Here is an 85,687-nt window from a genome sequence, read left to right as displayed (position 1 = left end):
CGTGTCGGGGTGGGTTAGGCCGTGCTCAGTGAGATCTGCGTTGTATGCCTGGCGATAGGCGCGTTCAGCTAGTCGGTAGCGGCCTTGGGCGTATGCCGTAGTGCCGATAGAGCGCGCATCTGCTGCGGAAGCATATACAAGCGCTGTGACGATTACCTGATCGGGAACGTGGTTGCCTGCAGGGGTGCGGCGTTGGACTTCGTCGACCAGGTAGTCGAACACATCCACACGCTCAGCCCTGTACGGGGTGAGCAGGCGCGTGGTGCCTTCGCGTGGGCTGGTCGCCCACCTCCATGCGCGTGCCAAGGGCTCAGGGTTAAGCCGTTCCCCACCGCGCTGTTCGAGATAGATGCCATGCACCTCTTCCAACAGAGCACGAGGGATAGGGGATACATAGCCTGCGCGGCGTAGATCAACGGCGGCAGCGACCAGGGCAGCACCGCGGGGGTGCGTGGGAGCCTGAGGATTGGTGTTGACACTCCACGCGTTTTGCCACTCCTCCCACCGCTGCGGGCCATTAGCCAAGTACTCGGCCAGACCGTACTCATCGGCATGCTCAAGGGCGTCGGCAATCCGCGCGTCAGAGACATAGTCACGAGCGCGTTCCCGTTCAGCAGGGGAAAACAGACGATCCAGGCGGAAGAGGCGAGCCAACTTCAGCAAGTCCTGGACCTTCCGATAAGTGTCTAGGGCTGTGGCCTCCTCAGGCATCGTGCTCCAATTGTCCGCCTCAGCAGCACGCAGTGTGGCTACGACAACGCGATGCCGTCTTTTACCAGGAGTCAGTAGCTGGGAAATCGCTTCTCGGGTGAGCTCAGGTGAGGCGAACCAGCGGTTAATGTCATCAAGCCACAGCACGCACCGGGAATACCGCTCAGCAGCTTTCAGGGTGGCAGCGATACTTCCCACGGCAGTAGGGATGATGAGCGTGTGGCGGGGCAACACGGCACGCACGGCTTCAAAAGCACACCGACTCTTACCCGCGGTGGAATCCCCCACCACGAGCACAAACGCGTTCTTGGTGAGTTGTGCTCGCAGCTCTTCGTCGACATCGCGAGGCACAAACGGCACGACATCACTTCCACTACTCGCAGCAGTGGGATGCACGCCCCACGCCAAGGGGTCGCTGAGCTGGCGGACTTGAGGCAGCTTGCCCGAAGGAAGTGTGAAACAGCCTTCCCTGATCGCGCGAGCCTGCTCGTCCCGGAGCGCAGACTCGCGTTCAAAGCGGGCCTGCCACGTGGGGAAGGCCACCTCGGCAATCGCAGCACCCCCGACAGCGATGGCGATGATCAGCGGTATCTCGATCTGGAAGACAGACAGCAGGTTCAAAGCCTGCATGACGAGCGAGAGAACAGCGGCGATAAGAAAAAACCCGACTACACGCCGCAGCACGCCCCGCACCTTCGCTGCCTGGGACCGCCATTCCTTCTTCGGTGGGTGAGACGCAGCGTACCGCCATTTCGATTCCTGGAGCTAACAAACCGGAAGTAATGGATTTCCTCGAAGGAATAGAAGACACGGACTGCTCAGCACCCGGGGGAGGTGCTGTGGTGTGTGACCGTTCCGAGGGCTCAGCCGCAGACAGGAAAGATTCAGTAGATCAAACGTCGCGGGAACCGAAGCCCTGGGGCTCATCGAGGGAGGAGGTCTTGAGTGCTGAGCAGTCCCTGGTATGGGGCAACACGGTGCTGTCTGGGACAGCTTGCCGTCGGAGCTGTTTCTAGGTCCCGGATTCTTCAGGAAGTCACACTCTTCTTCTGAAGAATCTCTTGAAGTGCGTGGAGGGCGGATGCCCAAGGGAAAATTGCTCGGGCTTTTTCGCCAGATCCTGGCGGGTGGGGTTCGAATTTTCCTGGACCGATAAGCACGGCAACCCCTTCGTCGCGGAGGGACTCCACGCTTCTTTGGAAGGGCAAGCGGGCGGCGGAGGCGGAGTTGACGAACGGCAGGACGACAACGGGGACGCCCAGTCCAATGGCCTCGTTCACCACGCTGAGAGCGTAGTTGTCGGCGATCCCGTGGGCGAGCTTGTTGATGGTGTTGAAGGTGGCTGGGGCGACGATGACGGCACCAGCTTTGGGAGAGCGGGGTTGGCCGGGTTTGCGGTGCGTGGAGCGCACCGGGCGGCCAGTCTGTTTTTCCAAAGCACTGCTGTCGATGAAGGTGACCGCGGACGGGGTGGCGATGATCTGGACAGTCCAGCCTTCTTCCTGGGCCAGGCTGACGAGGGTGCCGACATCAGGGGCGGCTCCGGCAGCGCACACCACGATGTAGAGCGTTGTGGATCGTTGAGTCATGCAGAGATCCCAGCACGTTGGTGTCGAGTAAACCTAGACCGGACAGCAGTACCACGTTCCCGCGAAATACGAAACGTTTCTTCGTTTGCCTGGGAATAGCGGGTGGTTCTGCTTCCCGTTCCCCATCAGGTATTTCTTAGGGGTGGAGCTGGTAGGGCGTGGCTGCCTCAGATTTCGTCGGACGCGGTGGCAGGGCCGCAGGTGAAGTCCGGAAGACCGTTGGGCAGTGCGGAATGGACACGCCACGGTTGCCTGAGCCAAGTGAGACCACGCCTTAGCGTCCGAGCTGTTTTGGACTCGTCGGGTTTTGAGAATGAGCGGGCTTCAGCCACTGCAGAAACCCGCCCCTGACCCGGCTCAGGACGCCAGCTCCTTGGGGGCGGACACCACTTGGGGTGGCTCGTTGCGGTCCACTGCGGACAGGCGGATCAGCCCGCCCTCGTCAGCGTCCCGGCAGATGTACGGGCTGTGCGTGGTCACCACGAACTGGATGCGGGGAAAGTGCTGGCGCAGCCAGCCGCCGATCGTCTGCTGCCAGCCCGCGTGCAAATGCGCTTCCACCTCGTCGATGAGCACCACCCCGGGGCAGACCACCGCGGGCATGCCGCCCTGCTCGCCAAGCGCTGACGCCCCGTACATTTCGAAAGCGTGCCGCACCAGGTCCACCACGAGCGCCACCATCAACCGGTGGCCGTCCCCCAGTTCGCCGAGCAGGAACTCCTCGCCGCCGTGGGCTATCCACAGGCCTTCCCCGTCCAGCCGGGCGATCCGGAAACCACTGGGCAGCAGACCGTCGTCCAACAGCGACAGCACGAACCTGGGCACGATATGGGTGCCTTCCCGCCAGCCCAGGTGCACGCCGGTCAGCCACCGCAGCCCTTCAGCGAGTGACGCGTCCTCCCCGAACAGGTTCGCCAGCCGCGACAGCGCGCCCGGCACCGGCACGGGGCGTCCCGGGCGCGACCACTGGCCGCCCAGTCGCCGGAACGGCCCATAGCCGACCACGAACCACCCGTGCGGGTGCTCTGCCCACGGCCCGTTCTCCAACAGGACGGTCCGGTCCGGTTCGATGAGGAACTGGGGCCGCGCCCCGCCGAAGTCGCTCCAATACAGTTCGGCTTCGAACGGCTCCCGCAGCACGTCCTGCCCCCGGGGGGTCCGGTCCCACTGCGGGTCTGGGACGAGGCGGGCCCGCACCCAGCCGTCGCTTTCCCCCCGCGACAGCCAGCCGCGGAAATCCGACATCAGCGCGCGACCCACCGACGGCCCCACCAAAGCCAGGGCTAGGGCGCGCAGCAGAGTGGTCTTCCCCGCCCCATTCGGTCCGGCCAGCACCGTCCAGCCCGCGTGGGCACCGTCGGGGCGGGTGAACCCCAACTCGACGCTGCGTGCGCCGTAAAACCCGCGGATACCGGAGACCGCCAACTCTGCGACGTACAAGAAACGCTCCGAGCACGGAGAGAAAGAAACCTACTACGTCAGGATAGGCGCGTTTCGTAGGGCTTTTCCGATTACCCGGGTTGGGCGGGGGGAATCCGCTCTTCCCTAGACTTGCTTTCCGTGAGTAAGAGCAGGCGCCAGCGAGAAAAGCGGGACCGGGCCCGCACCGAGCCGCCGCCGCTTCCCGAACCGCTGCGGGTGGCGGTGCCGGACTGCCACACCCACATGGACATGCAGGGCGGCGACGTCGCGGAGATCGTGGCCAAGGCCGCGTCGGTGGGGGTGACCCCGATCATCCAGGTCGGCTGTGACGTGGCCGGGTCGCGGTGGGCGGTGCAGGCCGCTGCCGAGCATGACACGGTGTGGGCGGCCGTGGCCTTGCACCCCAACGAGGCTCCGCGGATCGTGCACGGCGTCCCTGAAGACGAAGCCACCGAGTGGGAACCGGCCCGCCCCGCCGGGGGTGAGGCCGCGCTCGAAGAAGCGCTCGCCGAGATCGACGCGCTCGCTGCCCACGAGAAAGTGTGCGCGATCGGCGAGACCGGGCTCGACTACTACCGCACTGGCCCGGAAGGGTTCGACATCCAGGAACGGTCGTTCCGCGCGCACATTGCCATCGCGCAACGGCACGGCAAAGCGCTGATGATCCACGATCGGGACGCCCACGAGGACGTGCTGCGGGTGCTGGAAGACGCAGGCGCTCCGGAGCGGGTGGTGTTCCACTGTTTCTCCGGTGATGCCGCCATGGCGAAACTCTGCGCGGACCGCGGCTACTACATGAGTTTCGCGGGCAACGTCACCTTCGGCAGTGCCCAGCAGTTGCGGGACGCTGCCGCGGTGGTTCCCCCGGAGCTGCTGCTCGTGGAGACGGATGCGCCGTTCCTCACCCCGAAACCGCATCGGGGCCGTCCCAACGCGCCCTACCTTATTCCGCACACGCTGCGTGCCCTCGCCGAGCTCAAAGGCATGGCTGAAGACGAGCTGGCCGAGACGGTCGCTGCCAACGCGCGGCGCGCCTTCGCCCTGCCCTGATCACGAGTCTTCGGGCTCCGGATTGTCGTCCACCCCCCACTCCGCCAGGACTTGTGCCACGTCCGGGGTGGGGGTGTGGGGTGCCCGCGTGCTGCGAGCAGGGGTGCGGCTGAACCGGGGTGCTGGTCCCGGGTAGATGACGTCGCCGTCGCGCACCAGCGACCCGCGGGCTTTGATGTGCGGGTGGTCGGCGGCTTCGGTCATGCTCAGCACGGGGGAGACGCACGCGTCCGTGTCGGCGAAGACTTCCGCCCACTCGTCCCGGGTGCGGGTGCGCAGCACGTCCGCGAACCGTTCCCGCAGCACCGGCCAGCCGGACGGGTCCCACTGGTGGGGGAGTTCTGCCGGGTCCAGGCCGAGCTTGTCGAGGAAGACCGCGTAGAACTGCGGTTCCAGGCAGGCCACGGCCAGGTAGCGGTGGTCGGCGCATTCGTAGACGTCGTAGAACGGCGCGCCCGTGTCCAAATAGTTGACGCCCCGCTCGTCGCGCCACAGCCCTTGGGCGAGGTCCTCGTACATCATCGACATGAGCACGGCGCTGCCGTCCACCATGGCCGCGTCCACCACTTGGCCTTTCCCGGAGCGTTCCCGTTCCAGCAGGGCGGCGAGGATCCCGGTCACCACGAACATGCTGCCGCCGCCGAAGTCACCAACCAGGTTGACGGGCGGCACCGGGGCCTGTCCGCGGCGGCCCACACTGTGCAGGGCCCCGGTCAGCGAGATGTAGTTCATGTCGTGTCCGGCGCGGCGGGCGAGCGGCCCGTCCTGCCCCCAGCCGGTCATCCGCGCGTACACCAGCCGCGGGTTGGCGGCCAGGCACTCGTCAGGGCCTAGACCGAGCCGTTCCATGACCCCGGGGCGGAACCCTTCCAGGAGGACGTCGGCGGCGGCGACCACGGCACGGACCCGGGCCAGGTCTTTTTCGGACTTCAAGTTCGCTTCCAGGACGGGGCGTCCCGCGCTCATCTGCGGCCGCTGGGCGCCCGGGGCGAGGATGGGCGAGCCGGGACGGTCCACCCGGATCACACTGGCCCCCAGGTCAGCGAGGAGCATGGCAGCCATCGGCCCCGGCCCGATGCCCGCGAACTCCACCACGCGGATTCCGCTGAGTGGTCCCATGCGACAGCCTCCGAAGTGCCACGACAAACCCGGCGTATCGTCCCATTCTGGCGGTTTCTGCCGGGGTGCGGCACGGGGCGGTCCTGGGGAGCATCGGGCGCGGGTCAAAGAAACGGAATGCCGACATGAATCCGGTCAGGCGTGCGCACCCGCTGTTCAGAAATGATCGGGGACCGGGAGGGCGCTGCCCGCGAAAGCAGAATTTTTTTTCATAATGGAACCGTTTTCCGGAAAGGTAAGTCTTACGGTCGATTTCTTCTGTCGATCCGCGCCCGTGCAGAAGGAGAACCATTACGGTGTCCGGTCCCCCCGCGGTATCGCCCGTTCCCGACTGGCAGTTGCGTATCCGGACGTCCCAGGGCGGTACGGCGGGCGCCGGAGTCCTCGTCTCCCCGCGCCACGTGCTCACCTGCGCCCACGTGGTCTGCACGGCCCTGGGGCTTCCCTGGGCGGAGGAGGACACGCCGCGCCCGCGTGAACCGGTCACCGTGGACGCGCCCCGCGGCGGCGGATCCTGGCAGGCGACCGCGACCGTCCTCGACGACGGCTGGTTCGCGGACCGTTCCCCGTGGGATGCGGCGGTCCTGCTGCTCGACCGGCCTGCCCCGGCGGATCCGCCCGAGATGCGCCTGTGCGGCAGCGAGCCGGGGCGTGCGGTGAGCATGGTGGGGTTCTCGCATGAGGCCGTGCCCGCCGGGGTGTGGTCCCGGGCGGTCCTTGTCGGGCACGGCGGGGGACGCCGGTTCGAATACGTGCAGTTCGACGTCACCTCGTCGACTACGGCCCGCGTGGTGCACGGGTTCAGCGGCAGCGGGGTGCGCGAGCACCCTGGCGGGGCGCTGATCGGCATCGTTTGCGATGCGATGCGCGACGACCGCGGGCTGGGGGCGAGCGGGTGGCTGATCCCCATCGAGGCGGTCCCCCGCGTGTGGGGCGACCGTTCCGCGGCGCAGCCGCCCAGTCGCGAACCGGACAGTCCGCGTCTCGTGCACCGTTTGGCGGAGGCGTTGGCGAGCACGCCGACGATTGCCGACCCGGAAGCCCGGAAAAGCTGGTGCGCCCTGCTGGACGAGCGGATTCGGAAACGTATCCACGTCGGCCGGGCGCCCTTGTTTTTCGCTTTTGACCTCGTCGACGTGGCGCGGGACTACGGGCTGCTGGGAGAGGTGCTGGACACGCTTGCAATGGTGGAGGAGGGGAGCCGGCAGATGCGTCAGGTACGGGAGGCGGCGGAAGCGCTGGGCGAGCGGTGACGATGGTCAGTCGCGCCCATGAACGACTCGCGAACGCGCTGTGGCGGGTCAGGTCGGTGTACGAGGAGGATGCGCGCCAGCGGTTCTGGCTTTGCCTGCCCGCGGATGTGCGGGCCCGGCTCAGCGTGGCAGGAGACCCGTACGGGTTTGCGCTTTCCCTGGTCATCCAGTGCTGCGACCAGCAGCGGCTCGGGGTGATGCTGCGCTGGCTCCGCTGCTTGGAGAACGACTCCAAGCCGGCGATGCAGGTGTGCGAGCTGGCTGAGGGGCTGCTGGAAGCGGAAGAGTGGGAGCTCAGCGGGCAGGGGCGGGAACGGGACACGTGGGAGCAGCTCCGCAAAGCGCTGCGTGAGGTGCCCTACGACGACCAGGTCGACCTGCTCTGTCAGCGGGTGGTGCCGCTGCCCCCGGAGCAGATCGAGGCGCCGTCCCCGCGTAACGCGTGGGAGGCGTTCCTCGATTTGAAAGAGGCCACGCTCGGCCCGCGGGGGGAGGATCCCGGGGAGCGGTTCCTGCAGCTTCTCGCGGAGTACACGGGCCGTGCGGAGCTGGTTCGGGCGGTGGCGGAGTGGGGCGCGGACCAGCGGCATGCGACGGTAGTGAAGCGCTCCGGGTGGGGCGGCGGGGAGCCGTTCCGGCCGCTTCCTCCGCCGCGGCTCATCATCAAGATCGGCTACGACTTGGGGAATCTTGAGCGGCTCTCGGTCGCCTACCGGCTGGTGACGGATCCGGACGACGACTGGATGGACGTGTGCGAGGCCGAGGCGTTGACCGAGGTGACGGAGGAGGAGCTGCCGCGGCGGATCTCCGAGCTGATCATTTGGGCGGAAAGCCAGCAGGCCGCTGACCACGGAAAACTCCGATTGGAGTTTATATTTCCGTTTTCGCTACTTTTCAGGTTTGTTGTCCAAAATTGGCCGCTGGAGCTTCACGAGGACGCGCCCGCGCCGAGCCTGGGCTCCCAATACGAGATCATCATTAGAAGCGAAGAATTCGCGCGCGACCCCCGAGCACAGCGGATATGCCAGCGGCGCTGGCAGAATCTGCACGAAGGACGAGGCCGCGTCGGCAGCTCCTCAACTGTGCTGGAAGAGGGCTGGGAGAATGTGGCGAATTATCTCGGCAACGAGGCTATTGTGGCTTTCGTCGCCTATGCGCTTCCTGGGGTCGACTGGCAGCGCCAGGTGTACGCTGCCGTGATCTGCGGAGTTCCGGTGGTGGCGTGGCGGTGGACGGGGAAGAATGGCAACCCCGAGGCTCATTTCCTGTCCATCCTCCGAGGTGAAGAGGAAATGGCCAGCGGAAAACAGGAGATGAACGGGCTGGAGAGGGGTATCAAGAATCTAACCAAGAACCTGTATCTCTCCCGAATCAACCGGGGTACAGCAGAGATGCGGAACAGGTCGCGACAAAGCTACGACCTGTCCGTCATCTACCACGACTACCAGCCGAAACCCCGGGAACAGAGGCAGGTGCTCTCCGGCGGCAACATTCGATAGACCTGGAGATCGGACAAGGGGCACAACAAATGGCCGCGTCACAAACTCCCCCTTCCGGAACATTCTCCTCTCCACAGGAGGAAGCTCCGCGCTGGTGGATTTTCCACGGGACGGGCACTCCGCGGCCGCACCTCGACCTCGCCGCCCAACTGCCCCCGCCCCCGCCCTGGCGTACCCGGCGGACCACCGCCCCGACCGACGCCCTCGAAGCACCCCCCTACGACGATGACGAAGCCGGATGGGTGCTCGGTGCCCAACCCGAACTCTCCGTGCTAGGCAGCCCGCTCACCCCCGCCCGCCGGGAACGCCTCGCCACCATCAACGCCGCCCTCTACCTGCGGCGTCCCCTACTCGTCACCGGTCCTCCCGGGGTCGGCAAATCCGTGCTCGCCGACCAGATCGCCCGGGAACTCGGCTTAGGACGGGTGCTGCGGTGGACCGTCAACAGCCGCAGCACGCTCCGCTCCGGCCTCTACGACTACGATCCGCTCGCGCAGATCCACGACCTCAACCTGGAAAACCTGCACGGCGGAACCCGGGACACCAGCGGCCCCGCCCCCGCTGCCGCAGACCTGGTGCGCAGCAGCGCCCAGCGGATCGGACACTACCTGCGGATCGGTCCGCTCGGCACCGCGTTCCTGCCGCACCGCCTGCCGCGCGTCCTGCTCATCGACGGGCTCGACAACGGCGACTACGACCTGCTCGGAGACCTGCTCGACCTGCTGGAACGCGGCCGCTACACGATTCCCGAACTCGCCCGGCTCAGCTCAGTGGAGCCGCAGATCTCCGTTCCGATCGACGACCCGCAACGGACCGCGACCATCGTCAACGGAGAAGTCCGCTGCTCCCAGCTCCCTGTCGTCGTCATCACCGCACACGAAGACCACCCCTTCCCGCCCGAATTCCTCCGCCAGTGCATTCCGCTGCGCCTCACCCACCCCAGCAAAGAGGAACTCGCGGGAATCGTGGCCGCCCACTTCTCCGGGAACCTGCCCAGCGCCACCCCAGCAGTCGTCGCCGACTTCGTGCGCCGCATCGCGGAAGGCTCCCCCCTGGCTATCGACCAGCTCCTCAACGCGGTCTACCTGACCACGGTCATCGACGCCAAGACCAGCGAACCCACCCCCGAGTTCCTGCAGGAGCTCGCGGAAATGGTGTGGCACCGACTCACGGACACCCACGGATGACGTCACGCCGCAGCCACGAAACGCCCCAGGGCCCCGACCCCCGCAGCCCCGGGGCGGCTCCGGCATACCGTGAAGCGCCCCCGGCACTCACCGGGCGGGAACTCGCCGACGCGGTCTACCTCGCAGCGTGGCAGCAGCACACCGCACAGCACCCCCTGGCCCGTCCCAGCGGTGGCAAGGACACGGCCCCCGCAGCAGGGCCGCAGCGCCCCGGCACGGACCCGTCCGCAGCCGTCCTCGGCGCAGCAGAAAAAACTGCGGGCACCGAACCGCCCCGCCTTCCCCCGGCACCCGCGCCCCCCTCCGGCGCGCTGCGCCCCCACCCTTCCCCGCTGCTGCACCGCTCCGCGCTCTACCAGGCGCTGCGCCCGTTCCGGTTGGCCGCCACCGACCCGTGGCAGCACTCCTACGACGCGGAAGAGACCGCGCGCGGCTATGCGCGTCGCCTGCTGGCCTCCCCGCACCCAGGAGGCGGGCACCGGCCAGTTGCCGTAACCCCGCAGTGGGCCCCTTTCGTCCGGCCCGGAGTGCAGTTGACCGTCCTCGTCGACGAGAGCGTCTCCATGCTCTTCCACCAGGACCAGGTCAACGACTTCATCGGCCTGGTGCGCTCCTCCGGGGTGTTCCGGGGCGTGCGGGTGGAGCGCTTCACCTCCGACTCCGCCGACCCCGCACCCGTCCCAGCCGCCGGCTGGGGCGCGAGCAGCGGGAAAGACCCCGGCGGAATCCACATCGCCGTGGTACTCAGTGACGGAATCGGTGAAGGATGGGCCCGCGGCAGCGTGCAAAGCTGGCTCGGCTGTCTCGCTCAACGCCTGCCCGTGGCGATCATCCACCTCCTCGACCCGCGGCAGTGGAGCAGGACCGGGATCCGGCCCGCCGCGATGGAGCTGACCGTTGCCGCGCACCTCGGCCGCGCCCCCGCCAACCGCCACTACACTGCCCGCCCTTTCCAATGGCCGGACGGGCTCCCCCTGCCCGAACCGGAGTTTCCGCACTCCGCGCTCTCCGTGGTGCTGCCCGTGCTGGCGTCGCGGCCCGAAATGATCCACGCCTGGGCCCGGTTCGTGATGGGCACCCGGCAGCGCACCCTCAACGCGGGAGCGCTGCGGGTCGTGCCGGGAGACACCGCAGCGAACGCCGCCGGGGAGCGGCCCACCGCCGCCCCCACCCCGGAAGCCAGAGTGCGGCGCTTCCGCCGCGACTCCTCCGAAACCGCGTTCCAGATCGCGGTGGACCTCGCCGCGGTGCCGCTCACCGAGCCCGTCATCGCCGCGGTATGCCAGCGGTTCGCCGGGCACCCGCAGCCCTCCGAACTCATCGAAGTGCTCTTCAGCGGGCTGGTGACCGAAGTCGACTCCCCGGTGGTCACCCCGGAGCGGCGGATCCGGTGGGAGTACCGGAGAGGAGTCCGGGAAGCGCTGCTGTCCCTTGGCGGGCGGCGCTCCCGGATCCGGCGCACTCTCGCCGACATTGCCGCCGAGTTCGCCGGCTACGACCCCTGGTTCGCGCTGCTGCGCCGCATCCTCGACGACTCCCCGGTAGGGGAGCTGCCGGAGCTCGACGAAACCTCACTCCGCCTCGCCGCGGACACCCTGCCCGCGTTGGAGAGCATCGGCCTCGCCGACCTCCACCACGGCCTCGTGTACCGCATCAAAGAGCAGATGCTGGCCCACCAGGGGGCTGGGCACCCCGACGACTGGTCCGACACTCTCCTGGAGATCGCCCCTACCGGGCCTCTCGTCCCCGGATCGTCCGGCCAGCACGGCACAACGGCCTCTGAACGTGTCCCCCACGCGCCGCATCCGACTGAGACACCTTCGAATTCCGCGAGTGATGAGAGCAGCATGATGTCCCAGAGGTCTGTTTCGATATCTGACAACTTCCCGGGTGGTAGTGGATCGACGGGGATCGGTGCGGGGAGAAACACCTCGCTTTCCGCGATCTGGGGCGGGGACATCCCCCCGCGCAACGCGCTGTTCACCGGCCGCGACGACCTGATCCTCCGCCTGCGGGAGCAACTGCGGTCCTCCAGCGAGGAAGGGCGGATGACGCCCAGCGTGCTCAAAGGCATGCCCGGGATCGGGAAGACGCAGTTGGCGACGGAGTACCTGTACCGCTTCCGGGACGAATACGACCTCGTCTGGTGGGTGCGTGGCGGGCAGACCCACCAGATCCACGAGGCGTACACCCTGCTCGCCCAGGAGCTCGACGTGTTCCGCGACAACACGTCGATCAACAGCACGATCCACTCGGTGCGCGAGGCGCTGCGCAGAGGAAAGCCCCGGTCCCGGTGGCTGCTCATCTTCGACGACGTCCGGCAGCCCGACGACATCATGCGCTACCTGCCGATCGCCGGCCCGGGGCACGTCATCATCACGACACGCAACCTCACCTGGCCGGAGGGAGGCTACTTCAAGACGCTTCCCGTGGAAGTCTTCAGCCTGCAGGAGAGTGTTGCGCTCCTCAGTAAGTGCGGGCTCGTGGGCTTCAGCAAACACGAAGCAGCGGAACTCGCCGAAGAACTCGGCCACATGCCGATCGCCCTGCGTCAGGCAGCGGCGTGGATGAACGACAGCGCCACCACCATCGCCGAATACCTGGAGTTCTACCGGGACAAGCAAGCCCAGTTGGCGCCGATGTTTGCGCCCGCCGACCCCGACTACCCGGAGACGGTGATCACCGCGCTGAACGTCTCCCTGGACCGGCTCGCCGTCACCAATCCGGCGGCGCTGCAACTGCTTCAGGTCTGCTCGTTCTTCTCTACCGCGCCGATTCCCCGGTCCCTCTTCCGCCACGCGCAGGACGTGGCGGCACCTCCTGAGCTGGAGGCCGCGCTACAGGAACCCAACAAGCTCCACCGCGCCTTCAGTGACATCGGCCGCTATGGACTGGCGGTGCTCAACCACCGGACCCGTACCGTCCAAGTGCACCGGTTGGTCCAGCAAGCGTTGCGTGTTCCGCTGACCGCGGACGATCAAGAACAGCGGCGACACTGCGCCCACCTGCTGCTCGCCAAGAACGACCCGCAGGACACCTCATCTCCTGGGGCCCGAATCCGTTACGCCCAGCTACTTCCCCACGTGTGGGCGACCGAGGCGTGGGACTGCACTGATTCGTGGGTGCGTCGACTTGTCCTCCAAGAGATCTACGTCACTGACCTGCGGGGAGAGCACAGTGACAGCAAACAGCTGGCGGAGGCCACGCTGTCGGTCTGGCGAGAAAAGCTGGGGAAGACCGCCCCGGAGACGTTGCGGGCAGAGCTTTACCTGGTGCGGGCCCTGCGCAACCTAGGGGAGCGGAAACGCGCTTACGAACTGTGCGAACGGGTGCTGCGTATCCTCACCGAGCAGCACGGGCCGGATTCAGAAGAGGCGCTGGAGGCCAGCCTCGAGTTCGTGCGCGACCTGCGGTATGCGGGACGGTTCCATGACTCGGTGGAACTTGCCCGCGACACCCGGGACCGCTACCGGCGGATCCTGGGACCGGACGACCCGGAGACGATCTCCGCCTCCCACGTCTACGCCTACGCCCTCCTGCTCGCCGGAGACCATCGGAGAGCCGCCGACCTCTTCTGGGAGATCTACCAGACCAACGAGATGATCCTAGGGCCCAATAATCCCTCTACATTGGCGGCTGTCGACGGATACGCGGGCTCCCTCATGGAGGCCGGGGACTACTTTAAGGCGCTGCGGTACCAGGAAGACAACACTGAGCGGATCTATTCGCTTTTCGGCATCAACCATCGGGGCACGCTGGAGAATATGGCAGCTCTCGCTGCCGTACTTCGCCGTACCGGAAACCTGGAGCGGGCGGTCAAGATCTCCGGGGAGGTCTGGCGAGAAACAAAAGACCGGTTCGGTGAAGACAGCATGATTGCGGTGGTTGCGGCTGCCAACCACGCCGCAGCCCTGCGGTCAGTCAACCGCTATCACGAAGCTCTGGACCTCGTGGAGAAGGCGTATCGCCGTTGCGCCGAACTCCTCGGCGAAGACCACCCCCATGTCGCCGCGATCAACGTCAACCGGGCGGTGGTCCTACGCCAGATGGGCAGAACTGAGGAAGCCCGGGTGATCGATGAGCGGGCGTTGCAGGTGCTCACGGACCGGCTCGGGGAGTACCACACCAGCACACTTTCCAGCGCGCTCAATCTGGCCAGCGATTTCTTTGGCCTCGATGATGTCGCTGAGTCGGTGCGGCGCGACACGGAGACGCTGGCACGCTGCCGGAGAGCCCTCTCCGAGCGGCACCCCCTCACCCTGTTGGCCCGGCGCAACCTCGTCCTTGGCCGCAAAGCCATGAACGAGGACGTGGCAGAGGAGATTGCCGCCGTCGAACGGTTGTATGCCGAGGTCATGGGGGATCAACATCCCGCGACACTGTCAATGCGTCGGAGAGAGCGGGGAAACGCTGACCTTCACCTCAATAACCTGTGACAGCTCGTCACAGCAGAATGCAAGGTAACGAGGACAGAAAAATCACATAGTCACAAGAACTCTAGAGGTCATTCCTCTTCACGTTGTGAATAAAGAGAATCCACGCCCGGGCGGTGACGGAGAGAACCGGACCGTCCGGGTAAGTGGAGTCGCGAATCTCTATGCCTCCAGAACGCACAAATCGCACTTCGACACATTTGCACCCATCCTTTCCCTCGGAATGACTCGATTTCCGCCAGGGCGTTCTCTCGAGGCCATCGGCACCACGGGAAGCCAGACCTCCGGACGCCCCGGGCCGGCGGTGTTGCACAAAACCGGACCTTGTCCGACTTCTTGCTGCTGGTCCCCCGGTAGACCATTCCTGGTCCGGTGCAGCACTCATGCGGTGCACGGTCCTCCCCTGACTGAGAAATTCCTGACTGTTGTGACTAAGGGGGTATATCCCCAAGAAGGGGAAACTTCATGTCATCATGGAAGCTGAACAAACCCTGAAAATTCCCCAGGAACTGTCGCTTTCCCAGATGGGAAGGGGAGGGGAGCGCAGGTGAACCAACTCGTCGCCCTGGCCATTGACGACGAAACAGAAATCCTCATCGAACCGGCGGGCGAGCGCACCGGCCCCGTCAATGTGGCCTTTCCCGGAACCCAGCGGGTGCGAAAGCAGCTTGACCAGGTTTTCGGGCAGATTCGGCAGATTGCCGAGACCGTCGCCGAAAAGGTCCAGGACCTGCCAGGGAAACCCGACGAGGTCACCGTGGAACTCGGCGTGGGGCTCACCGCCACCGCCGACGTGTTCATCGCCCAGTCCACCGCGGACGCCTCCTTCAAAGTGACCCTCACCTGGAAGGACCCCGCGGCACGGACGTGAACCTCGCCCCCGGCCTGCCTGCCACAATGGGCGGGTGACCGAATCCGACAGCGCTGATGCCCGCCTGCTCACCCCCGCAGACGTGCGGCGGCTCGCCGCCCAGTTGGGGATACGCCCCACCAAGACCCTCGGGCAGAACTTTGTCATCGACCCCGGAACCGTGCGCCGCATCGTGCGTGCCGCCCAGGTCAGCCCCGACGACGTCGTGGTCGAGGTCGGTCCCGGCCTCGGCTCGCTCACCCTGGCCCTGCTGCCGCACGTGCGGCACGTCACCGCGGTAGAGATCGATCCGCGGCTCGCCGAGGCGCTGCCCGGCACGGTCGCCGACCACGCACCCGCCTACGCCCACCGGCTCCGGGTGGTCACCGCTGACGCGCTGCGGATCACAGAACTTCCCGACCCGCAGCCCACCGCGCTCGTCGCGAACCTCCCCTACAACGTGGCGGTCCCCGTCGTCCTGCACCTGCTGAACCTGCTGCCCAGCCTGGAGCACGGCCTGGTCATGGTGCAGGCGGAAGTCGCGGAGCGGCTGGCTGCCCGGCCCGGCGACCGCGCGTATGGCGCCCCGTCAGCGAAGATCGCCTGGTATGCCGACGTCCGCCGGGCCGGGGCGATCGGCCGCACCGTGTTCTGGCCGGTGCCCAACGTCGACTCCGGTCTGGTCGCGCTGCGGCGCCGTCCCGCACCCCCCACGAAAGCCAGCCGCGAAGACGTCTTCGCTGTCGTCGACGCGGCGTTCGCGCAGCGCCGCAAAACCCTGCGCGCTGCCCTCAGCTCCTGGGCGGGCTCGGCCGCGGCCGCAGAGGCTGCGCTGCGCAGTGCGGGCGTGGACCCGCGGAGCCGCGGTGAGACCCTGGGGATCGCCGACTTCGCCCGGATCGCGGAGCACCGGCCCTGACCCTGTGCCAGGGCCGGCACGGCTTAAGCGGGCTGTCCTGAGGGGATCTCGATCTGCTGGCCGGGGCTGTCCACCGTGCTGCGGAGGATGAGGACCTCGGGGGTCAGCTCCGAGTGCACGATGAACACCAGGTATCCGCGCACGGTGTCGCCCGGCTGGATCGGTCCCGCCCACAGCGGGTCGGCTCCCTCCCCGTGCAGCGGCGCGTCGGCCTTGGTCTGCTCGCCGCTCGCATGCGCCAGGATCTGCAGGTCGTGCCGGAACTTCACCGGGTAGTTCGCAGAATTGTGCGCCTCGATTTCCGCGACACAGTATTCGCCGCCGTTGACGATGAGCGGCCGGTCCAGCACCTGGTTGCCGCAGTACCAGTCGAGGAGGTCGAAGCGCAGACTCTCCCCCGCCTGCGGATCCGCTGCCTGGGTGTCGGACTTGTCCGACTCGTCGTCGGGGTCTTCCTTAGGAGCCGACGACTGCTGCTCCTGCCCTTGACCGGGGGGATTGGTGTCACTAGTGGAGGAGAACCAGTCCTGGAAGAAGACCAGGCCGAACACGAGGACCACAGCCAGAAGCACCGCGCCGAGCACCGCGAAGACGATCAGCAGCCGGGAACGGGAGCTGTCGGGGCGGAGCGGGCGGTGTGGAGGAAGCGGGTTGGGCGGCACGTACGGGCGGGCCTGAGGGCCTCCCGAAGAGCCCTGGGCGGCAGGGGAGCGGGGCGGCTGTCTTCCAGTGGTGGGCGGCACCACGGGGATCTGGCCGGTGTGGTGGGGAGCTTGCGGTCCCGGCCGCTGCGGCATCGGCGGGCTTTGCGGACCGCCCTGCGGGCCGCCTTGGGGGCCAGCGGCTTGCGGTGGCATCGGCCCCGGGCCCCCTTGCGGGGGATGCGCGTAAGGCTGGGGGGCGATGGTGGTCTGCCCCGGCGCCTGGGCCTGGGCTTGCGGGCCGGGCATCCCCGAGTGCGCCTGGGGGGACGGCGGCGGATACCCGGGGGGCATCGGCGGGAAGTTCGGCCGCCACGACTGGTGCAGGGCATGGCTGACCACGTCGTTGGTGTCGTTGCTGTCCGTGCCCCCTGCCAGCTCCAGCAGCAGCTCCTGGGCGGTGGGACGCTGGTCGGGGTCCTTCGCCAGCGCCCGGGCGACGAGGCGGTCCAGCGGCGGGTCCAGGTTCCCGATGTCGGGCTCTGCGAACAGCATCCGCTTGCCGAGGGTCATGGCGTCGCCGTTGCCGAACGGGTGTCGGCCGTTGCCCGCGAACGCCACCAGGCAGCCCCAAGCGAAAATGTCGGCCTTGGTGGTGACCTTTTCTTCCAGCAACTGCTCGGGGGCCATCCACCCCGGGCTGCCCATGACGATCCCCGTCTGGGTGTGGCTCGTGGACGTGTTCAGCGCCCGGGCGATACCGAAGTCGATCACCCGCGGCCCGGACAGGGACAGCAGCACGTTGGCGGGTTTCAGGTCGCGGTGGACCAGACCGGCCTTGTGGATCGCGGCGAGCGCCGCGGCCACCCCCAATGCGAAACCATGCAGGGTGCCCGAGTCGAGCGGACCGTGCTCGGCGATGTGCTCGGCGAGGGCCGTGCCCGCAATGTACTCGGTGACCATGTACGGCCGGTTTTGGAAGGTGCCGTGGTCGAGCACCTTAGCCGTGCAGAAGGAGGCGACTTTGCGGGCGTTTTCCATCTCGTCGCGGAAACGCGCCCGGGTGGCCTCGTCGAAAGCGAGTTCGGGGCGGATGACCTTGATCGCTACATGGGTTCCCTTCTCCGGGGCGCGGCCCAAGTAGACCGTCCCCATGCCTCCGCTGCCTAGACGTCCGACCAGCACGTAAGGACCGATGGTCGCCGGGTCTCCGGCGGCCAGCGGTTCCAAGTTCTTCGGGAGCCCATCCGACGGCAAGCGATCCTCCCCGACGGTGTCCAAACTCCGTCTTGGCTTTAACGGTAGCGGGCCTTGCCTCCCGATACCCACCCACGCGGATTGTCAAGTCCAGATGTGGTAACGCAAGCGACGTCGGTAATACGAGAATCGCTGCTGTTGGTGGGTCAACGCCTCAGGAGTGACGAGATGACCCACACAAGAATCCCATATTGGGCGCGCAGAATCATCGGCGCAGGCTTTCCCGTACGATGGGGGACTCGTGAACGCCCCGACTTCCGTCACCGTGCGGGTCCCCGCGAAGGTGAACTTGCGGCTTGCCGTGGGGCCGGTCCGCGGCGATGGATACCACGGCTTGGTCAACGTCTTCCACGCGGTCTCGCTCTACGACGAGGTTACCGTTTCTCCCCGCTCCGACCTTGCGCCCGGACAGGCGGTGCTCAGTGTGGACGGGGAGCGACCGGACCACGTGGCCCGCGTGCCCCTCGACGACAGCAACCTCGCGGCGCGCGCCGCCGCCCTGCTGGCCCGCCACGTGCCCCACGCCACCGGGGTGCACATCCACGTGCACAAGGCCATTCCTGTGGCCGGTGGCATGGCTGGGGGAAGCGCTGATGCGGCTGCCGCGCTCGTGGCGTGCGATGCGCTCTGGGAAGGCGGCACCCCCCGCGAGCGGCTGCTGGAGCTGGCCGCAGAGCTCGGCAGCGACGTCGCCTTCCCGTTGATCGGCTGCACCGCGGTGGGCACCGGGCGCGGCGAGCAGCTCTCCCCGCTCCCCGTCCAGGGGACGTTCCACTGGGTGTTCGCCCTCGTCGACGGGGGCCTGTCCACGGCGAAAGTATTCGCGGAATACGACCGGCTGCGACCGGACGCCCCCGAGCCCACGCTCGACGACGCGCTAGTCGCCGCGCTCGCCGCCGGGGACGCCCGTCGGCTGGGTGCGGCACTCACCAACGACCTCCAGCCAGCCGCCTTGGCGCTCCGCCCCGAACTGGGGGACCTCCTTGAGGCGGGCCGTGCCGCGGGAGCGCTGGGCGCCCTCGTGTCCGGCTCCGGACCCACGTGTGCGTTCCTCGCCGAGTCGGCGGACCACGCCCGCGAGCTTGCCGCTGCCTTGCGCGCGAGCGGCACGTGTGCGGACACGGTGACCGCCCACGGCCCGGTCCCCGGCGCCACCGTGGTGTAGGCGGCTACAGGCCGCCTTCGCGTGCCGGGCGCAGCAGCGGGGCACCCGGTCCCCACGCGGCCAGCGCATCGTCGTTGTTGCGCAGCGCGCAGGAGCGCAGGGAAAGACAGCCGCAGCCGATGCACGAAGTCAACCGGTCCCGCAGGCGTTGCAGCGCATCAATCCGGGTCTCCAGTTCGTCCCGCCACATGCGGGAGAGCCGCGCCCAGTCCTCGGCGGTGGGGGCCCGCTCCTCAGGGAGTGTGGCCAGCGCTTCCTGGATCCGCGCGAGGGTCAGCCCCACGCGCTGGGCGGCCGCGATGAACGCTAGGCGGCGCAGGGTGCTGCGGTGGTAGCGGCGCTGGTTGCCCGCGGTCCGCTCTGCCCGGATCAGCCCTTTTGCTTCATAGAACCGCAGTGCGCTGTGCGACATCCCGCTGCGCTCTGCGAGCTGGCCGATCGTGAGCTGGACCGGAAGTTGCGCCATGCTCCAACCTCCTCGTCGGTGGGTCTGTTGACCTCAACCTAACCTGAGATTTGCGGTCAGTTGCCCTGCTGTGGCGCATTGCTCTTCTTGATCTCTGCGGGGCGGGAGAAGCCGTCCCCTGCACTCCCGCGCACCCGCGACAATGGAAGGGATGAACCTCGTCAATCTGCAAGACGTTTCGCTGGCCTACGGGCCCCTCGTCCTCTTGGACTCCGTGTCCCTCGGGATCGAGGAGGGCGATCGGATCGGCATCGTGGGCCGTAACGGCGGCGGCAAGTCCACGCTGGTGTCCGTCATCGCTGGACGGCTCCAGCCTGATTCCGGACGGGTCGTGCACAGCCGGGGGCTGCGGATCGGCTTCCTCCACCAGCAGGACAGCTTCCCTGACACCACCGTCGGTCAGTTCGTCCTCGACGGGCGGGCCGAACACGAGTGGGCGGGGGACGCGCGGATCCGCGATGTGCTCCGCGGCCTGCTGTCCGGATGGGACCTCAACGCCCGGATGGCCCACCTCTCCGGTGGGGAGCGCCGCCGCGCCGGACTCGCCAGGATGCTCATCGACACCCACGACCTGATCATCCTGGACGAGCCGACCAACCACCTCGACATCGAAGGCATTGCCTGGCTGGCCGACCACCTCAACCAGCGGCGCGAAGCCGTCGCCGTCGTCACCCACGACCGCTGGTTCCTTGACGCCGTCACCCAGCGCACCTGGGAGGTCGTGGACGGGCGGGTGGAGCGCTACGAAGGCGGCTATGCCGCCTACGTGCTCGCCAAAGCGGAACGGCAGCGCCTCGCCCGCGCCGCGGAGGAGCGCCGCCAGAACCTGCTCCGCAAGGAACTGGCCTGGCTGCGCCGTGGACCGCCGGCCCGCACCTCCAAACCCAAGTTCCGGATCGAAGCGGCGAACGCGCTCATCGCCAACGAGCCGCCCGCCCGCGACACTGTCGAACTGGTCCGGTTCGCCAGCTCCCGGCTGGGCAAGACCGTCATCGACGTCAAAGACGTCACCCTCCGGGCTGGCGACACCGTCCTGCTGGACCGCCTCACCTGGCAGCTCGGGCCCGGGGACCGTATCGGCGTGGTCGGGGTCAACGGCTCGGGGAAGACGAGCCTGCTCCGCCTGCTCGCGAAAGAGCAGGCCCCTGACGCCGGGACCGTGCGCCACGGGGCCACCGTCAACTTGGCCCACCTCTCGCAGAACCTCGCGGAGCTGGACCCGGAGGCGCGGCCCCTGCAAGCCGTCTCCGAGATACGCCAGCGCGTCACCGTCGGCAAACGGGAGTACTCCGCGAGCCAGATGCTGGAGCGCTTCGGCTTCCGCGGGGAGCGGCAGTGGACCCCGATCGGCGACCTGTCCGGCGGGGAGCGGCGGCGGCTGCAACTGCTGCGGCTGCTCATGGCCGAACCCAACGTGCTGCTCTTGGACGAGCCCACCAACGACCTGGATATCGAGACGCTGACCGAGCTGGAGGACCTGCTCGACGGCTGGCCCGGGTCGCTGGTGGTGGTCAGCCACGACCGCTACTTCCTGGAGCGGGTCTGCGACCAGGTGTTCGCGCTGCTCGGCGACGGCACGCTGCGCCACCTGCCCGGCGGGGTCGACGAGTATCTGCGGCTGCGCGCCGAGCGTGCGGAGCGCGGCGAGATCCCCCAGGACGGCGCTGCCGCGAAGGAGGACGCCGGTCCCGCCGAGGCGGCACCGAAACTCTCGGCGGCGGAGCGGCGGGCCGCACAGAAAGAGCTGCAGCGCATCGAACGCCGGATCGACCGGATCAGTGCGCGGGAAGAGGAGCTCCACGCGCTCATGGCGGAAGCCGCGGAGGACTATGCCCGCCTCGCGGAGCTCGGTGCGGAGCTCAAAGCGCTCACCGCGGAGAAAGCGGAACTGGAGGACGCCTGGCTCCGGGAGGCCGAGCGACTCGGAGAGTGAGGAGTCGCGTGCCCGCCGCCCCACTGCCGCCACGGGGCGGCGAGGCACGCCGCTACGCCGAGCTGGGACGCCGATGCGGCGCTACTCCCGCATCACGTCCTGGACGAGGGTGGCGACCTCCTGAGCCCCTTCCTGGTTGAGGTGGATGTCCGGGCCGCGCTCGGTGTCGCACATCCACGTGTACTGGCACACGTTGTGGACGTTGGCGGGCGTGCCGTCGTCGTTCTCTTCGAAGTTGTCCACGTCGAACAGCGTGGCCACGTTCGCCACGGTGATGTTCTCGGCGTTGTAGGCGTCGTTGAGGGTGCCGTTGATCGCGGCCAGCATGCCGTTGGTGTAGTTGGCGGTGTCCTGGTAGGTGCGCTCGTCGTCGTCCTCCGTGGCGACGACCTCGGTCACCTCTTCCTGCAGGTACATCGCGAGCAGCGGGTTGTAGGCGGTGAGCGCGATGATTTCGACGTCGTCGCCCGCGGCTTCCCGCAGCCGCTGGGCGATGATCGGCGCGTCCTCGGAGACCTTCTGCAGGTTTTCGGAGACGCACTCCCGGTCGATGTCGGTGGTCAGCGCGCCGTCCTCGTCCCGGGCGCACGAGAACAGGTTCTCGCCGCCGATGCTGATCGTGATGAGGCGCACCTTGCCCTTGTGCTGCTCCAGGAACTCCACGGCGGCGTCCAGCTGCGAGCCCTCGTCGTATTCGCAGCCTTCAGCGCCACCGCTGAGGAAGGTGATGGTGGTCTCTCCGATGCACCCCAGGTTGACGTGCTGCACCCCCGGAGGCTCCTTTGACAGGGCTGAGGCCACCAGGTTGGTGTAGCCCGTGGCGGTTTCGAGGACGTCGCCCGAGTCGTCAGGCTGGGCTCCGACTGTCAGACCATCACCCAGCGACAGGTAGTACTGCATCTCCGCTGCGTTGTTGTCTTCGGAGCTGCAGCTTGCGGCCAGCAGGGCTACTGCTGCGGCGGTACATATCCAAGCAAACCGGCGCATGGTCTCTCACGTCTCTTCTCTCGCAGGTCAATCGGTCAAAGTGAGCCCCTGCGTAGCATGCCGGTAACAGACCGGAAAAAGCTAGTCATCACAGAGTGATGACTTCTGTCCGTTACCGAGACGTGTGGTAAGGGTGTTCCCAAAAGCCGGTCATGGGGCGTGGGAGAAGTGTGAGGAATCAGTCCGGTTCGTCCAGGGGGGCGAGGACGGTCCGCAGCAGCGTGGCCAACTGGTCGCGTTCGGCCGTGGTGAGCGCGGCGAGGAGGGACTCCTCGTAGCGGAGGAGGTCGGCGAGGGCCGCGTCCACGCGTTCCCGCCCCTCGTCGGTGAGCCGGACCAGGACGCCTCGCCGGTCGGTCGGGTCCGGCAGGCGGCGCACGAGGCCGTCCTCGGTGAGCCGGTCGATCCGGTTGGTCATGGTCCCCGAGGTCACGAGGGTGGCGCGCATGAGCCGCCCAGGGCTCAGCTCGTAGGGGTGACCAGAGCGGCGCAGTTCGGCGAGGACGTCGAACTCCCACGGCTCCAGGTCGTGGGCGGCGAAGACCGAACGGCGCGCACGGTCGAGGTGGCGGGCCAGCCGAGAGACCCGGCTCAGGACTTGCAGCGGCGCTACGTCAAGATCGGGACGTTCGGTGCGCCACGCCTCGACTAGACCGTCAACCTCGTCACGCATGCACCTAGCATATCTCTTGATATCAAGATAATCGATGAGTGAGCCCGTTATTCTCGCCGTCGAGACCGGGCTCCCTCCACTCGCGGTTTGGTGTCCAGACGGGACAGGCCGTTCCACGCCAGGTTCACCAGGTGGGCTGCCACCACCTCCCGGCGGGGACGGCGCACCTCCAGCCACCACTGGCCGGTCAACGCCACCATGCCCACCAGGGCCTGGGCATAGAGCGGAGCGAGCTTCGGGTCGTAGCCGCGGGCCCGGAACTCTTCGGCGAGCACGTGCTCCACCTGGGTGGCGATATCGCTGATGAGGCTCGCGAAGCTCCCGGTCCCGGACGCGGCGTGCGAGTCGCGCGCCAAGATCCGGAACCCTTCGCTGTGCTCCTCGATGTACTGCAGGAGGGCGAGGGCCGCCCGCTCCAGCTTCTGGCGTGGACTCCCCTCGACGAGAGCGTCGCTGACAAGGCCGAGCAGGCGCTGCATCTCGCGGTCGACGACGACCGCGTAGACCCCTTCTTTACCTCCGAAGTGCTCGTAGACCACCGGTTTGGAGACCCCGGCGCGGGCCGCGATCTCCTCCACGGAAGTGGCGGCGAAGCCGCGTTCGGCGAACAGTTCCCTACCAATTGCGAGAAGCTGTTCCCGGCGCTCCTTGCCGGTCATGCGCTGCTTTTTACGGGTTTTGGGACTCTGTTCGCTCACGGCTCCCCATGATGGCCGATCTGGTTAGGCGGCGACACGTTTGGCTGCCAGCCGCTCGGGGTCGGGCCAGCGCACCTTGGTCGCCCATCCCAGTTTCTCGAAGATCCAGATGACCCGTGCCGAGATGTCGATCTGGCCCTTGAGGACCCCGTGCCGGGCGCAGGTCGGTTCGGCATGGTGCAGATTGTGCCAGGACTCGCCGAAGGACGGGATCGCCAGCCACCAGACGTTGCGGGACCGGTCGCGAACCGTGAAGTTTTCTTCACCAATGGTGTGGCAGATCGAGTTGACCGACCACGTGACGTGGTGCAGGAGCGCGATACGGACCAGGCTTCCCCAGAAGAACGCGGTGCACGCGCCCCACCACGACATGGTCACCAGGCCGCCGATGAGCGGCGGGGTGAGCAGCGAGATGAGCACGAAGACCCAGAAGTAGCGGTCGATACGGACCAGGTCCTTGTCTTTGAGGAGGTCGGGCGCGAACCGCTTAGGGGAAGTCTTCTGCTCGTCCAGGAACAGCCAGCCCATGTGGGCGTAGAACATGCCTTTGGCCACGGAACGCCAGTCGTCGCCGAACCGCCAAGGCGAGTGGGGGTCGCCTTCGTGGTCGGAGTACTTGTGGTGGCGGCGGTGGTCGGCCACCCACTTGATGACCCCGCCTTCGATCGCTAGGGAGCCGGCGATGGCCAGGGCGATCTTCAGGGGCCGCGCGGCGCGGTACGAGCCGTGGGTGAACAGGCGGTGGTAGCCCACGGTGATGCCCAGCCCGCCGATGAGGTAGAAGACCGCGCCGATAGCGACATCGAGCCAGGTCAGTCCCCATCCCCAGGCGAAGGGCACGGCGGCGGCTAGGGCGAGGAGCGGCACAAAGACGAAGGTGAAGATGGTGTAGCGCTCGGTGCGGGAGCGCTTCTCGTCCAGGATCTCTGGCTCCGGAGCGCGGCGCTGGGTCGAGTTGGCGGAAAGTTCGGACATAAGCCCACCTCGTTCTGGATAGCCGGATGGATTGGAAGGGAGTCCCCCGACGGCTGATCTCTGCGGGGCGAGACCAGCCACCCCCACCTCACCAGGCGGATCCTGGTCGAGCAGGGCGGAAGGACGGACAGGTGCAACGCCCTTCCGGTCAGCGACGGTCGGACAACCTATACCTACGTAACCGTAACCTACGGGGCCGTAGGTTTGGCAAGGGAAGCGGGTAATGTTTTTGGTGCAGCCCCATCTACCCCGCTCCGCCTGGGGATACGAGGGCTGTCCGAGATAGGACAAAAATCACGTCAGCACGGGATGCTGCGGCCGGATCTGTGCCCGAGAAGCACGCGGCTGTCCGCCGCACGGCCGTCCGAGGCCCGCAGGCGCGGAACTCTCAGCCCGGGCGGCGGCCTAAAAAAGGACAAGGCACTTACGGATGTGCCTTAGAGTTGTGGGAAAGCTATCGTGGTGTCTGCGCAACGCGGACAACTCGCGAAGAAGCGTGAGAAGGTGCAGAAAAGCCTGCTTCATTCCCGGATGATGTAATTGGCAGCATGCGGGGTTTTGGTCCCCGTCGTCCAGGTTCGAGTCCTGGTCCGGGAGCTCTTCTCCAGCGCACGCCCGGTCCTCCAGAACAGCAGAGCGGAACGCCGCAGTCTCCACGGAACGTCCACCAGGGCAGCCGCATTCGGCCGGCCGCTGAGCCCGCCCACTCGCCACGGCCCCGAACCGTTCCGCACCCCGCGTCACCCGCGGCACAGGCGAAGCACGCGCCGCCCGCACACGCGCGTCCAAACCCCTCCCCGTGCCCCGGGTCCGGGACTCACCGGCACCGGTCCACGTCCGGAGCCCAGGTCACCGCACTCCCCATCCCGGCCCACCCACCGAGTCGCCCCAAAATATCCCCCGGCCCAGTTGTATGCTGCCTGTGTCGGTCCAGGACGTGGTTTCCGCATGCCCTGGGGCCCCGTTTCGTCGTTCGCGGCATCCTGTGCCGCCCCGCGGGGCTGCTGACCGCAGCGTATCTGCACGCACAACACTCATCCCGGTTCATCCGCCAGCGACAGAGGAGTCGCCTCCAGTGAGCGCGAGCCGTCCAGCCGCCGTCATGGTCCTCGCCGCAGGCGAGGGCACCCGTATGAAGTCCAGGCGCCCCAAAGTCCTCCACGAGATCTGCGGCCGGAGTCTGCTGGGACATGTCCTGGCGGCCGTCGCCGAGCTCGAACCGCAACGCACCGTCGTGGTCGTCGGCCACGCACGGGAGCAAGTGACGGAGCACCTCAAGAGCATCGCTCCGCACGCCATCACCGCGCTGCAAGAAGAGCAGAAAGGCACCGGCCACGCCGTGCGCATGGCGATCGAAGCGCTGCGCGCACAGAACGTGGAACTCACCGGAACGGTTGTGCTGACCTGCGGAGACACCCCGCTGCTGCGCGGTGCGACGCTGCGCGACCTGGTTGCTGCGCACGAAGCAGAGGGGAACGCTGTCACGATCCTGTCGGCCCGGGTCCCCGACCCCACCGGCTACGGGCGGATCGTGCGCGACGCTGCGGGCGCGGTCACCGGCATCGTCGAGCACGCGGACGCCACCGAAGAGCAGCGCGCGGTCGACGAGATCAACTCCGGGATGTACGCCTTCGACGGGGCCCTGCTGTCCCAGGTGGTCCACCGGCTCTCCGCGGACAACGCCAAAGGCGAGGAGTACATCACCGATGCGGTGGCGCTCCTGCGCGGCGACGGCCACCGGGTCGGCGCCTACATCGCCCCTGACCGCACCGAAGTGGAAGGGGTCAACGACCGGGTCCAGCTCGCCGAGGCGCGCCGGCTGCTCAACGCCCGGCTGCTGGAGCAGCTCATGCGCGACGGTGTCACCGTGGTGGATCCCGCCTCCACGTGGGTGGACGTCGACGTCCGCGTGGGGCGCGACGCCGTGCTGGAACCGCAGACCCAGTTGCAGGGGCGCACGGTGATCGGTGAAGGAGCCCAGGTGGGGCCCGCCACGGTGCTGTGCGACACCGAGGTGGGGGAGGACGCTGTCGTCTCGCACACGGTCGCCCGGGAAGCCGTGATCGGCCCGGAGGCCACCGTCGGCCCCTACGCCTACCTGCGTCCCGGGGCGCGCCTGGACCGCGGGGTCAAGATCGGCACCTTCGTCGAAGTGAAGAACTCGACGGTGGGTGAGGGCTCCAAGGTGCCGCACCTGACCTACGTGGGCGACGCCGACATCGGCAAAGGCGTCAACATCGGTGCCTCGTCGGTGTTCGTCAACTACGACGGGGTGAACAAGCACCGCACGGTAATCGGTGACTACGCGCGCACTGGCAGTGACACCATGTTCGTGGCTCCCGTCCGGGTCGGCGACGGCGCCTACACGGGAGCGGGGACTGTGGTCCGCGAGGACGTACCGCCAGGGGCGCTCGCAGTCTCGGCCGGCCCCCAGCGCACTATTGAAGGCTGGGTGGAACGTAAACGTCCGGGTACTCCTGCGGCACAGGCCGCGGAGCGAGCCCGGGCCCGCTCGGAGGAAGACCGGTGACCACAACACTGTCGCGTCTGGCGCCGGAAGGTCTCCCGGGCAGGCGAAGAGAGAACAAACCGGAACTATGGGGGATGTTAACGTGACCGGCATGAAAGCCGCGGGTCAAAAAAAACTCATGCTCTTCTCGGGACGGACCCACCCCGATCTCGCGGCGGAGGTCGCGGTGGAACTGGGTATCGAAACGGTTCCCACCAGGTTCCAGGACTTCGCCAACGGGGAGATCTTCGTCCGCTACCTGGAGTCGGTCCGAGGGTGTGACGCTTTCGTCATCCAGTGCCACTCCGATCCGATCAACAAGTCCATCATGGAGCAGTTGATCATGGTGGACGCGCTGAAGCGGGCGTCAGCGAAACGCATCACCGTAGTGACGCCGTTCTTCGGCTACGCGCGCCAGGACAAGAAGCACCGGGGGCGGGAGCCGATCTCGGCGCGGTTGATCACGGACCTGTTCAAAGCCGCCGGGGCGGACCGGTTGATGGCGGTGGACCTCCACACCGACCAGATCCAGGGCTTCTTCGACGGCCCGGTCGACCACCTGTTCGCCCTTCCCCTCCTCGCCGACTATGTGGCGGCCAACGTGGACCTGAGCAACACCACCGTGGTGTCGCCGGACTCGGGGCGTGTGCGCACCGCAGACCGGTGGGCCGACCGGCTGGGTACGCCGCTGGCGATCGTCCACAAGCGGCGCGACCCGGACGTGGCGCACGAGGTGCGGGTCCACGAAGTCGTCGGTGAGGTGCGGGGCAGGACCTGTGTCCTGGTGGACGACATGATCGACACCGCGGGGACCATCGTGAAGGCCGCGGACGCCTTGTTCGAGCAGGGGGCAGCCAAGGTGATCGCGGTCGCGACGCACGGTGTGCTGTCGGGGCCCGCCGTGGACCGGCTCAAGGACTCGCGGATTTCCGAGGTCGTCATCACCAACTCGCTGCCGGTGTCGAAGGACCGGCAGTTCGACAAGCTGACCCAGCTATCGATCGCTCCACTGCTGGCTCGGGCGATCAACGAGGTGTTCAGCGACGGTTCAGTGACGAGCCTGTTCGAGTGATCGAGAGGGCGGGATGGTCTGCGGATTCGTGATTCGTCGACCGTCCCGCTGTGCGCGGGGCGTCGGCCAAGCCAGTAGACTGCTATGAGCTTCTCCGCGTGTGCGGGGCGATCTCTGTGCTCGCGCGGGCCGCTGTGGCAGTGGCACGGCGAGATCGTGTTTTCCCCGCGTGTGCTGGGTTTTCCCGCTGGTATTGGAGCGGGGCTGTTTTCCGTAGAAGCCGTGTCTCCCCGTCGCTGCGGGGGATGATCCACCAAGGAGTTTCGTCGTGTCCGAGGTACGTATCGCTGCCGAGCCGCGCACCGAGTTCGGTAAGGGCGCTGCACGCCGCGCCCGTCGCGCGGGCAAGGTGCCGGCCGTCCTCTACGGCCACGGCATCGCTCCCCGCCACATCAACCTGCCAGGCCACGACCTGATGCTCGCTTTGAAGACCCCGAACGTGCTGCTGCGTCTGGAGGGTGTCGACGAGAAAGAGAGCCTCGTGCTGCCCAAGAGCGTGCAGCGCGACCCCATCAAGGGTTTCCTCGAGCACGTGGACCTGCTGGTCGTGCAGCGGGGCGAGAAGGTCGTGGTCGAGGTTCCGCTGCTGGTGAAGGGCGAGGTCGGCGCTGGCGGTGTCCTCAACCTGGAGATGGCTCAGGCCGAGGTGCGCGCCGAGGCCACCCGTATCCCCGAGGGGATCGAGGTGGACGTGGACGGACTCCCGATCGGCACGAACGTCACCGCTGGTGACCTGAAGCTCCCCGAGGGCGTCGAGCTGGCCATGGACCCCGAGACGATCGTCATGTCCGTGGTCGCCGAGGCCGCTCCCGAGGCCACCGAGGAGGAAGAGGAGGGAGAGGCCGCCGAGTAACGGCGCCGCCGAAAGGGGTCTGTAGCGATGCGCGGTCTTCTCGCACGGCTGTGGGGAGGCCGCGCGTCTGTGTCCAGGGAACCGGATGCGCGGCCGGGAGAAAGTGGTGCGGTGGTGAGCGGCGAGCGTTGGCTGGTCGTGGGGCTGGGCAATCCCGGGCCCAAGTATGCGGGCAACCGCCACAACGTGGGTTTCATGGTGGTGGACGAGTTGGCCGCGCAGCGGGGCGAACGGTGGCGGTTGCACAAGGCCCACGCCCAGGTGGTGGAGACACGCGTGGGTGATGCGCCGGTGGTGCTGGCCAAACCGGCTTCGTATATGAACCTGTCCGGCGGACCGGTGGCCAAGCTGAGTGCTTTCTACAAGGTGCCGGTCGACCGCATCATCGTGGTCCACGACGAGCTGGACATTCCGTTCGCCCGGCTGAAGCTGAAGCGGGGCGGCGGGTCGGCCGGGCACAACGGCCTGCGTTCGATCACCGCCTCACTGGGCTCTCCGGACTACGTGCGGGTGCGCGTGGGGATCGGACGTCCGCCGGGGCGGATGGATGCGGCGTCGTTCGTGCTGCAGGACTTTTCCACCGCGGAGCGCAAGGAACTGGATGTGCATGTGGCGCGGGCGGCCGACGCGGTGGAGACAGTGGTGACGTCCGGGTTGGAGAAAGCCCAACTCGTCTACCACACGGCTGCTTCGTAAGGGTTCTGGACGATTGTTCCCGGACCGCTCCCGCAAGGTGCGGAGCGTGCCACACTGGTGGTGGTCCGGATGGGGCGATGCCGGATACGGGATCCGGGGTCCGGGACAGGAGCGTGCTGAACCTGGTGAGCACCATCAGAAACGATCACGAAGTGGCGCGTGACCTTGCGTTTGAGGCCGGTCAACGGTTGCTGCGGCTGCGGGAGCGCCACGGGTTCGACGAACCGGAAGTGCTGCGCACCCTGGGTGACCGGGTGTCGCACGAGTTTCTGTTCTCCGCACTGGGACGGCTGCGGCCCAGCGATCCGGTGCTGTCGGAGGAAGGGGTAGAGGATCCCCGGCGGTTCAGAGCACACCGCGTGTGGATTATCGACCCGTTGGACGGCACCCGGGAGTTCGGTGAGGCGGGCCGCACGGACTGGGCGGTGCACGTCGCACTGTGGGAGAACGGGGAGCTCGTCGCCGGTGCGGTGTCGCTGCCCGCACAGGGGAGCACGCTGTCTACGGTGGACCCGCCGTGGCTTCCGGAGGAGCGCCCCGCGGGGCAGCGGTTGCGGATCACGACGAGCCGGACCCGTCCGCCGGAGTTCGTGCGGCGGCTGGCGAACCAGTTGGGTGCCGAGCTGGTGCCGATGGGTTCGGCGGGCGCCAAGATCAGCGCGGTGATGCTGGGGATCGCCGATATCTACATCCACGCGGGCGGCCAGTACGAATGGGACAGTGCGGCTCCGGTCGCGGTGGCCCGGGCAGCTGGCCTGCACACGTCGCGCATTGACGGGAGCTCGTTGACCTACAACCGGCCAGACCCCTACCTGCCCGATATCCTAGTATGTCGATCGGAGTTGTCGGGTATGTTGTTGGCCAGTATCCGTAACGTAGCGGATATGGACAACGCGGGTCCACACACCTGAGCCTGAGGCCGGCGCCTCGGCTCGGGGGACGCAGCGAGCACGAGGCGGGTTTCATGAGTCAGGTCAGCGACGCCGTCGGACGGTACCAGCTTTCGCAACTCGACTTCCTCGAGGCCGAGGCGATCTTCATCATGCGTGAGGTCGCGGCCGAGTTCGAACGTCCGGTGCTGCTCTTCTCCGGTGGCAAAGACTCGGTGGTCATGCTGCGGATCGCCGAGAAGGCGTTCTGGCCCGCACCTATCCCGTTCCCGGTCATGCACGTGGACACCGGCCATAACTTCCCCGAGGTCATCGAGTTCCGCGACAAGCGGGTGGCCGAGCTGGGGGTACGGCTCATTGTGGCTTCGGTGCAGGACCTGATCGACGCGGGGAAGGTAGTGGAGCCCAAGGGCCGGTGGGCCAGCCGCAACCGGCTGCAGACGGCGGCTCTCCTCGAAGCGATCGAAAAGTACGGCTTCGACGCGGCGTTCGGCGGGGCGCGGCGCGACGAGGAGAAGGCACGGGCCAAGGAGCGGGTGTTCTCGTTCCGGGACGAGTTCGGCCAGTGGGACCCCAAGAACCAGCGGCCGGAGCTGTGGAACCTCTACAACACCCGCGTCCACCGAGGGGAGAACATCCGGGTCTTCCCCCTGTCCAACTGGACCGAGCTGGACGTGTGGCACTACATCCGCAGGGAAGGGCTTCGGCTGCCGTCGATCTACTTCGCGCACCGGCGCCGGGTGTTCGAACGGGACGGCATCCTGCTTCCGGACAGCCCGTACGTCACCCGGGACGAGGACGAGGAGGTGTTCGAAGCCTCTGTCCGCTACCGCACGGTGGGCGACATGACGTGTACCGGCGCGGTGCTCTCCACGGCGACCACACTCGACGAGGTGATCGCCGAGATCGCGGCGACGCGGATCACTGAGCGCGGACAGACCCGCGCAGACGACCGCGGGAGCGAGGCCGCGATGGAGGAGCGCAAACGCGAAGGCTACTTCTAGCCGTTCGTGTGTTCCCAGTCATCTGTCCGCGCCTACACATCTGGATCTACTGCCCATGGCTACTGACATTCTGCGGTTTGCGACGGCCGGTTCCGTTGACGACGGTAAGAGCACTCTGATCGGCCGACTGCTCTACGACACCAAGTCGATCCTGGAAGACCAGTACGAGGCGGTGAAACGCACCAGCCTCGCCCGGGGAGAGGACCAGGCCAACCTCGCCCTGCTCACCGACGGGCTGCGGGCCGAGCGGGAGCAGGGCATCACGATCGACGTGGCCTACCGGTACTTCGCGACTCCGCGGCGGACGTTCATCATCGCGGACACCCCCGGACACATCCAGTACACCCGCAACATGGTCACCGGCGCCTCCACCGCGGACCTGGCGGTGATCCTGGTGGACGCCCGCAAGGGGGTGCAGGAGCAGAGCCGCCGGCACGCCTTCCTCACCACGCTGCTGCAGGTCCCCCACCTGGTGCTTGCCGTCAACAAGATGGACCTGGTGGGCTACTCCCAGGAGCGCTTCGAAGAGATCAAAGCGGAGTTCACCGAGTTCGCCGCCAAACTCGACGTGCGGGACTTGGCGTTCATCCCGATCTCGGCGCTGCACGGCGACAACGTGGTGGAGCGGTCGGCCGCGATGCCGTGGTACGACGGTCCTTCCCTGCTCCAGCACTTGGAGACCGTGCACATCGCTTCGGACCGCAACCTCGTCGACGCGCGGTTCCCGGTGCAGTATGTGATCCGGCCGTACCGGGCGGACGACCCGGAGCTGCACGACTACCGCGGCTATGCCGGGCAGGTCACGAGCGGGGTGCTCAGGCCCGGGGACGAGGTGGTCCACCTCCCGTCGGGGATGGCCACGCGGATTCAGCGGATCGTCACCGCCGACGGGGACGTGGCCGAAGCGTTTCCCCCGATGTCGGTCACGCTGCTGCTCGAGGACGACATCGACATTTCGCGCGGGGACATGATCTGCCGCCCGCACAACCAGCCGACCGTCACCCAGGACTTGGACGCCATGGTGTGCTGGATGTCGGAAGGCCCGCCGCTCGCCCCGCGGACCAAGCTGCTGATCAAGCACACCACGCGCGTCGCCAAGGTCATGGTGCGCGACCTGCTGTACCGCATCGACACGACCACTTTGGAACGGGACGAGTCGGCGACGAGCCTCGCGCTCAACGAGATCGGCCGGGTCAAGCTGCGGGTCGCCCAGCCGCTCTTTGTCGACGAGTACCGGCGTAACCGGCTGACGGGCGGGTTCATCCTGATTGACGAGGGAACCAACGCCACCGTGGGCGCGGGGATGATCACTCAGGCCGGCTGACAGCGTCCTATCCTGCGGCGGGCGCCGCGGCGGGGCCGACGGAGGCTGCGCTGCGGCGCCGCGGTGTCTGCGGCGCTCATCCGCCGCGCTCCCAGGCCGGGGCGGGCGGTCGTGGGGCGGCACAGCAGTGCGGTGCGGGTCGCGGTGGTGACCCAGTCGTGGACTTCGACGGCGAGGGTGGGCACGCCGAAGAGGCGGGCGAAGAAGAGGAACGGGGTCTTCCGCGTTTCGGTGACGACGACCATGACCGGCCGGTACCGGGTGAAGACGCGGAGCGCCGTGAGGGTGGTGCGGGTCAGAGCGGCGGCGCGGTGGAATGCCGAGCGGGAGTGGGACGGCCGTGGATCAGCGGCCCTGGCGGCGGCGTCGGCAGTGCGCAGGGTGATCCAGAATCGTTCGTTCCTGTGCCACCAGGGGCGCGGGGGCCACAATTGTGCGGGGTAGCCGCTGCTGGCTGCGACAAGGAGGACAGGGGACACGGTCATGACCCCATCATGACATAACTATTAGTCACTCTGTTGTGACTTTTAGTATCGAAATGCTGGTTGTGGAAGTGTGATGACGGTCCGGCTGACGCAGGTCCGGACAGCGCCTAACGTGGGGGCATGCGTCTGACCACCTTCACTGATCTGTCGCTGCGCATCGTGATGCGTCTCGCTGTTGCTGGGGAGGAGACGCTCACCACGCGTTCAGTGGCGGGCATGTTGGCCGTGCCCTACACCCACGCCGCCAAGGCGGTGGCGCGGCTGAGCGAGATGGGGCTGGTGGAGGCGCGGCGCGGACGCGGTGGCGGGTTGCGGCTCACCCCGGCGGGGCGGGCGGCAACGGTTGGTTCGATCGTCCGGGAGCTTGAGGGCAGCAAGGACGTGGTGGCGTGCGAGGACGATCCGCCCTGCCCGTTGCGTGCGGCCTGCCGTCTGCGCGGGGAGCTGCGGCGGGCGCAGGAAGCGTTCTTCGCTGCCTTGGATGAGGTGACGGTCGAATCGCTTGTGGCGAGCCCCACAGGCCCGATCCTGGTGCAACTGCGAGCGCCAGAACGTCCGCAAAACAGCTCTGAACTGGAAAAACAGTGATGTGCCCTTAAGTGGGGGGTCAGTGGGGGTCCCGTATACCCCTCTTTAATATGCATCCAGGATGCAAATTAACGGGGGTTTCGGCTCCCCAACCCTTTGGAGGGTGCATGCTGTCAACCCAGTCCGCCGACATCGTCCGCGCCACGCTGCCGGTCGTCGGGGCCCACCTCGACGAGATCACCTCCCGCTTCTACTCGACGATGTTCTCCGAGCGCCCCGAACTCCTCGACGGCCTGTTCAACCGGGGAAACCAGGCCAACGGGGAACAGCGCCGGGCCCTCGCCGGATCCATCGCCGGATTCGCTAGCGCACTCCTCGCCAACCCCGACGAACGCCCCGACGCGCTGCTCGCCCGCATCGCGCACAAGCACGCCGCCGTCGCGGTCACCGACGACCAGTACGTCATCGTGCACAAATACCTGTTCGGGGCGATCGCCGACGTCCTCGGCGACGCAGCCACCCCCGAAGTCATCGCCGCCTGGGACGAGGTGTACTGGCTCATGGGCGGCGCGCTGATCGCGCTCGAAGCCCGCCTCTACGCGGAGAAGAACGCCGACAACGGCCGCACCTGGCGGGAATGGACCATCGTGGACCGCCGCGAAGAGACCCCCGACGTGTTCTCCCTCGTCCTGCGGCCCAGCGACGGCGGCCCCCTCCCCGAAGCGCGGCCCGGCCAATACGTCAGCGTGCTCCACCGCATGCCGGACGGTATCCGTCAGATCCGCCAGTACTCCATCTCCGGCGGCGACGAGCACACCCGGCGCATCACCATCAAACGGGTCCGCGGCACAGAACACACCCCTGAAGGGGAGATGTCCGCCCTGCTGTATGCAACCGCCAAAGCAGGGGACACCCTCACCGTCTCCGCCCCCTTCGGAGACGTCGTCCTCACCGACAGCGACCGGCCGCTCGTGTTCGCCACCGCGGGAATCGGCTGCACTCCCATCGTCGGCATGCTCAACTACCTCGCCGCCACCGGCGCCACCCGGCGGATCCTGGCCCTGCACGCCGACCGCTCCCGCGCCGAGCACGCGCTGTGGCAGGAAACCTCCACCCTGATCGCGCGCCTGCCCCACGCCCAGTACGTCGTCTGGTACGAGGAAGGAGACGGCGGCCTGCCCGGGCAGATGGACCTCACCGGGCTGGAGATCCCCGCGGACGCCGAGGTCTACCTGTGCGGACCGCTGCCCTTCATGCGGGAGATCCGCGCCCAGTTCCTCGCCGCCGGAGTGCCCGCCAAGGACATCCACTACGAAGTGTTCGGCCCGGACCTGTGGCTGCCCGCTGACTGACCCCGCTCCCCGGCACACCCGTCGTCTGCGCAGGTCAACCAGTCTGCGCAGACGACATCGGCGTGCAAGGACGCAGACCGCGCCCCCGCACCAGGGCCCGGCCCGGCAGCTTTGCGGGGACGACGGTCACTCCTGCGGCGGCTTCCGCTGCGGTTCGAAGATCGCCTCCACCAGTTCGGTGCACCACGTCAACAGTTCGCGGTCACGCAACTGCTTGCCGCCGAGCCCACCAGACTTGGGCACCGGGACCATCAGAGTCCGCGTCGCGGCCTTCACCACCGCCTTGGGGTAGAGCCGACGCAGCCGCAACTGCTGGGATTCGCGCAGCTCCACCGGGGCGAACCGGATCTGCGTGCCCTGCAGCACCACGTCGGTCAGCCCAGCACTGCGGGCCAGCACCCGGAACCGCGCCACCGCCAGCAGGTTGTCCACCGGCTGCGGGGGTTCGCCGTAGCGGTCGAGCAGCTCCTCGCGGATTGCCGCGATGTCGTCCTCGCTCGCGACCTCGGCGATCCTCCGGTAAGCCTCCAGCCGCAGCCGCTCACCCGGCACATAGTCGTGCGGGATGTGCGCGTTGATCGGCAGCTCGACCTTGGTCTCGACCTCTTGGGCCGCGCTCTGGTCGCCCTTGAGCTCCCGCACCGCCTCGCCGACCATGCGCACGTACAGGTCGAAACCGACCCCCGCAATGCTCCCGGACTGCTCGGTGCCCAGGATGTTGCCGGCGCCGCGGATCTCCAAGTCCTTCATCGCCACGTACATGCCCGCACCGCTCTCCGTGTGCTGGGCGACCGTGGCCAGCCGCTCGTGCGCGGTCTCCGTGAGCGGCTTGTCCGGCGGGTACAGGAAGTAGGCGTAGGCGCGCTCCCGGCCGCGGCCCACCCGGCCGCGCAACTGGTGCAACTGGGCCAGCCCGTAGGTGTCGGCGCGGTCCACGATCAACGTGTTGGCGTTGGGCACGTCCAGCCCGGATTCCACGATCGTGGTGCAGACCAGGACGTCGAACTTCTTCTCCCAGAAGTCGACCATGACCCGTTCGAGCTGGTGCTCGTTCATCTGCCCGTGGGCCCAGGCCACCCGCGCCTCAGGCACCAGGCGGCTCACCGTGGCGGCGGCCCGTTCTATCGACGCCACCCGGTTGTGCACGAAGAACACCTGGCCTTCGCGCATCAGCTCCCGGCGGATGGCCGCGGCAATCTGCTTTTCGTCGTAGGGGCCCACAAACGTGAGGACCGGGTGCCGCTCCTCCGGCGGAGTGAGGATCGTGGTCATCTCCCGGATCCCGGTCAACCCCATCTCCAAGGTGCGGGGGATGGGAGTGGCCGACATCGAGAGGACGTCCACCTGGGTGCGCAGCCGCTTCAACGCCTCCTTGTGCTCCACGCCGAAGCGCTGCTCCTCGTCGATGATCACCAGGCCCAAGTCTTTGAACTGGGTCTCCGGGGAGAGCAGCCGGTGGGTGCCGATGACCACGTCGACTTCCCCGGTGCGCATGCCTTCGCGGATGCGTTCGATCTCGGCGTCGCTCTGGAACCGCGACAGCGGGCGGACCGTCACCGGGAACGAGGCGTAGCGCTCCGTGAACGTGGACAGGTGCTGCTGGACCAGCAGGGTCGTGGGCACCAGCACCGCCACCTGCTTGCCGTCCTGCACCGCTTTGAAAGCCGCGCGCACGGCGACCTCGGTTTTGCCGTAGCCGACGTCGCCGCAGATGAGCCGGTCCATCGGCACCGGCTTCTCCATGTCGCGCTTGACCTCTTCAATCGCGGCGAGCTGGTCGGGGGTCTCCACGTAGGGGAAGGCGTCCTCCAACTCCCGCTGCCACGGGGTGTCCGGGGAGAACGCGTGCCCGGGGGAGGCGTGGCGGGCCGAGTACAAGCGGATCAGGTCCCCGGCGATCTCCCGGACGGCCTTGCGTGCCCGGCTCTTCGCCTTCGCCCAGTCGGAGCCGCCCATCTTCGACAGGGTGGGGGAGTCCCCGCCGACATAGCGGGTCACCTCGTCGAGCTGGTCGGTCGGCACGAACAGGCGGTCCCCCGGCTGTCCGCGTTTGGACGGCGCATATTCGATGACCAGGTACTCGCGCGTGGCGCCCTGGATCGTCCGGCTCACCATTTCGACGTAGCGGCCGATCCCGTGCTGTTCATGCACCACGTAGTCGCCGGGTTTGAGCTGGAGCGGGTCGACACCGCGGCGGCGGCTCGGCATCCGCCGCATGTCGCGGGTGGAGGACCGCTGCCCCACCAGGTCGGTCTCGGTGAGCAGCACGGTGCGGACCGACCGCCACACGAAACCGTGCTCGAGCAGCCCGGTGGTGACCGTAGCCACCGCGGGCTCCGGCGGCTCCGGCAGCGCGTCCCGCAACTGCGTGCCCAGCCCGGCGTCCCGCAGCATGGACGCGAGCCGCTCCGCCGGCCCCTGTCCGGGGGTGAGCAGCACGACCCGCCAGCCTTCGTGCAGCCACGACTTGACGTCGGCGATCGCCCGCTCGGTGTCCCCCCGGTAGGCGTCGGTAGCTGAGGCGCCGACCACCACCGAGTGGTCGTCTTCAGCTGCGGCAGGGTTGCCCGGGTCGAAGGGGGTGACGGTCCACCACGGCAGTCCCAGCTCCCGGGCCCGCGAGCGCAGCTCGGCGATCGACTGGTAGGCGGACGCGCCGAGGTCGATGGGCGCCTCCCCGCCGGAAGCAGCGTTGATCCAGGAGGCTTCGAGGAACTCCTGGCTGGTCGCGACCAGCTCCTGGGCCCGGGTGCGGATCCGCTCCGGGTCGCAGCCCACGATGTGGGTGCCCGGCGGCAGCAGGTCGAGGAGCAGCTCCATCCGGTCCGCGAGCACCGGTGCGAACGCTTCCATGCCTTCGACCGCCACCCCGTCCGCCAGCTTCGTCAGGATGTCGGCAAGCGCCGGGTACTCGGCGGCCAGGGCCCGGGCGCGCTTCCGCACCGTGTCGGTGAGCAGCAGCTCCCGGCAGGGCGGGGCGAACAGGCCGGCTTCGGCTGCTCCGGGCTTGGAGATGGAACGCTGGTCAGCGACCTGGAAGTAGCGGATCTCCTCAACAGTGTCGCCCCAGAATTCCAACCGCAGGGGGTGCTCTTCGGTGGGCGGGAACACGTCGAGAATGCCGCCGCGCACCGCGATGTCCCCGCGCTTCTCCACCAGGTCGACCCGCGAATAGCCGATGTCGACCAGCGACTGGACGAGCTCGTCCAGCGCCACCGAGTCGCCTTCCCGCACACGCACCGGCTGGAGGTCACCCAGCCCGGAGACCAGCGGCTGCAGCACGGACCGGATGGGGGCGACCACGACCCGCAGCGGTGCGGTGAGCGGATCGTCGGGATCCGGGTGGGTCAGGCGGCGCAGGACCGCCAACCGCTGCCCCACCGTGTCGGAGCGGGGGGAGAGGCGCTCGTGCGGCAGGGTCTCCCACGCGGGGAACAGCGCCACCGAGTCGGCCGGCAGCAGCGACCCCAGGGCACTGTTCAGATCAGCGGCCTCACGCTCCGTGGCGGTCAGCGCCAGCACGGGACGTCCCGCTCCCACCGGAGCGTCGGCCGCGAGGCCAGCCACGATCAACGGGCGCACCGACGGCGGCGCGACAAGGTCGAGGAGGGGATCGTGGCCGTTGCGTGCGGTCTCGATCGCTCGCTTCAGGGCTGGGTCGCCGGTGACGACAGAGAGAAGTCCATTAAGGCTCATATCACCAGGTGGGGCGTGTGACGATGGACGGCCCGCTCGCAATGGGCGCAGAACGTGAGGCATAGTCGGGATTCCCCGATACAGCCTACGCGGGGCGGTGCGCCGGCCGCATCGGAAATCCACGGACCTGTGGACGGGGCAGCAGTCGCGAGTGAGGCCCGCGGTTGTCCGCTCCCCAGGGAAACGCCAGGATAAACCGGGATGTTCCCCGAAGAGGTCGCGGTACGGCCTTAAAGCACCGGACGGGGAGTGGCGAAGGCCACGTATCCACAGGCCTTCCCCAGCCTAGAGGCACTCCGTCCATCCGCCCCTAGGCTGAGGCGGAAAATCCGTTCGATCAGGGAGCGACGATGACCCAGCCGACCGGAGGACGCGCCGTATTCACCCCGGGGCCGCAAGGACTGGCCCACCTGGAGCTGCTGCTCTCCGGAGTCTGTCCGCTCCCGGGTTTCATGGCGCAAGCCGAGGCCGCGGAGCTCGACCGGCCGGGGCCTCCTCCGGCGGGAGCGGCGTGGCCGGTTCCGGTCACGCTGACCGTCCCCGAAACGCTGGCCGACGTGCGCGAGCTGGTGCTGGCCGATCCCGAGGGGGCACCGCTCGCGGAGCTCACCGTCACCGAGTCCTTCCGGGACGGGACGGTCCGCCTGGCCGGGCCGATCCGGCCCGCAGCCCCGCCCGCCTACGGCTCGCACCGCTCCCTGCGTGCCACCGCGGCAGACGTGCGGTCCGCGCGGGACGAGCGCCGACCGCTGCTGGCTGTTGTCACCGACCGGCCGCTCCACCACCGGGCCCTCGCCCAGATCCGGGCCGCCCTCGCCACCCTGGGCGACGCCGACCTGCTGGTCCTCGTAGACACGCCGCTTGACGGGGAAGGCGCGGCTACCGTGGTCCTCGCCGCCCGCCCCTGCCTGCCGGAGCACACCCGGTTCGCGGTCCTCACCCTGCCCACCGCACCTGCCGACGGCGCCCCCGAATGGTCCGCGGAGCGGCGGGGCCTGCTCGCCGCCCACGTCGCCGCCGCCTACGGCGCCACCCACCTCATGCTCGAGGGGGTGGGCGAACTCCCCGGCACTGCCGCAGAGCTCCCCGTGAAACCGGTGGCCGCTACCGAGTGGGTGTACGACACCGTCCACGAGCGGTGGCGGCCCGCCGACGAGGTTCCTCCCGCCCAGGCCCGCCCGGAATGGGACACCGCCGCCGTCGACGAGGCCCTCGCCCAGGGGACGCCGCTTCCCGCCTGGCTCACCCCGGAACCGGTGGCCGCCGCACTCGCCCGGACCCGCCCGGCCCGGACCCGCCGCGGACTCGTCCTCTTCTTCACCGGGCTCTCCGGCTCCGGCAAGTCCACGGTGGCGCGCGGAGTGGCCGAGCAGATCCGCCAGGCCGGGCGCACGGTCACCCTGCTCGACGGCGATGTGGTGCGCCGCCTGCTGTCCGCTGGTCTGACGTTCTCCCGGGCCGACCGCGACCTCAACATCCGCCGGATCGGATACGTGGCCGCAGAGATCGCCCGGCACGGCGGGGTCGCGGTGTGCGCCCCCATCGCACCGTATGCGGCCACCCGTGCCGAAGTGCGGCGCATGGCGGAAGAGACAGGGGACTTCTTCCTCGTCTACGTGGCCACCCCGCTCGAAGTGTGCGAGGCCCGCGACCGCAAAGGGCTCTACGCGAAAGCGCGCGCCGGGGAGATCCCCGCGTTCACCGGGATTTCCGACCCCTATGAGCCCCCGGAGGACGCGGACCTGGTCCTCGACACGTCCACGGAAAGCGAGGAGGAGTCGGTGGCGCGCGTGGTGGCTGCGCTCCGCGCCGGCGGCTGGCTGCCGCGCTGACCGCCCGCGTGGGCCGCCCCACCCGCGGCGGCCTCCACAATGGGGGTATGAGCGAGCACAACGGCACTCCCCAGGGCCATCGGCTGATCGCGCTGGTGGAGGTCATGGACACCCTGCGACGCGAATGCCCCTGGGACTCCGAGCAGACTCACGAGTCGCTCGCCAAGTACCTCATCGAGGAGGCCTACGAAACCGTCGAAACGATCGAACGGGGCGACTACGACACTCTCGCCGAGGAACTGGGCGACGTCCTCCTCCAGGTGGTGTTCCACGCTCGGGTGGCCGCCGAGCGCGGCCCGGACGGGTTCACGATCGACGACGTGGCCGACGCCATCATCGACAAACTGGTCCGCCGCCACCCGCACGTTTTCTCCACCACGAAAGTGGCGGGTGCCGACGAGGTCCGCGCCAACTGGGAGGCGATCAAAGCCGCCGAGCGGGAGGCGAAAGGCGAACAGGCCGACGTGTCCATGCTGGCCGGGGTGCCGTTCGGGCAGCCCGCCGCGCTGCTCGCCTACGAGCTGCAGAAGCGTGCCGCCCGCAACGGTGTGCCTGAAGACCTGATCGGGGACGACGGCGAACCCGGTGGGGCGCTGTTCGCGGCGGTAGCGGACGAGCGGCGCCGTTCCGCCGACCCGGAGATGGACCTGCGTGCCGCGGCCCGCCGGTTCGATGCCCGGGTGCGGGCCGTGGAAGAAGCGGCCCGGGCAGATGGGGTGGATCCGCGGAAGCTCACTCCTGATCAGTGGCGCTCTTATTGGAAGCAGTCGGAGGGGGCGTCGGGCTGACGGCAGAGCGCGGCAGTTCCATGGTGGCCGTGTCGTCGTGGCAGCGGGAGACGGCGGCACGGCGGACCTCACTGCTCACCCGTAGCCACAGGCCGAGCATGATCCAGGTCGTCACCAGGGAGGAGCCGCCGACCGACAGCAGCGGGGTAGTCATACCACTCAGCGGAATCAGCAGCGTGACCCCGCCGACGACAACAAACACTTGGAACGCCCAGAGGAACGCGAACCCGGTGGTCATCAGTTTGACGAAGGTGTCCCGGGCGGCCAGCGCGACCCGGAAGGCGCGTTCCACCAGCAGCAGGGTCACCAGCAGCACCGCGGCGACCCCGGCCAGCCCGAACTTCTCTCCCACCGACACCATGATCAGGTCGCTGTCGGAGGCGAAGAGGGTAGCGGCGCGCCCTTGGCCGAACCCGAGGCCGAACAGTCCTCCGTCAGCGAGCGCGAACAGTCCCTCCACCACTTGGGCGCTGCCTTGCGGTGCGTAGTAGACGCCGGGGTCGAACGCGTGCAGCCAGATCGTCACCCGCTGGCGGACATGCCAGAAAAGCAGGTAGGCGACGTAAGCCCCGGCGAGGAACATGGCCACGCCGATCCCGACCCAGGATTTGCGCAGGGTGGCGGTGTAGAGCATCGCCAGGAACACGGTGAACAGCAGCAGTGACGTGCCGAGGTCTTTGGTGCCGACGAGGATGAGGATGGCGATGCCCCACGCCGCGGTCATCGGGCCCATGTCGCGCATCCGCGGCACGCTGAAGATCTTGACGCCGCGCACGGTGATCTGGGCGGCGGCCAGCGCGAGGATGTCGCGTTTCATGCCGAGGTAGGCGGCGAGGAAGAGCACCAGCGGGATCTTGGCGAACTCTGAGGGCTGCACGGTGAAGCCGTTGAAGGACAGCCAGCGGCGGGAGCCGTACTGGTCGAGGCCGATCACGGGCAGCATGGGCGAGGCGAGCAGGACCAGCCCGGCCAGCGCCATCAGGTAGGGGTAGCGCTGCAGGCGCTGCGGGTGGCGGACCAGCAGCACTGTGGTCAGACAACCGAGCTGTCCCAGCCCGGTCCACAGGAGTTGCCGGAATGCGGCAGTGGGCGGGTCGCCGGCTTCGGCGTGCAGCCCCCAGATGACGATGAAGCCGATCCCGTTGAGGAGGACCGCGAGCGGCAGGATCAGGGGGTCGGCCCAGGGGGCGCAGAACCGCAGGGCTACGTGCACGGCGAGTGCACTGCCGCCGAGGACTGCGGTGGCCAGCCACAGCAGGTCGGGCACCTGTGCGTGCAGTTGGAGCCCGGTCAGGCACAGGCCGGTGGCGAATACGGTGAGCGCCACGGCGAGCATGGCGAGCTCGATGGTGTGCCGCCGCCTAAGGCGGGGCGCGGTCGTATAGGTCATGTCCCGCCTCGAAAGGTCTGTGCGGCGGCACAGTGGACATAGCGAACTATAAGCGGACCCCTGCCAGGGTGCGGTGAGGCGGGTAGCACGTCGCTGCAGGTGGCTGAAGGGACACGGGAGGGCCGTGCCACCCGTGTGTTTCGCGGGTTCTGTGGGTATCGAGGAGACCACAGGGCGCGGCAGCACAGGGGTGTCCCAGCCGTGCGACGTGAGGTGCGTCTCACAACCGTGAAAGGGGATATCCCGGATGATCAGGGGTTTGAGAGAAATGGACTAAACCAATCCGTGTCGTGGGGGAGACGTGGCGGTACCCGGATCGGTAGGCTCTGGGTGGTTCGCGTGGTGACCCGGGACACTTTTTGGGCACTGTGCGACTGATGTCTACCCCACCGGCCGGGTCTCGGACAGCGCAGTGCGCGGGACCGACCGGGACCACGCACAGACGCGAGGAAATGGAGTACTACGTTGGCGTCGATCGAGGCAGTACACGCACGGGAGATTCTCGACTCCCGCGGTAACCCGACGGTCGAGGTCGAGGTCGCACTCGACGACGGGACGATTGCCCGGGCGGCTGTCCCCAGTGGCGCGTCCACCGGTCAGTTCGAAGCGGTCGAACTGCGCGATGGTGGCGACCGTTACGGCGGTAAGGGCGTGGAGAAGGCCGTCGCCGCGGTCAACGAGGAAATCTCCGAACAGATCGTGGGTTACGAGGCCGAGGAGCAGCGGCTCGTCGACAGCGCCCTGATCACCCTGGACGGTACCCCCGACAAGTCGCGCCTGGGCGCCAACGCCATCCTGGGTGTCTCCCTGGCGGTGGCCAAGGCGGCCGCGGAGAGCGCGGACCTGCCGCTCTTCCGCTACCTGGGCGGCCCGAACGCCCACGTGCTGCCGGTGCCGATGATGAACATCCTCAACGGGGGTGCGCACGCGGACACCAACGTCGACATCCAGGAGTTCATGATCGCCCCCATCGGGGCGGAGAGCTTCCGGGAGGCGCTGCGCTGGGGCGCGGAGGTCTACCACTCGCTCAAGGCGGTGCTCAAAGCCCACGGCCTGGCCACCGGTGTCGGTGACGAGGGCGGGTTCGCGCCCAACCTGGACAGCAACCGCGCCGCGCTCGACCTGATCAGCGAAGCCATCACGAAGGCGGGCTTCACGCTGGGCCAGGACATCGCCCTGGCCTTGGACGTGGCCGCCACCGAGTTCTACGCGGACGGCGCCTACCAGTTCGAGGGCTCCAGCCGCAGCGCGGAGGAGATGGCCGCCTACTACACCGAGCTGGTCGAGTCCTACCCGCTGGTGTCGATCGAGGACCCGCTCAGCGAGGAAGACTGGGCCGGGTGGAAGGCGCTCACCGAGTCCCTCGGCGACCGGCTGCAACTGGTCGGCGACGACCTGTTCGTCACCAACCCGGAGCGGCTGCAGCGCGGTATCGACGAGGGCGCTGCCAACTCGCTGCTGGTCAAGGTGAACCAGATCGGTACGCTCAGCGAGACTTTGGACGCGGTGTCGCTGGCGCAGCGCAACCGGTACACCGCGATGATCAGCCACCGGTCTGGTGAGACCGAGGACACCACGATCGCCGACATCGCGGTGGCGACGAACTCGGGGCAGATCAAGACGGGTGCCCCGGCGCGCAGCGAGCGGGTCGCCAAGTACAACCAGCTGCTGCGGATCGAAGAAGAGCTCGACGACGCAGCCGTCTACGCCGGAGCCAACGCGTTCCCGCGTTTCGCGCGACAGGGCTGATCCCGTGGTGAAGGTGCCGGACCCGTCCAGTGGCCGCCGTCCGCGTACGACGGGGGGCTCACCGTCCGGTGCCTCGAAACCGTCGAAGGCCGCCGGGAAGAAGTCCCCCGGCGGCCGGACCCGGCCCGCGGCCGCCGCGGCGTCCCGCGGCCGCCGCACCGCCGCTCAGGCGAGCAGCAGGCCGGCGTTGACCAGCCGGGCCGCAGTCCTTGCGCTGCTGGTCTGCGTGATCGCACTGAGCCTGGCTTATCCGCTGCGCGAGTACATTGCCCAGCGGGCGCGGATCGCCCAGTTGAAAGAGGAGCGGGCGCGGATCCAGGAGTCGGTTGCGGAGCTGACCGCGCGCTACGAGGAGCTCCAAGACCCCGCCTACATCGAGCGGGAAGCGCGTTCGCGGCTGCACTACCAGTACCCGGGCGAGCAGACCTACATCATCATCGGCGGCACCCCGGAAGAGGAGGCCGTGCCGGAGCGCAGCCCGTCCAACCCGTGGTTTGTCGAACTGTGGGATTCGGTGGCGGAAGCCGACCAGCCGCAAGGCTGAACGCCGCAGTACCGGGCCGGGAGGAACGCGGGAGGCCACGACGGGAGTAGGCTGAGTGGACCATGAACTCCGCAGACCAGCTTCCCGCCCGGCGAGTCAGCGCCGAGGATGTCGAGATCATCCGGCAGCAGTTGGGACGGCCGCCCCGGGCCGTGTACGAGGTGGCGCACCGGTGCCCGTGCGGGCTTCCCGATGTGGTGCGCACCGCTCCCCGGCTGGCGGACGGGTCTCCTTTCCCCACCTTGTACTACTTGACGTGTCCCCGCGCGGCCTCCGCGATCGGCCGGTTGGAGAGCAGCGGGCTGATGCGGGAGATGACGGAGCGGCTGCAGCACGACGCCGAGCTGCGGGCCGCCTACACCAGGGCGCACGAGTCCTATCTGGCGGAGCGTGCCGCGCTCGCGGAGAAGCTGGGGCTCGAACCGCTGCCCAAGGGGATGCAGAGCGCGGGCGGTATGCCTAAGCGTGTCAAATGCCTGCATGCGCTGGTCGCGCACGAACTTGCCGTTCCCGGGAGCAACCCGCTGGGCCGGGAGGCGCTGGACCAGCTTCCCCCGTGGTGGGACCGGGGGCCGTGCGTGTGCAGTGACCGTAGCGAGAAGACCGAGAGGAACGGCAAGGACCAGTGAGAACGGTCGCGGCCATCGATTGCGGAACCAACTCCCTCCGACTGCTCGTCGCTGGAGTGCTGGACGCGGACGGTGAGGACATCCAGTTGCTGGACGTGGACCGCCGTATGGAGGTGGTCCGGCTCGGCCAGGGGGTGGACCGCACTGGCATGTTCGCCCCGGAGGCGTTGCAGCGCACGTTCGACGTGCTCCGCGACTACGTGGACGTGATGCGCGGCTACGGGGTCCAGCTCAGCCCGGATTCGGTGCGCATGGTGGCGACCAGCGCGACCCGGGACGCTGCCAACCGGGACGAGTTTGTCTCGGGTGTGCGCAAGATCCTCGGCGTGGAGCCTGAGGTGATCAGCGGCGAGGAGGAGGCCGAGCTGTCTTTCGTGGGGGCGACCGCGGAGCTGGAAGCGATGGGGGAGGGCTCCGGGCTGCACCGCCCCTACCTGGTCGTGGACGTCGGCGGGGGGTCCACCGAGTTTGTGCTGGGCCACACCGGGGATGCCGGGGCGAGCGCGGTCCGCGCCCAGTGCTCGGTCAACATCGGCTGCGTGCGGATGACGGAGCGGCACTTCCACGCTGATCCGCCCACGGCGGAGCAGGTTGCGGCGGCGACCGCCGACATCGAAGCAGCGTTGGACCAGGCCGCGGCGGTGGTGCCGCTGGGGGAGGCCGCGACCGTGGTGTGCGTGGCGGGAACAGCGACCACGCTGGCCGGGATCGCGCAAGGGCTTCCCGCCTACGACCCGGAGCGGATCCACCACGCCCGGGTGCCGGTGGAGCGGCTCCGTGAGATCACCGCTGAGCTGTTGGCGATGCCGCACGAGCAGCGGGCCGCGATCGGGGTGATGCATCCGGGCCGGGTGGATGTGATCGGCGCGGGTTCGCTCATCGTGGAGCGGGTGCTGGCCCGGACGGGGGCGGCGGAGTTCGTCGCCAGTGAGCACGACATCTTGGACGGCATCGCGTGGAGTCTGGCCGTGGAGGCCCCGGCTAGCGCGTGAGGTGCGGTGCACCGGGCCCGGTTTCCGCGGGTGACCAGGGGATTTCGTCAGGTCAACCGTCCTGGGATCCGTGAACCGGGTCACGCCGCACCAGGCTTGTGAAAGCATTCACATATATCCTGACCTGCGGAAACGCTGCTCTAGGGTGGTTTATTCTGGTTTAAACCTTTCCAATCTGTTCCTTGGCTGACGTGGGTAGCTTGTGAAAGAATGCACAAGCAGGACGAGAGGGGCGAGATCTCGCCTTGGCTTAAAAATCGCATGGTTTCTGCGGTGAATCCATGCAGAAGGTGACAGGCGAAGAAAATTTGCCGATCTTTACGCTCGGTGGAGCTGTGGGATCGGGGAAGCAGGGGCGGAACAACGATGACCGAAAGCAGGAACTACCGGCTGGTGCCCGGCGGCGGTGACGCATCGGAGATCCCGCACGTGCTCATCGTTGGCGGTGGGTACCTGGGCATGTACACCGCGAAGCGGCTGGAGAAGAAGCTGGGACCGGGAGAAGCCCGCATCACCGTGGTGGACCCCAACTCCTACATGACCTACCAGCCGTTCCTGCCTGAGACGGCCGCGGGCAGCATCTCCCCGCGCAACGTCGTCGTCCCGCTGCGCAAAGTCCTGCGCCGCACCCGCGTCCTCAACGGCCGGGTCGTGCGCATCGAACACGCCCAGCGCCGGGTCGAATGCGTGACCAACGAGGGGGAGCGCCGCGAGCTCACCTACGACTACCTGGTCATGGCGGCTGGAGCAGTCTCCCGCACCCTCCCCATTCCTGGGCTAGCGGAGCACGGCATTGGCATCAAAACCGTCCAGGAAGCCGCCTATCTGCGCAACCACGTGCTGGAGCAGCTCAACATCGCTGACTCCACCGACGACCCGCGAGTGCGGCGCAAGGCGCTGAACTTCGTGTTCGTCGGCGGCGGGTTCGCGGGGGCCGAAGCCATCGCGGAGCTGGAAGACCTCGCCCGCGACGCCACCCGGATCTACCCGTCGATCAGCATCGACGACCTGCACTTCTACCTCATTGAGGCCGCCGACCGCATCCTGCCCGAGGTCGGCCCCGAGGTGGGCGCCAAGGCACTCCAGCAGCTCCGCAACCGCGGCATCGACGTGCGCCTGTCCACCTTCCTGGAGTCAGCGGTCGACCAGCGCATCAAGCTCAGCGACGGCACCGAGTTCGAAGCCGGCACCCTGGTGTGGACCGCCGGCGTCAAGCCCAGCCCGGTCGTCCAAGCCTCCGACCTGCCGCTGGGCCCCAAGGGCCACGTGGACACCACCGAATACTTGACCGTCAGGGGGGTGGAGAACGCCTTCGCGGGCGGCGACAACGCCCAAGTCCCGGACGGCAACGGCGGCTATTACCCGCCCAACGCGCAGAACGCGGTCCGCCAGGCCCCGGTCCTGGCCGACAACATCATCGCCACCCTGCGCGGCAAGGAACTCAAGCCCTACCGGCACAAGAACCTGGGGGCGGTCGCCGGACTCGGCATGTACAAGGGCGCGGCCCAAGTGTTCGGCGCGGTCAAGCTGACCGGGCTGCCCGCGTGGCTGGCGCACCGCAGCTACCACCTGCTGGCGGTGCCGACGTTCAACCGCAAGATGCGGGTCCTCGCCGACTGGACGCTGGGCTTCTTCCTGCGCCGCGACTTCGCGTCGATCCCGGAGATGAGCCAGCCCCGTCAGGCGTTCACCGAAGCAGCCCGCCCGCAAGTCGACGGCAGCAACCTGCGCCGCGTCTCCTGAACCGAGGCACTGCTTCCCGACGAAAAAACGACAGAAGGTAGTGGACCCGTTTCGAATCGGAACGGGTCCACAACACTTCGTACTCGATGGTGAAGTAAAACTCCAAACCACAGAAAAAGTGGCGTGGTGACCGGTATGCTAGATGCGCCCTCGTAGCCCAACGGTAGAGGCAGGCCCCCTAAAAGGGTCATAAGTGTCGGTTCGAATCCGACCGAGGGTACTCCTCACCCACCCGTCACGGTGGACTGAGAAACTCCCAGGTCCGGCTCCTGCATTCAGGACCGGGCTTTTTCTTTTGCCGCAACCCCTGGCGTCCATCCCCGACAAAACAGCCTTCCGGGTGCGAAATCCCCCACTGGGCGGGCCAGTTCGCGGGTAGAAACCCTCACACAGCCGACCGGTCTTTCCACCGACTCGAACCACCCGCACCTCACTTTCCCCCGGGGACGCCCACAAGGAGTCCCTTCTGGGTACTGGCCTAGTCCACCCGCGACACCACACCAGGGGGTCATCCATGGACGCCGTGACCAACGTTCCCGCACCCGTCAACGAGCCGGTCCTGTCCTACGCGCCCGGCAGCCCGGAACGCGCCGAACTCACCCGCTACCTCACCGCACTCGCCGACCAGCCCAGAGAACTCCCCATGACTATCGGCGGCACGCGGCGCCTCGGCGGCGGGGCACGCATCGACGTTGTCCAACCGCACCGCCACGCCTCCGTGCTCGGCATTCTCGGCAACGCCACCCACGAGGACGCCCGGGACGCCATCGCCGCTGCCCTCCACGCCGCCCCCGCGTGGCGGGACACCCCCTTCGACGAGCGGGCCGCGATCCTGCTGCGCGCCGCCGACCTCCTCTCCGGCCCGTGGCGGCAGCGCCTCAACGCGGCAACCATGCTGGGGCAGTCCAAGACCGTGATCCAAGCCGAGATCGACGCGGTCTGCGAACTCGCCGACTTCTGGCGGTTCAACGTGCACTTCGCCCGCCAGATCCTCGCAGAACAGCCGCTCGTCCACGCGCCGGGCACGTGGAACCGCACCGACCACCGCCCCTTGGAAGGGTTCGTCTACGCGATCACCCCGTTCAACTTCACGGCGATCGCCGGAAACCTCCCCACCGCGCCCGCGCTCATGGGCAACGTCGTGGTGTGGAAACCGTCCCCCACCCAGACGCTCGCCGCCTGCCTGACCATGGAACTGCTGGAAGCAGCCGGACTGCCGCCCGGTGTCATCAACCTGGTCACCGGCGACGGCGTGGCGCTCTCCGAAGTCGCCCTCACCCACCCCGACCTGGCGGGCATCCACTTCACCGGCTCCACCCGGACCTTCCAGTACCTGTGGCGGACCGTCGGGGAGAACATTGCCCGCTACCGCAGTTACCCGCGCATCGTCGGAGAGACCGGCGGCAAAGACTTCGTGGTCGCGCACGCTTCCGCCGATGTCGACGTGCTCCGCACCGCCCTGCTGCGCGGTGCGTTCGAATACCAAGGCCAGAAGTGCTCCGCTGCCTCCCGTGCCTTCATCGCCCGCTCGGTGTGGGAGCGGATGCGTGACGACTTCCTCGCCCAGGTCGACGCGCTCCCCATGGGCGACGTCACCGACTTCCGCAACTTCCTGGGCGCAGTCATCGACCGCCGCGCCTACGACCGCCTCGCCCGCCTGCTCGACCGGGTGCGCACGGATCCGACGATCGACGTGCTCGTCGGCGGCACTGCCGACGACAGCGTCGGCTACTTTGTGCGCCCCACGGTCCTCCTCGGCAGCGACCCGAGCCACGAGGTGTTCACCACCGAGTACTTCGGGCCGGTCCTCGCGGTCTACGTCTACGACGACCACGCCTACGAGGAGGTGCTCCGCCTCGTCGACCGCGGCGCACCCTACGGGCTGACCGGCGCCATCATCGCCACCGACCGGGCTGCGATCCTCGCGGCGACCCGGCAGCTGCGGTTTGCGGCGGGCAACTTCTACATCAACGACAAGCCCACCGGGTCGATCGTGGGACAGCAGCCGTTCGGCGGCTCCCGGGCCAGCGGCACCAACGACAAGGCCGGGTCGATGGCGAACCTCATGCGGTGGACCAGCCCGCGGGTGATCAAAGAAACATTCGTCCCGCCCACCGACCACCGCTACCCGCACCAGGACTGAGGGCAGGGGGACACCGGCATGCTTCGCACCCTCCTGCTGCTCGCGGCCCGCTCGCCGCGCTGCCGCGACTTCGTGACCCGCTCCCCGCTGACCCGGGGCGTGGTCCGCCGGTTCGTCGCCGGAGACACGCTCGACGCGACGCTCCCTGTCCTCCGCCAGCTCACCGCTGACCGCCACGTCACCGTCGACTACCTGGGGGAGGACATCACCGACGCTGAGCAGGCCAGCCGCACAGTGGACGCCTACACGCACCTGCTCACCGCCCTGGGAGAGCACGGCCTGGCCCCGCGGGCCGAGGTGTCGGTGAAGCTCTCCGCGCTCGGCCTGGCGCTGCCCCGCGACGGTGCACAGCTCGCGTTGGACCACGCCCGGCAGATCTGCGCGGCCGCTGAAGCGGTGGGCACCACGGTCACCGTGGACATGGAAGACCACACCACCACGGACGCCACCCTGGACATCGTGCACCAGCTCCGCGTCGACTTCCCCCGGACCGGGGCTGTGCTCCAGGCCTACCTGCGGCGCACCGAAGCCGACTGCCGGGACCTGGCCGTGCCCGGGTCGCGGGTGCGCTTGTGCAAAGGCGCCTACGACGAGCCTGCTACGGTGGCCTACCGCGACCGGGCCGAAGTGGACCGCTCCTATGTGCGCTGCCTGCGCATCCTCATGGACGGCCCCGGCTATCCCATGGTGGCCACCCACGACCCGCGCCTCCTGCGGATTGCCGCGTTCCTCGCAAGGTCCGCCGGGCGCAGCGCGGACTCCTACGAGTACCAGATGCTTTACGGAGTCCGTACCGACCTGCAGGCGGCTCTGGCCGATCGGGGCGAGCGGGTGCGGGTGTACGTGCCGTACGGTGAGCAGTGGTACGGCTATTTCATGCGGCGACTGGCTGAACGCCCCGCGAATACGGCGTTCTTCGCCCGCGCTCTCTTCGCCGGGGGAGCCGTGCGATAGGGTCGCCGTGCGGTGCGACCGGAAAACGGGAACCCCTTTGCTAGCGGGATCCGTTACGTTGAATGGCACTGGTATCTCGCCGTTGAGAGGTGCAAACACGATTATGCGGAAGCGCAGCAGTTCCAATCCCGTGATCAAGCGGGCCCTGGCTAGCGCTCCGGGAGGCGCGGGCTACTACGCGCAGCCCGGCTACGGCCAGCCCTACGCGTCGCAAGGGTACGGCCAGCCCTACGCGCAGCCTGGTTACGGACAGCCCGGTTACGGACAGCCGGGCTACGGACAGCCGGGCTACGGCCAGCCCTATCCCCCGCAGGGGTACGGCCCCGCCCCGTACCCGGCCCAGCCTGGTTACGGTCCGGCGGTTCCCGGCACCCGCCCGGTCACCATCGACGACGTGGTGATGCGCACCGGGTTCACGCTCGGCACCGTCGTGCTGGGCGCCGTCCTCACCTACTTCATGGCGATGCTGGTCAACCCGGCCCTCAGCGTCGTCATGCTGGTCATCGGTGCGATCGGCAGCCTGATCCTGGGCCTGGTCATCTCCTTCACCCGGTCCACCAACCCGGCGCTGATCCTCATCTACGCCGGGCTGGAAGGCCTGTTCGTCGGCGGTTTCAGCTTCGTCCTGGAAGCGTCGCTCGCCGGATCCGGGGTGGCTCCCGGAGGCCTTGTCGTGCCTGCGGTCTTCGGCACGCTGTTCGTGGCGGGCATCATGCTCGCGCTCTACAAGTTCCAGGTCATCCGGGTCACGAACACCTTCGTGAAGGTGGTGACCGCGGCGCTGCTCGGCTTCCTCGCCCTGGTCCTGGTCAACCTCATCGTGGGCATCTTCGTCCCGGGCGGCCTGGGCCTGCGGGAAGCCGGACCGCTGGGCCTGCTGGTGAGCGCCGTCGCGATCGTGCTGGCTGCGCTGGTGCTGGCCATCGACTTCCGCGACGTCGAGGAGGCCATCGCGTACGGTCTGCCGGAGAAGGTCTCCTGGCAGCTCGCGTTCGGCCTGACTGTCTCGCTTGTCTGGCTGTACATCGAGATCGTGCGTCTGCTGTGGATCATCCAGTCAATGTTCAGCGAATAACGCACGGTCCAGAGCAGGACAGGGTGCCTCTCCCCTGGGCGGGAGGGGCACCCGTTTTTGTACGGCCCCCATGCGGGCACCTGCTGCGGGGCAATGCCCTCGAGCGCCAGTCTTCGGCCGAGCCGTCGTTGAGCGGGCGCGCTCTTTTCCGCGGCCCAGCAGGGCAGGGGGAAACTCCTGCGGGGAACGGAGTCCCGAGGGGAAAACTGCTCTGTTGCTCCGCGTATTCACAGGCTCCGCGGACCCTTTCCCCAAGGGAGAGAAGGAAGTCCTTTCCCCGGGGGAATGGCGGGGACGCTCTTTCCCGAAGGGAAGAAACCGGTCCTCCGGGGAGCGTGGAGAAAGAGTAAAGCGGGGCATTCACGTGAATGCCCCGCCGGGAATTGTCCGCGGTGCGCGGTACTTCTGGGGTCAGCTCAGCCGTTCGAAGATGGCGGCCATTCCCTGCCCGCCGCCCACGCACATGGTCTCCAAGCCGAAGGTCTTGTCGTGGAACTGGAGGGCGTTGATCAGCGTGGTGGTGATCCGCGCCCCCGTCATACCGAACGGGTGGCCGATAGCGATGGCGCCGCCGTTGACGTTGAGCTGGGAGTCGATGTCGATGCCCAGGTCGTCCGCGGACGGAAGCACCTGCGCGGCGAACGCCTCGTTGATCTCCACGAGGTCGATGTCGCGGATCGACATGTTGGCGCGGGCCAGCGCCTGCCGGGAGGCCTCGACCGGTCCCAGCCCCATGATCTCGGGTGACAGCGCGCTCACCCCGGTCGACACGATCCGGGCCAGCGGGGTGATGCCCAGTTCAGCGGCCTTCCGGTCGCTCATGATGATCAGTGCGGCCGCGCCGTCGTTGAGCGGGCAGCAGTTCCCCGCGGTCACCGTGCCGTCGGGGCGGAACACCGGGTCCAGGGCGGCGACTTTCTCGTAGGTGGTGCCGCGCCGCGGACCGTCGTCGGTGGAGACCACCGTGCCGTCAGGCAGGGTCACCGGGGTGATCTCCCGCTCCCAGAAACCGTTGTCGAGCGCCTTTTCCGCCAGGTTCTGCGAACGCACCGCGAATTCGTCCTGGCGCTGGCGGGAGACGCCGCGCAGCTGCGCCACGTTCTCCGCGGTCTGCCCCATAGCGATGTAGATGTCGGGGAGCTTGCCCTCTTCCCGCGGGTCGCGCCAGGGTTCTGCACCGCCCTCGGCGCGGCGGGCGGTGCGTGCCTCAGCCTCGGCGAACAGCGGGTTCTTCGTGTCGGGCAGCGTGTCACTGTTGCCCTTGGTGAAGCGGCTGACCATTTCCACGCCGGCGGAGATGAAGACGTCGCCTTCCCCGGCCTTGATGGCGTGGAACGCCATCCGGGTGGTCTGCAGGGATGAAGAGCAGTAGCGGGTGATGGTGGTGCCCGGGACCGAGTCCAGACCGAGCTGCACCGCGACAACGCGGGCCATGTTGAAGCCCTGTTCGCCACCGGGGAGCCCGCAGCCCAGGAGGAGGTCGTCGATGGTGGCGGGGTCCAGTTGCGGGACCTTGGCGAGCGCCGCGGAGATGATCTGCGCGGTCAGGTCGTCCGGGCGGATGTCCTTGAGGGACCCCTTGAAAGCCCGTCCGATGGGAGAGCGTGCCGTAGCGACGATGACGGCTTCAGGCATGCCTCGGCCTTTCTAGGAGATGCTGACGGGAGTCCACCCGCAGGTCACGGGCGGCTGCGACCTCGTTACCCAGAACGCTAGCCAATCCGACTTCCTACGGACGCGGCCGGGGTCGCTTTAACCGAATTGGAATCGGTTTCTAGTTTGTGGGTGTCTGCTGCGGGGGCCGTGTCCCGGCGCAGCAGCCGCGCCCACAGGCCGAGCGAACCGCGCCTGTGCTCCTCCTGCCCGGCCTGCCGCACTTCGCTTCCGGCCGCCGCCACGGCTGCCGCCGCAGCCCGGTCCACCGGGAGCACCTCCTCGGCATCCGGCTCCGATTCCACCGGCTCCGGCAGCAGCCCCAAGGCCGAGCACAGTGCAGGGAGTACCACGGCCACCGCCCGCCCGTAGCCGCGTGCCGAAGGATGGAACCGGTCCGGACCGAACATCTCCTCGGGATACAGCGAGAACTCGTCCGAGAGGAGGTCGCCCAACGCCACCGTGCTCCCGCCCTCCTCCACCACCGCCACCGTCTGCGCGGCCGCCATCTGCTGGGACGCCCGCCGCGCAATAGCGCGCAGCGGCTGCGGGATCGGCTGCACCGTGCCGAGATCAGGACAGGTGGCCACCACCACTGCCGCACCGGAGGCCACCAGCTCCCGTACGACGACGCGCAAATGGGACACCGCGTCCGCGGGGCGGATCCGGTCGATGACGTCGTTGGCGCCGATGAAGATCACCGCCAGGTCCACCCGTTCGCCGCGCACCCGGTCCAACTGCGCCAGCAGTCCCTGCGAGGTAGCGCCGACTTTCGAGACGTCACGCAGCCGCACCGGACGGTCCGCCACCGCCGACAGCCCCGAAGCCAACTGCACGGGCGGGGTCTGCCGAGGATCGGACACGGCGAAACCCGCGGCAGTGGAATCGCCCATCATGAGCAGGGTGAGCGGCTCGCCCCCGCCCACGCCGTAGACCCCGTCGACCCGGGGACGCTGCCAAGGGGTGACCCCGATTGTCCGAGCGGCGATCTTGGCCTGCAGAAAAAGCAAGGCGACGGTGCTCGCCGCCAGCAGGGTCAACCCGCCGCCGCCGAACATGGTCGCCGCCATGATCCGCCGAGCCTGCGCTGCGCGTAGAGCCATGCGACCGCCTCCCACCGCGAAGCGAGAACCGTCTCTGTATCACGGGTGATACCCGAATACAACGGGGCAAGTCGGAAACGAGACGCGCAGCACTCCCTCCTCCTCCGCCGCAACGGTCCAGGTACAGCGGCGTATAGGGTCAGACGGACACCGGAGTACCGGTACCGCATGCCATGGCCGCCGTCGCATCCCCGACACCGCGGCGGCCCAAGGGGAGGAAAGGGAAGAGTTGATGCGGGTCTCCAACTCTTTGATCGAACTCGTCGGCAACACACCGCTGGTTCGGTTGAAGAAAGTCACGGCCGGACTCGCTCCGACTGTGCTGGCGAAAGTGGAGTACTTCAACCCCGGGGGATCGGTGAAAGACCGCATCGCCCTGCGTATGGTCGAAGACGCCGAACGGCGGGGCCTCCTCAAACCAGGCGGCACGATCGTGGAGCCCACCTCCGGAAACACCGGTGTAGGCCTGGCGATCGTCGCCGCGGAAAAGGGCTACCGCTGCGTCTTCGTCTGCCCGGACAAGGTCGGCGCCGACAAACTCGCGGTGCTGCGCGCCTACGGGGCCGAAGTCGTGGTCTGCCCCACGACCGTCGCCCCCGACCACCCCGAGTCCTACTACTCGGTCTCCGACCGCCTGGCCGCGACGATCCCCGGCGCGTGGAAACCCGACCAGTACTCCAACCCCAACAACCCGGAGTCGCACTACTACAGCACCGGGCCGGAGATCTGGGAGCAGACCGAAGGCCGCATCACCCACTTCGTCGCGGGGATCGGCACCGGCGGCACGATCACCGGCACCGGCCGCTACCTGAAAGAGGTCTCCAACGGCCGGGTGAAGGTCATCGGCGCCGACCCGGAAGGCTCGGTCTACTCCGGCGGCACTGGCCGCCCCTACCTGGTGGAGGGCGTGGGGGAAGACATCTGGCCCGCCACCTACGACACGAAGATCTGCGACGAGATCATCGCGGTCAGCGACAAGGACTCCTTCCTCATGACCCGCCGCCTCGCTAAAGAGGAGGCGCTGCTGGTCGGCGGCTCGTGCGGGCTCGCCGTGGTAGCCGCGCTCAAGGTGGCGGCCCAAGCCGGACCCGACGACGTCATCGTGGTGCTCCTGCCCGACGGCGGCCGCGGCTACCTTGGCAAGATCTTCAACGACGAGTGGATGGCCGACTACGGCTTCCTGGAGCCGGAGACGGAGGAAGCCACCGCCGGACAGGTCCTCGCCGCCAAGGACGACAGCCTGCCCGAGTTCGTGCACACCCACCCGCACGAGACGGTCGGCACCGCCATCGCCATCATGCGCGAATACGGGGTCTCCCAGCTGCCGGTCATGAAGGAGGAACCCCCGGTGATGGCCGCCGAAGTGGTGGGCGCCATCGCGGAACGCGACCTGCTCGACGCGCTGTTCAACGGCCGGGCCCAGCTCGGCGACCCCGTGGAGCAGCACATGAGACCGCCGCTGCCGGTCGTCGGCTCCGGGGAGCCGGTGAGCCGCTGCGTGGAACTGCTCCAAAGCTCGGGAGCGGTCGTGGTGCTCGAGGACGGCAAGCCTTCGGGAATCCTCACCCGCCAAGACCTGCTCGCCCACCTAGCGAGCTGACCGCGGCCCGCCCCACCCCGCGCGGCTGTTCTGGCAGAACCGTGCCCCTAGGGCCCTGGACCCCTCCCCACGGCCCTGGGGCACGGGAAGGGGCCTGCCCAGCAGGGCCGGGCGGGCCATGGGCCAGGCATGCCTGTCCTGGGTGGCATCGAGGCGGGAAGCGGATTTTGCCGGGCCCACCCTCTCAACAGCGGCAGCCGGGTCGTCTAGGGTTTCCTCAGTATTACTGACGAGTACATTACGGAGACGACCCCGTGTCGCGGCTGCTTTCCTGGATGGTGCGTACAGCTTGGTCCTGGGCACGGCGCAAAGCAGACATCCGCTACGGCTCACGTGCCGCCGCGCGCTTCGCCGCCTACGGTGAAGGCACCTCCATCGCCTTTCCCCCCGCCACCATCTTCGGGGAACCCTGGATCGCCCTCGGCTCCCACACCCTGATCGGGGCGGACATCACCCTCAGCGCCGGATACATGCCCGGACTCGACCTCGGACCCAAACCGCTCCTCACCATCGGTGACGGGTGCACGATCGGTCGCGGCTCGCACGTCGTAGCGCACCGCTCCATCGTGTTCGAAGACCACGTCTTCACCGGCCCCTACGTCTACGTCACCGACCAAAACCACGGCTACGCCGACCCCAACACCCCCATCGGCTACCAGTGGCCCACCGAAGCCCCGGTCCGCATCGGCGCCGGATCCTGGATCGGCGCGCACGCCGTGATCCTCCCCGGCGTCAACCTGGGCCGCAACTGCGTGGTCGCGGCGGGTGCGGTAGTGCGCCCCGGCACCTACCCCGACCACTGCGTGATCGCGGGCGTGCCCGGCCGCATCGTGCGCCGCTACGACCCCGAAACCGGGTGGAATCCGCCGCTCCGCACCGATGTGATCGTCCGCCGCGACGACGCTGACACCGAACCCGCTGCCGGATAGCCCCGGCGCGGACCGCCCCGCCGAGCCACGGAAACCCCGGCCGAGCGGGGTGGGACAGGAAAACATGAGACTGCCGGTACTACTGTGGCGCCATGAGTTACGAGGGGTTTGAGACACTGGCCATCCACGCCGGTCAGGAGGCAGACGCCGAGACCGGGGCCGTGGTGGTCCCCATCTACCAGACGAGCACCTACCGCCAAGACGGGGTGGGCGGGCTGCGCGGCGGCTACGAGTACTCCCGCACCGCCAACCCGACCCGCACGGCACTGGAAGAATGCCTGGCCGCGCTGGAAGGCGGGGTGCGGGGCCTGGCGTTCGCTTCCGGCATGGCCGCAGAGGACACCCTGCTCCGCACCATCGCCCGACCCGGCGACCACCTCATCATCCCCAACGACGCCTACGGCGGCACGTTCCGCCTCGTCTCCAAGGTCTTCGAACGGTGGGGAGTGAGCTGGGACGCCGTCGACCTGTCCAACCCGGAGGCGGTGCGGACCGCAATCCGCCCGGAAACCGTGGCGATCTGGGTGGAAACCCCCACCAACCCGCTGCTCAACATTGCGGACATCGCCGCGCTCGCGGACATCGCGCACGCCGCTGACGCGCTGCTGGTGGTCGACAACACCTTCGCCTCCCCGTACCTGCAGCGGCCGCTCAGCCTCGGTGCGGACGTGGTCGTGCACTCCACCACCAAATACCTGGGCGGCCACTCCGACGTGGTCGGCGGCGCCCTCGTGGTCGCCGACGCGGAACTGGGAGAGCGCCTCGCCTTCCACCAGAACTCGATGGGCGCGGTCGCGGGACCGTTCGACGCCTGGCTGACCCTGCGCGGCATCAAAACCCTCGGCGTGCGCATGGACCGGCACTGCGCCAACGCGGAACGCGTCGTGGAAGCGCTCGTCGGCCACCCGGAAGTCGCCGAAGTGCTCTACCCGGGCCTGCCCGACCACCCCGGCCACAAGGTGGCGGTCGACCAGATGCGCGCCTTCGGTGGCATGGTGTCGTTCCGCATGCGCGGCGGGGAGGAAGCCGCGTTGCGGGTGTGCGCGAAAACGAAAGTGTTCACCCTCGCTGAATCCTTGGGCGGGGTGGAGTCGCTGATCGAACACCCGGGGAAGATGACCCACGCCTCCACCGCGGGCTCCCTCCTGGAAGTGCCCAGCGACCTGGTCCGGCTCTCCGTGGGTATCGAAACCGTCGACGACCTCGTCAACGACCTGCTCCAAGCATTGGAGCCGTAGCCGGAAAGCCGTCCCGGGAGGCCCGACTCCCGGGACGGCTTCTCACCCGCGCGGAGCCGCTGCGGCGCCGCTCCTCCACGGCAACAGCCCCAGCCCGCTCATCTGTCGCGGCTGGTCCCTTCCACCGCCTATGATCCGCGCGGACCTTTCCGCCCGGCTCTGTCCGCTCCCGGCCTCCGCTAGGCCGCGGCTCGCGCTGTCTGCCGGGTATCCAGCGGGTGGCCCCCGACCCGCACCTCCGGATGGCGGGGGTTCCCACACGAACCGTGTCCGAACCGCTGCAAGGGAGTCCTATGCGCGTTTCTGCCCGCCACGCGGCCCTGCTCACCCTTCCCCTCCTCCTGTTCACCGCAGCATGCGAAGGCGAGGAGGACACTGCCGCACCGCAGTCCGACGCCGAGCCGACCCCGTCGGCTTCCCCCTCCCCCGAGCTGCCGACCCTCCACGAACTGGTGCGCGCCCACATCGCCGACACCTGGGAGTACGACGTCGACTATGCCGGTCGGTGCGAAACCTTGAGTGAAGAGGAAGAATTCTCCCTCATCCGAGGGGAGGGGATCTGCCTCAGCTTGTACGCGGACGTGGGGGACAGCACCGTGTTCGTCCTCGGCCCGCCCGCCACTGAGCCGTTCGAAGCGCTGCGGTTGACCACCCCGGACGGGGAGCACTGGGAACTGGTGGAGAACTTCGTCATCGAAGACCCGTACGGCCCCGGCCCCGACTGGCTGGACGAAGCGATCCGCATCAAAGACGACCCCAGCGCCTGGGAGATCACCGCGCCCACCCTGGCCGAAGTAGGGGAGACCTGGCTCGCCGACCGCTACCTGCCGCTGGACTGCGAGGCCACCGGTGAAGGCGGCCCGGACCACGAAGCCTGGTGCGTGCACGTCGAAGGCTCCGACGACGAGGAGAACCCGACCACCGACAGGGGGACGGTGCTCATCACCCGGAACGGGGAGCCATACCACCGGCTGTTCGCGGTCTTCACCGGAGAGGAATGGCGCCTCTACGACGAGTTCCCCGCCACCGAGTGACCGGCCCGGTCACCACCGGGAGCGTTGTGCCAGCAGGTCCCGCACCACGAACGACCCCAACTGGTCGGCGACCGGGCGGAGGGCGCGGCCGCCGTTGCGGGCCACGAGCGCGGTGACGAACTCTTCCAGCCGCGGATCGTCCGCCAGGGAGAACACTGTCATCCGCGCTCCGCGCCGGGTCATCCGGTCCACCTCCGCCAGTGTCAACTCTGTGGTGCGGGGCGAAGGCGGATACGAGAAGTACGGCAGCCCGTCCTCCTCCAGGTGCGCGGTCGGCTCCCCGTCGGTCACCACCAGCACCACCGGCTCGAACTCCGGGTGCCGGTCCACATGCCGTCCGGCAAGCAGCAGCGCGTGGTGCAGGTTCGTGCCTTGGACCGGTTCCGGCGACAACTCCGCCAGCTCGCGGGGAGCCAAGACCCGGGCATGGTCGTTGAACCCGATGACGTGGACCGCGTCCTGCGGAAACCGGGTGGACACCAGCGTGTGCAGCGCCAACGCGGTCTGCTTGGCCACCCCCCACAAACCGCGCTGCACCATGGAATACGACAAGTCCACGAGGAGGCACACCGCGGCCGCGTCGCGCCGCTCAGTCTCCGCCACCTCCATGTCCTCGGGGCGCAACCGGAGGCGGCCTTCAGAGGATGCGCCGCGCCGGACCGCGTTGATGGCGGTCCGCACCGCATCCAACGGCTGCTCGTCCCCGAAACGCCACGGCCGGCTGGCTCCGGTCAGCTCCCCGGCCGGGCCCCCTTCCCGCGTGTCGTGCGTGCCGGGACGCCGCCCCGCACCGGACAGTACGTCGCGCAGCGCCACCTCCCCGAGCGCCCGCACCGCCTTCGGGGTGAGCTGCACCCGGTCGCGCGACCCCGACAGGTAGCCCCGGTCGCGGAGCTCCCGCTCCAGGGCGCGCAGCCGCGCCACATCCTCGGCTGCGGACCGGCCCAGCACCCGCTGTAGTGCGGCCGTGTCGATGTCGTCCAGCCGGGCCCCCGCGTACCCTTGGCCGAGAGCCTCCTCCAGTTCAGCCAGGTCAGCGAGTTCCGCCACCGCAGTGGTGGCGTCGCCGAGCCCGAGCTCCGCGTCCCCGTCGACCGCGACCCCGCCGGACCAGACCAGGTCGGGGCGGCGGGCCCGCAGCCGCTCCCCGAGCCGCTGGACCGCGTCGGCCAGCCCGGCGTCCCGCATGACCTGCGCGCTAAGCGCCAGCAGTTCGGCCCGCTGCTCGGGGGTCAGCGAGTCGAAGAGCCGCTGCATGGCCGCGGAACGGCAGGCCAGCACGTCCACAAGCTCGTCGAGGGTACGCGGACGGTCCGGGAAGAAGTCCCCGAACTCGGCCATGAACCGCTCGAAGTCGGCCTGGGTGTGCTCCCCGCGGTCGTCCGCGTCCAGCATCCCGTGCAGCGCGTCCAGCATGGCGCGCACCCGCTGCAGCTCCTCAGGCGTGCCCCGGGCCATGGCCTGCCGCATACCGCGGAACTGGGCGTCGAGGATTTCGCGGCGCAGCAGCTCCTGGAGCTGGGTGAACGTCTGACGGGCGTCCGGAGAGCGCCACTGGTAGCCGGCGAGTCGCCGGATCGCCGCGGCCGGATCAGCGGGCAGGTCGTCGAGCTCCCGTTCCCGGAGCCGGGCTTCGTCGCTCGGATCCGGGAAGAGCACCGCCCGCTCCTGGCCCACGGCCTGGTCCAGCAGGCGGCGCGCCTGGGCGAGCGTGCCGTCCAGCCTGCCCTGCGAGCGGAGCTGCTCCTTCCGTTCCCGCACGTGGCGCAGCAGCTCGTCCAGTCCGCGCACCCCGCGGGTGCCGCGGCGCAGCAGATCACGCAGCGCCCGCGTGGGCGACGCACCGGCCAGCACCGCACGCCCCAGCGCGTCCACCGCGGAACGCACGTCGAAAGGGGGACGCAACGGGTCGGGGCCGTCCACGTAACTCCGGTAGCGGAATCCGCTCATCTGCGCCTATTCCGGTCAGATCCGGTACCGGGCCCCGTGCGGCAGCGTGTCCTTCGACAGCCTCCGGCTCAAATACAGGCCCTCCAACGCGAGTTCCACCGCGGCCGCCGCATAGCCGGGAGCCGACACCGGATCGTCGTCGCTGTCCGGGGCGACCCGCTTGACGAGCTCCGCCAGCCCGGTGAACGGGCCCACCCGTGCGAGGAGCTCTTCCGCACTCACCAGATCCCCCGACTCCACGGCCGCACCGGAGGAGAAGCGCTCGGTGAGCGGTCCCAAGTCCACTCCGCTGAAGACACGACGGAACGTGTCGTAGACGGCGCGGTTCAGCAAGTGCTCCAAGACCGCGTTCTCCCGGCCCTCCTCGGACAGGTCGAACTCCACCTTGCCGCGCAGCACCGCCGTAATACACGGCAGGTCGCAGACCCGCGCCACCGCCTGCTCGCCAGTCATCGCGGCACGGCGCTCCGCGGAGGCAGCCACCGTCTCCACTGCGGCGATCGCGAACCGGGCCGACACCCCGGAGCGTTCATCCACGGACGGGGACTCGCGCACCAGCCGGGTGAACCGGGCGACCGCTTCCACCAGGTGCGGGGGGACACGCACCTCCGGCGACAGCCGGCTCTCCTGTTCGGTCAAGGCGATCTCGTCGTCGAGCTCCACCGGGTAGTGGGTGCGGATCTCCGCGCCGAACCGGTCCTTGAGCGGGGTGATGATCCGGCCCCGGTTGGTGTAGTCCTCCGGGTTGGCGCTCGCCACCACGAGCATGTCCAACGGCAGCCGCAACTGGTAGCCGCGGATCTGCACGTCCCGCTCTTCAAGCACGTTGAACAGCGCAACCTGGACGCGCGCGGCCAGGTCAGGCAGCTCGTTGATGCAGAACACGCCCCGGTTCGACCTCGGTACCAGGCCGTAGTGCACCGTCTCCGGGTCGCCGAGGCTACGCCCTTCCGCGAGTTTGACCGGGTCGATGTCGCCGATGAGGTCGCCGACGCTGGTGTCGGGGGTCGCCAGCTTCTCGCTGTACCGCTCGTCGCGGTGCCGCCACACGATAGGCAGGTCGTCGCCGTATTCAGCGACCATCCGACGGGCTTGAGGGGAGACCGGCGCGTAGGGGTGGTCGTTGAGCGCGCAGCCCGCCACGGCCGGGCTCCACTCGTCCAGCAGACCCGTGAGCGTACGGATCAGCCGTGTCTTTCCCTGGCCACGTTCACCCAGGAGCACCACGTCATGCCGGGCAAGGAGGGCCCGTTCGAGTTGCGGCAGTACGGTTTCAGAGAACCCCACGATCCCGGGGAAGCGTTCCTCCCCCGACCGGATCCGATGCAGGAGATTTTCGCGGATTTCGTCTTTGACTGACCGGTAGCGGTGCCCCGAAGCGCGCAACGCGCCCAGGGTGTGCGGAAGGTCGACGTGATCGGGCACACCTTCGAGTCTATTCACCGCATCGCGGTTGTGGCGGACACAGGTGTGCGGAATCCCACGCCCCCTGCCACGGCAGAAGACGGCGCCATGCCTGACCCCCGGGATTCTGGGGTAAAGGGAATGTTCCGCATGCAAGGAGAACCGGCAACAAGAGAGAATGGCGATGCCCGTGAGAGACCGCTCACGGTAGACGGCGAGGAGGCGACAGTGACCCGGTTCAGCGACGCCCTGGCTACCGGGGTCGACCTAGTGAGCGCGGCTGAACGCGCAACCAGGCAGGCGCTTGAGCGACTCGACGGCCCAGCCGACCTCGTCTGCGTGTTCGTCAGCGGTATCGACCCGGAGGAAGTGGCGCTCGCTGGGGAACGTGCCATGGCCCTCGCCGAGGGGGCGACCACGATCGGCTGCAGCGCCGGCGGGGTGATCGGCGGTGGGCGGGGCACCGAAGGGCAGGGCGCGGTCAGCGTGTGGGCTGCGATGCTGCCCGGCGTCACCATGACCCCGTTCGAACTCGCCGCGATCGCGGAAGGCGACCAGCTCGCGGTCATCGGCGTGCTGGAACCCACCCCCGCGGACCAGGCGGCGCTCCTGCTGGCGAACCCGTACGTGTTCCCCACGCACACGTTCGTGGAGCACAGCAACACGATCCTGGACGGTCTGCCTATCGTGGGCGGGCTGGCCGACGGCACCTATGGCGGCGACAGCGTCCGGCTGTTCCTGCAGGGCGAGACCGTGCAGGCCGGGGCCGTGGGACTGCTGTTCGGCGGGAACGGAGTGCTGGGCACGGTGGTGAGCCAGGGATGCCGTCCCATCGGCCCCTCCATGGTCGTCACCAAAGCCGAGGACAACGTCCTCATCGAACTGGCGGGCACCCCCGCCTACGCGAAACTGGAGTCCATTGTGAGCGCGCTCCCCCCGGAAGAGCAGCAGCTCGTCGCGGACGGACTCCACATCGGCATCGCTATCGACGAGTACGCGGACCGGCACGAAAGCGGCGACTTCCTGATCCGGGGCGTGCTGGACGCTGATCCGGAGCAGTCGACGATCACCATCGGCGATGTCGTGGACGTGGGGCAGACCGTCCGCTTCCAAGTCCGCGACCAGGCCACCGCAGACAGCGATCTGCTGGAACGGCTGCGGTTGTTCGCTCACGACACCGGCGGCACCGCGGAAGGGGCCCTGCTGTTCTCCTGCAATGGCCGGGGCAGCGGGATGTTCCCGAGCGCCGACCACGACGTACGCCGGGTCCAGCAGATTCTCGGGATTGATGCGGTCGGCGGTTTCTTCGCGGCAGGAGAGATCGGCCCCGTTGCCGGACGCAACCACCTGCACGGTTTCACCGCGTGCATGCTGGCGTTCCGGGGGTGACGGCCCGGCCTCCCGCGGACGGCGCGGCCGCGACCGCCGAGACTAAGGGGTGTGGATGACGACGGTGCGCGCCATCTTGTCGTGCAGTGCCTGAGCCTGGCTGTCGCCGGCGATCACCAGACAGGACACGCACAGGAAGAGGTGTCCCAGGCACAGCAGGGAGTGCGGGAAGCCGAACACCGCGCTGCGCAGGGCGCTTTGTCCTTGGCTGAGCGGGGTGCCGGTGGCGCTGATCACCCGCAGCCGGGTCATTATCTTGCCGGGGGTGCGCCCAGTCGCGGCGAGGAAGAACCAGTCGTACAGGAACGAGGCCAGTCCCCAGCCGAAGAGGAACAGGAAACCGAACGTGGCGTCGAAGGTATCCGAGGTCTCCTCCAGGCCGGGGTAGGCCAGGAAGACGAGAAACAGGATTCCGAACCCGAGCAGGAACACGAGCACGCTCAGGAGGAAGTAGTCGATGATCCGCGCCCACAGGCGGCGCCCGAACCCGGCGAGGGGCATCCCCGTGGGGACGTGGATGCGAGCGTGCGGGGGATGCGGGACTGCGGGATAGCCCCCGCTCCCCCCGGCGGGATAGGGATGCGGAATCCCGTGCGGCTGTCCAGAAGGGTGGTTCCAGGGAGGAATAGTCACCCGAACATTATCGCTAGTTGTCGCGATATGTGGGGCTCGTGGCTTTCGCCTCCCTCCCCGGGCTAGCCGCGGATGACGTAGGTTCCGGCGACCTTGTCGTGGAGGGACTGTCCCCGGGAGTCCCACAGCGGCCACAGGCAGTCGACGAAGAACGTGATCATGGGGAACGAGAGCAGCGCGAAGAAGAAGTAGCGCCCCAGCGCGCGGCCCACGGACGGGGGCGTCCCCGTGTTCGCGGCGATCACCCGGATGCCGAGCATCCACTTGCCGATGGTCTTTCCCCACTTGGCGTGCGGCAGCGACCAGTAGGCGATGGCGGTGGCGAACGCGGCGAACAGCGCCGTGAGCACGATGGTGATCGCGGCAGGGCTCATCGTGTCCGAGTGGATGTATTCGGGATAGGCGATGTTGTCCACCAGTGCGGCGACTAGGGCGCCGATAAGGATCACCCCGAAAGTGAGCACCTGCGCGAGGACCGAGTCGATGAGGAAAGCGGCGACCCGCCGCCCCCAACTGGCAACCTCGGGCGGCTGCGGGAACACGCCGGGCGGAGGCGGGTAGGCCCCGTGCGGGAAAGGCCCCGGGGGCGGGGGAGGCCCCAGGTAGGGCGACGGGGGTTGAGCGGGCGACGGGTGCGGGTGCGTCATAGTGGGGCACTCCAGACGATGGCAACCAAGAGCAGTGAACAGGACGATTATGACGTCTTTCCTGTGGTGCGCTCCCACTCGAGGAGTGGCCGCCAGTGTCCACTGCGTTCCCGACGCCACCGCACAACGCGGAAGGGGTGGCTCTCGGCCACCCCTTCCGCGTTGTGCTTGTAGGGGTTATGAGCCGCCGTTGTACGGAACGGCGTCGAGGATTTCTACGGTCGCTTCCTTACCGCTCGGAAGCTTGTAGGTGACCTTCTCCCCGACTTTCTTGCCGTTGATGGCCTCCCCCAGCGGGGATTTAGGGGAGTACACGTCGATGGGTGCCCCGCTCTCTTCCCGGGAGGCGAGGAGGAAGGTCATCTCTTCCTCGTCGCCCTCGAACTTGATCGTCACCGTCATACCAGGGCCGACCACGCCTTCGCGCTGCGGAGCTTGGCCGACGCGCGCGTTGCTCAGGATCGACTGCAGGTGGGCGATGCGGGCCTCGATCTTCCCCTGCTCTTCCTTGGCCGCGTGGTAGCCGCCGTTCTCCCTCAGGTCGCCCTCTTCCCGAGCGGCTTCGATCCGGTCGGCGATCTCGATGCGACCAGGCCCTGACAAATACTCCAGCTCGGCAGTGAGCCGGTCGTACGCCTCCTGAGTGAGCCAGGTGACGTTGTCATCACGGGTCTCGGTCACGGGAACTCCCTCGATGGTTCTAGGGACCGCGCTCGGGGCGCGGTAGATGAAACTACGAGATTAGCATCGAGCCCATCAATCGGCGTGACGTTGCGTAACGGCAACCGACGCCCGGAATCCCGCTGGACAGCGCGATGCGGACGCCCGACCGGAGTCAGGTTGAGGGCTCGATATCGGTGCTCCTCTTGTCGAGGGGCGGTTGGGAACTACTTGTGGACAGGCTCGTTTGAGAAAGCTTGTTCCCTGCAAGAGACGACTTGTACCGTCGTAGCGCGACGAACGGTGTCGATTGTTGCCTCCACTTCCCGTAGTCCCCCCTCAACAGTCACTTCGGTTGTTCCGACTTCGACGTGGTACTCGTCGTAGGCGCGGATCAGACAGCGCGCACCCGAACTGCTGTTGGTCTGGAAGGAGATTCGAGCCTCCGTGTCGGAGACGATCCGCCACGCGAACGTTTGATGATGCACCTGCCCCAGCGTGTTGCCGCTGTAGCTGAAGAGAGCAGCACCCCAGCCGATCGTGAAGATGATGGCGGCGATAACGCCGAGCACGAAGAAGAACGGCTGGTTGCCGAGGCGTCGCCGCGTGCCCGAGACCGGCTGGGCGGCGGCACGCAAAGGGTTGTCGGGCTGGGGCGGCATAGGGAATCTCCGGAAGTGGGACCTACAGTTGTCTAAGATATCCCTGCCTTAGCAGGCTCACACTCCGCCCGTGCTGTTTCGCGCCGCGCCAGCGCGGACCAGCGGGCTGGCGGGGTGGTGAACGCCGTCCGACTACGACATCGAGGGGCTTCCCAAATTGTCCGAGCGGTTGCGGCTTATGGCCGTGCATGCCCATCCCGACGATGAGTCGAGCAAAGGCGCGGCCACGATGGCGCGCTACGTGAACGAAGGCGCGGAAGTGCTGGTGGTCACCCTCACCGGTGGCGAACGCGGCTCGATCCTCAACCCCGCGATGGACCGTCCGGAGATCCGGGAGAACATCGCGGAAGTCCGGCGCAAGGAAATGGAGGAGGCCCGGCGCATCCTCGGTGTCCGACAGGTGTTCGTCGGGTTCATCGACTCCGGGCTCCCGGAAGGCGACCCCCCGCCCCCGCTGCCTGAAGGGTGCTTCGCGCTGCAGCCGCTGGAGGTCGCTGCCGAACCTGTGGTGCGTCTGGTGCGCGAGTTCCGGCCGCACGTCATGATCACCTACGACGAGCAGGGCGGCTACCCGCACCCGGACCACATCATGTGCCACAAGGTGTCGGTGGAAGCCTTCGAGGCCGCCGCCGACCCTGAGCGCTACCCGGGCACCGGGGAGCCGTGGCAGACGAGCAAGCTCTACTACCACGTGTCCTTCCCCCTGGAGCGTTTCGAAGCCATCGCCAAAGTGCTCAGCGACCGCGGCATGGAGAACCCCTACGCCGATTGGATGAAGCGCTTGGAGAAGCGCGACACGCGGCGCTGGGAGATCACTACGCGCGTCGAGTGCGGCGAGTACTTCGAAGTGCGCGACCGCGCGCTGCTCGCACACGCCACCCAGATCGACCCGAACAGCTTCTGGTTCGCCGTGCCTAACGACATCCAGCGTGAGGCGTGGCCCACCGAGGACTACCACCTGGCGCGGTCCTTCGTCGATACCGAACTGCCCGAGGACGACCTCTTCGCGGGCATCCGCGACAAGGTGTGAGAATTGAGACTATGAACCTCTCGGCGCTCCAGCTCGCAGACTCCGTAAACGACCTGGTGACCCCGGGTCTGCTCGGATTCACCGTCATCGCGCTTATCGGCGGGGTGCTGTTCCTGCTCATGCGCTCCATGCGGCGGCACTTGGACATCGCCCGCTCTCGTGACTTCACCGAGGACTCCGCGAAGGAGAAGGAGGCCGAGCAGACCAAGCCGGAGGACCGAGAGGACTGACCCGGTGTCATGCTGTCGGCCCCGCTGCTCCCGGCGGGGCCGCTGATTTTTTCGGGTGTCTTGAGTCGAGACAACGGGCAGAGTAGGAGATATGCCCAACCGTCTTGCTCACGCCACCAGCCCCTACCTGCTCCAGCACGCCGACAACCCGGTGGACTGGTACCCGTGGGGGGAGGAGGCTTTCGCTGAGGCGCGCCGCCGCGACGTGCCCATCCTGCTGTCCATCGGGTACGCCGCCTGCCACTGGTGCCATGTCATGGCGCGGGAGTCGTTCGCCGACGAGCAGACCGCGCAGATCATGAACGCCAACTTCGTCAACGTCAAGGTCGACCGGGAGGAGCGGCCGGACGTGGACGCGGTGTACATGGAAGCCACCCAGGCGATGACGGGGCACGGCGGCTGGCCGATGACGGTGTTCGCCACCCCGGACGGGGAGCCGTTCTACTGCGGCACCTACTTTCCCCGGGAGCATTTCCAGCGGCTGCTGCTCGGGATCAGCCACGCGTGGCGCACCGATCGCACCGGGGTGGTGGGGCAGGGCAAGCGGGTGGCCGAGGCGTTGAGCGCCCCCCGCACGCTGCCTAGCGGGCCGCCGCCAAGCGCGCAGGTCCTGGAGCAGGCGGTGGCGCGGCTGGCAGCCGAGTACGACACCGTCAACGGGGGGTACGGCACTGCCCCGAAGTTCCCGCCGTCCCCGGTGATGGAGTTCCTGCTGCGCCACCATGCCCGGGTCAGCGACGGCGCGGAGACGGAAGCGCTCCGCATGGTGCGGCACACCGCCGAGGCGATGGCGCGCGGCGGGATCTATGACCAGCTCGCCGGAGGGTTCGCCCGCTACGCGGTCGACGCCACGTGGACCGTGCCGCACTTCGAGAAGATGCTGTACGACAATGCGCTGCTGCTGCGCTGCTACACCCACCTGTGGCGGCAGACCGGGGACGAGCTGGCCCGCCGGGTCGCCGTGGAGACCGCCGACTGGATGGTGGCGGAGCTCCGCACCGCGGAAGGCGGTTTCGCTAGTGCGCTGGACGCGGACAGCGAAGGCGAGGAGGGCCGCTACTACGTGTGGACCCCTGCCCAGTTGCGCGACGTGCTGGGGGAGGAGGACGGTGCCTGGGCCGCTGAACTGTTCGGTGTCACCGAGCAGGGCACTTTCGAACGCGGCACGTCGGTGCTGCAGCTCCGTGCTGATCCGGACGACCGTGAGCGGTACGCCTACGTCCGCGACCGGCTGCGTAAGGCCCGCGCCAATCGGGTCCCACCAGCCCGCGACGACAAGGTGGTGACGGGGTGGAACGGGCTGGCGATCGCGGGGCTCGCCGAGGCGGGCGCTCTGTTGGACCGTCCCGACCTGGTGGAGCGGGCCCGGGAGGCGGCTCGCCTGGTGGTGGAACGGCACTACGCGGACGGGCGGCTGGTCCGGGTGTCCCGCGACGGGGTCCCTGGCACGAGCGCCGGAGTGCTGGAGGACTACGCCAACCTCGCGGAAGGGCTGCTGGCCCTGCACGCGGTGACCGGGGAGACCCGGTGGGTGGGGGTGTGCGGTGAGCTGCTGGAGACCGTGCTCACCCGGTTCACCGACGGTTCGGGCGGGTTCTACGACACCGCAGACGACGCCGAAGCGCTGTTCAACCGGCCGCGCGAGTTCACCGACGACGCCACCCCCTCAGGATGGTCGGCGGCAGCGGGCGCCCTGCTCAGCTACGCGGCGCTCACCGGCTCTTTCCGGCATCGGGAGGCCGCGGAAGCCGCGCTCGGCGTGGTCTCCACGCTCGCAGAGAAGACCCCGAGGTTCGCCGGGTGGGGAATGGCGGTCGCCGAGGCGCTTCTTGCCGGACCGGTCGAAATCGCTGTAGTGGGCCCCAAGGGGGATCCTGTGGCCGAGGAGCTGCACCGCACCGCGCTGCTGGCCACGACGCCCGGGACAGTGGTGAGCCGAGGCGACGGCGTCAACGATGGGGGGATCGGGCTGCTGGAGGGTCGGACCCTGGTGGACGGGCGTCCCGCGGCCTACGTGTGCCGGAACTTCACTTGCCGGCTTCCGGCTACGACCACCGAAGAGTTGACCGCGGAGCTCGCCAGAGCTTGAGCTGAGCAGACCCCGCAAGGGGGGCGTCCTCCCGGAGCAAGCCCCCACGCAGGCTCCGAGAGGACGCGATGACGGGTGCGTGGCGGAGTCTCGTCAACCCGCCACTGTGCTCCCTATCTGATGAGATGCAGGAAACCACGGAATGGTTTACGGGGGATACCGTGATTCCGTTCGCCCGCCTGGTGAGAGCGGGAAGCGGCGGGCAAGGAAAGGAGGAGCGTGTGCGGGCAACCAGGGCTGCGGCGTTCCCGCTGGCCGCGTCGATATTGGCGGCTCCGGCATGCGGTTTCGGCACGCCCTCGCAGGTGATGCCTGGGCTCGCGCATCCGATGGCTTCGTCCGAATCAGGTTTCCAGGTGTCCGACGAGGCCACGTTGCACAACTACACCGGGATCAACGTAGTGCTGCCGGACGGCTGGCACACGGATATCGCCGACAACTGCCTTTCGCCGCCGGAAGTGGGGCCCGCCCCGGGCGGCAACTGCCCGAGCGAGGCGTTGCGCATCCGGATCAACGCGTCTGAAGAGGGGCTGATCGACCCGGAGGGCGCGGAGTTGACGGACCCGGACAGTTGGCGGCGGCCGTGGGCGTCGTGCCCGAAGCGCCCCGAGCTCAATGCACGGATTCGGGCCGAGCACTCCGAGATCGTTGAGCACGGCGATTTCCTGCTGGTCAGCGGGGAAGAGACGAAGTACAGCGAGTGGCTGATCACGTGCACGGGCGGGGGGACATTCCGCACTCGCGCCTGGTATGTCCCCGAAGCGGACTTGGAATTCGATGTGCCGGTCATGGTGGAGGAGCGCGCCGAAGAGTATGACCTGATTGTCCGCTCAGCGGATCTGTCCCGCTTCAAAGCGATCTCCTGACCTGCGGCGGGTGCTCCCCGGGCACGGCAGCCGAGTACGGGGCCCGGAACTGCTCCGACCACTGCGGAACAGGCGGTTTCGGGGGCGGGACAAGTCGGAGCAGAAAAGTCTGCATCCGAAAGTCCCTGCGGTGCACAGCGCTGATAGCGGTATTCCTCTCCTGCCGGCTGGGGGCGGCCGGGGAATGGTCTGACTCCAGCCGACCACCACACCCGTGGGGCATTTGTTGGGTTTTGTCATTATTTGTCGGGTAATGATCTTTTATCCCTGAGGTGAGGTGCCGGGAAAAGCCACCGGCTGCACCGCGGCGCGGTGGTTCGGCACAGTTCACCGTCGTGGAGGTGACCGTTGACGAACTGGTGACGCCATAGCGGAGAGGAACAGCGATGCAGTCGTTTTTCTGGGTGATCCCCGCCCTCGTTCTGGCTGTAGCCGTCTTCTACTCCGTTGTCGCTGTCGCGATCCGCGACGAGGAGACGGAACGGACCCTGTTCGACCCGGTTTTCCCGGTCTCTTTTCGCGGCCTGGTCAGGGGCCTGGTCAATTTCCGAGTCGCGAATCCACCGGCCACAGTCCACGGTGCGCTCCGCCGGCTGCGGGAACAGCAGGGCCGGGATATGGCTGAGCCGGGCCTGGACAGCGACGTCAGCATTGCCGGTGCGGACCACGCCGTCACGGCGGTGAGCCGTTCCGCACCGCAACTGCGCAGAGACGACGCTCCCGCGGCCCGGGAAGACGCGGGACCGGCCCCCGAGACTCGCTGCTCTGCCCGGTAACGAGGGCCAGCCGAAGGGACGGAGAACCGCGGCAGGACGCGGAGCTGTTCCTGCTTTTCCGGGCGCACTCCCGAAAAGCCGACCGGAGCTACGAGATCAGCCGGAGCCCGTCCAGAATCTCCGCAACCGTCTGCGGCTGGTGCTCCGTTTGGCGGATCTCCAGGTAGAGGGTCCGCTCCTGGCCGCGGTGCTGCAACACGGCAGCAGTAAACACGTCCCCTTCGGAACTGTCCGGGGAGCAGTCGACCCACTGCCACAGTTCGCCGTCCCAGTGGGCGTTGGTGAACCGCTGCCGCTGCGGCTGGCCCGAGCACAGACCAGAAGAGATCAGCCGGTCCAGGTCGGGGGACTGGCCGTCAGAGACGAACAGTCCAGCGAACAGGCCGGAGACCGACTGTCTGGCATCGGACCAGGCGTCGAGATCTGTGGCGACCAGCAGGCCCGGTTCATGGCCCCCGGGCAGGCCGAGTTCCCGCGGCGACCACCCGTTGAGCTGCATCTGGCGGAGCCACGGGGTGGGCACCCGCACGTGGAGTTCTCCGCTGGCGTCGTAGATCTCCATCATCGGCAGATGCGGGGAGGCCGAGGCTGCCGGAGCCACCCCGAGCACGGCCACCGCGGTCGCGACCAAGGCGACCAGGCGGGTCCACGTGGCGCGGTACCGCTGCCACCACGGTGTCGCCAACTCCAGGTCGGGCGACATGCGGATCTCCCGGATACGGGAGGTGAAAGTCGCCGCGTCGGGCGGCCGGTCGCTGCGGTTCGGGGACAGCGCCGACATGATGAGCTCGTCGAGGGCAGGCGGCACCCCAGGGCGCAGCCGGCTCGGCGGGACACGCACCGGAGGGCTGGGCGGGCGTTTGCCGGTGACCAGTTCGTAGGCGACCGCGCCCAGCGAGTAGACATCGGCGCGGACATCGATGTCGCCGCCGACCACGCTCTGTTCGGGGGACATGTAGCCGGGGGTGCCCGCAGACGCGGTGAACCCGGAGGCACCGTCGATGCTCTTGGCGAACCCTAGGTCGGCGACGAGCACCCGCTCCCCGACCGGGCTGGACTGCAACAGGACGTTCGACGGCTTGATATCGCGGTGGATGGTGCCGTGCCGGTGCAGCACGGTCACACCTTGCCCGATCTCGGTGAGCAGCCGGAGCGCCTCGTCGAGCGGCAGGGGACCCTGGGCGATCCGGTCGGCGACACTGCCCCGGTCGGCGTAGGTCATCACAAAGTAGGGGCGGTCGTCGGGCAGGGTCCCGATGTCGTGGACACGCACCAGCCACTCGGAGTCGGCTTGGCGCAGGATGCGCGCCTCTTCGACGAAACGCTGGTGAATGTCGAGGTTGTGTGCCCAGTTCTCAGCGAGCACTTTGATAGCGACCGGGGTGTCGAGCAGATCGTCGTGTCCCAACCAGACGGTGGCGAACGAGCCCGAACCCAGCCGCCGCAGGACGCGATAACGCCCGAAACGTTCCGGTTGTGCCACAGGTATTGCTTACCACGTCTTGGTGACCTTGACACCGTGATCTTGCCATGGGGAGGAGGGCGGAGGGCGCCGTCTGTGCACGCGCACGAGCACGCCGCCGGGCTCCGGGCCCTGTGCTGGCGTGTTTTCCCGCCCGCGCGTGCGGGCCTTCTTTCAGAGAGTCGGAGTAAGCGGGGGGAGTGCCCCGCGGTCGCTATGCCGCCGACATACCCCGGTTTTGTGTTCCGTTCGTCACAGTTAGTGCATCCATCGTCCGGGTGCGAGAACGTGGGCTGGGCACGGTAGCCGCGATGCGCGCCGGAGCTGGCCACCGCCGTGACCGGTACGGTCCCGTCATCCTGCCCACGTCCTTGGAAGCATGGACTCCCCACACAGGCTGCGGGCTGTGTGCTCGGCCTGGGCGGTGCGATGGCTGCGATCACAGGACTCGTCTGAGGTAGCCGAGTCCATGCGGCTCGGCGGCGCTTGCGCCACGGCGCTCCGGCCACAGGCCGTGTCGGATATCAGGATTTCTCGGTCAAAGGTGTGCTGGTCGATGCGTGGGGCAGAAGAGCACCGCGCCGAACTCAGCGGCCACCTCGATACGGCGGTAGGAGTAAGCGGCCATCCGCTGTCGTCATTGATGTGATCGACAAGGGGAAGTGTGGTTGGCCCCTTTCCCGGTGAGTGGTCCCAGCCCACAGCAGTCAGGGGAGCCCGTCCACGCCAGGGCAGGCGAGACGCTGAGGCTGGTCGCGGGCAGCGGGGTAGCGCAGCCTTGAGCCCGCTCCTGCAGGGGGCCGGTGATGTCGACGGGGCGGCTGGCGCGGGGAGGAAGTCAGGATAGTGCCGATATTTCTGGAATGTGTGGGAATGTCGTGGTAGCAGAGGTGCACGCATCAGGATTGGCCGCTGCAGCACCTTGCCTTAGATGCAGAATCTTGTCACGACTGGTCAGCAGTTCGGGAAAATGTGTCAACCTTTTTGCGGAGGTATGCGTGTAATAGCTGGACGCGACTATCGTCAGTGGGGAGTGTCCGTCGTGACCAAAGCAGACCAGTCTTCTGAAACGGTAAGCCCCAACCACGCTCCGGGTGAGGAAGAGTCCCTCGAGCAACTGGCGCTGCGCGCCAAAGAGGGGGACGAAGCCGCGCTCGAAGAACTGCTGCGCCGCATCCAACCTGACGTCCTGCGTCGCTGTGCCCGCTTCCTGCCCTACCGGCAGGACGCTGAGGAGGCCTGCCAGGACGCGCTGATGCGGGTGGCCGCCAACATCCAGAACTTCCGCGGCGATTCGATGTTCACGACCTGGCTCTACACGGTGGTCTCCAACTCTGCGCGGCAGACCTACCGGGCACTCAAGCGGCGGGCCGCGGAGATGCCCACGGAAGCCGACCGCCTGCCGCACCGCACTGACCCGCGCACCACGAGCGTCATCGCCGGGTCGCGGATCGACCTGCTGGAAGCGCTCGACCAGTTGGAGAAGGACCGGCCTAACCTGGTCGCCCCCCTCGTGCTGCGCGACCTGTGCCAGATGGAGTACGGGGAGATCGCAGCCCAGCTCGACCTGGCGCTGGGAACCGTCAAATCGCGTATCCACGAAGGCCGCAAACGGGTTCGCCAGGCCCTCGCGGTGAACTGAGGGGCATTCCACGCAAAAGACGGCGAAGGAGATGGTCGTCGCAGTCCCAGTTCTTGACTACTGTTAAGGACTGATCGACGGCTGAAGCAACCCGTCGTGCGATCATGCCTGCGGTGGTGTTCCGGCACGGTGCACGTGCCGGAGACCCCGCGTGTCCGCTGCCGTGTTCGCGGCCTCGAAGGTGTCAGGAGAGGTACTACCGTCCATGGGGCTGTTGCGCATCCCTCTCTACCGGCTGTACGAACGGCGCTTGGAGCGTGCGCTGAGCAACGCTCCAAAGCCCCGGCACGTGGGAGTGATCCTCGACGGGAATCGCCGGTGGGCCAGGCTCAGCGGACTGTCCAGCCCGAAAGAAGGGCACCGGGCGGGCGCCGAGAAGATCTTCGAATTACTCGACTGGTGCGATGAAGTCGGGGTGCAGGTCGTCACCCTGTGGCTGTTGTCCACCGACAACCTCGCGCGTCCCCCCGAAGAGCTGGAACCGCTGTTCGAGATCATCGAGAACACAGTGCGGCGGCTCTGCAACGAAGGGCGGCGGGTCAACCCCATGGGCGCCCTCGACCTGCTGCCCGCCTCCACAGCCCAGGTGATGAAGGAAGCGGGGACCACCACCGAGCGCAACCCCGGGCTGCTCGTCAACGTCGCCGTGGGATACGGCGGGCGCCGCGAGATCGCCGACGCGGTCCGCTCGCTGCTGCTCGAAGAGGCCGCGAAAGGCACCACGCTGGAGGAGCTGGCTGAGCGGCTCGACCTCGACGACATCGCCAAGCACCTCTACACCCGCGGTCAGCCCGACCCCGACCTCCTCATCCGCACCTCCGGGGAGCAGCGGCTCTCCGGCTTTCTGCTGTGGCAGAGCGCCCACTCGGAGTTCTACTTCTGCGAAGTCTTCTGGCCCGCGTTCCGCAAGATCGACTTTCTGCGCGCGCTGCGCTCCTACAGTGTGCGCCAGCGGCGTTTCGGCTGCTGACAGCCTGTTCTCCCAAGGGTCGACCGGGTTAAGGTAACGACTTATTCACGAATTGGTCGAATAAAGGTCTTGCTCTTTCGGATGAGCGGGGTACCGTCAATAGCGGTGGTGGGGTGCGCATACCCACCACGCGGGAGGCCCCGACTCATTGATGCTCCTGGCGAGACAGGAAACCATCACGAAGGGGGCCGGTCCCGGCCCTCATGGGGCTGGTCCCGGTCCTTGGATTCCCGTGAGTCTAGGGCGCTTGACCGCGCCCAGGGGGAGAACGAGTGGCTAGTTCCTCGACCGTTCACCGTGACCCTGTCCGCCCTAGCCCCGCCGCAGGAGACAGCAGCCGGCGCACCTACGTCCTCGATACGAGTGTCCTGCTGGCGGACCCCCTGTCGATCACCCGTTTCGCCGAGCACGAGGTGGTCCTGCCGATCGTCGTCATCTCTGAACTGGAAAGCAAGCGACACCATCCTGAACTGGGCTATTTCGCCCGGGAGGCGCTGCGCAAGCTCGACGATCTGAGGGTCGCTTACGGTGCTCTCGACACTCCGGTAACGGTCAACGACCAGGGCGGCACGCTTCGGGTGGAACTGAACCACAGCAACCCCGAGGTCCTCCCGGCCGGGTTCCGGCAGGACGACAACGATACGCGCATCCTCACCGTGGCGCGCAACCTCGCCGCCGAGAACAACAACGTGGTCCTGGTCAGCAAGGACCTTCCGCTGCGGATCAAAGCCTCGTCGGTGGGTCTGGCCGCAGACGAGTACCGCGCGGAACTGGCCATCGAGCACGGATGGACCGGAATGGCGGAGCTCGAGGTTCCTGCCCACAAGATCGAGGAGCTCTTCGCTCACGGAACCACCGATATCGAGGAGGCGCGGGACCTGCCGTGCCACACGGGCCTGGTGCTGGTCTCCGAACGGGGCAAGGCCCTGGGCCGGGTGCTGCCTGACAAGTCGGTCAAGGTGGTGCGCGGCGACCGTGACGTGTTCGGCCTGCATGGGCGCAGCGCGGAGCAGCGCATCGCCCTTGACCTGCTCACCGACCCGGAGGTCGGCATCGTCTCGCTGGGCGGTCGGGCCGGTACGGGCAAGTCGGCGCTGGCGCTGTGCGCCGGGCTGGAGGCGGTCCTGGAACGCCAGCAGCACCGCAAGGTGGTGGTGTTCCGGCCGTTGTACGCGGTGGGCGGTCAGGACTTGGGGTACTTGCCGGGCACCGAGTACGAGAAGATGTCGCCGTGGTCGCAGGCGGTGCACGACACTCTCTCGGTGCTGACCACGCAGGACGTCATCGACGAGGTCGTGGACCGCGGCATGCTCGAGGTGCTGCCGCTCACCCACATCCGGGGCCGTTCCCTGCACGACTCGTTCGTGATCGTGGACGAGGCGCAGTCGTTGGAGCGCGGCGTGCTGCTGACCGTGCTGTCGCGGCTCGGGGAGAACTCGCGGGTGGTGCTCACCCATGACGTCGCCCAGCGGGACAACCTCCGGGTGGGCCGCTACGACGGGGTGGTCGCGGTGATCGAAAAGCTCAAAGGGCATCCGCTGTTCGCCCACATCACGCTGACCCGGTCGGAGCGCTCTCCGATTGCTGCGCTCGTCACGGAGATGCTGGAGGGCTGACCGCCGCAGACATGGGCGTTTGTCCGGTTTTCTGGGCAGGCGCCCTTATTTTTAGACGGGGGCGCTATGGAATTGGTTGTCAAAAAAGCCCCAATATGTAATGTGGTCTATGTCACCCATGGGTGTAGCGTGACGATGCCGAGATCTTGCGGCAAGGTTGTTTCTGTTCCGTTCAGACCCCGAGAGCGCGCATTCCGCAGTCGTCTGTGGTGACTCCCCAAAACCACCCCTGCGCGCGGTGATCTTCGGCGACACGGCAGCCGGTGGTGTCCGTTGATTCGCCTGTCGCCCACCCAGTCCCTTGTCAAGATCCGGGGTGTATTCGAGCGCATGGGAAGCCACCGGACATGCGACCGTTGAAAGGCCAATCCTTGCTGAAGAACCGAATTTCGTTGCGGCTCGCTACCGCGGCTGGAACGGCGGCGCTCACCGTCGCCGGTGCAACGTTCGGCTTCTCCGCTTTCGCCGCCGATACCGGCGCCGCGCCGGACCAGGCTGCCTCAGCCGCAATCCTGCCCGACGAAGCGGACACAGAGTCCTTCTTCCCCGACGACTCCCAGGGAGTCCCGGCGGGTCAGCTCGAACAGGCCAGCACTGAGCGGGAGCAGGCTCTCGCGCAGTCCCTCGCCACCGCCAGCGGCACCCTGGAAGAGGAAAAGGAAGAAGAGGAAGAACCGGAACCCGTATCCATCCCCAGCGGCGACCCTCGGGCGATCGCCCAGGCCATGCTCGCCGACTACGGCTGGGGATCCGACCAGTTCAGTTGCCTCGACTCCCTGTGGCAGCGGGAGAGCAACTGGAACCCCCAGGCCCGCAACCCCTACTCCGGCGCCTACGGCATCCCGCAGGCGCTGCCCGGCGAGAAAATGGCCAGCGCCGGATCCGACTGGCAGACCAACCCCGCCACCCAGATCAAGTGGGGACTGGGCTACATCAAGGACCGCTACGGCAGCCCGTGTGCGGCCTGGGAGCACTCGCAGAGCGTCGGCTGGTACTAACCACGCCCGCGCAAACGCCGCGGGCCTGGCAGAAGGCCAGGCCCGCACCACGCGCACCACGGCGGTGGCCTTCCGCGGCCACCGCCGTTACTGGTTCCGCTGCTACTTCTGCGAGTTGGTCATCGCCAGCACGTCGAGCGCCTCATCCAACTGGGCCTCGGTCAGCTTGCCCTGGGCGATGTACCCGCGTTCGATCACCACCTGGCGGATCGTCTTCCGCTCCGCGAGCGCCTGCTTGGCGACCTTGGCGGCCTCCTCGTAGCCGATGTAGCGGTTGAGCGGGGTGACGATCGACGGCGACGATTCCGCGTACTCGCGGCACCGCTCCTCGTTAGCGGTGATCCCGGCCACGCACCGGTCCGCGAACACCCGGGAAATGTTGGCCAGCAGCCGGATCGACTCCAGCACGTTGCGGGCGATCAGCGGCAGTTGCACGTTCAGCTCGAAGTTGCCGGTCGACCCGCCGAACGCCACCGCGGCATCGTTCCCCACCACCTGCGAGGCCACCTGGAGCATCGACTCGCACAGCACCGGGTTGACCTTGCCCGGCATGATCGACGACCCCGGCTGCAGGTCCGGCAGGAAGATCTCGCTGAGACCGGTCCGCGGACCCGAACCCATCCACCGGATGTCGTTGGCGATCTTGCAGAAGCTCACCGCGATCGTGCGCAGCTGACCGGACAGCTCCACCAGAGCGTCCCGCGCCCCCTGGGCCTCGAAGTGGTTGCGCGCCTCGGTCAGCGGCAGCCCCGTAGCCCGCGCAATCTCCGCGATCACCTTCGCGGAGAAGCCCTCCGGCGTGTTGATCCCGGTCCCCACGGCCGTACCGCCCAGCGGAAGCTCCGCGACCCGCGGCAGGGACGCTTCGATCCGCTCAATGCCGTACCGCACCTGCGCGGCGTACCCGTCGAACTCCTGGCCCAAGGTCACCGGAGTCGCGTCCATCAAATGGGTGCGGCCGCTCTTCACCACGGTGGCGAACTCCGACGCCTTCGCCGACAGCGTCTCCTCCAAGTGCTTCAGCGCCGGAATCAGCTCGTTGATCAGCGCGGAGGTCGCCGCGATGTGAATCGAGGACGGGAACACGTCATTGGACGACTGGGACGCGTTGACGTGGTCGTTGGGGTGGACCGGCTGGCCCAGCCGCTCCGTGGCCAGCGTCGCGATGACCTCGTTCGCGTTCATGTTGCTGGACGTGCCCGACCCGGTCTGGAACACGTCCACGGGGAACTGGTCGTTCCACTTGCCCGCGGCGACCTCCAGCGCGGCCTCGCGGATCGCCTCGGCCATGTCCTCCTTGATCACACCGAGCTCAGCGTTGACCTTCGCCGCCGCAGCCTTGATGTGGCCCAGTGCCGCGATGTGCGCGGCCTCCAGGCCCTGCCCCGAGATAGGGAAGTTCTCGACCGCGCGCTGGGTCTGCGCCCGCCACTTGGCCTCGACAGGAACCTTGACCTCGCCCATCGAGTCCCGCTCGATGCGGTATTCAGTCATCTGAAAGACCTCCAGGACAAACCTCGTTGCATGTGCCGGTCAGGCTCACAGGGAGGGCGGTGCTGCGGGGACGCGCCCCGCGGCAGCAGGAGACCAGTCCGGGCGCAGCACCCGCCGCCGGCAGCCCGGCCAGCCGCGGAAAACCACTCCCACTACGGTCCACCTTTCCGCACACCCACGGTGCGCCCCGTCCCGGGGCCCCGTCGGCGACCATCCATCCCCTACGGCTGTGGAGGCGCGAGCAGACCCGGTGCCCAGGGCACTGCGGCTGCCCGCCCGGGACACTGACCCCGAAGGCGTGCGCGGACCGCACCCCTTGATCCCGGTTGCACACCTGCCACAACTCCCCACTCAAGCCTCAGCCAGACCACAGACTGCCAGACCGGTCCCAGCCTGCCGTGCGCAGCCCTCCCGCAACGGCAGGCAGGCCACGCGCCCCGCTCACCTCAGTTCACGCCGCGGCCGGCCACGCCCCAGCCGCCGCTTCCGGGACGTGCTGACCCGCACCGAACCGAACAGGCTGACCCCGTCAACCTCCAGCACGGGGGCGTGACGCAGCGGCGAGGGGTGGACTGCGGCCCGCCTACCGAACAAGGAGCGGCGCCGGATCCGCACCTCCATGCCTTCCGGCACGCGGATCACCACGCGGCCGAAGAACGCGGAAGCGGCCACCGCCACCCGGTCCCGGGCGAGCAGCGCGTCCCGCAAGTCCAGCTCGGCACTACCGAACAGGGAGAACACCCACTGCTGGCTGGGGACCACCCAGCGTCCGCCCCGCCGCTTCGCACCGAACAGCGCGGCCACCGGCCCGGAGTCCAACCGCAGCGGCTGCGCCTCCGGCGGCACCAGGTCGGTGGTGAGCCCCACCAGGTCGCCGAGGCGGCGTGCTGCGGCAGCCCGGTCGCTGCGCTCCTGGAATTCTTCGAAGTCCAAACGGCCGTCCGCCACTGCCTCGCGGAGCACCGCCAGTACACGCTCCCGGTCCGCGTCGGATGCCCGCAGCCGTTCCGGGGAAGTTCCCTCCATCACACCCGTCAACAGTACTTCCCGACACCGTGGCCGCAGAAAAAATCATTAGGACCACATCCGACCGCCGATTACGGTGAACCCCATGACTTCGTCGTCGCAGCCCGCAAGGCCAGAACCTTCCCCGGACCCGTCAGCGGACTCGCCACCGGCGATCTCGCTCCGCGGGGTCGTGAAACGCTTCGGCGACATCACCGCCGTCAACGGCCTCGACCTGGACGTCCCCCAAGGTGTCGTGCTCGGACTGCTCGGCCCCAACGGGGCAGGCAAGTCCACCACCATGCGCATCCTCACCGCGCAGAGCACCGTGGACGAAGGACACGTCAGCGTCCTCGGCCATCCCATCCCCCAAAAGTCGAAGTGGGCGCGCTCCCTCATGGGAGTGGTGCCCCAGCACGACAATCTCGACGAGGAACTCACCGTCGAAGAGAACCTGCGCAGCTTCACCTACCTGTACCGGGTGCCGCGCCGCGAACGCGACGCCGCCGTGGAGCGGGCACTGCGCATCGCCCACTTGGAGCATCGGCGACACGAGTTCACCGAGAAGCTTTCCGGGGGGATGCGCCGCCGACTGCTCATCGCCCGCGGCCTCGTCCACCGTCCCCGCGTGCTCCTCCTCGACGAGCCCACTGTCGGCCTCGACCCGCAAGTCCGCCAAGAACTGTGGGGGCTCATCTCCGCCCTCCGGGACGAGGGGGTCACGGTCCTCATGTCCACCCACTACATCGAAGAAGCGGAGCGGCTCTCCGACGAAGTGGCGCTCATGGCCAAGGGACGCATCGTCGAACGCGGCGAACCCGCCGACCTGATCGCCAAATACGCCGGGAAAACCGTCGAGGAGTACCAGATCGGGGCGGAAGGTGTCGAAGAACTAGAGAAAGTCATCCACCACGCCGGGTTCACTACGCGGCGCACCGGCTCCACCCTTTCCGTGCTCCGCGCCGAAGAACTCCCCGATTCGCTGCGGGACCGGCTCGGCACGGGAATGCGCCGCGCCAGCAACCTGGAAGACGTGTTCGTCACCCTGACCGGGGAGACCGTAGAGTGACCGCAACCGAGAACACCACCGTAGACCGCCCACGCCCCGGAGGATTCGAGTTTGCCCCCGTCCTCGGCATCCTCGCCCGCGAGTGGGCGCTGTACCGGCGCACGTGGGCGCCCATCACCTTCTCGTCGATCGTCGAACCCGTGCTGTACCTGCTGGCTTTCGGCATGGGCATGGGGGCGCTCGTCGGCAGCATCGGCGGCTACGACTACATCGAATTCCTCGGCACGGGGATCGTGGCGATATCCGCGCTGTTCACGTCCATGTTTCCGGGGCTGATCAACACGTTCGTGCGCCGCCGCTTCCAGCACACGTACGAAGGGGTGCTGGCTGCCCCCGTGGACGTGCGGGAACTGGTCACCGGTGAAGCGCTGTGGCTGGGGTTGAAAGCCGGCGTCTACGGCTGCGCCCCGCTGCTCGTCGCTTTCGGGTTCGGCCTCGACCCGGTCTGGCCGATGCTGTTCGTCCCGGTCATCGCGGCCGCCACCGGGTTCGGGTTCGCGCTCTTCGGCATCCTGCTGTCCGCGATCATCCCGTCGATCCGGATGGCGGACTATGTCATCTCCGGGGTCATCACCCCGATCTTCCTGGTCGCGGGAACGTTCTTCCCCATCGACCAGTTGCCGGAGTGGGCGCAGACAGCGGCCATGGCCAACCCGCTCTACCACTGTGTGGAACTGATCCGCGGCTGCGCTTTCGGTATCGAAGCCCTGACTGCCCTCGGCCATGTGGCAGTGCTCGTGGGGTTTGCCGTGGTCGTCTGGGTCCTCGCTGTCCACCAGATGCAGCGCCGCCTCATCGACTGACCCGTTCCACCGGCGAGAACACAGCAAGGGTGGGGGGCAGCGGACCGTCCGCCGCGCCCCACCCTTAGCGGTTGGTGCGGGATCACTCAGGGCTGGGAACCCAGCGCAGGTTGAGCGTCGCCGAGCCGTTCTCCTGGAACTGCAGGGCGCCGCCCAGGCCACCCCACTGGTTCGGACGCGCGTCCTCCCACATTTCGGCTGCGACCCGCAGGTCCATGTAGAGCGCCAGGTGGGCTTTCTCCAACCCGCTCATCGTCTCCTGGAAGACCGGGTCGTCACCGAGCCGCCCCGTTCCGGCGCTGCCCATGGAGATCACCGTGGTGTCGCCGTCGGTGGTCACCGAAGGCGAAGGGCCGAACCCGGTGCTCATGGGGGAGACCAGCTCGTCCCACAGAGCGCTGTCTGCGCCTGTCAGCCGCAGTTCGAAGGGGATGTCGCTGTACCCGAAGTAGTCTAGGCCCTCCAAGTCGGTCATGCCGAAGGCCGTCTTGGTGCCCAGAAGCTTGTGGAAGTCAGCGGGCAGGCGCACGCCCAGCTCCCGCATCGCGCTGTCGAACTCCTCGTAGTCCTCGGACGATTCGATGCTCCCCTGGTTGGCTTCCCAGAAAGCCTGGGCGACAGCGTCCAGCCCGTCCCCGCCGAGCGCGATCACCGAGTTGTCGGGCAGGTCGTGCAGCGCGGTGATGCCCCCGGTAGGCACCGACTCGGCGAAGATAGTGTTGCCGTCAAGCGCCGCGTTGACCAGGTTGGCCTGGAATTCCAGGTACTTGCTCTCCATCCGCACGACCGCGACGAGCCGGCCGGTGACTTGGCCGAGCTCAGCCAGGTCTTCCAGGTCGGCGTCTGCGGCAAGCACCTCGTTGTGGACGATCGCGCCGTAGTCGATCCACGCCGTGGCGATTCCCCGGCCGATGTCGGAGATGTCGTCGGCGAAGTCCTCGTTGTCCTCCAGCGTGCCTTCGTTCTCGACGAGGAAGCGCCGGTCGTTGAGCGCGTCCTGGGAGTCGGTGAGGATCGCGAACCCGTCGACGACTTCGAAGAAGAGCGTGTCGTCCTCGCTCTGGATCCGGGTCAGGGTCTCCTCTGCGAGCTCCTCGTCCTCCACGGCGAGGGCGATCGCGTACAGGGGCTCCTCGTTGCCTGCCCAGACGGCAACACCGAAACGCTGCCCCAGCCACGGTTCGACCTCGGACGCGTAGTCGAGCTCGACGTTGGGGAACAGCTCTTCGAACAGCTCCTCACCGAAGTCGTCTTCGGCGCTTTCGAACTCGTCTTTCAGCGTGTCAGGGAGCCGTTCGTAGAACTGGGCGTAGGACGCCCACTGCTGGCCCGTGGGCTTCAGGTCGAGCTTGGCGAACACTGCCGAGGAGCGGGGGAGGACCGACTCGGGCTGCGCCCCGCCGAACAGGTTGTTCACCAGGGCCACGGACGCCCACACCCCACCGCCGATCAGGGCCACGGCCAGCACGATCGACAGCGGAATGAGCCAGACCGGCTTCTTGCGGGGCGGCGGGCCGCCCGGGCCGCTGTGCATCGGCTGCCCCGAGGGCGGAAAACCCGGACCGCCCGGACCGTGCGGGGCCGCTAGCGCCGCCCCAGAGGGTGCTCCCTGCGGCTGCCCAGACGGTACGCCCTGGGGCTGTCCCGGGGGTGCTCCCTG

Annotated in this window: 70 protein-coding genes and 2 tRNA genes; 46 read left to right on the top strand and 26 right to left on the bottom strand. The window is 67.9% G+C overall.

Annotated elements, in window-relative coordinates; all coding sequences use genetic code 11:
- The 3 genes from TF1_RS11455 to TF1_RS11445 all read right to left on the bottom strand — a co-directional run.
- Positions 1 to 1,395 (bottom strand): hypothetical protein (locus tag TF1_RS11455; protein WP_061783881.1); only part of this gene is annotated, 1,395 nt, incomplete at its 3' end.
- A 344-nt stretch (positions 1,396 to 1,739) separates the two neighbouring features.
- Positions 1,740 to 2,300 carry a flavoprotein gene (locus TF1_RS11450; protein ID WP_011290843.1) on the bottom strand — a complete coding sequence of 187 codons (561 nt, stop codon included), beginning with the start codon at positions 2,298 to 2,300 and terminating at the stop codon, positions 1,740 to 1,742.
- Between the two features lie 357 nt (positions 2,301 to 2,657).
- Complete coding sequence (locus tag TF1_RS11445; protein WP_011290844.1) at positions 2,658 to 3,740, bottom strand: AAA family ATPase; 1,083 nt, start codon at positions 3,738 to 3,740, stop codon at positions 2,658 to 2,660.
- Positions 3,741 to 3,851: 111 nt separating this feature from the next.
- On the opposite strand from TF1_RS11445, the gene TF1_RS11440 reads away from it, so the two are divergent.
- Positions 3,852 to 4,772 carry a TatD family hydrolase gene (locus TF1_RS11440; RefSeq protein WP_016188154.1) on the top strand — a complete coding sequence of 307 codons (921 nt, stop codon included), beginning with the start codon at positions 3,852 to 3,854 and terminating at the stop codon, positions 4,770 to 4,772.
- Here TF1_RS11440 and TF1_RS11435 read toward each other — a convergent pair whose 3' ends face one another.
- Complete coding sequence (locus TF1_RS11435) at positions 4,773 to 5,891, bottom strand: CaiB/BaiF CoA transferase family protein (protein WP_011290846.1); 1,119 nt, start codon at positions 5,889 to 5,891, stop codon at positions 4,773 to 4,775. It abuts the gene before it with no gap.
- A gap of 296 nt (positions 5,892 to 6,187) precedes the next feature.
- On the opposite strand from TF1_RS11435, the gene TF1_RS11430 reads away from it, so the two are divergent.
- The 4 genes from TF1_RS11430 to fxsT are packed head-to-tail and all read left to right on the top strand — an operon-like array spanning position 6,188 to position 14,266.
- A complete protein-coding gene (locus tag TF1_RS11430; RefSeq protein WP_011290847.1) occupies positions 6,188 to 7,144 on the top strand; it encodes a trypsin-like peptidase domain-containing protein in 957 nt (318 codons plus the stop codon).
- A 2-nt stretch (positions 7,145 to 7,146) separates the two neighbouring features.
- A complete protein-coding gene (locus TF1_RS11425) occupies positions 7,147 to 8,643 on the top strand; it encodes a VMAP-C domain-containing protein (protein ID WP_255266175.1) in 1,497 nt (498 codons plus the stop codon).
- Positions 8,644 to 8,672: 29 nt separating this feature from the next.
- Positions 8,673 to 9,830 carry an AAA family ATPase gene (locus TF1_RS11420; protein ID WP_011290849.1) on the top strand — a complete coding sequence of 386 codons (1,158 nt, stop codon included), beginning with the start codon at positions 8,673 to 8,675 and terminating at the stop codon, positions 9,828 to 9,830.
- Complete coding sequence (fxsT, locus tag TF1_RS11415; protein ID WP_061783879.1) at positions 9,827 to 14,266, top strand: FxSxx-COOH system tetratricopeptide repeat protein; 4,440 nt, start codon at positions 9,827 to 9,829, stop codon at positions 14,264 to 14,266. Before TF1_RS11420 ends, fxsT begins: the two co-directional genes overlap by 4 nt.
- A gap of 61 nt (positions 14,267 to 14,327) precedes the next feature.
- Here the strand turns inward: fxsT and TF1_RS15910 are convergent, their stop codons facing one another.
- A complete protein-coding gene (locus TF1_RS15910; protein WP_081430386.1) occupies positions 14,328 to 14,648 on the bottom strand; it encodes a DUF397 domain-containing protein in 321 nt (106 codons plus the stop codon).
- Between the two features lie 162 nt (positions 14,649 to 14,810).
- On the opposite strand from TF1_RS15910, the gene TF1_RS11410 reads away from it, so the two are divergent.
- Both TF1_RS11410 and rsmA read left to right on the top strand, forming a co-directional pair.
- Positions 14,811 to 15,134: a CU044_2847 family protein gene (locus TF1_RS11410; RefSeq protein WP_011290851.1), complete on the top strand. Its 324-nt coding sequence runs from the start codon at positions 14,811 to 14,813 to the stop codon at positions 15,132 to 15,134.
- Between the two features lie 34 nt (positions 15,135 to 15,168).
- Positions 15,169 to 16,032 (top strand): 16S rRNA (adenine(1518)-N(6)/adenine(1519)-N(6))-dimethyltransferase RsmA, encoded by an 864-nt coding sequence (gene rsmA / locus TF1_RS11405; protein ID WP_011290852.1) that lies wholly within the window; start codon positions 15,169 to 15,171, stop codon positions 16,030 to 16,032.
- Positions 16,033 to 16,055: 23 nt separating this feature from the next.
- On the opposite strand, the gene TF1_RS11400 is transcribed toward rsmA, so the two are convergent.
- Positions 16,056 to 17,930 carry a serine/threonine-protein kinase gene (locus tag TF1_RS11400; protein ID WP_038043214.1) on the bottom strand — a complete coding sequence of 625 codons (1,875 nt, stop codon included), beginning with the start codon at positions 17,928 to 17,930 and terminating at the stop codon, positions 16,056 to 16,058.
- 241 nt (positions 17,931 to 18,171) lie between these two features.
- Here TF1_RS11400 and TF1_RS11395 point away from each other — a divergent pair, with 241 nt between their 5' ends.
- A complete protein-coding gene (locus tag TF1_RS11395) occupies positions 18,172 to 19,095 on the top strand; it encodes a 4-(cytidine 5'-diphospho)-2-C-methyl-D-erythritol kinase (RefSeq protein WP_061783878.1) in 924 nt (307 codons plus the stop codon).
- 4 nt (positions 19,096 to 19,099) lie between these two features.
- On the opposite strand, the gene soxR is transcribed toward TF1_RS11395, so the two are convergent.
- Positions 19,100 to 19,561, bottom strand: a complete 462-nt coding sequence (soxR, locus tag TF1_RS11390) for a redox-sensitive transcriptional activator SoxR (protein ID WP_011290855.1) — start codon at positions 19,559 to 19,561, stop codon at positions 19,100 to 19,102.
- Between the two features lie 151 nt (positions 19,562 to 19,712).
- On the opposite strand from soxR, the gene TF1_RS11385 reads away from it, so the two are divergent.
- On the top strand, positions 19,713 to 21,494 hold the full coding sequence (locus TF1_RS11385) for an ABC-F family ATP-binding cassette domain-containing protein (protein WP_016188162.1): 1,782 nt from the start codon (positions 19,713 to 19,715) through the stop codon (positions 21,492 to 21,494).
- Positions 21,495 to 21,575: 81 nt separating this feature from the next.
- Here TF1_RS11385 and TF1_RS11380 read toward each other — a convergent pair whose 3' ends face one another.
- From TF1_RS11380 to TF1_RS11365, 4 genes are all read right to left on the bottom strand, one after another.
- Positions 21,576 to 22,481, bottom strand: coding sequence for an SGNH/GDSL hydrolase family protein (locus tag TF1_RS11380; protein WP_011290857.1), 906 nt, complete (start codon positions 22,479 to 22,481; stop codon positions 21,576 to 21,578).
- Positions 22,482 to 22,659: 178 nt separating this feature from the next.
- The gene (locus TF1_RS11375; protein WP_011290858.1) at positions 22,660 to 23,154 is read right to left on the bottom strand and encodes a MarR family winged helix-turn-helix transcriptional regulator; all 495 of its coding nucleotides are present in this window, start codon (positions 23,152 to 23,154) and stop codon (positions 22,660 to 22,662) included.
- Between the two features lie 47 nt (positions 23,155 to 23,201).
- Complete coding sequence (locus TF1_RS11370) at positions 23,202 to 23,813, bottom strand: TetR/AcrR family transcriptional regulator (RefSeq protein ID WP_016188163.1); 612 nt, start codon at positions 23,811 to 23,813, stop codon at positions 23,202 to 23,204.
- Between the two features lie 63 nt (positions 23,814 to 23,876).
- On the bottom strand, positions 23,877 to 24,827 hold the full coding sequence (locus TF1_RS11365) for an acyl-CoA desaturase (protein ID WP_011290860.1): 951 nt from the start codon (positions 24,825 to 24,827) through the stop codon (positions 23,877 to 23,879).
- A gap of 525 nt (positions 24,828 to 25,352) precedes the next feature.
- On the opposite strand from TF1_RS11365, the gene TF1_RS11360 reads away from it, so the two are divergent.
- From TF1_RS11360 to cysN, 8 genes are all read left to right on the top strand, one after another.
- Positions 25,353 to 25,424 (top strand) — tRNA-Gln (locus TF1_RS11360).
- A 478-nt stretch (positions 25,425 to 25,902) separates the two neighbouring features.
- Positions 25,903 to 27,357, top strand: coding sequence for a bifunctional UDP-N-acetylglucosamine diphosphorylase/glucosamine-1-phosphate N-acetyltransferase GlmU (glmU, locus tag TF1_RS11355; RefSeq protein WP_011290861.1), 1,455 nt, complete (start codon positions 25,903 to 25,905; stop codon positions 27,355 to 27,357).
- Positions 27,358 to 27,439: 82 nt separating this feature from the next.
- Positions 27,440 to 28,408 (top strand): ribose-phosphate diphosphokinase, encoded by a 969-nt coding sequence (locus TF1_RS11350; protein WP_011290862.1) that lies wholly within the window; start codon positions 27,440 to 27,442, stop codon positions 28,406 to 28,408.
- A gap of 268 nt (positions 28,409 to 28,676) precedes the next feature.
- Positions 28,677 to 29,261, top strand: a complete 585-nt coding sequence (locus tag TF1_RS11345; protein ID WP_011290863.1) for a 50S ribosomal protein L25/general stress protein Ctc — start codon at positions 28,677 to 28,679, stop codon at positions 29,259 to 29,261.
- Between the two features lie 27 nt (positions 29,262 to 29,288).
- Entirely contained in the window at positions 29,289 to 29,957 is a 669-nt protein-coding gene (gene pth / locus TF1_RS11340; protein ID WP_038043202.1) for an aminoacyl-tRNA hydrolase, read from the top strand.
- A 125-nt stretch (positions 29,958 to 30,082) separates the two neighbouring features.
- Positions 30,083 to 30,868: a 3'(2'),5'-bisphosphate nucleotidase CysQ gene (locus TF1_RS11335; protein WP_038043217.1), complete on the top strand. Its 786-nt coding sequence runs from the start codon at positions 30,083 to 30,085 to the stop codon at positions 30,866 to 30,868.
- Positions 30,869 to 30,921: 53 nt separating this feature from the next.
- On the top strand, positions 30,922 to 31,851 hold the full coding sequence (gene cysD / locus TF1_RS11330) for a sulfate adenylyltransferase subunit CysD (protein ID WP_011290866.1): 930 nt from the start codon (positions 30,922 to 30,924) through the stop codon (positions 31,849 to 31,851).
- Between the two features lie 55 nt (positions 31,852 to 31,906).
- The gene (gene cysN, locus TF1_RS11325; protein ID WP_011290867.1) at positions 31,907 to 33,175 is read left to right on the top strand and encodes a sulfate adenylyltransferase subunit CysN; all 1,269 of its coding nucleotides are present in this window, start codon (positions 31,907 to 31,909) and stop codon (positions 33,173 to 33,175) included.
- Here the strand turns inward: cysN and TF1_RS11320 are convergent.
- Positions 33,163 to 33,660: a hypothetical protein gene (locus TF1_RS11320; RefSeq protein ID WP_016188168.1), complete on the bottom strand. Its 498-nt coding sequence runs from the start codon at positions 33,658 to 33,660 to the stop codon at positions 33,163 to 33,165. The genes cysN and TF1_RS11320 overlap by 13 nt on opposite strands.
- Before the next feature lie 120 nt (positions 33,661 to 33,780).
- On the opposite strand from TF1_RS11320, the gene TF1_RS11315 reads away from it, so the two are divergent.
- On the top strand, positions 33,781 to 34,248 hold the full coding sequence (locus TF1_RS11315; RefSeq protein ID WP_011290869.1) for an RrF2 family transcriptional regulator: 468 nt from the start codon (positions 33,781 to 33,783) through the stop codon (positions 34,246 to 34,248).
- A 107-nt stretch (positions 34,249 to 34,355) separates the two neighbouring features.
- The gene (locus TF1_RS11310) at positions 34,356 to 35,540 is read left to right on the top strand and encodes a globin domain-containing protein (RefSeq protein ID WP_016188169.1); all 1,185 of its coding nucleotides are present in this window, start codon (positions 34,356 to 34,358) and stop codon (positions 35,538 to 35,540) included.
- 126 nt (positions 35,541 to 35,666) lie between these two features.
- On the opposite strand, the gene mfd is transcribed toward TF1_RS11310, so the two are convergent.
- Positions 35,667 to 39,236, bottom strand: coding sequence for a transcription-repair coupling factor (gene mfd / locus TF1_RS11305; protein ID WP_016188170.1), 3,570 nt, complete (start codon positions 39,234 to 39,236; stop codon positions 35,667 to 35,669).
- A 350-nt stretch (positions 39,237 to 39,586) separates the two neighbouring features.
- Between mfd and cysC the strand changes: the two genes are divergently transcribed.
- Both cysC and mazG read left to right on the top strand, forming a co-directional pair.
- Entirely contained in the window at positions 39,587 to 41,068 is a 1,482-nt protein-coding gene (gene cysC / locus TF1_RS11300; RefSeq protein WP_011290872.1) for an adenylyl-sulfate kinase, read from the top strand.
- Between the two features lie 47 nt (positions 41,069 to 41,115).
- Complete coding sequence (gene mazG, locus TF1_RS11295; protein WP_011290873.1) at positions 41,116 to 41,856, top strand: nucleoside triphosphate pyrophosphohydrolase; 741 nt, start codon at positions 41,116 to 41,118, stop codon at positions 41,854 to 41,856.
- Here the strand turns inward: mazG and TF1_RS11290 are convergent.
- Positions 41,801 to 43,246: an FtsW/RodA/SpoVE family cell cycle protein gene (locus TF1_RS11290; RefSeq protein ID WP_011290874.1), complete on the bottom strand. Its 1,446-nt coding sequence runs from the start codon at positions 43,244 to 43,246 to the stop codon at positions 41,801 to 41,803. The two genes, mazG and TF1_RS11290, sit on opposite strands and share 56 nt — an antisense overlap.
- A gap of 465 nt (positions 43,247 to 43,711) precedes the next feature.
- Here TF1_RS11290 and eno point away from each other — a divergent pair, with 465 nt between their 5' ends.
- The 9 genes from eno (at position 43,712) to TF1_RS11245 (ending at position 53,075) form a co-directional block, all read left to right on the top strand.
- Positions 43,712 to 44,995, top strand: a complete 1,284-nt coding sequence (eno, locus tag TF1_RS11285; protein ID WP_011290875.1) for a phosphopyruvate hydratase — start codon at positions 43,712 to 43,714, stop codon at positions 44,993 to 44,995.
- A 4-nt stretch (positions 44,996 to 44,999) separates the two neighbouring features.
- Positions 45,000 to 45,539, top strand: a complete 540-nt coding sequence (locus tag TF1_RS11280; RefSeq protein ID WP_011290876.1) for an FtsB family cell division protein — start codon at positions 45,000 to 45,002, stop codon at positions 45,537 to 45,539.
- 62 nt (positions 45,540 to 45,601) lie between these two features.
- Positions 45,602 to 46,168, top strand: a complete 567-nt coding sequence (locus TF1_RS11275; protein WP_011290877.1) for a DUF501 domain-containing protein — start codon at positions 45,602 to 45,604, stop codon at positions 46,166 to 46,168.
- Entirely contained in the window at positions 46,165 to 47,160 is a 996-nt protein-coding gene (locus TF1_RS11270) for a Ppx/GppA phosphatase family protein (protein ID WP_011290878.1), read from the top strand. Before TF1_RS11275 ends, TF1_RS11270 begins: the two co-directional genes overlap by 4 nt.
- A 366-nt stretch (positions 47,161 to 47,526) precedes the next feature.
- Positions 47,527 to 48,903, top strand: coding sequence for an NAD(P)/FAD-dependent oxidoreductase (locus TF1_RS11265; protein ID WP_011290879.1), 1,377 nt, complete (start codon positions 47,527 to 47,529; stop codon positions 48,901 to 48,903).
- 146 nt (positions 48,904 to 49,049) lie between these two features.
- Positions 49,050 to 49,123, top strand: a tRNA-Leu gene (locus TF1_RS11260).
- Positions 49,124 to 49,417: 294 nt separating this feature from the next.
- On the top strand, positions 49,418 to 51,046 hold the full coding sequence (gene pruA, locus TF1_RS11255) for an L-glutamate gamma-semialdehyde dehydrogenase (protein ID WP_011290880.1): 1,629 nt from the start codon (positions 49,418 to 49,420) through the stop codon (positions 51,044 to 51,046).
- A gap of 18 nt (positions 51,047 to 51,064) precedes the next feature.
- Entirely contained in the window at positions 51,065 to 52,000 is a 936-nt protein-coding gene (locus tag TF1_RS11250) for a proline dehydrogenase family protein (protein WP_011290881.1), read from the top strand.
- 103 nt (positions 52,001 to 52,103) lie between these two features.
- On the top strand, positions 52,104 to 53,075 hold the full coding sequence (locus tag TF1_RS11245) for a Bax inhibitor-1/YccA family protein (protein ID WP_011290882.1): 972 nt from the start codon (positions 52,104 to 52,106) through the stop codon (positions 53,073 to 53,075).
- Positions 53,076 to 53,486: 411 nt separating this feature from the next.
- On the opposite strand, the gene TF1_RS11240 is transcribed toward TF1_RS11245, so the two are convergent.
- Together TF1_RS11240 and TF1_RS11235 are read right to left on the bottom strand one after the other, a co-directional pair.
- Positions 53,487 to 54,710 (bottom strand): acetyl-CoA C-acetyltransferase, encoded by a 1,224-nt coding sequence (locus TF1_RS11240; protein ID WP_011290883.1) that lies wholly within the window; start codon positions 54,708 to 54,710, stop codon positions 53,487 to 53,489.
- 77 nt (positions 54,711 to 54,787) lie between these two features.
- Positions 54,788 to 55,831 (bottom strand): SGNH/GDSL hydrolase family protein, encoded by a 1,044-nt coding sequence (locus TF1_RS11235; RefSeq protein WP_011290884.1) that lies wholly within the window; start codon positions 55,829 to 55,831, stop codon positions 54,788 to 54,790.
- A 232-nt stretch (positions 55,832 to 56,063) separates the two neighbouring features.
- Between TF1_RS11235 and TF1_RS11230 the strand changes: the two genes are divergently transcribed.
- From TF1_RS11230 to TF1_RS11215, 4 genes are all read left to right on the top strand, one after another.
- A complete protein-coding gene (locus tag TF1_RS11230) occupies positions 56,064 to 57,431 on the top strand; it encodes a cystathionine beta-synthase (RefSeq protein ID WP_011290885.1) in 1,368 nt (455 codons plus the stop codon).
- 254 nt (positions 57,432 to 57,685) lie between these two features.
- Positions 57,686 to 58,360 (top strand): acyltransferase, encoded by a 675-nt coding sequence (locus TF1_RS11225; RefSeq protein WP_011290886.1) that lies wholly within the window; start codon positions 57,686 to 57,688, stop codon positions 58,358 to 58,360.
- A gap of 92 nt (positions 58,361 to 58,452) precedes the next feature.
- The gene (locus tag TF1_RS11220) at positions 58,453 to 59,598 is read left to right on the top strand and encodes a cystathionine gamma-synthase (protein WP_016188177.1); all 1,146 of its coding nucleotides are present in this window, start codon (positions 58,453 to 58,455) and stop codon (positions 59,596 to 59,598) included.
- Between the two features lie 293 nt (positions 59,599 to 59,891).
- Positions 59,892 to 60,632, top strand: a complete 741-nt coding sequence (locus tag TF1_RS11215) for a hypothetical protein (protein WP_011290888.1) — start codon at positions 59,892 to 59,894, stop codon at positions 60,630 to 60,632.
- Positions 60,633 to 60,641: 9 nt separating this feature from the next.
- Here the strand turns inward: TF1_RS11215 and TF1_RS11210 are convergent, their stop codons facing one another.
- Both TF1_RS11210 and TF1_RS11205 read right to left on the bottom strand, forming a co-directional pair.
- Positions 60,642 to 62,582, bottom strand: coding sequence for a vWA domain-containing protein (locus TF1_RS11210; RefSeq protein WP_061783877.1), 1,941 nt, complete (start codon positions 62,580 to 62,582; stop codon positions 60,642 to 60,644).
- 15 nt (positions 62,583 to 62,597) lie between these two features.
- A complete protein-coding gene (locus tag TF1_RS11205) occupies positions 62,598 to 64,007 on the bottom strand; it encodes a sigma 54-interacting transcriptional regulator (protein ID WP_061783876.1) in 1,410 nt (469 codons plus the stop codon).
- A gap of 207 nt (positions 64,008 to 64,214) precedes the next feature.
- Between TF1_RS11205 and TF1_RS11200 the strand changes: the two genes are divergently transcribed.
- Entirely contained in the window at positions 64,215 to 65,375 is a 1,161-nt protein-coding gene (locus TF1_RS11200) for an FIST signal transduction protein (RefSeq protein ID WP_016188180.1), read from the top strand.
- Positions 65,376 to 65,417: 42 nt separating this feature from the next.
- On the opposite strand, the gene TF1_RS11195 is transcribed toward TF1_RS11200, so the two are convergent.
- The 4 genes from TF1_RS11195 to TF1_RS11180 all read right to left on the bottom strand — a co-directional run bounded on the left by TF1_RS11195 (position 65,418) and on the right by TF1_RS11180 (position 67,977).
- The gene (locus TF1_RS11195) at positions 65,418 to 66,008 is read right to left on the bottom strand and encodes an RDD family protein (RefSeq protein WP_227480992.1); all 591 of its coding nucleotides are present in this window, start codon (positions 66,006 to 66,008) and stop codon (positions 65,418 to 65,420) included.
- A 62-nt stretch (positions 66,009 to 66,070) separates the two neighbouring features.
- On the bottom strand, positions 66,071 to 66,655 hold the full coding sequence (locus TF1_RS11190; protein WP_011290893.1) for an RDD family protein: 585 nt from the start codon (positions 66,653 to 66,655) through the stop codon (positions 66,071 to 66,073).
- Positions 66,656 to 66,832: 177 nt separating this feature from the next.
- Positions 66,833 to 67,336: a transcription elongation factor GreA gene (gene greA, locus TF1_RS11185; RefSeq protein WP_011290894.1), complete on the bottom strand. Its 504-nt coding sequence runs from the start codon at positions 67,334 to 67,336 to the stop codon at positions 66,833 to 66,835.
- 206 nt (positions 67,337 to 67,542) lie between these two features.
- Positions 67,543 to 67,977 carry a DUF4307 domain-containing protein gene (locus TF1_RS11180; protein ID WP_011290895.1) on the bottom strand — a complete coding sequence of 145 codons (435 nt, stop codon included), beginning with the start codon at positions 67,975 to 67,977 and terminating at the stop codon, positions 67,543 to 67,545.
- Positions 67,978 to 68,134: 157 nt separating this feature from the next.
- Between TF1_RS11180 and mca the strand changes: the two genes are divergently transcribed.
- The 5 genes from mca (at position 68,135) to TF1_RS11155 (ending at position 72,968) form a co-directional block, all read left to right on the top strand.
- A complete protein-coding gene (gene mca, locus TF1_RS11175) occupies positions 68,135 to 69,007 on the top strand; it encodes a mycothiol conjugate amidase Mca (RefSeq protein ID WP_011290896.1) in 873 nt (290 codons plus the stop codon).
- An 11-nt stretch (positions 69,008 to 69,018) separates the two neighbouring features.
- Entirely contained in the window at positions 69,019 to 69,237 is a 219-nt protein-coding gene (locus TF1_RS11170; protein ID WP_011290897.1) for a hypothetical protein, read from the top strand.
- 91 nt (positions 69,238 to 69,328) lie between these two features.
- Positions 69,329 to 71,326, top strand: a complete 1,998-nt coding sequence (locus tag TF1_RS11165) for a thioredoxin domain-containing protein (protein WP_016188182.1) — start codon at positions 69,329 to 69,331, stop codon at positions 71,324 to 71,326.
- A gap of 221 nt (positions 71,327 to 71,547) precedes the next feature.
- Positions 71,548 to 72,192 carry a hypothetical protein gene (locus TF1_RS11160; protein WP_146088112.1) on the top strand — a complete coding sequence of 215 codons (645 nt, stop codon included), beginning with the start codon at positions 71,548 to 71,550 and terminating at the stop codon, positions 72,190 to 72,192.
- A gap of 386 nt (positions 72,193 to 72,578) precedes the next feature.
- Entirely contained in the window at positions 72,579 to 72,968 is a 390-nt protein-coding gene (locus TF1_RS11155) for a hypothetical protein (protein WP_061783875.1), read from the top strand.
- A gap of 88 nt (positions 72,969 to 73,056) precedes the next feature.
- Here TF1_RS11155 and TF1_RS11150 read toward each other — a convergent pair whose 3' ends face one another.
- Positions 73,057 to 74,451: a serine/threonine-protein kinase gene (locus tag TF1_RS11150; RefSeq protein ID WP_011290901.1), complete on the bottom strand. Its 1,395-nt coding sequence runs from the start codon at positions 74,449 to 74,451 to the stop codon at positions 73,057 to 73,059.
- A gap of 1,021 nt (positions 74,452 to 75,472) precedes the next feature.
- Between TF1_RS11150 and TF1_RS11145 the strand changes: the two genes are divergently transcribed.
- From TF1_RS11145 to TF1_RS11130, 4 genes are all read left to right on the top strand, one after another.
- Positions 75,473 to 76,072, top strand: a complete 600-nt coding sequence (locus TF1_RS11145; protein WP_104612950.1) for an RNA polymerase sigma factor — start codon at positions 75,473 to 75,475, stop codon at positions 76,070 to 76,072.
- Positions 76,073 to 76,277: 205 nt separating this feature from the next.
- Positions 76,278 to 77,042, top strand: a complete 765-nt coding sequence (locus tag TF1_RS11140; protein ID WP_011290903.1) for an isoprenyl transferase — start codon at positions 76,278 to 76,280, stop codon at positions 77,040 to 77,042.
- A gap of 272 nt (positions 77,043 to 77,314) precedes the next feature.
- Positions 77,315 to 78,658 (top strand): PhoH family protein, encoded by a 1,344-nt coding sequence (locus TF1_RS11135; protein ID WP_011290904.1) that lies wholly within the window; start codon positions 77,315 to 77,317, stop codon positions 78,656 to 78,658.
- 347 nt (positions 78,659 to 79,005) lie between these two features.
- Positions 79,006 to 79,656, top strand: coding sequence for an aggregation-promoting factor C-terminal-like domain-containing protein (locus TF1_RS11130; RefSeq protein ID WP_011290905.1), 651 nt, complete (start codon positions 79,006 to 79,008; stop codon positions 79,654 to 79,656).
- A gap of 102 nt (positions 79,657 to 79,758) precedes the next feature.
- Here TF1_RS11130 and TF1_RS11125 read toward each other — a convergent pair whose 3' ends face one another.
- Positions 79,759 to 81,150 carry a class II fumarate hydratase gene (locus TF1_RS11125; RefSeq protein ID WP_016188186.1) on the bottom strand — a complete coding sequence of 464 codons (1,392 nt, stop codon included), beginning with the start codon at positions 81,148 to 81,150 and terminating at the stop codon, positions 79,759 to 79,761.
- A gap of 441 nt (positions 81,151 to 81,591) precedes the next feature.
- Positions 81,592 to 82,176: a DUF1707 SHOCT-like domain-containing protein gene (locus tag TF1_RS11120; RefSeq protein ID WP_016188187.1), complete on the bottom strand. Its 585-nt coding sequence runs from the start codon at positions 82,174 to 82,176 to the stop codon at positions 81,592 to 81,594.
- Between the two features lie 85 nt (positions 82,177 to 82,261).
- On the opposite strand from TF1_RS11120, the gene TF1_RS11115 reads away from it, so the two are divergent.
- On the top strand, positions 82,262 to 83,224 hold the full coding sequence (locus tag TF1_RS11115; protein WP_011290908.1) for an ABC transporter ATP-binding protein: 963 nt from the start codon (positions 82,262 to 82,264) through the stop codon (positions 83,222 to 83,224).
- Positions 83,221 to 84,027 (top strand): ABC transporter permease, encoded by an 807-nt coding sequence (locus tag TF1_RS11110; protein WP_011290909.1) that lies wholly within the window; start codon positions 83,221 to 83,223, stop codon positions 84,025 to 84,027. The genes TF1_RS11115 and TF1_RS11110 overlap by 4 nt, the downstream gene beginning before the upstream one ends.
- A gap of 82 nt (positions 84,028 to 84,109) precedes the next feature.
- Here the strand turns inward: TF1_RS11110 and TF1_RS11105 are convergent, their stop codons facing one another.
- Positions 84,110 to 85,561: a DUF3352 domain-containing protein gene (locus TF1_RS11105; RefSeq protein ID WP_016188189.1), complete on the bottom strand. Its 1,452-nt coding sequence runs from the start codon at positions 85,559 to 85,561 to the stop codon at positions 84,110 to 84,112.
- Positions 85,562 to 85,687: the final 126 nt, after the last annotated feature.

The sequence above is a fragment of the Thermobifida fusca NBRC 14071 = JCM 3263 genome (assembly GCF_001592045.1).
GTDB lineage: Bacteria > Actinomycetota > Actinomycetes > Streptosporangiales > Streptosporangiaceae > Thermobifida > Thermobifida fusca.
The sequence above is the reverse complement of the archived record's forward strand: the minus strand, read 5'-3'. Positions and strand labels throughout refer to the sequence as shown.

Excerpts from the sequence above, each read along its gene's own strand:
- TF1_RS11190 (WP_011290893.1), bottom strand. The coding sequence starts at position 66,655 with ATGACGCACCCGCACCCGTCGCCCGCTCAACCCCCGTCGCCCTACCTG.
- TF1_RS11450 (WP_011290843.1), bottom strand. The coding sequence starts at position 2,300 with ATGACTCAACGATCCACAACGCTCTACATCGTGGTGTGCGCTGCCGGA.
- TF1_RS11235 (WP_011290884.1), bottom strand. The coding sequence starts at position 55,831 with ATGGCTCTACGCGCAGCGCAGGCTCGGCGGATCATGGCGGCGACCATG.
- mazG (WP_011290873.1), top strand. The coding sequence starts at position 41,116 with ATGAGCGAGCACAACGGCACTCCCCAGGGCCATCGGCTGATCGCGCTG.
- TF1_RS15910 (WP_081430386.1), bottom strand. The coding sequence starts at position 14,648 with ATGAGTGCTGCACCGGACCAGGAATGGTCTACCGGGGGACCAGCAGCA.
- TF1_RS11165 (WP_016188182.1), top strand. The coding sequence starts at position 69,329 with ATGCCCAACCGTCTTGCTCACGCCACCAGCCCCTACCTGCTCCAGCAC.
- TF1_RS11435 (WP_011290846.1), bottom strand. The coding sequence starts at position 5,891 with ATGGGACCACTCAGCGGAATCCGCGTGGTGGAGTTCGCGGGCATCGGG.
- TF1_RS11210 (WP_061783877.1), bottom strand. The coding sequence starts at position 62,582 with ATGAGCGGATTCCGCTACCGGAGTTACGTGGACGGCCCCGACCCGTTG.
- TF1_RS11240 (WP_011290883.1), bottom strand. The coding sequence starts at position 54,710 with ATGCCTGAAGCCGTCATCGTCGCTACGGCACGCTCTCCCATCGGACGG.
- TF1_RS11170 (WP_011290897.1), top strand. The coding sequence starts at position 69,019 with ATGAACCTCTCGGCGCTCCAGCTCGCAGACTCCGTAAACGACCTGGTG.
- TF1_RS11215 (WP_011290888.1), top strand. The coding sequence starts at position 59,892 with ATGCGCGTTTCTGCCCGCCACGCGGCCCTGCTCACCCTTCCCCTCCTC.
- TF1_RS11140 (WP_011290903.1), top strand. The coding sequence starts at position 76,278 with ATGGGGCTGTTGCGCATCCCTCTCTACCGGCTGTACGAACGGCGCTTG.
- cysN (WP_011290867.1), top strand. The coding sequence starts at position 31,907 with ATGGCTACTGACATTCTGCGGTTTGCGACGGCCGGTTCCGTTGACGAC.
- TF1_RS11385 (WP_016188162.1), top strand. The coding sequence starts at position 19,713 with ATGAACCTCGTCAATCTGCAAGACGTTTCGCTGGCCTACGGGCCCCTC.
- TF1_RS11130 (WP_011290905.1), top strand. The coding sequence starts at position 79,006 with ATGCGACCGTTGAAAGGCCAATCCTTGCTGAAGAACCGAATTTCGTTG.
- TF1_RS11180 (WP_011290895.1), bottom strand. The coding sequence starts at position 67,977 with ATGCCGCCCCAGCCCGACAACCCTTTGCGTGCCGCCGCCCAGCCGGTC.
- TF1_RS11250 (WP_011290881.1), top strand. The coding sequence starts at position 51,065 with ATGCTTCGCACCCTCCTGCTGCTCGCGGCCCGCTCGCCGCGCTGCCGC.
- TF1_RS11265 (WP_011290879.1), top strand. The coding sequence starts at position 47,527 with ATGACCGAAAGCAGGAACTACCGGCTGGTGCCCGGCGGCGGTGACGCA.
- TF1_RS11315 (WP_011290869.1), top strand. The coding sequence starts at position 33,781 with ATGCGTCTGACCACCTTCACTGATCTGTCGCTGCGCATCGTGATGCGT.
- TF1_RS11425 (WP_255266175.1), top strand. The coding sequence starts at position 7,147 with ATGGTCAGTCGCGCCCATGAACGACTCGCGAACGCGCTGTGGCGGGTC.
- TF1_RS11365 (WP_011290860.1), bottom strand. The coding sequence starts at position 24,827 with ATGTCCGAACTTTCCGCCAACTCGACCCAGCGCCGCGCTCCGGAGCCA.
- cysC (WP_011290872.1), top strand. The coding sequence starts at position 39,587 with ATGACCCAGCCGACCGGAGGACGCGCCGTATTCACCCCGGGGCCGCAA.
- TF1_RS11125 (WP_016188186.1), bottom strand. The coding sequence starts at position 81,150 with ATGACTGAATACCGCATCGAGCGGGACTCGATGGGCGAGGTCAAGGTT.
- TF1_RS11375 (WP_011290858.1), bottom strand. The coding sequence starts at position 23,154 with ATGCGTGACGAGGTTGACGGTCTAGTCGAGGCGTGGCGCACCGAACGT.
- TF1_RS11420 (WP_011290849.1), top strand. The coding sequence starts at position 8,673 with ATGGCCGCGTCACAAACTCCCCCTTCCGGAACATTCTCCTCTCCACAG.
- TF1_RS11320 (WP_016188168.1), bottom strand. The coding sequence starts at position 33,660 with ATGACCGTGTCCCCTGTCCTCCTTGTCGCAGCCAGCAGCGGCTACCCC.
- mfd (WP_016188170.1), bottom strand. The coding sequence starts at position 39,236 with ATGAGCCTTAATGGACTTCTCTCTGTCGTCACCGGCGACCCAGCCCTG.
- soxR (WP_011290855.1), bottom strand. The coding sequence starts at position 19,561 with ATGGCGCAACTTCCGGTCCAGCTCACGATCGGCCAGCTCGCAGAGCGC.
- pruA (WP_011290880.1), top strand. The coding sequence starts at position 49,418 with ATGGACGCCGTGACCAACGTTCCCGCACCCGTCAACGAGCCGGTCCTG.
- TF1_RS11120 (WP_016188187.1), bottom strand. The coding sequence starts at position 82,176 with ATGGAGGGAACTTCCCCGGAACGGCTGCGGGCATCCGACGCGGACCGG.
- cysD (WP_011290866.1), top strand. The coding sequence starts at position 30,922 with ATGAGTCAGGTCAGCGACGCCGTCGGACGGTACCAGCTTTCGCAACTC.
- TF1_RS11115 (WP_011290908.1), top strand. The coding sequence starts at position 82,262 with ATGACTTCGTCGTCGCAGCCCGCAAGGCCAGAACCTTCCCCGGACCCG.
- TF1_RS11370 (WP_016188163.1), bottom strand. The coding sequence starts at position 23,813 with ATGACCGGCAAGGAGCGCCGGGAACAGCTTCTCGCAATTGGTAGGGAA.
- TF1_RS11290 (WP_011290874.1), bottom strand. The coding sequence starts at position 43,246 with ATGACCTATACGACCGCGCCCCGCCTTAGGCGGCGGCACACCATCGAG.
- TF1_RS11230 (WP_011290885.1), top strand. The coding sequence starts at position 56,064 with ATGCGGGTCTCCAACTCTTTGATCGAACTCGTCGGCAACACACCGCTG.
- fxsT (WP_061783879.1), top strand. The coding sequence starts at position 9,827 with ATGACGTCACGCCGCAGCCACGAAACGCCCCAGGGCCCCGACCCCCGC.
- TF1_RS11380 (WP_011290857.1), bottom strand. The coding sequence starts at position 22,481 with ATGCGCCGGTTTGCTTGGATATGTACCGCCGCAGCAGTAGCCCTGCTG.
- TF1_RS11245 (WP_011290882.1), top strand. The coding sequence starts at position 52,104 with ATGCGGAAGCGCAGCAGTTCCAATCCCGTGATCAAGCGGGCCCTGGCT.
- TF1_RS11310 (WP_016188169.1), top strand. The coding sequence starts at position 34,356 with ATGCTGTCAACCCAGTCCGCCGACATCGTCCGCGCCACGCTGCCGGTC.
- TF1_RS11155 (WP_061783875.1), top strand. The coding sequence starts at position 72,579 with ATGCAGTCGTTTTTCTGGGTGATCCCCGCCCTCGTTCTGGCTGTAGCC.
- pth (WP_038043202.1), top strand. The coding sequence starts at position 29,289 with ATGCGCGGTCTTCTCGCACGGCTGTGGGGAGGCCGCGCGTCTGTGTCC.
- TF1_RS11220 (WP_016188177.1), top strand. The coding sequence starts at position 58,453 with ATGAGTTACGAGGGGTTTGAGACACTGGCCATCCACGCCGGTCAGGAG.
- TF1_RS11275 (WP_011290877.1), top strand. The coding sequence starts at position 45,602 with ATGAACTCCGCAGACCAGCTTCCCGCCCGGCGAGTCAGCGCCGAGGAT.
- TF1_RS11105 (WP_016188189.1), bottom strand. The coding sequence starts at position 85,561 with ATGCACAGCGGCCCGGGCGGCCCGCCGCCCCGCAAGAAGCCGGTCTGG.